The following is a 115,343-nucleotide window of genomic DNA, read 5'->3' as shown; positions in this document are numbered from 1 at the left end:
AATCTCTTGAATGGTCTTATCTTTCGTCAGCAGTTCATACGTAAGAGAAGCCGATTTAGTTAAGGCTGGAACTTCGGTATAACTCCCGATCAATGAGTGTAATACAGGAAATTGTTTAGAATGATCTCTTGATAATCTTAAACAATGATGAAGAATCGACCGAAAACGCAAAGTGACCTCAGTCTTATCTAGGCTCCACTCTTTTGCTAACTGCTCAAAAGTATTTCCTATTCGATCATATCCTGATAATTTTCTTACAAAAATACTTGCTGAACGTGTATCAGTTTCTTTCAGAATAAAGGAAATTTCAAAGAAAAGCTGTTGGGCTATCTCTTTTCTCTTTTGTTCTGATCTTGGAAAAAGTGATTTTACTTTATCCACTGTGTTACGATCTCTTACGATAGGTGAATAATCATTATGTCCATAAAGCGCGTTTGAAAGCGCCTGGGTATATAACGTAATGATCCTCCAGCACGATTGTTCTATTGACGCATATTTCAACCCATCTAACTTTTCCATAAATCCCATTCGTTTTTTTTCATCCAATAATAACGATTGTCCGTTTTCAGTAACGACAAATACATTCTCTTCTTGTTCTTCAATCAAATCCATGGAGTTTATCCTCAAAAGGAGTACATTAAATTCTTCAGTTGTTATCCCTTTTAAAGCTGCATAATATGGTTGAATACCAAACCATTGGCTGTCTGATAAAGATTGAGAAGTCTTTTTTCCTGATAAGATGTAATAAATTCCTGAACTTTTTCTGCTTCCATTTATTTTGTCCAATACATCAACAACAAGGGGAATACAAATTTCCATCGTTTATCACCACGCTAAAAGTCTATCTCTATTTTATCAGATTATCGGATTTTAAGAATAAAAGTGTTATATTTTCAGGGGGGATGGGAATAAAAGAAAAGATGAGGAATCTAATTTTCTATTGAAATGTGTTGGGATACTTATTACAATATGATTAGTAAACCTTAATTAAAAAATGGTTAAATTTGTATTACAGAGTGGTTTTCCAATTTATTAGGAGGTATTCATTATGCCAAAGTATACGATTGTAGACAAAGAAACTTGTATCGCATGTGGAGCATGTGGGGCAGCCGCACCAGACATTTACGATTATGACGATGAAGGAATTGCATTTGTAACGCTAGACGATAACCAAGGGATCGTAGAGATTCCAGATGTGCTGTTAGAAGACATGCAAGATGCTTTTGAAGGTTGTCCTACTGACTCTATCAAAGTTTCAGAAGATCCTTTTGATGGCGATGCACTAAAATTCGAATAGATTACATGTATTGCCGCCCTCTTTTTAAGAGGGTTTTTTATTTATTTTATTAAGGATGATTCTCATTGTCAATTAGTTTTTTATTTTTTGAAACCGCTCTCGTAAAAAACACGGTTGTGCCCTTCATAAGAATGTGTTAAGTTATCAAAATATTAATACTATTATAAAGAGACCAAGGGGTGGAAACGTGACAACAACCATATTGATATGTGATGGGATTACAAGTGATGGCATTGAACCGTTAACAGATCTAGAAGGTGTAGAACTCGTCTTTGGAACGATTGATGAGATTCACCCTGATAGCATTCAAGGTATTATGGTCAGAAGCGCTACGAAACTTACAAGATCTGTGCTCGAAAAGTTTTCTCAGTTGAAAATTATTGCACGTGCTGGTGTTGGTGTTGATAACATTGACATTACAGCTGCCACCGAAAAAGGGATCCTTGTGGTTAATGCCCCAGAAGGGAATACGATTTCTACTGCTGAACACACTTGGGCTATGATGATGTCATTGCTGAGAAATATCCCTCAAGCCAATCAATCTGTTAAGCTTGGGGAATGGAACCGAAAAAAATATACCGGACAAGAACTTTACCAAAAAACATTAGGAATAGTAGGAATGGGACGGATTGGAACAGAACTTGCTAAACGTGCTAAAAGCTTTTCAATGAACGTCAATGTGTACGATCCGTATTTCTCATTAGAAAAGCAAAAAGAACTATCTGTTACGTCTGTCGATCTAGATACTCTCATACAACAAAGTGACATCATTACGGTTCATACCCCATTAACAAAAGACACCCACAAGCTTTTAAACATGGATAACCTTAAATTTGCAAAAAATGGAGCTTTCATCCTCAACTGTGCTCGAGGTGGTATCATTGATGAAGATGCTCTTCTGCATTATTTAGATAATGGACACTTATCAGGTTGTGCACTTGATGTTTTTGAACAAGAGCCTCCCATGAATCGAAATTTAATCCAACATCCTAACGTAATTGTTACTCCACACATTGCAGCATCCACCATACAAGCTCAGAAGAATGTAGCATTTATGGCGAGTGATGAAATAAAATCATTTATCCTGAACAAACCTTTGAAACATGCTATTAACTTCCCTTCATTATCAAAGGACACTTACGAAAAATTAATTGCCTATTATGATTTTTCTCATGTGATTGGATCTTTTGCCACTCAATTTTTTAAAGAACCCGTTTCAGAAATTTCATTAGGTTATGGAGGTTCTTTATCAGATATAGATACCACTTCATTAACACGCAGTTTTCTTTGCGGATTTTTAAAAACAAGACTCGGAAGGCCTGTTAACGATGTTAACAGTATGGTAGCCGCAAACGAACGCGGCATTGTTGTCGGAGAAAAGCGCGGTATCGATGATTATGGCTATCCTAACATCATTCACGTAAAAGTAACAGGACAAAACCATACCTTCACGATGTCTGCAACTTTAGTTAAAGGATTCGGTGGGCGCATCATACAATTAAATGGGTATACTGTTGATTTTGTGCCTCAAGGATCGCTATTGTATATTGAACATCTTGATACTCCCGGTATTATTGGGAAAGTAGGTGCTTTTTTAGGCGAACGAAAAATTAACATAGCAACGATGCATGTTGGAAGAAAATCAGCTGGCGGGGAGGCAATGATGGTGTTAACCTTTGATAGCCAGCTCCCTGAACCTATTCAAAAAGAACTTGCAAAAATTGAAGATCTTCTCGTTTGTAAACCATTAGATTTATAGACGAGGGAAAAAGGCTCAAAAGCGAAACAACCGCCTTTGAGCCTTTTTTCTTTACAAAAAGCTTACAGAGCTAACCTAACACAACTTCTTTTCGAACTCCCTCTTTAAATGTCATAAGGGAGGTATAACCAGCCTCTTTTGCAAGTTGAATAGAAGCTTCATAGTTTTCACCAACTTGATGAGGTTCGTGTGCATCGGAGGAAAGTACGATGGGAATCCCTTTTTTATAACACATGGCCAATAGTTCTGGCTCGGGATACAATCTTCCGACAGGTTTACGAAGTCCTGCTGATGATATTTCTACACACGTTTTTGAATTCTTTAACGCTTCGGTTATACGCTCATATTGTTCTAATAAAAATTCTTCATCTTTAGGAACATAATTAAAAATTTTAACAAGGTCTAAATGTCCAACTACATCAAACAGGTTAGATTCAGCAAGTGTAATGATTTGGTCGTAATAGGCTCGATATGTATCGAACAAATCTCTTCGGTCCCATTCCTTTCTGAATTCCGCAAGATCGATGCCAAAATCGCCAACCCAATGAACAGACCCTATCACATAGTCAAAGTGATAGGAGGATATAAAAGCTTCCATTTCTTTATGTCGGCCTGGTGTATAATCCATTTCAATAGACATTTTAACGTCCATTCCCCGCCTGTCTGCTTCCTTAAACAAGTCTACATAATCATTCATTGCATAATATCGTCTTTCTTCCATCCATGGTTTTGAAACAATATTTTTTGTTTCATGAAAATGATACGCATGTTCAGATATTCCAAGTTCGCCGATCCCTTTTTTCTTGGCCGTTTCTACAAATTTTGCTAAGTAATCGATGGACAAGGTGCCTTTTTCTAAATGAGTATGGTAATCCGTTAGCATATTCGTCTCCTTTTAAAAAAACGTTTTACCATATGTAACATGAATCACCCTATCAATCAAGTATTTTATGCGCCGAGCTTGACACCGAAAAAAAGAACACTAATACATAACGTAAGAAAAAGTACAGCAAAAAAACGATTTAAATAATCTCTCATTTTGTCCTCCTAAATGTTTAAGAATCAACTTTACTATCTTATTCAATCAATCAATGTTTTGAACACTTTTTTTGACAGCAAAAAAGCCGCCTGTCAGCAGGCAGCTTTTTTGGTTACATCTTTATTTAATTGCTGTTCCATCACAGTCAGTAACGGTTTATACAAAATAATGAAAAATGCGATATTGCCTATCGCATGATTAAGATCAAAAGGCAAACCTGACAAATAATAGGGCCAAAATTTTTGAATCATAATTCCACCCATAATGATTGACATGATCAAGCCGAACAAAAAGCCACAAAAAGCCGAATATAAAATTAACAGAATCCAAGGTATGTGGTGTCTATATCTTCCAAGGAAACCGCTTATAATAGCAATCGTTCCCCAAGCAATCATCTGACCGAACGACCATAAGCCATGACCCAAAAATAAATTTGTTGTCATTGTACTTATTATCGCAAGGAACAACCCATGTAGAGGACCAAGAGCAAAAGAAGCGATGATAAGAATGGTAGTGTTCGGCTGCACATTTGGTATAACCGCAAATCCAATTCGCCCAACAGTTAATATAGCAGCGAGGAGTGCGATGGTTGTCATCCTTCTAACGGTAAAGCTATTCATATTTATGGAAGTCAAACTCAACCGAATCACCAGGTTTTAAGGTGATATCTTTTGCCCCTTTCATCGCTTCCTCACCATTGACAGAGAAAAACCAAGATGTTTTATCTTGTTCGTTTCCTGCAACACCATCAATAGAACTGATGAAAGAATCATCATATTGAGTTTTGATCTCAAAATTATTTTTCATAACATCCATAACAGTTGTCTCTTCAGTAATATCTACTTTTTTTTCTGTTACTTTTTCATTGCCATTGTCTTTTGTAATATGCACAGTTACCTGCTGTTTTTTGCTTTCTTCTGACTTAGGCTGATCAGAAGTATTTTTAGTCGTTTCTGCAGTCCCACATCCAACCAACATCATCATTGTAGTAAATACTAAAAACAGTTTTTTCATACGAAACCTTCTTCCTATTTTTTTTCTAAAATGAACCAAAAAAATCCCCTTCGTCTACGAAGGAGATTGTCAATTTGGTATACAGGCAGAAAACAGCCGCCTATTAGTGGCACTGTCTTAACACCTCCCCTATCCTCGTAGGTCATGTTACGTAAAAACAGGCAGGTCTCCTGGCTCATGATCATCGTCCCCTAACACCTTCCCGTTATGAACAGTGGTTTAGTCGTTAGGTTTCTCACAATTACAGTGGCGGGACCGCAACGGAATTTAACCGTTTTCCCTATTATGCTCGTCCTTAAGTGGACAGCACCTGTTTTAAAACATCCTATGAAATTATTAACTACACTTCCAATTATAACGTAATGCAATATTTTGTGAACGTATTTTTAAAAATTTTTTTTGTTCCTTATGAAACAAGATTAATCGGGAAAGATTGATAATTTATTTCATCATTCGTGGAATTACAAAAGAAAATGTCGTTCCTTCATTATTTTTGCTATGAACATTGATCTGTCCCCCATGCGCTTCAACAATGTTTCTTGCGATTGCAAGTCCAAGGCCCGTTCCCCCTGATTTACCTCTCGTTCTCGCTTTATCACCTTTATAAAAACGCTCAAATACAAATGGAAGATCTTCTTCTTTGATCCCTGACCCATTATCTTTAATAAAAAACTTTACGGCTCTTTCACTTGATTCTAGAGAGAGATTTACAAAACCACCATGCGAGGTGTGGCGAATCGCATTATCGATTAAGTTTGTCAGCACTTGTTCAATCCGATCAGGATCGATCTCCATTTCTTTTTGAACACCGGCTAGATCAAGATTTAATTGAATATCCCTTTCTTTTGCAGGACCCTGAAACTTTCGCACAATCCGTTCCACAAATGGAACGATGGGGGTAGTTGAATAATGAAGCTTCATATGACCTGCTTCTAATCTGGCTAAATCCAAAAGCTCGTTTACGAGTCTTCCCATTCTTTTTGATTCATCTAAAATAATACCTGCTAGTTCTTTCTTTTCTTCTTCTGACTCAGCGATACCATCTACGATAGCCTCACTGTATCCTTGAAGCATAGAGATCGGGGTCTTTAATTCATGTGAAACATTTGCCACAAAGTCTTCTCTTAATTTATCCATGCGTCTTTCTTCTGTCATATCCCGCAGGACTGCTACCGCTCCGCGAATGACGGAATGATCGTATAGAGGGGTCATGACAACAACCCAAGACCTTCCTTGAATATCAACTTCTGTCATTTGTTCACTCTCTAATGAAACGACTTGCTGATAAAGCCGGGTGACTTCTTTAGGAACGCTTCCTTCTGCTTCCGTCTTCATCCCTGATTCATAATAGTAAGCTTGTAAAAATCGGTCTGCTGGGGGATTTGTAACCAATATATTCATTTTTCGATCAAATGTAATAACGCCATCAGCCATTGAGCTTAAAACACTAGTTAGCTGCTCTTTTTCCTGATTAAGCGCTGTAATATTACTTTTAAGCTGCCGTCCCATCCGATTAAATGTCATTCCAAGTTCACCAATCTCATCATGAGTTAGGATTGGCACCTTCATATCAAATTCACCTTTTGCTACAGATGTTGCCGCTTCTCTCATCTTTCTAAGTGGAGCTGTAATTCGTGTTGATAGGAAAAAAGCAAAGATTGTAGTTAGTATAATTGCTATACCAGCGGCTAAGAAAATAAGGTATTTTGTTTGATCTGTCGTTTTCTTAATGTTTTCGATGGATTGATAAACATACACGCCACCGGCATTTTGTCCATTCCCATACGGTTCACCGTAAATGATCATCGTATGTTCTAATTCTTTCCCGTTTGCACGAATGGGAAAGTCACCATTGATGTAGATGTTTTTTTTCTTTTGGATAACATTTGACAATTTTTCATCCTCATTAAAAACAGAAACAGGGATGGTGGGAGTTTCACCTTGTGTTTCAGTTGAAATGAATGACTCTTGATTCTTATCAATAATCATGATGGACATCGAATAAGCCTCAGCCATTTCCCTTGTAATGCGAATGGCTTCTTCCTTATTTGAATCATTCTCCATAATCAAAACTAGCCGATCAGCCATTTTTGTTAATTGTTCCTTTGCTTGTTCATCATAAAAATTTTCAAAGAATTGGGTAAGCAATATCGTTAATAACGTTAGTACAACTGATACTAATAACAATATTGTTACCCAGAGTTTACCTACAACACTTCGCCAAATCATTCATTTCCCGCCTCGAATTTATATCCAACTCCCCAAACGGTTGCAATCATGGAAGCTGCATCAGGAGAAACTTTGTTCAATTTTTCCCGAAGTCTTTTTACATGAGTATCTACAGTTCTAAGATCACCAAAAAACTCATAATTCCAAACATCCTTTAACAGCTGCTCACGGGCATAAACTTTGTCTGGTGTTTTAGCCAGATAATAAAGAAGTTCATATTCCTTTGGTGTTAAGTTTACTTCTTTTCCTCCAGCTGTTACCCGGTGAGCATCATGATCAATCGTCAGATGCTTAAAAACGACTACGTTTTTGGCAACGGTTTCTGTTTGAAGAAATTTAGTTGGTGATGATCTTCTTAAAAGTGCTTTTACACGCAAGATCACTTCTCTCGGGCTAAAAGGTTTAGCGATATAATCATCTGTACCCGCTTCAAAGCCTTGAATCCTGTTTAATTCTTCACCTTTAGCGGTTAGCATAATAACGGGAGTTGCTTTCTTTTCCCGGAGTTTCTCGCAAACTTCTATCCCGTCCATCCCAGGTAACATAAGGTCAAGCAGAATAAGATCAAAATTAATGGAAACAGCCATTTGAAGTGCGTCTTCTCCGTTTTCTGCTTCATGTACTTCATAATTTTCTCTTTCCAAATACATCGTTAATAGCTTGCGAATTCGTTCTTCGTCATCAACAACAAGAATTTTAGCTTCCGTATTCATTTTCAGTCCTCCACAAGAAATCATTATTAAAACCAATTATTCCTTAAATATCCTGTTTCTATCATACATGAAGTAATCATGTTCAAACAAACGAGAAACATCTTACCCCCATTTACAAAAAAGCCTCTCTTAAAGAAGAGAGACTTTCTTTTCATGAATAACCCTTAAGCATAAGAATGCAATCCGACTAAAACGAGGTTAACTGCAATTAAGTTAAACGTGATGATCCAAAATCCAAGCACACATAACCATGCTGATTTTTCACCATGCCAGCCCCTTGAAAGTCTCAAGTGAAGATAGGCCGCGTAAAACAAGAATGTAATCAGTGCCCAAACCTCTTTTGGATCCCAGCCCCAAAATCTAGACCACGCTTGCTGAGCCCAGATCATTGCAAAAATGAGCGCACCTAGCGTGAAGATAGGAAACCCGATGGCAACAGCTCGATAACTAATTTCATCAAGAAGTTCAGGATTCATATTGTTAACTTTAGACTGAAGCGCTGCGGAAATCCTTTTTCTTAAGATTAAGCGAAGCAATCCATAAATAATTAACCCTGCAACGAGAGACCATATGAACGTATTTAACTTGATTGATGCATCAACACCGTTCATCCAAGATGGTGTCGAAAAGAGCGGTCCAAAGCCTTCATCTAGCTGCTTTCCGTTCGCTGGTCCTGCTAAAGCAGGCATTTCGTAAACAATTTTTGTCGGCTGATTGTTTTCGTTCATCATTTCAAAGCTCGTTTCGTACCCTGTCCCTTTAAACGCTAAAGATACAACGATAAAACCAACAACGCTTAATAAACTGTAAAGTATGATTTCCAGCCACTTCGTCTTTTTCGTTGAAACGGATTGATCAACCGTTCGGATTAAATAAATAAGTCCGGAAACGAATGAAATAGCAAGTATCCCTTCGCCAAGAGCCGCCGTAGTTACGTGAATTTTTAACCAATCACTCTGCAAGGCAGGAATTAACGGTGATATTTCTCTTGGAAACATGCTTGCATATGAAATAACAAGGACAGCCACTGGCATCGCGAAAACACCAAGGCCATTCGTGCGGTAGATGATATATAAAATGATAAATGCTAGAACCATCATCATGCCAAAGAACGTTGTAAACTCAAACAAATTGCTTACAGGTGCATGCCCGCTAGCGATCCATCTTGTAATGAAATAACCGAGTTGAAATAGAAAACCCGCGCAAGCACTAATAAAGCCTATTCTTCCCCATCTTTTTGTATAAGCGGCCTTTGATTGCTTTTTATCAGAAATTGACATCGCAAAGAAAAGGGTTGAAAACAAATAGATAATAAATGCGCTATATAAAAGCGTACTGCTTAATTCCGACATCTTATACCCTCCTGCCTAACGGTACTACTTAATAGAATCTATTTCTTTATCTTCCAATGGTGTTAAATTCGTTTTGTCCGACAAGAACTCCAAATCCTTTTTTAAGCCATACCAGTTTTTATTCGTATGTGCCGCAGCCCAGATTCCGTCTTCATTTTGTTTAATCCAAATTCTTCTGTAATTCCAATATAATCCTTGTGTTACCCCAATCATAAAAATGATGCCGCCAAGGGCAATGATCCATAATGTATGGTCTTTTCTGACGGTTAACGCCGTTAAATCCTTCGTTTCAATTCCAGCAAAAGACATCTTAAATTGATTGTCACCTGATTCGATGTTTTTTTGAATCCCAACGAATGCTTTCTCTCCTTTTGGTGTTGAGGGAGAATACATAGCAAACACAAAAGCAGGATTATCTGGCAAGTTGTTTACCGTAGCTGGTTGATTATGTTCATTTAAAACAAAGTTTGGATAATAATCTAAAATTTCAACCCGATACCCGTTTCCTAAGTCATACTCTGTTTCTGGTTCATGCAGATCTACTGTTAAATCACCAAAGAATTTACCTGTTGATTTTTCTTCGAGTTTAAAACTCATTTTATAAAATTCATTTAGCTTAAAATCAGTTTGATAGAGTGCGAATGAATCAAACTTGAACGGTTCGTTTACCCGAATCACGCCATCTTTAACTTTTAGAAGTTTCGGTTCTTCCCCGATCGTATGGGCAGGTTCTGTTTTATACAAAGTGACATTACTTTGATAATTTTTAGCTACCTCGCCATCAACGGAACTTAATGCTGAATTAAACTTTTTATCGTTCTTATCATACATCTCCAAAATAAAATCATTGTTTTCTAAGTAAAACTGTCCTTCATCACTTTTAGTCCCTGGAATGGATGCTTTTTCTCCTTCTCTTACCCAGAGTATCTCGTCCACATACATGCCTGGAAAGAAACGAAGCATCGCTCCTGTAAGAAAAATAATTAACCCAACATGGTTGACATATGCGCCCCATCTTGAAAAACGTCCTTTTTCAGCAAAAAGGTTTCCCTCTTCCTCACGAACCTTGTATCTTAATGTTTCCAGTGAATATTTGATCTCTTCCATTTCAACATCATGAGAGACGGACAATAAACGCTGATTTTTCATGAATTGATCATGTCTTGTAACCCTCTGTGTTTTAAGAGCTTTATATAAAGGAATTCCTCGATCCAGACTCGCAATAATGATGGATAACCCTAACATTCCGAGCAAGATAATAAACCACCATGATCCGTAAAGATTATGAAAGCCTAATAAATAATAGATGAATCCTAAAGTCCCATATTCACTCTCATAATGAGAGGCGGGATCAACATTTGGCGGTATAAACATTTCTTGTGGAAAGATCGTTCCAATCGCTGCTGCCACTAGAATAGTGACGATTAACCAAACCCCAACCTTTACAGATGAAAAGAAGTTCCATACTCGATCAACAATCGTCGATTTATACGTTTGCGACCTTCTGGCACTTCCTTCATAGCGCATGCTTGACAGTACTTCAACTTCGTTATCCAATGGTTTCCCACAAGCTTGACAAAGACTTGTTCCGTAAGGGTTAGAGTGGCCGCATTCACATAGTTTTGATTGCATCATATCCCCCTCTTACGGCTTGATTTTTTCCATGAATGAAATGATTTTTTCTTCCGATAGTGACTCGCTTGTCCGTTCCACAACTTTTCCGTCTTTATCTACAAGAATCGTTGTCGGTATCGGACCGATTCCGTACGCCTTTGTTACTTCACGTTGTTTATCCATTGGGATTGGGAAGGTCAAATGATATCGTTTAGCAAAATTTTTGACCGATACATTCGTTTCACTCACATTTACTGCAAGAATTTCTACACCTTGCTCCTTATACGCCTCATATTGCCTTTGCATATATGGCATCTCCCGTTCACAAGGCTTACACCATGTACCCCAAAAGTTTAAGAATACCCCTTTACCTCGATAATCTTCAAGTTCTACTCGATTGCCATCCAGATCTGTCAGTACAAAGTTAGGAGCTCTATCTCCTTTGCTTATGTATGTACCTGTCTCTTCAAAGATACTGTTATAAATGGTATAACCGACCGCTATAACCAATATGGCAAGCAGAGCAGAGCGAAACCATAATCTTTTTTTCTTCAACTTCATCCGCTCCCTTTTTGCCGCTTCCATTTTACTATAACTTGAAAAAAAAGCCTATCTACGGCTTTTTTTTGACGTTTGTGTGACAGCCATATTTCTTAGCTGTTTTATTTCATGTGGCGTTAATTCTCTAAACTCACCTGGATTCAGTCCTCTAAGATCTAGAAATCCGTATCTTTCTCGTTTTAACTTCATGACTGGACAGCCAATGGCTTCTAACATTCGCTTTACTTGTCGATTCTTTCCTTCATGAATCGTCAATTCAACGATTGCCGTTCCTTTCTTTTTATCGATGGACATGACTTTAACATGTGCAGGTGCTGTCATTCCATCCTCAAGGCGGATACCACGTTCAAGCTGCTTAATTTTTTCTCTTGGCGGTATGCCTTTTACTTTTGCAATATACACTTTATCAAGCTGATATCGCGGGTGCATTAAAACGTTCGCAAATTCTCCGTCATTTGTCATGATAATGGCACCTGTTGTGTCATAATCCAATCTCCCGACAGGAAAAACTCGCTGCTCAATAAGGTCTTTAAAATAATCAGCAACTACTTTTCTTCCCTTATCGTCTGAAACTGCCGTAATAACACCAGAAGGTTTATACATCAAAAAATAAACGGGTTGTTCCCGTTGAATTTGAATTTCATTTACTTCGATCTTATCTTTTGTTCCTACCTTAGTTCCCAATTCTGTTATAACGTTTCCGTTTACTTTTACTTTCCCTTCACGGATTAATTCCTCAGCTTTTCTTCTGGAAGTTATTCCGCTTTGGGCAATTACTTTTTGCAATCGTTCCATGACTTCACCTCATGTCTCATCATACCTTCATTATTCGTAATTCTCAACCTAGATAAACGTAAAAAAGAGCCGCCACGACTCTTTTTGTTCGTTTTATGATTAAAATAGGATAGTAATTGCAACAATTGAAGCTAAAAATCCGATCAAATCAGCAAGGAGGCCAACCTTCAGAGCATATTTCATTTTTTTAATCCCAACTGCCCCAAAATATACCGTCAATACATAAAAGGTCGTGTCGGTACTTCCTTGGATCGTGGAAGCTAAACGGCCAATAAAAGAGTCTGGACCATGGGTGGCAATCAGGTCTGATGTCATACCGAGAGCTCCAGTACCTGATATTGTTCTCATCAAACCGAGCGGAACTACTTCTGCTGGAATATGAAACAATGAAAATATAGGACGCATCGCTACCATAACAAAATCCAGTGCACCAGAAGCTCTGAAAACAGATATAGCAACGAGCATTCCCACTAAAAATGGGATGATACTGATTGCGATGGAAAACCCTTCTTTTCCACCTTCAACGAACGTTTCATATGTTGGTACTTTTTTATATGTTCCATACAACAGAATAAAACCAATAAGGAAAGGGATGAACCAGATCGAAAACGATTGTACGAAACCCATTCTATTTCCCTCCCTTTTGCAAGGAACGGTAATAATAGAATCGGTCAATAAGGATAGCGCCTATCGTAGCAATTCCGGTTGCTAATAGGGTCGGTGCAACGATATCTGTTGGGGACTGCGAGTTGTAACTCATACGTATCGCTATGATTGTAGTAGGAATAAGAGTAATGCTTGAAGTATTAATGGCAAGCAGTGTAATCATAGAACGGCTTGCTTCATTCTTGCCTCCGTTTAATATCTTGAGCTGCTCCATCGCTTTAATCCCCATTGGCGTTGCAGCGTTTCCTAACCCGAGCAAATTTGCAGCCATATTCGATAAAATATAGCCGAGTGCAGGATGGTCAGGTGGAATATCAGGAAACAGCCTTTTTACGATTGGGCGAAACAAAAAGGCCAGCACTTCTAATAAACCACCCTTTTCTGCTATTTTCATAATGCCAAGCCAAAACACAAGTATACTGATCATAGCAAAGCTTAACGTAACCGCTTCTTTTGCACTAGTGAAAATCGCTTCATTTACTTTATCCATGTTTCCGTTAATCGCCGCAACGACAAAACCAATAACCATCATTCCTACCCAGATGTAATTTACCATAGGCGGTCATGCTCCTTGGCAACAAAGAAAAGTCGGTTCAGCATGTTTTTAAAGGATGTCCATAATCCTTCTTCATCAGGTTTTATTAGTGCTTTACCATCATAATAGAGTGGTAGGTCTGCAATTCTTGAACCATCTAATTCTATAAAATACCTACCCACTGGTTTTGGGACTTTTCCATCTTCCCATTTTCCTGACTTCGGTAGTTTGTATAAATGGATGGAAGAAGAGATCTGGCTGATCTCTTCTTTCATTAGTGGGTAAGAAAACGTTCGATTTGATTCTACTTTCCCTTTATACCCTTTATCTTTAATGCTTGAGATCTCTCCCTTGTCTATGAGAGGAACCATATCAAACGAGTGAAAACCCCATTCAAACAAATTCCTGTGATCCTCCCAATCATCCGGATCATTTAGTGTAACAGCAATAAGTTCCATATCGTCCTTCTCTGCTGTTGAAACAAGCGTTCTTTTCGCGCGTTTGGTATACCCTGTCTTTCCTCCTGTTGAGTGGTCGTACAGTTTTAGCATTTTATTTTTGTTCCGCCACACTCTGTCCCATTTTTCACCGGTTTGCTCTGATCGATACACTTTAGTCGATGAAATATCTTTAAACATCTCATTGGTCATGGCGTATCTTGTGAGCAAGGCCATGTCATAAGCGGTAGAATAATGATCCTCATGGGTGTCAAGGCCATGTGGATTACGGAAGCGGGTATGTTTCATCCCGATTTCCTCCGCCTTTTGATTCATAAGATATGCAAACCCGTCCAGGCTTCCACCAACATATTCAGCAATCGCAACAGCCGAATCATTTCCTGATCGAAGCATCAAACCGTACACTAAGTCCTGTAAAGGAATTTTTTCACCTGGTTTTAAATAAAGTGAAGAGCCTTCCGTTTTTGCAGCATGATCTGTAATCGTTATGGTATGCTGCATTTTTCCGGATTCTATTGCAAGAATCGCAGTCATGATTTTCGTAATGCTTGCAATTCTCATCGGACGATGTTCATTACGTCCATATAGAACTCTCCCAGAAGATTGTTCCATTAAGACGGCTGCTTTTGCTGAAACGCCTGGTTCAGCTTTAGCCTCTTGCGGGAAGACAGCAAGGATAAGGGTGCAGATAAAACTATAAATTAAAGGTTTTATGGTACGTTTCATTCTTAATCCCGCCCTTTAGGTGTTTTGTAAAAGTTTATGCAAACAAGGACAGGTTATGAATGGGATTTACTTCCGCTCATTTATTGACTTGGAAAGAATCGATGTTTACTGCCATGACTATTTTCATAATTCGTAAGTTCCATCAATGCTTTTTCTTCTGCTCTGATTCTAACTCGAAGCATAAAGATATTTAATATCGTAAATAGTACCGCTGTGAAATAAGCACCGAATAGGAGAGGGATAACAAGAAGTTCTAACGACACGACTGCGTAGTTAGGGTGTCTCATGTATCGATATGGACCTCTGGCTATCACGTTAGCGCCAGGGAGCAGAATAATCTTCGTATTCCAATAAACACCAAGAGAGGTAATCGCCCATAAGCGAACGATTTGTGCTCCAACAAAAAGAGTTAACGGTAGCAGCCACCATTCGGGAGGCTTTGCAGGCAAGACCATCACTTCTGCAAAGAGAATAACAAAAAAAGAGGTGTGCATGAAAACCATCCATTTATAATGGTCACGTCCCGCTTCAACAGCACCCTTTGACCTCAGAATTTTTTCATTTTTTTTAGCTATTCTGACTTCAAGAAGCCTCTGAACAACAAGAAAACACCAAAAAATAAGAAACCACTTCAATTTATTTCCCCCATTCGACTAAGAGCAGTTCAGAAGAAAAACCTGGTCCAAGAGCTGCCATGATTCCTAAATCTCCTTCTTTCACATCACTTTCCATAAATTTTTTGAGAACATAAAATACGGTTGCAGATGACATATTTCCATTTGTCATTAAAACGTCTTTCGAAATATCTGTTTTAGAGAGTGGTAATCCGAGTGCATCCGTATAGGCTTGTAATACTTTTTTACCTCCTGGATGAGCAATAAAGTGATCAATTTGTTCACCTGTTAAACGATTTCGATTTAAAAACTCATCAACGTTTGGTTTGAGCCAAGTTCTAATGACGTTTGGAATATCTCTTGAAAATACGACATATAGACCAGTATTTTTCACTTCCCATCCCATAACATCTTCAGAATGGGGTTTTAATGTCGACATCGTATCCTTAATGTAGGGTTTTAATGATGCGGACTCCTTACCTGCTCTGGATTCATCTCCACATATTAAAGCACAAGCGACACCATCAGCGAACAAAGATGTTCCGACTAAGTTGCTCTTTGATAAATCTTCATGCTGAAAGGTCAAACTGCATAATTCCACACTCAACACAAGTACATTTGATTTTGGATATGCTTTGCAATAGTCAAAAGCTCTTGAAAATCCAGATGCTCCTCCTGCACAACCTAATCCCCAGATGGGGATTCGTTTCGTATGAGGAGAAAAAGGAAGCATGTTCATAATTCTCGCTTCAATACTCGGTGTTGATATTCCAGAACTGGATATAAAAAAAATAGCATCTATCTCTTCATATGGGATGAAGGAATCCTTTGGTGGGCCAATACACTTTTGAATGCAGTCAGCTCCTAAATTTGTTGCAAAGTCTATGTATAAATCATTCTTTTCTTCAAAACTTCTCTTTTCTTTAAACCATTCAATAGGCATGACAAAATAACGAGAGGAGATCTCTCCATTCTGAAATACCTTTAACAAGCGTTCTATGTCTGAAAAAGCATCCTGAAATAAATTTTTCGCAAATTGCATCGTTTCATCTTGTGATAATTTGTGGGGTGGGTTTACAGTTTCAACAGCTGCTATTAACGGCAAAAGCTCTCTCTCCTTTAACTGAAAGTTCTTTACCTAATTTACCCTAAAACGCGAATTAAAAAACGAGGCATAAAAAAAGCAGCCACAACTGGCTGCTCTTGAATAGATTATTCAAATTTTGTAAGGAATGATTGAAAGGATTCTTTATCTGTATCAATAAACAGACTCCTAAAGTCCTCAAATTGATTAATGTACACTCTTTTTCTATTTTGGTAACTTTTGTTTTTGCAAAGTGCTGCCAGTGATGCGATTTCACGTATCTTATATCTCTTAAGGTATGACTTCCAGAAGGTATGCTGTGTTAATTCTTCTTCTAATTTTTCTTCAAAGTATCGAACATACAAAAGGTGAAAAATATGATCTTCACCATTAACTTCGTATACGGTTTCAGACCGGTTAAAAAAATCCTCAGAAGTATTTGGTTTTTCTTTCTCTAATTCAACCCCAATGATATGACGAATTAACAAAATGCGATTCCCCCTTAAAAATCTTCAGTAGACATTGATTCCTGAAACTTTGAAAAGAACAGATCTGCTTCTTGTTCTACACTCTCTTCTTGTATGTTCTCTGGAAGTGGAGGCAGTTCCTTTATAGACTGTAGTCCAAAATGGTCTAAAAATATTTTTGTTGTTCCATAGAGGATTGCTCTTCCTGTACCTTCAGCTCTACCGACTTCTTTAACAAGCCCCTTAGCCGATAGAGTCTGGAGTGGTTTTTCTGTTTTAACCCCTCTTACGTCTTCAATTTCAGACCTTGTGATCGGCTGTTTATAAGCAATAATAGCTAATGTCTCGAGTGCTGCTTGAGATAGGGTGGAATGACCTGGTGTTTCTACAAGCCTTTCATAAAAAACGGCATGTTCTTGCTTCGTAACAAACTGAAGTGACCCTGCATATTCAACAATGGTCATTCCTCTGTCAGGTGAAAGATAGCTTTCTTTTAGCTCATCGATATATATATCTATTTCTTTACTGTCTTTATCCAGCACCTGTGCAATTTGCTTCCGGTCAATCCCTTCATCCCCACTCACAAAGAGTAACCCTTCAATTACAGCTTTTATTTCATTTCGTTCCAAGTTCCTTTACTCCTCTATCATGGTAATATATATCTCACTAAAATGATCATTCTGCTCACAATTGATCGATTTCACTTTCATCAATTCTAATAACGCTAGAAAGGTGACGACCATGTACTCCTTACTTGCATTATCAAAAAGGTCAGAAAAGCGCTTCTTTCCTCCTACAGATAGCAGTGATTGCTTTATCTGTTCCATCCTCGTCTCAATCGGTATTTCTTGACGTTCGATAGTAGTCTGTTTTGGTGTTCGGATAATTTTTTCTTGAAACACTTTTTGCATCGCCTGTAACATATCATATAAGGTCACATTTGTTACGCGTTTTGCCGTATCCTCTCGTTCAAACTGACTAAGGTCCAGCGGCTCTCTTGTATAAATTAAACTTCTTGCAGCTTCTCTTTCTTTCAGTTCATCCGCAGCAGATTTAAATTTTCTATACTCAATCAGCCTTCTAACGAGTTCTTCTCTTGGATCTTCTTCCATATCCAATTCCATCTGCTGATCTATAAAATCATCTTCATGTTTAGGTAAGAGCATTTTACTTTTAATAGCCAGCAAGGTTGCGGCCATCACAAGATATTCACTTGCTACATCTAATTTTAATTCTTTCATCGTATGTATATAATGCAGGTATTGCTCTGTAATAATGGCTACAGGAATATCATAAATATCCACTTCGTATGTTTGAATTAAATGAAGCAGTAAATCAAGCGGACCTTCAAATCCATCAAGCTTCACACTATATTGCATAACATTTCCCCAGTTTTTATTAACGATTTTTGTATTATAAAATTATATCATATATTCTTTATACCGGAGCTGCATTTTTAATAGGCTTTACCATATGGTAGACTTAAAATGGAATGATAAAGGGGTGTGGACACAAGTTGAAGTATCCGAAAGCTTGGATTGATTATTTGATTTTTTTCCATACAGATCGAGATTATTTTGAATGTCATGAAGTTCTAGAGGAACATTGGAAGAATACAGGAATGAAAGGTGACTGCTGGCCTGGACTCATCCAGATCGCAGTTGCGCTTTACCATCAAAGAAGAGGCAATATGAATGGTTCGAAAAGAATGATTACAAGTGCCATTCAAAAACTAGAAAAAGAAAGAAAAACGCTTCTAGACTTAGGAATAGAAGTGGATCCGTTCTTTGAACAGTTAGAAAAAAGAAAACGCGAGATACATGAAAATAGCAAATATGAGCCTTTCACATTGCCGTTGGCAGCTGCTATCAGAGATATTTGCAAAAGAGAAGCGCTAAAAACTGGTAAGGAGTGGGACACAAAGAAAGACCCAGATGATCAAATAATTCATAAACATCGTGTCAGAGACAGATCTTCTGTTATTGAAGAGAGGCAAAAACAAAAAAGTCAAAAAAACCGAATTTTGTAACTATGCTTATGTTTACCTCAATAAAAAAGAAGCTCCTAAATTTCCTGGAGCTTCTTTTATTATGCTATTATTCTTCCCAAACTTTAACTTCTTTCATTGCGTCACCTTGGCTGATACGCAATACTGAATCCATTCCCTCAGTAACTTGTCCAAAAACGGTATGAACACCATCTAAGTGCGGCTGTGGCTCGTGCACGATGAAGAACTGGCTTCCTCCCGTGTTTCGGCCAGCATGTGCCATTGATAATGAACCAGCAACATGCTTGTGTGGGTTCCCTTCTGTTTCACAAGGGATAGAATAACCAGGTCCACCTGCACCTGTTCCAGTCGGATCTCCGCCTTGAGCGACAAATCCAGGAATTACACGGTGGAATGTTACTCCATTGTAAAACCCTTCGTTTGCCAATTTTTCAAAGTTTTCAACTGTACCTGGTGCGTCTTCTTGATATAGATCAAAAAGGATTTTTTCGCCATTTTCAAATTCAATAGAACCTTTTTTCATTTTAATAGGCCTCCTTCTGTTTCATTACAAGTACCATTGTACGGTGAAATGCTTACTCCGTAAACTAATTTACACAAAAACCTTTGTTTTAAGCGGCAAATCCTGTCTGATTAGGTCTTCATACGTTTCACGTTTTACAACGAGCTGTTCGTCTCCGTTCTCTACAAATACAACTGCTGGACGTCCGATTCGGTTATAATTATTTGCCATGCTGTATCCATATGCACCGGTACATGTTACAGCTAAATAATCTGAATCAGTAACGTTTGGAAGCTCCAAATCCCATATAAGCATATCACCGCTTTCACAGCATTTTCCTGCAATGGATACGGTATTGGATGGCTTTTCGTTCATTTTATTAGCCACGTAAGCATCGTATTTCGCTTGATATAGAGCTGGTCGAATGTTGTCTGTCATTCCCCCGTCTACTGAAACATAATGTCTTACACCTTCTATCTCTTTTTGGGAACCAATTGAGTATATCGTTGTTCCAGCATCACCAACGAGTGATCTTCCAGGTTCAATCCATAATTCCGGCATTTGTTTGTCTTCAAATAAATTCATTTGCCTGCTTACTTCATCAATCATTGCTGTAACATATTGCTCAGGCAGAAGCGGGGTATCTTCGGATGTATATTGGATACCAAAACCTCCCCCTAGATTCACGACTTTCGGGAAAAAATCACATTCTTTATCCCATGTATGAAAATGATTGAACAGCTTTTCGATCGCTAAAGTAAAGCCGTCTGTTTCGAAAATCTGTGATCCGATATGGCAATGTACACCTAAAACTTCAAATAATTCAAAATCGAGGACTTCTTTTAGTGCAGCGTCTGCCTGTCCGTTACCAAGGTCAAAACCAAACTTAGAGTCCTCTTGCCCCGTAATAATATAATCGTGCGTATGGGCTTCAATTCCTGGTGTAAGACGCAACAAAATTTTTATTTTTTGATTTCGCTTTCTGCATAAAGTTTTTAAGAGACTGATTTCAAAGAAATTATCTACCACAATGCACCCGACTCCCGCGTTAAGTGCAAATTCCAATTCCTCAGGACTTTTGTTGTTCCCATGGAAATGTATTCTTTCAGCTGGAAAATCAGCCTGTAAAGCTGTAAAAAGCTCTCCGCCTGAAACTACATCAAGACTTAATCCTTCTTGATCCAAAAGCTGAATAATAGCGATAGATGAGAATGCTTTGCTAGCATAAGCGACTTGATATCCGATACCTTTTTCTTCAAATGCTTTTTTAAACCCTCTTGCTCTATTTTTTATAAGTGCAACATCATATAGATAAAGTGGTGTACCGTATTTTTTGGCAAGATCGATCGTATCCATGCCACCTATCCAAAGATGATGATTTTCTCCAATTTGTGCTGTTCCATGTAAGTTCACAAATAAATCCCCTCTCCATATTGATGGAGAATTAATCCCGACAAATGCAAAAGACAGCCGCAATTGAGGCAGGCTGTCTTGACCGTGCCCTCATGTCGGAATAGCTCTCCACTACGATTGTAGTGACAGTCCGCTGCTTGTTCAGCAGCGACCCAGCATAAAAAGAAATGGACTTCTTTTACACTTCGGCAAATTGACCTTTCGACATATTTCATCGTCTTCCATGAACTCCATATGCTACTGATTCGTTTTGCGCCTCTACCTCAAATGAGGCATATATTTAATTAATAATAAATTCTATCATGTTTTTTTTATATCGACAAGGGACAGATCCATCAATTTGTTGGCTGTTTGTTCGGATTTTGGGGATGAACAATACTTGGTCTTACTTTTGATAGCGGTACTGCAACACGGACGATAATTTGCATAAACGCCTTTGGATTAAAGGGAATGAACGGCCACAGATAAGGAGTGTTCAAATTTTTGATTGTACTCAAGTAAAGAATGAATACCGTTACCCCAATCATGTATCCAGGCACTTTAAAGAGAACAACTAGCCCAATAAGTATGAGTCTGATTACTTTATTCGCTACACTCAGTTCATAGCTTGGTGTCGAGAAAGAACCGATTGCGGCAATGGAAACATATAAAATAACTTCTGGTACAAATAGTCCCACATCAATCGCAATCTGTCCGATAAGAACCGCTGCGATCAAACCCATTGCCGTTGATAATGCACTAGGTGTATGAATGGCGGCTAGCCTTAAAATATCAATCCCTATTTCAGCAAATATAATCTGTAAAAAGAGCGGGATATTCGTACTTTTATTCGGCCCGATGAAATCAATAAAGCCAGGCAACAGTTCTTTTTCCATAGAAAACAAAAGCCACATAGGAACTAAAAAGACAGACATGATCATCCCGCTAAAACGGATCCATCTTAAAAATGCTCCGATAAACGGTGTCTGCCTATACTCTTCAGCATGCTGAACATGATGAAAAAGGGTCGTTGGCGTAATGATAACACTTGGCGATGTATCGGTAATAATAAGTACATGACCTTCCATAAGATGCTGGGCTGCTACATCCGGCCGCTCGGTATATCTTACGAGAGGAAACGGATTCCAGCCTTGTTTCACGATAAATTCTTCAATTGTTTTATCAGCCATTGGAATTCCGTCAATATCAATATTGTTTAATTCTTTCCGGATCGTATCAACGAGACCTGGATCAGCAACATCTTGTATATAAGAAATACATATATCCGTCTTTGATCGTTCTCCGACTTGCAATATTTCGTTGCGAAGTCTTTCATCTCGAATTCTTCTTCTCGTCAATGCTGTATTAATAATGATGTTCTCGGTATAACCATCTCTAGAACCTCTTACAACTTTTTCAATATCTGGTTCTTCTGGCTGTCTGCCTGGATAACTTCTCACATCAACGACAAATGCCTCTTCTTCACCGTCCACGAAAAGTACAATAAGACCTGAAAGCATTCGGTCAACCGCTTCATCCAAAGATTTTGTGAGTTCTACTTGCTGATGAGCTAAATGATTATGTACGATTTCTTTTACTTTCCCCGGTGATCGATGTGCTTCGTCTATATCTAGCAGCTCTTTATAGAGCATAATGATAAATTCACTATCACAAAGACCCGTACAATAATAAAGCTGCAGCTCTTTTTTCATGACAAAAATCTTTCGTACCCCAACGTCAAAACTGATTCCGATACCTAAGCGCTCTTTTAAAAACTTTTCATTCTCATGGATATCTTTACTGATGGGCGTCTTTTGTTTCGCTTGTGCCATATGCTAAGCTCCTTTCTAAAATTAAGTTGATCGCTTTTAATGTGATAGGGGCTCCCTTTTCAACAGCATCAAATCCCGCCATCTTGCCTATATCACCTATCCCGATAACGAAAGGAAGATTCAATTCATCTAAAATGTATACCGTATCACCGTTAATTCTCCCGGTTTCTAAATCTGGCAAACCGCTTTTGTCAATTCCATACTCGGTTAACTCGCCATATCTGTCCAACGAACAATGGACTTTTGTCCATTCTGCATAATGAGTCTTCGCAGCAACTGCAACTGCTCCAATAATCTGAATGTCTGGTTGCTTGTGAATAATCCTCATCGCTTGCTCTCCAGGACCTTCTCCTTTAAATCCGCAATCATCAAACATAACAAGTATAGGATCATGTGGTGTTTCTCGAATCATTTGAACAAGCTCTTCGCCCGTTCTTTTAGATGGATTACCCCATGACTGCGATATACATCGTCCGCCAACTTGCTTTGCAATATATTCAACAACTCGCAGGGCATAAAGATCTCCATCTGTAATAAAAATGACCCGTTTTTTCACCATTTTTCAAATCACCCCTTCGGTTCGAAGATGACTGCAACTAAAAAGCCAAACAATATAGCAGATGATATCCCTGCTGACGTTAACTCAAAAATCCCCATCGCGATTCCAATAAAACCGTGCTCGTCTGCAGCAGCCATAGCACCATGAAGGAGAGAGTGACCAAAACTTGTGATTGGAACTGTTGCACCTGCACCTGCAAATTCGATTAATTTATCATAGATCCCAAATGCATCAAGCAGAGCTCCGAAAACAACAAAGGATGTTGTTACATGTGCAGGAGTTAATTTAAAAATATCCATCATTAATTGTCCGATCACACAGATCGCACCACCCACTACAAAAGCCCAAAAAAATTCCATATTATATGCCTCCTTCCGCCCGTTCTAAAACTACTCCGTGGGCAACAGTAGGTATTGTTTCTTTTTGTTGAACCATAACTGGATTTAACAATGCTCCAGTGGCAACCATAAATACCTTTTTTAAATTCCCTTTACGTATTTCATCCAAGATGTAGCCATAAGTGACGACAGCCGAACACGCACATCCACTTCCCCCTGCAAATACTTGTTGGTCATCACGATAAACCATCAATCCGCAATCTCGATGATTCTTAGAGATATCAAATCCTTGCTCCTTTAACAACATCTTTACAATAGGTGCTCCAACTCCTGAGAGATCACCTGTGGCTATAAGATCATACTCATCAGGCGAAACGTTCATTTCGTTAAAATGCGCTGCAATTGTATCAGCGGCTGCTGGAGCCATTGCTGAACCCATGTCAAAAGGATCTTTTATCCCTAAATCTACAACTTTGCCAACTGTGGCAGAAGTAATTTTTATATCTGAAACTTGTTTGCTTACAAGCGCCGCTCCTGCCCCTGTTACTGTAAAGGTAGCAGTATCTGGCTTTTGACCGCCATACTCTGTGGGATATCTGAACTGTCTTTCCGCCGTCGCGTTGTGAGAGCTTACAGCTGCGATTATCCGATCCGCATAACCGCCGTCCACTAATGCTGCTCCTAACGCAAGAGATTCCATTGAAGTAGAACACGCTCCGAATATACCTAGAAAAGGAATACCATTTCCTCTAGCCGTATAGTTCGCTGAGACTATCTGGTTCAATAAATCTCCTGCGAGCAGAAAATTAATATCTTCAGCCTTTAATTTTGCTTTCTGTAAGCAAGCATCAATTGCATCTTCCATCAGTTGTCTTTCAGCAAGTTCCCAATTTTTTTGATCGCAATGAAGATTGTTATAAGATTTATCAAAGTAACTGCCTAATGGCCCCTCACTTTCCATTGGACCAACAGCCGTTCCTGATGAATTTAAGTAAATGTTATTTGAAAATTTCCACGTCTGTCTGCCTAATAAGCTCATGTCTTCACTCCTCACATTACCTGCTGGAAAATATAGCGGATCATTCCAAAAACGTAAGCAGCAACCGCTCCAAAAACGATTACGGCACCTGCCAATTTAAATAAGTTTGTCGCGACGCCTAAAACTAAGCCTTCACTTTTATGCTCTAACGCAGCACTAGTAACAGCATTTGCAAAGCCTGTGACAGGCACGATGGATCCTGCACCGGCAAATTGGCCAATCTTATCGTAAACACCAAGCCCCGTAAGCAGCGCTGCAAGTAAAATAAGGGTAGCTACTGTTGGATTACCTGCGGTTTCTTCGGAAAAATTAAAAAAGGTCATAAAGAACTTTTGTAACGCCTGACCGATCAAACAGATTAATCCACCAATAATAAAAGCTTTTAAACAATTTAGTACATAAGGTGGTTTAGGCTGAATGGGTTTAATTTTTTTTGCATATGCTTGTTGTTCTTCTTTAGTTGCCATTGTTTTCTTTTCACTTCCTTAATGGTTAATGTAGTACATCCAGTGAAACAACGATCCAGTGATCTTTCCTAACACGATCGCCATTAGAATGAAAATGATCTTTTCTCCAAACCCTACTCGTTTTGCTAATATAGGAAGAACGTTTAGAACCTCTGTTAATGCTGCTGCTAGCATCCCAACAAAGATGCCGGCCAATAAGCCGATAGGAACGAGTATTAATGCAGGAAATGCCAAAGATGCATTCCGTAAGTTCATCCAACCCCCTATCACTGCTCCAAAGATGATACTTAGCTCATAACTTCGAATGAAGCTATATGTTTTAGAAAGCTGCATGAGGCGAGGCACGATACCAAGAACTGTAATTAAAGCTACCAATCCAGAACCGACTGTTATTCCGCCACCAAACCCGATAAAAGCTATGAGTAATACCTTAATTCCCATTGATTTTTTTCTCTGTTTCTTTATTCTCGTGTACGATGACATATTGATCTAGGTCTTGCTGATAATTAAACATTTCTACTTCTAGCGGACTTGGTTCTTCATTAAGTCTTTTTCGAAAGATATGGTTAAAAAATAAGATCATCCCTAACCCAAGTCCGAACGAATAAGGGACTTGAAGCAATAAGGGCTGTTCTTTAAAATGACCAGTAATCATGTAATAGATCTTCTGGTGAACCAGCTGCATGCTAACATCTTCATGAAAATTCATGATGGCAAGAGCTGAACCTGTAAAGAGGAGCAGCCATACGAGAACAAAATAGACAGGAGCCATTGTTTTCTGCTTCATTTGTATTTCTAAAATCGTCTGAGCAGGTCCTACAGTCTGAATGTCTACACCCAGATTTTTTCTCTGAATGGTACCGAACACTCTCATTACATCAATGACAATCAAATGTTTATCCTCAGGAGTCACTTCATGGATAATATATCCCTTTACGAGCCTTTCATTTTCATCTGATGCTACGATTTGCGCAACATCCCCTATCGTAACTTTTTGATGCTGAAGGACTTGAACGCGTTGCCGCATACGAAGGTATATACTTTTATCCAATTTGCATCAGCTCTTTTCTTCAGCGCATTTGTGTTTAGTATGCGATTCGTTAAATCTAATCATGCTAATCAAACGAACACATCCAAAAACTACCATAGAAAAAACCAGTGAAGACTGATTAAGTCTCCAACTGGTTTTTCATAAACGATAATATTTTCTTTTCTAACCTTGACACTTGAACTTGAGAAATGGCTAGCCGCTCTGCTACTTCTGATTGTGTTTGATCCTTAAAATATCTTAAATATACGATAAGCCGTTCACGCTCATCCAGCCTGTCCATAATATCTTTTAACGCAATCTTATCAAACCATTTGCTCTCTGAATGATCTGATATCTGATCAAGAAGTGTTATAGGATCTCCATCATTCTCATAGACAGTTTCATGAATGGACTGGGGAGCTCTTACTGCATCTTGTGCCATGATGACATCTTCAACTGCAACATCGAGAAACTTAGCCACCTCATTGATTGTAGGTGTTCGTCCAAGTGATTTGGATAACTCATCCTTTGCTTTTCGGACTTTGTTTCCGGTCTCTTTTAACGAACGGCTAACTTTTACTGTACCATCGTCCCGGATGAACCTCTGTATTTCTCCAATAATCATCGGAACGGCATACGTCGAAAATCTGACATCATATGATAGATCAAATTTATCAACTGATTTTAATAGACCAATACTGCCGATCTGAAAAAGGTCATCTGCTTCATAACCTCTGTTCAAAAAGCGCTGAACCACAGACCAGACAAGTCTCATGTTCTTTTCCACAATTGTATCACGAGCTTGCTGATCCCCTTCTTGACTTTGTTTAATTAATAACTTTATCTCCTCATCCTTCAGAAACGGTTCGCTTTTGCTGCCTTTCACCTCGACATCCATAGGCATACTCCCTTAATTACACATTGCTTTATTTTTGGTTAAGTATTTTGTCAAGTGAATCGTAGTTCCGAATGACGGTTCTGAGATGACTTCTACTTTATCCATAAAATTCTCCATGATGGTAAAGCCCATCCCTGAACGCTCAAGTTCAGGTTTTGATGTGTAAAGCGGCTGCCTTGCCTGATCTAGATCCGGTATCCCCATTCCTTCATCACGAATTGTTAAGTGAATGGTATCTTCTTCAATCGCTGCTTCAATAAAAACCATACCGTTTGCTTTATTTTCATATCCATGAATAATGGCATTGGTTACCGCTTCAGATACAACTGTCTTGATTTCGGTTAATTCATCTACTGTTGGGTCAATCTGCGCGATAAAAGCCGCAACGGTTACTCGGGCAAAGGACTCATTTTGACTTAAAGCTGAAAATTGTATTCTCATCTCATTTCTCATCTTATGCCACCCCCAACGCCTGAAGGGCCAGCTCTTCATCTTCTTCTAGACGGATAATTTTAAACAACCCAGACATTTCAAAAAGTCTTTTTACTGCAGGTGAGATCGCACAAACCACCATTTCTCCATTCTGGTTCTTGATTTGTTTGTAACGGCCCAAAATAACACCAAGACCTGAGCTATCCATAAAACTTAATCCTTCTAGATTCAGAACAATATGGTTTACGTTGTTTTTCTTTAAAAAATCCTCCACCTGTGACCTAAGCAAGTCAGCTGTATGGTGATCAAGTTCTCCGTCTAAACGGATACATAATACGGTGTGTTTAAGTTCCAAATTGACAGCTAATCCCACGCTATCCTCTCCTTCTTTTATGGATAACGTGAAGTTCTATAAAAATAGACGAATTCCTTCACTCCTGACAAAACTAGTGGGAATTCGCCTATATATGTCAAGAACAACGACCATTAAGAGGATTTTGACATTTGTCCTGCAGTACGTTTAAACAATTTCCACCAGGATGCTTTTTTCACGGTTTCAGATGCCAATACTGGACTTTCAGTTATAAGGTTCTTTCCGTTCCATATCTTTAGCGTACCAATTTGCTGACCTTTTTTTACTGGCATCTTTAATTGTTTATCTACGAAAACTTCAGTTTTTACTTTTTTTGCTGTTTCTCCTTTTTTCAATAAAAGAGAAATGTTTTCAGACGTAACAACTGGTAGTTTTGATTTGTTGGCTTTTTGAACTTTTACTTCTTTAATGATTTCATGACGGTCATATAGTTTTTTTGTAGTGAACTGAGTAAAAGCGTAATCAAGCATATTCGAAATCTGAGCATTTCTCTCTTTCGGTGAAGGTGCCCCCATTACTACGGCAATCACTCTCATTCCGTTTTTATTAGCAGTTGCCGTCAAACAATATTTCGCTTCGTTTGTAAAGCCTGTTTTTAACCCATCTACTCCTGGATAAAATTTGACGAGCCGATTTGTATTAACAAGCCAAAACTTCTTTTCTGTATCTTCACGCAAATAATCTTCATAAAGTCCAGTGAACTTCGTAATCTCTTCATGTTTGAGAAGTTCTTTCCCCATTAGTGCCATATCATGTGCGGACGTGTAATGACCTGCTGCAGGAAGTCCTGTTGCATTTTTGAAAAAAGAATCCTTTAACCCCAATTCTTTTGCTTTATCGTTCATCATGCCAACAAAAGATTCTGCAGAACCTGCAATATGCTCAGCCATTGCAACAGATGCATCATTTGCACTTCCGATTGCGATTCCTTTCACCATATCTTCAACTCTCATTTCTTCACCGGGCTCCAGAAATATTTGCGATCCCCCCATACTTGCGGCATAATCACTTACACGAATCTTATCATTCCAACCGATTTTCCCTTTATCAATAGCTTCCATCACTAAAATTAACGTCATGATTTTCGTCATGCTGGCTGGCGGCAATTTTTCATGACTGTTCTTTTCATACAGAACACTTCCACTATCTTGTTCCATCAATATTGCTGAATGACTTTGTTCAGCCAGCTTCATTTTGTTTTTTTCTGCAGCTTCCACTTTTGGAATGGAAAATGACGCTAACAGACAGATACTTAAAAACCCAGAAATAACGGCTTTCATACTTTTCCCTCCATTCATATAGCTTTATTTTTTCCATAATTTTTCACTTTATACCGTATTTTCCAAAGAGAAGACATGAAAAAAAGCCGAACGATAACGTCCGGCTTTTAAATATTTAATTCTTTATTTCTTTATAAATTAAAGGTGGTGCTTCTACAGAACTTTTTGAGATCGTATATGCATCACGGATTCTCGCTTTTACACCTTCTACGTTTTCTGAATTGCTGTAGATAGTTACGAGCGAGTCCCCTTTCTTAACGCTGTCCCCTACTTTTTTATTGAGCATTAACCCAACAGCAAGATCAATTTCTGATTCTTTCGTTGCTCTTCCTGCTCCTAGAATCATTGCAGCTGTACCTATCTCATCTGCAACAATTTCAGAAACAAACCCATCTTCATCTGCGGATAACTCAAAAGTATGTGCTGCCTGAGGCAAGTTTTCTGGATGGTCGACAACCGAATCATCTCCACCTTGTGCTTTTAAGAAAATCTTTAACGTTTCAAGCGCTTTTCCTGAGGAGATAGCATCTTTTAGCATCTCACGAGCATCTTCAAGCGAATCTGCTTTTTTAGCTAAATAAACCATGTGAGAACCTAGTGTTAAGCAAAGTTCTTCAAGATCTTTTGGACCATTCCCATTTAGCGTATCAATCGCTTCTTTGATCTCAAGCGCATTACCGATGGCTAGACCTAATGGCTGACTCATATCAGAGATAACAGCCATCGTATTTCGGCCTACAGCATTACCGATCTTAACCATCGCATTCGCTAACTCTTCAGCTTCTTCAGGTGTTTTCATAAATGCGCCAGCACCCGTTTTAACGTCAAGTACAATTGCATCTGCACCTGCTGCAATTTTTTTACTCATGATCGAGCTTGCTATAAGCGGTATTGAGTTTACAGTAGCGGTTACATCCCGAAGACCATACAACTTCTTGTCAGCTGGTGTAAGATTACCGCTTTGTCCGATTACAGCTAGTTTGTTTTTATTCACCAAATCAATGAATTCCTGGTTATCGATTTCAACGTGAAATCCTGGAACAGCTTCTAATTTATCAATCGTTCCACCAGTGTGGCCAAGTCCTCTTCCAGACATTTTTGCTACCGGAACACCCAATGCGGCAACTAATGGAGCAAGAACTAATGTTGTTGTATCACCAACACCGCCAGTGGAATGCTTATCCACCTTTATTCCTTCGATTGCTGAAAGATCGATTTGATCACCAGATTCTACCATGGCCATCGTAAAATTCGCACGCTCTTCAGTTGTCATGTCTTTAAAATAAACAGCCATTGCAAAAGCCGACATCTGATAATCTGGAATTTCACCTTTTGTATAGCTTTGAATGATATGATCAATTTCTGCTTTCGTTAATTCTTTTCCATCACGCTTTTTTTGTATTAAGTCAACCATTCTCATGAATTAAACACCACTTTCTTATAACGTTACGTCTGAAACAATCTGTTTAACGAGTTGAATAAACTTTGGCTTTGTTTGATTAGCTACAACAACGACTTGCTCATGTGTTAAAGGCTCTAGTTCATCTGCGATAGCCATATCAGTTACACAGGAAATACCAATCACTTTCATGCTCATATGACTTGCTACGATAACTTCTGGAACGGTAGACATACCAACAGCGTCTCCTCCAAGAGTACGCAGCATGCGAAGCTCTGCTCTCGTCATATATGTAGGACCTGAAATCCCTGCATACACACCTTGCTTCACTTCAATACTAAGCTTACCTGCTGAATCCTTAACTAAATCTATAAGTTCTGGAGTATATGCTCTGCTCATATCTGGAAAACGAGGGCCTAAATCCCCTTTATTCGCACCAATTAGAGGATTTACACCTGTCAAATTAAGATGATCTTCAATAATCATCAAATCTCCTGCAGCAAAGTCAGGATTCATGCCTCCACAAGCATTTGTTACTACGACAAGATTAATGCCAAGCCCCTTCATAACACGAACAGGGAATGTTACATCTTGAGCAGGATAACCTTCGTAGTAATGAAAACGTCCTTGCATCGCTACAACCGATTTTCCGTTCAAAATACCGATTACAAGTTTTCCAGCATGTCCTTCTACCGTTGAAACAGGAAAATGTGGGATATCACGATAATCGATTGTTACAGGGTTTTCAATCTCATCAGCAAGTTCACCTAAACCAGACCCTAAAATTAGTCCGATTTCAGGTTTAATGGAAACCTTTTCTTCAATAACCGATGCAGCTTCGTTCATTTTTTCTGTTAGTGATGTCATTAAAAGGCTCCCCCCTCCTTAAATTTCTTTAACGATTCCTTTTACTAAAGAAAGGAAATTAGCTTTAACTTTTTCTGTCGTTTCCATTACTTCATCATGAGTTAATGGCTGATCTAGTATTCCTGCTGCCATGTTTGAGATACAAGAGATGCCAATGACTTTTAACCCTGCGTGACGCGCGATGATGACCTCTGGTACAGTAGACATTCCTACAGCATCAGCACCCAATGTACGAAGCATTCGTACTTCTGCAGGTGTTTCATAGGATGGTCCCGTGTTCCCTACATATACACCTTCTTTTAGTGAGATGCCAAGTTCATTTGAAACCTTTCTAGCTATTTCTTGCAATGAACTTGTGTATGCTTCACTCATATCAGGAAAACGAACTCCAAATGAAGTATCGTTGGCACCTATAAGTGGATTGTCTCCCATATTATTGATATGGTCTGTGATCAACATGAGATCTCCAGCTTCAAATTCTTTGTTCACTCCGCCAGCAGCATTTGTTACAACAATGGTTTCAACACCAATCAGCTTCATGACGCGAACTGGAAACGTTACTTTTTCCATAGAATATCCTTCATAATAATGAAAGCGGCCTTGCATCGCTACAACTTGTTTACCTGCAAGTTCTCCGATTACGAGCTGTCCAGCATGTCCTTCTACTGTCGAAACAGGAAATTCAGGAATGTCCGCATAAGGAATTACAATTGGGTTTTCAATTTCTTCAGCCAATATTCCTAAACCAGATCCAAGGATTAAACCGATCTTAGGTGTTTTCTCTATTTTTGATTGAATAAATTCAGCAGAAGTTTGTAGTTGAGTTGACATGTTCATTTTCCCCCTAATATTAAAGCTGATTTAAAAAGCTTTTTCCAATCTCTGGTTTTTTCACATCGTAAATTTCAGCGATAGTCGCACCAATATCTGCAAAGGTGTTTCCAACACTTAATTCTTTCCCTGCTTGAATTCCTTTATGGAAGACTAATAATGGTACGTATTCTCTAGTATGGTCTGTTCCATGATGAACAGGATCGTTTCCGTGATCTGCCGTAATCATCAGAAGATCATCATCGTTTAATTTCTCCAAAACTTCCGGTAAACGAACATCGAACTCCTGAAGTGCTTCTCCATATCCTTTAGGATCTCTTCTATGTCCAAAAAGGGCATCAAAGTCTACAAGGTTCAGAAAGCTAAGACCTGTAAAATCCTCATCCATAGATTGAACGAGTTGGTCCATTCCATCGTTGTTCGACTTTGTTCGGATTGATTTTGTAACACCTTCACCATCAAAGATGTCCGAGATTTTGCCTAATGCAATACTGTCATAACCACTATCCTGGAGCTCGTTCATAACAGTTCTTCCAAACGGCTTCAACGCGTAGTCATGACGATTAGCAGTCCTTTCAAACGCACCTGGCTTTCCTGTAAAAGGGCGTGCGATTATACGACCGAGCATATATTTTCCTTCACGAGTCATTTCTCTAGCCGTTTCACAAATTTCGTATAGTTCTTCAATCGGTACGATATCTTCATGAGCTGCAATCTGTAAAACTGAATCAGCTGAGGTATAAACGATTAGCTTCCCTGTTTTCATATGTTCTTCTCCAAGCTCTGAAATAATCTCAGTACCTGAAGCTGCTTTATTTCCAATTATTCCACGCCCCCACTTTTCAGTGAGCATGTTAATCAGTTCATCCGGAAACCCATCAGGAAACGTTTGAAACGGTTCTTGAATATGAAGGCCCATAATTTCCCAATGTCCTGTCATCGTATCTTTCCCGTTAGATAGTTCAGGAAGCTTTGCATAATGGGCGAGGGGATTCTCAGCTTTTTGAATGCCTTTCATCGTTTCATCAATGTTTCCGAGTCCTAGTTTCTCTAAATGAGGAACATTCAGTCCACCCATGTGCTCGGCAATATGGCCGAGTGTATGAGCACCCTTATCTCCAAATTTTTCAGCGTCTGGCGCCTCACCAATACCCACTGAATCCATGACAATTAAAAAAGTTCGTTTAAAACGTAGTGATTGTTTCATTTCTTCCTCCTGATTTCGTTACTGCACTCTATTTACTATTTCCTTTAAATAGAAACAACAAACAAATTCTATTTGATGTCAGAAGTCTGACATCTTATAACAAAAAGAAAGCTCACGCCCTCGGATGGAAGGCGGAGTATACGTCTTTCAATCTTGTTTTTGTAACATGCGTATAAATCTGAGTGGTTGAGATATCAGCATGTCCTAACATTTCTTGAACGGCTCGCAAATCGGCCCCATTCTCTAGCAAATGGGTTGCGAAAGAATGACGGAGAGTATGCGGTGTAAGTTCTTTCTCTATTTTAGCCTTAACGGCCAGCTGCTTCAAGATTTTCCAAAACCCTTGTCTCGACAATCTGTTTCCATGGTGATTCAAAAAGAGCGCTTCCGTTTTTTTCCCTTTTATCATCATGGATCTCCCATTATTTAAATAACATTCAATTGCTGTCTGGGCCATCTTTCCAACCGGAATGATTCTTTCTTTATTCCCTTTTCCCATACAGCGAATAAAGCCCATATTAAGATGAATATCACCTAGGTTCAAATCAACGAGTTCTGATACACGAATCCCAGTCGCGTAAAGTAGTTCTAACATCGCTTTATCTCTTTGTGAGAAAGGATCATTGGCTGAAGGTGTCTCTAAAAGAGCCTCGACTTCACCTGTAGATAATACCTTTGGAAGCTTCCTTTCTGTTTTCGGTGATTCGATATGTACCGAAGGATCTTGGCTAGCAACCTTCTCACGAAACAGAAATTGATGGAATGATCGTATTGAAGCAATGTTCCTTGCTAAAGTTGTGGAAGCCTTACCATTTTCTTTTAAAAATAATAGATACCCCATTATATTACTGCGATCGATCTTATCAATCGTTTCAATGGATTCTACTTTTTCTAAAAAACGTACATATTGCGTTAAATCTCGTTTATAAGATTCTATCGTGTTTTTTGAAAGGGCTCGTTCAACAATAATATATTGAAGAAAGTCCTGAACATGATCGTTCATCTTACCCCTCCTTATTCACCCGTTTGATAGAAATAAAAAAGCCTTTTCACAAAGTTAGAGTCTTTATCTGAACTTAGATTAAAAACTTTAACCGCTTTCCCTTTAGGTTCGTCATATCTATGATAATTTTCATACTCTTGATTAATCCATAATAAACCAAAATAGAACACAAGCGTGCAAATAGAAAATGCCAAGAACACTTTTGCCGTATTCCAAACTAATTTTAACCAGGAAACCATCGTGTCCACCCCTGTCCCTCTTATAGTACAGGTTATGCCCACATGCTCCCAGATTATACGTAAAAGTTGAAACTACACAACATACGTTACCCCATTATTATTCTTTTGTAAATATTTCTTTCTATAAGTCTTTTTTCTATAGAAGTTGTTGCTTTCGGCTCATTTTGTTCAATCTACCTGTCAATTTGATTGAAGTATAAGGTGCTAGCCTCCTAAGAGAACACTGTGCCAACTACTTGAGTATTCTCCTTAAAAGCATGCGACAAGAAAGTTCGCTTCGCTGTTGTTTTTCTAGGAGACGCAGGAGCACTCGTGTTTCCTATAATATCCATCTCTCATCAAAGATCACTGAACGCCCTCCCGACAAGCGACCATCGTGAAACGAAATCAATACATTCAAGAGCAACATTGTTTGCAAAATCAGCCTGCTTTATCGAAAAAAAGGAAGCGTTATTCTTCGCTTCCTTCACCTTCATTATTTTCTTGTTTGTGACACCTGTGACAGATTCCATGAAATGTCAGCCTATGGTCTTTAATTTTAAAATTCCAGCCTTCTTCTACAACTTTTTCCACATCGCCTAGAAGGTCTTCTTGTATTTCATCAACCGCTCCACACTCAATACAAACGAGGTGGTGATGAAAGTGATCGGCACCCTCTGTTCTAAGATCATAACGGGATACCCCATCACCAAAGTTGATTTTATCTACTACTTTTAGTTCTGTTAACAGTTCCAGAGTACGGTAAACAGTAGCCAGACCAATCTCTGGCGCCTTTTCTTTGACGAGCAGATAAACATCTTCCGCACTTAAATGATCTTCTTCATTTTCGAGGAGGACTCTCACGGTCGCCTCACGCTGTGGAGTCAGCTTATAACTTTGTGAATGCAGCTGTTTTTTGATACGGTCGATTCTGCTTTCCATACCCGTTCCTCCTTATGTATACACAAGACAATTATAAGCATGGAAAAAAAAGTTGTCAATTTAAAGTCATTTTAAATAACGATTTAAACTTATTATAAAGAAATAGTCATTATCATCTATTGGATTGACCATTTTATCACTTGTTCCATTAGAGCTGGAGTGAAGAATGCTTCTAATGTTGACGCCAAAAATACCATAATTCCAACTCCGGCTACGAGCATCGTGTATCGGATCAGTTGGGGGAAAAAAGGCATATGGTGACGTTTGAATGCAAGCTGGCGAATCATTTTAATAGAAAAAGCGATTGCCGCTACAGAAACGATAATAAATGCAGGAATTAATAAGACGTTCTGAGGAAGCACTGAAACTAAAGATAATAAAAAGCCATACCATCCCATTTGATTGACTAAGAACCCAACCGTAAATCCGATAACAACTCCTTTTAGGAATAACATAACCAGAATAACAGGCAGTCCAATAACAGATAAACCAAGCAGCCACATTAGCCCCATGTATTTCAAGTAATGTCCGAAACTCTGAAAAAACATATCAGATTTGCTAGCGAATCCACCTTCAGCCGCTCCTATAAAAAACCGGGAAAGATACGTGTACAAGTCTTGTTTCTGATTTAAACTCAATGAATTAACGATGATTGCTCCAAAAATTACCCCCATTAAAAACAGAACACCAACAAATGCATACAATGTTTTATTTTCCTCAAGGTGACGATGGATATAATACCGGACACTCTCCATTTTCACTGCCTCCTCTGCCTAAAACTCTTAATTCTATTCTATGAATTCTCTGGAGGAGGTATGTCTCTTTTTATGAACTGATAGGTTTGCCGGTATCAATTTTCCCATAAGAGCCGCCGCCGCCAGTTTGTATAGACAGTTTTCCTGACCTTGCATGAGAAATAGCATCTACTAGTGTAGGTTTTATGATTTCCCTTAATTTTTCGAGAGGCGCCGTGTGAATAATATTCATATCTGTTCCAAAAGCTTGGCGTAATTTCATTAATGTTTTAGGACCAATTCCTTGTATGAATTCTAAAGGGATTTGATGAATATATGGAGGACGATTCTTTACATCCGCTTCACAATTTTTCAACTCTTTTATTCGTTCACTTACTCCCATAACGAATCTAGAGTTTCCACATTTTTCACAAACCTTCATACTTCTATCATTAAACGAGCTCAAGCAGTTTTCACAAGCGGTATTGTAATATTTTCCAAGACGGGGATTCAATCCATAGTTGGCAACGATTCTCCTTTTGTTCCTTCCTTTTAAAGCAAACTTGAATTCCTCAAAGGAAGGATTATTTAAAGCTAGCATTTGATATTCTCGTGCTATTTTTTCTAGAGAATGAGCATCTGAATTTGATATGAAAGGATAGGCAGAAAGCTCACTTAAACATGACGCCATATAAGTGTCCGAGCTCAATCCTAACTCAACGGCATCTATTAAATGAGGATCAAACACTTCAGACAGTGACGTTTGTACACCTTTACCATACAAACTTTTAAACGGAGTGAAAATATGTGCTGGGATAAATAGGCCGCCTAACTGCTTAACGATCATCTGCAGCTCTTTACCACTTCCGTACATGCGCTGTGAGCTTAAATGAATATTTTTCATGCGTGTTGAAAGCCATTTACTAAACGTTTTCATGTTTAATAAATCGGGCATATACACGAGTACATGGAGCGGTCCTTGGCAGTCCTGGTCATTGATCTCAATTTCAGCTCCCAGAATCAAGGTGAGCCCCTCAAAATTAAGGCCACCACCCTTTAGTTCTGTTAAAGAACCCTTCTCTACCATCTCTTTTATTTCTTCTAAAACCTCAGGAGAGTGACAATCTATAACTCCTATCATATCCATTCCTTTTATGTGCTTTGCTTCATATAAAATGTTTGATAGTGTCAACGACCGTGAACCTGTTATCTTGATAGGTTTACCCGATTTTGAGGCACCAATGTGAATATGCATATCTGCAAAGAAAGATCGGGTGTCATTTTCTTTTAGCATGTGAAAGCTCCATATACATGACACCGTAAGCTGTTTTTGCATCATGTATTTTTTGTTGATCCATCAAACGTCTTGCCTCATCTAAAGAAACTTCAAGCACATTTAAGAATTCATCCTCATCCGTCATCTGTGAACCTGATTTTACGAGCGAATCTGTAAAAAACAAATGAATTAATTCATCAGCAAACCCGGGTGAAGTGTAAAAAGAACCGATGGACTCCATTCTTTCACACCGATACCCTGTCTCTTCAAGAAGTTCCCGATTAGCGCACTCCAAGGGGTCTTCACCTTTTTCTAGTTTTCCAGCTGGAATTTCTATGATCGTTTTTTCAAGGGGCTTACGAAATTGTTCGACCATTAACATTTTCCCTTCGTCCGTAATGGCAAGAACCGCAACTGCTCCAGGATGCTTTACAATCTCCCGTTTTCCAATCTTTTTGTTCGGAAGTTCAACGTCTTCTATATATAAGTCTATTATCTTTCCGCTGTAGACCTGCTCCTTGCTAATCGTCTTTTCTGTTAAGTTTTCCATTATCCACACTCCTATGGTCTATTTTTTTCTTATGTCACATAAAGTCTATCATACTTTGGAATACTTCCATTAACAGCAAACAAGGGAGGCAAACGGATTGAAAATTTATTTGCAGCCAAAAGGAATTACGCTTGTCGGAAAAGCATGGCAGATCAAGTATATGCTAAAGAATTATATGCAAAAGCACGAACTTGTTCAGGATTGGATTGACGCTTCTGCACCCAAAAAGTAACCTCCTTACAAACAGGAGGTTTTTATTTTGTCCCTGTGTTGTGATAGGTTAAACAAGAGAAAGTAACGTTAAAGACTCAAAAATGAGGTGTAAGAAATATGAAAAAAAGAAGGATTGGTACATCAGACCTTTTCGCAAGCGAACTAGGATTCGGATCTATGTCACTCTCTCCTGATCTTAGGGACGAAAATGAACGAATCGTAAAAACAGCCCTTGAAAAAGGCATCAATTATTTTGATACGGCAGATTTATATGATTTCGGCTGGAACGAAGAATGTATCGGATCGTTAGTAAAAGATGTAAGACAAGATATTATTTTAGCTACTAAAGGCGGGAACGAATGGAACGAGTCAAAAGACGGATGGAGTTGGAATCCTTCTAAACAGTACATAAAATCAGCGCTGAAAGAAAGTCTTCGACGTTTACAGACTGACTACATCGACCTCTATCAACTTCACGGGGGAACAGTGGATGATCCGATGGACGATACGATTGAAGCTTTTGAAGAACTTGTTCGAGAAGGTCTCGTTCGTTATTACGGAATTTCCTCTATACGTCCTAACACAATTAAATATTATGCTGAACATTCCAACATTCAAAGTGTGATGATGCAATACAGTCTATTAGATAGAAGACCAGAAGAACTGTTCCCATATTTGGAATCAAAAAGGATTAGTGTAGTGGCAAGAGGACCTATCGCAAAAGGATGGCTCAGTGAAAAAGGTCACAAGAAAGATCCTGATTCTGCTTATCTCTCTTTTAAAGGGGCTGAAATTCAGGAGAAACTGATGAAGGCAAAACATGTGATTTCTTCGAATGATAAACTTTCACAAACGGCCTTAAAATTTGTTCTAAGCCACCCTGTTGTAGCAACAGCTGCTGCTGGAGCAAGTTCAGTGGAGCAACTGCTGGAAAATTTGACCGTTTTCCATACACCCCCTCTAACCCAAAACGAACAGGCACAGTTAGAAATGCTCTTTCCAAGAGAGTATTATGAATCACACCGCAGCTAACCAATCAATGAAAAAGGAGCTTGGGATGACCCAAGCTCCTTTGTTTATTCAGATGTTTGACTTGAATCTTTTCCGATAAAAAAATGTTACACCAATACAAACAGGTGTCCTGTGTTATGTTCACTAAAAAAGATCTAAAAGAATTTTTATTAAGGTTCTTATCTCTTTGCTAATTTCAAAACCATGGCGATCCCTTGGCCGCCGCCAATACATAAACTAGCGACACCATATGTTTCGTTTCGTTGTTCCATCTCATAGGCTAGTGTTAAAATCAGCCTGGCACCACTTGCTCCAACAGGATGGCCTAATGCGATTGCGCCTCCGTTCACATTGGTTTTCTTGCGATCCAGTTTTAACTGTTTTTCGACAGCCACATATTGTGCACTAAAAGCTTCGTTGATCTCGAACAAACCGATATCATTTATGGAGAGTTTTGCATGTGCCAATGCTTTTTGTATAGCTGGAACGGGACCGATCCCCATAATGGATGGGTCCACTCCCGTGACAGCCCAAGATACGATTTCAACTAACGGTTTTAATTTTTTTTGATGAACATTTTTTTCATGAGCCAAGATTAAAGAGACTGCTCCATCATTGATTGATGAGGAATTTCCTGCTGTAACGGTCCCGTCCTTTTGAAATGACGATCTGAGTTGCCCCAGCTTTGATACGGTTGTTTGTGGTTTAATTCCTTCATCTTCTGAAAAAGATTCCCCATTTTTTAAGGGTACTGAAATGATTTCACGAGCGAGCCTTCCGCTTTCCCGTGCTTTGGCAGCTTGTTGGTGGCTCCAGTTCGCATATTCGTCTTGTTCTTCTCTACTTATCGTGTGCTCCTGTGCCAGATTTTCAGCTGTAATCCCCATACCATAGCCTAGATACTCGTCGCTCAGTGTGTGAAGAAGCATATCTTCAAATGAGATCATACCGAACTTTTGGGATTGAAAGCGGTTCGAAAAAGAAACATGTGGAGATTGAGACATGTTTTCAATTCCCCCACAAAGTGCGATTCCTTCATTATAATCTCGAAGATTTTGCATAGCAGAAACGACCGCTTGCATGCCTGATCCACAAAGTCTGTTGACGAGCATCGCCGGAACATCAGAAGGAACACCTGCTTTCAATGCTGTATGACGGGCGACATAAGCTGCATTCTTACTGGAGTGAATAACATTTCCATACACAACATCTGTAATGTCTTCTGGAGAAACTCGCGCGCGTTTCATAGCCTCTATAGCCGTTAATTCTCCTAGCTGAGTCGGGTTCACATCTTTTAATGAATTTCCAAATGATCCAAATGGTGTTCTGGCACCATCAATTACATAAATACTCATCTCATTATGCACCTCTTTTAAAAGATTAAGAAACCAGCGCAAATGACAATGCCGCTAACAAAAAGAACGATTAAACAGAATCCCATAATGTCCTTTGCTTTTAATCCGGCAATGGCAAGAGCAGGAAGAGCCCAGAATGGCTGAATCAAATTCGTCCATGCATCACCCCAGGCTACGGCCATCGCTGTTTTAGCTTGTGATACACCCAGCGCATTAGCCGCATCAAGCACTACATGTGCCTGTACAGCCCACTGCCCCCCACCTGATGGCACGAACATGTTGACAATTCCTGCACTTAAAAAGGTGAACAATGGCAACGTATATTCGTTGGAAATCGCAACAAACCATTCGGACATTTCTGTGACTAGACCAGACCCTACCATCATGCCCATGATCCCTGCATAGAACGGGAATTGAATAATAATGCCGCTCGCACCCTTAACGGCTTCCGCTACACTGTTTATGTAGTTTCTAGGTGTTTTATGAAGAAGGATTCCTAAAAACAAGAAAATGAAATTTACTAGGTTGATGTTTAAATTGAATCCGTTTTTTGCAAAAAAGTAAAAAACATAAGACAGTCCTAAACTTCCAATAATTATTGACAACCATATGCTGTTTTCAAGTTTATCAGCAGGTGAGTCTGTCTCAGCTATAGCCGCTGCTTCAGCACTCTCATCAAGCAGCGAGGAATCGATCTGATACGTTTGTTCCTTATTCATCATTAGACGATTGGTCAATGGCAAGATAATGAACAACGCTCCGAGAATAAAAAGGTTAAAAGGAGCAAATAGCGTCTCACTCGTAGAAATAACGCCCATCGTCTTTTCCATAAAGTGCCCAGGTGTCGCAATCGTGAGTGGAATAGAACCGGATAACCCCCCGTGCCAAACAACAAAGCCACTGTATGCACTCGCAATTAATAAACGGTAATCGGTATTCTTAACCTGACGAGCAAGCTCCCTAGAGAAAATGGCTCCAATGACTAGACCAAAACCCCAGTTGATCCAGCTCGCTAACAGTGCAACAACGGTAACACTAATAATAGCCTGACCTGGCGTTTTAGCGAGAGATGCAAGCTTTCTTAACATCTTTTTAAAGAATGGAGAACTCGCCAAAACATAGCCCGTTACTAAAATAAGCACCATCTGCATGGAAAACTCAAGGAGCTTCCAAAACCCGTCCCCCCAAAAGGAAACCATGTTAACAGGAGACTGACCTGTGACCATCAACCCGAGCAAAAACACAACTGCTGTAAGTAAAATAACGAAAATAAAAGGATCAGGTAAATACCGCTGCATCAATTTATTTGAGGCGCGGGTCAATGTTTGAAACATAGGAATCTCCTCCTCTTCTTAATAAGCGTTTAGCTTTATATCTTCGGAGACTGTAAGCTTAGCTTCTGTTGATTGCAAAACATCGTCCACAGAATAACCTTCTGCTACTTCTTTCAATAAAAGTCCGTTCTTGGTAACGTCCATAACAGCACGGTCTGTAATAATCCGTTCAACCACACCTTTTCCTGTTAAAGGAAGCTGACATTTCTTTAAAATCTTACTTTCACCAGCTTTGTTAACATGTTCCATGATAACAATTATTTTTTTGGCTCCGTGAACAAGGTCCATGGCGCCGCCCATTCCTTTGATCATCTTGCCCGGGATCATCCAGTTTGCAAGGTCACCATTCTCTGAAACTTCCATTCCGCCTAGAATCGCTATATCAATATGTCCGCCTCGGATCATGGCGAATGATTCAGAGCTGTCAAAGTATGATGCGCCTTTAATTGCAGTCACCGTTTCTTTACCCGCATTAATCAGGTCAGGATCAACCTCACTCTCTAAAGGATAAGGGCCGATGCCAAGCAATCCGTTTTCCGACTGGAGTACGACTTCTTTATTGTCTGAAATAAAATTGGCAACCATTGTAGGCATACCTATCCCTAAGTTTACATAAAATCCGGATTCGATCTCTTTTTCTGCTCGTTTTGCAATTCTTTCTCTAATGTTCATATAGGCTTCCTCCTCTTACCCTTGTTTTACTGTCAGTCGTTCAATGCGTTTTTCTTGTGTTCCAACGATCATCTTTTGTACGTATACACCAGGTGTGTGAATGTGGTCAGGATGCAATTCACCGATCTCAACAAGTTCTTCTACTTCTGCGATCGTCACACTTCCCGCTGCAGCGATCATAGGATTAAAATTCCGAGCTGTTTTGTTATAGATTAAGTTTCCTGCTTTATCTCCTTTGGCAGCACGAATTAAGCTGAAATCTGCAACGATTCCTTCTTCTAACAAGTATTCTTTGCCGTTGAACGAACGTGTCTCTTTCCCTTCTGCAATAGGTGTACCAACGCCTGCTGGTGTATAGAACGCTGGAATACCAGCTCCGCCCGCACGAATTCGTTCCGCAAGAGTGCCTTGCGGGATAAGATCAACTTCGATTTCACCTGATAATACTTGTCTTTCGAACTCTTTATTCTCACCAACATATGAACCTACCATCTTCTTGATCTGTTTATTCTTAAGCAACAGCCCAAGTCCCCAATCATCAACGCCACAGTTGTTAGAGATAACGGTTAGATCTTTTGTCCCTTTTTCCACTAAGGCAAGAATTAAATTTTCAGGTATTCCAACTAGTCCGAATCCCCCAACTAATAGTGTGGATCCATCTTTAATATCTTCTACAGCTTTTACTGCTGAATCGAGTACAGGTTTCATCTTCCATCTCTCCTTTTTAAGCTTCTTCGTTTTCAAAGATAGAGGCTACTCCTTGGCCTCCTCCAATACAGAGTGTTGCTAGTCCATTTTTTGATTTTCTTCTTTTCATCTCATGTAGCAATGTAACTACGATTCTCGCACCGCTTGCCCCAATCGGGTGACCAAGCGCTATTGCACCGCCATTCACATTTAGTTTTTCTCTATTAAAACCGAGATCTTTTCCAACCGCTAACGATTGACTGGCAAAAGCTTCGTTGGCTTCTACGAGATCCATATCATCCATCGTCATGTTTGTTTTGTTCAATACTTTTTTCACCGCTTCAACAGGTCCGATTCCCATTACTTCAGGAGCAACACCTGCACTTGCGTTTGCCTTCACTACAGCAAGCGGCTTCAACCCAAGCTCTTCCGCTTTTTTTCTGCTCATCACAACGAGAGCCGCTGCTCCGTCATTGATACCTGATGCATTTCCTGCTGTCACCATTCCGTCTTTTTTAAACGCTGGCCTTAAGCTCCCTAATTTTTCCGCTGTAGAACCAGCTTTAGGATATTCGTCTTTATCTATGATCAATGAATCTCCTTTTCGCTTGGGAATCTCCACTGAAATGATCTCATCATCAAACTTTCCTTTTTCTTGCGCTTCTGCACACTTTCTTTGGCTCTCTGCTGCAAATTCATCAAGTTCCTCACGTGACAGTGAGTGTGTTTCACAAAGATTTTCAGCAGTGATCCCCATGTGATAATCTCCAAACGCACACCATAGGCCATCTTGAATCATGGAATCGACCATAGGAGCGTTACCCATACGAAGTCCGTCTCTTGCCCCGTTTAACAAGTAAGGTGCTTGGCTCATGTTTTCCATTCCGCCGCACACGATCGTGTCTGCTTCATCTAGCCATATGGACTGACAAGCAAGATGTAGAGCTTTTAAACCGGAACCACAAACTTTATTAATCGTCATACTGGATACGCCAATAGGCAGTCCTGCTTTAATCGCTGCTTGACGAGCTGGGTTCTGCCCTAGTCCAGCTTGGAGGACGTTACCCATGATGACCTCATCAACTGCATCATAGGGTATGCCTGCCTTTTTTAAAGAGTCTTTAATGGCAATTGCTCCTAATTCTGTCGCTGCTACCGTTTTAAGACTTCCCATAAAACTTCCGATCGGCGTTCTGACAGCGCTTACAATGACGGCGTCTCTCTCTCTTGAAACCATTTGCGATCTCCTCCTCTAAAAACCTATGTATTATTCAGAAAATTCCTTTATATCATACCATAATAATTGAAATGTATTGCAACCAACGAATTTATACAGGTAGAATAATAAATAGGAAACGCTTTCAAGGAGGGGTTTTTACAAATATGGAACTGCCCGAAAGAGTCACGTTGATTGAAGTTGGACCAAGGGACGGACTTCAGAATGAAAAGAATTTTATCCCAACAAAGAATAAGATTGAGTTCATCTCATTATTAAAGAATGCAGGTTTTCAAGAAATGGAGCTCACCTCATACGTGTCCCCTAAATGGGTTCCGCAAATGCAGGACGCAGAAACTGTGGTTGAAAACTGTCTGGATGATGCTCGGAATTTTGTACTTGCACCAAACAAAAAAGGAATTGAACTAGCAACAGAATCTGGTGTGAAGCATGTTGCTGTATTCGTTGGAGTAAGTAATACGTTCAACCAGAAAAATATTAATAAAACGACTGAAGAGAGCATGAATGAATTAAGGCCGCTGATCGAGAATCTGAAACGAAAAGGCTATTTTGTAAGAGCATGTATCTCCACTAGTTTTTATTGTCCTTTTGAAGGACGAATTGATGAAAACGACGTATTAAAAGTTTGTCAGGACTTTGAAGAGATGGGCGTGGATGAATTAAGTGTTGCCGATACGATTGGAATGGCAAACCCTAGAGATTCTTATGAATTGTTCACCCTTCTGAAGCATCATTTACGTGCTACTACACTTCTTACTGCTCACTTTCATGATACACGCGGAATGGCTATTGCAAATATATTTGCAAGTATGCAAGCTGGAATCGACCGGTTTGATACATCCGCTGGAGGCCTTGGAGGCTGCCCTTTTGCACCTGGGGCATCAGGAAACGTCGCTTCTGAAGATGTTGTCTACATGCTTTCTCAGATGGGAATATCAACTGGCATTCATATGGATAAATTACTAGCTGCAGTCGCCTACATCTCTCCACTTCTTTCTAAACCTGTTTCAAGTAAACAATTTAGTCTTTTAAAAAACGTTTCTCAGCATCAGTGAGCTCATAAAAAAACACAGGCTATTAGCTGCCTGTGTTTTGTTTCGTTTGATCATAAAATTTCATAGAAGAATTTAAGATTTCTGCTGGACTTTTCAATGAAAAGTGATTGCCTGGCTGTGCATCAATACTCATTTTTTGATCAAAGAAAACTTCAGTATTGTATTCCATATAAACATCTGGTCCATTTGTCGATATTTTCGTATCATTAGGCTCTATTTGATCAACAAGCCAAAGTGCGGATACTCCACTTACTACACAGCCGCATCCTTCTGTATCATGCTTAAGTTTTATGAATCCTTCTTTACCTTGCCTCTTACTTTTCAGCCGTTCTAGTGCTGCTCTTGTAAATGAAATTTCCATCCTTTTTTCACCCTTTCTTTTTCAGTTCCTCAATTGCCCAATCACACCAGGATAGCCAGCTTTCCATATAACGCACACCAAATTCACTCGTTAAATATTCACCTAGTTCGTTCTGTCCATAAGTGCCTTCTGGAAAATGCTCTTCCCGCCATTTCTTCGTCATCATGAGTCCCATCTGATGGTGTTCTTTGCTTTTTTCCAATAAAGAAATAGCTTGTTTTGCAGGAAGAAAGTGAAACATAGAAACGCGTAAAAGAAGGTCATCCTTCAGCTTAGGAATTGTTACAGGTTTATTTAACATCCATTCCAGCAGCATTTGGAACCCGTTATCGGTAATCTTATAAATTTTTTTATCTGGATAATCACTTTGTTGGATCGTTGTAGACGTAGCAAGCCCTTCTTCTTCCATCTTTAAAAGCTCTCTGTAGATCTGTGTGTGGTGTGCCATCCAAAAATGCACTACCGTTTCTTTGAACTGCTGATTCAGCTCATAACCAGTCGCTTCATTTTTCGCTAATAATCCTAATAGCGCATACCTTAACGCCATTTGTTACCCTTCTTTCTAAATGTACTGTTTTGCATTGTAACATACTTTTCACAAATCTTTGATCATATTACTTGATAAAAAACAGTTCCTTTTATTATATTGTAACTATACATATGTGAAAATACACATAGATTACTTTTGATTAGGAGAGGAAGCCATGAACTGGTTAACAAAATTTAGTTTAAAGAATCCAGTCGCAATTTTTATCTTTTCATTTTTGCTCGTTGTAGGCGGAGTTTTTTCGTTTACAAACTTAAAAGTGGATTTACTTCCAAATGTGGAGTTTCCCCAATTAACGATCCAGACGGTGTACCCTGGAGCATCACCTGAAGATGTTAACAAACAAATTACTGACAAACTGGAAAATCAATTAAAGCAAGTTGAGGATGTAAAATCAGTTAAAAGCACGTCACTTGAAAGTATTTCTATCATTAGTATGGACTTTCCGTTCTCTGCAAACATGGATGAAGTAGAAGATCAAGTAAACTCCATCCTTTCAGAAACTGATCTTCCTGAAGATGTAGAACCTGAAGTAAGCCGGTTTTCATTCGGATCCATTCCCATTTATAATATTTCATTGTTTCCTGAAAAGGAAGGAGAAGACATTCAAGCGTTTGTAGACAATGAACTGGTTCCCGAGCTGAAAAAAATTCAAGGCGTGAACAACGTTTCTGTTGGCGGCGTTAAAGAAGCTTTTGTTTCCATCACTCTTGATCGTGAAAAAGCAAAGACTGCCGGGGTTACCTTGAACACGGTTAAAGATGCAATTAACAGCAGAGATCTTTCCTTTCCTGCTGGAACAGTGACCGATGATTCTATTACAGTTCCTGTTCGAGTTGAGGAAGCGGTAGATACTGTTTCTGAACTAAAAGAGATTACGCTTGCCAGCAGCATGCAAGCTCCTTCAGCACCTCGCGGATCTGGATCTCCAGGAACAACTGGTGCTCCTCCCTCTGCAGCTTCTTCGGTAAAGCTTGGAGATATTGCCGAAGTTAAAGAATCTGAAGATGTAAGCGAAATTACTCGCTATAACCAAAAAGCCTCACTATCGATGGCCGTGACAAAAAAGCAAGATGCCAATACGGTAGAAGTAGCAGATAAAGTAATTGAAGTGCTAAACAAAGATAAGTATGACGATAAACTGAATTATGCAATCGGCTTTGGTCAAGCAGAAGGAATAAAAGATTCTGTAAACACCCTTGTTAAAGAAGGACTGTTCGGTGCCTTATTCGCTTCATTAGCGGTCCTGATATTCTTGCGCAATTTCCGTGCAACGATTATCGCGATTATATCCATACCTCTATCATTACTCGTTTCGGCTATATTCCTAGACCGCCTGGACATAACGCTAAACATTATGACACTCGGCGGAATGGCTGTAGCGGTTGGTCGTGTAGTAGATGATAGTATCGTAGTCATCGAGAATATTTTTAGACGGATTCGAAAAGCAGATGGGGTTTTCGACAGGGATGAATTAATCATTGATTCCACTCGTGAAATTTTAAAAGCGATCGTTTCTTCAACGATCACTACCGTTGTCGTATTTTTACCGCTAGGTCTTGTCGGCGGAGTAACCGGAGAGTTCTTCCTGCCATTTGCACTAACCGTTGTTTTTGCTTTGTTGGCATCACTCCTTGTAGCCGTAACGATCGTTCCGATTCTTGCTAAATACGCTTTTAAGAAGGTTAAGCCAGAAAAAACGGACGGACCTTTGCAAAGAGCGTACGTAAAAGTAATTAAAGCATCGCTGAATCATAAATTTCTTGTATTACTTACATCTTTCATTCTTCTTGGAGGATCCTTCTTCCTCGCTTCAACGCTTGGAATGGTGTTCCTTCCTAACGAGGAACAAAAAACATTGACTGTGAATGTCGAGTTACCAGCAAGTACAAACGTTACAAAAACGAATGAAATCTCTTTAGAAGTTGAAGAATTCCTAGCAGAAAGGAATACCATTGAAGATGTTACGGCTGGAATTGGATCACGAGACTTCCAAACGGGGTTAAAACGTCAAAATGTAGCGAATTATTTTGTGAACCTTAAAAAAGAAGCAAGTGTTGAAAAAGAGTTAAAAGAACTTGAAGCTGGAATTAAAAAGATTACAGATGAAAAAGCAAACGGAACTGTTGTTAGCTTACAAGAGGTTTCAAGCGGAGGTCCGCCTTCAAACAATGAAGTAAGCATTGAACTCTATTCCAATGATCTGGATGACTTACAAAAAGCGGCTGGTCAAGTTGAAGCGTACATGAAAAAGCTTGATACGATAAAATACGTGTCAAATAATTTTAAAGATACGCAAAAGCAATGGTCCGTTTCAATTGATACAGAAAAAGCGGCTGAAAAAGGAGTATCAGGTTTCGCTGTCCTCGGAGCAGTTTCTGATGTAACGAAAGCCGTTGATGTTGGTGAGTTATCACTCGATGGAAACGAAAAGAATGTTAAGGTTGAATACAACAAAGCCATAACCTCTCTTGAAGAGATTAAAGAGTTGACTGTTTTAGGTACATCAGGTCCAGTGAAAATTTCCGACGTGTCTGATGTTTCAGAAATAGAAACCGTAACAGCGATCCAAAAGCTTGATGGCAAAATCTATGCCCAAGTTTCTGCCCAAGTAAAAGGAGATAATGTACAACAGGTCACCCAAGACGTGATAAAGGGTGTTGAGGATAATGTTGATCTTCCTTCTTCTGTTTCTACAGAAGGCGGCGGAGGTAGCGAAGAGACGATGGATACATTTAAAGACCTTGGTTTAGCTATGCTTGTAGCCATTGGCCTCGTGTATTTAACGATGCTCATTACATTCGGGCGTGCCCGTATACCGTTTATTATTCTTTCTTCCCTTCTTTTCGTACCTGTTGGAGCAATTGGAGGCTTGTTCTTAATCAATGAGCCGCTCTCCGTTAGTGCGATGATTGGTATCCTAATGTTAATCGGTATCGTTACAACAAACGCCATCGTATTAGTAGACCGTATCGGACAAAACCGGGATGTGAAAGGTATGCCAGTTCGTGAAGCACTTCTTGAAGCCGGCAAAACCCGCTTGCGTCCTATCTTGATGACAGCATTCGCTACAATTGCAGCGCTCATACCGCTTGCTTTGACCACGTCATCAGGAACTTTAATCTCAAAAGGACTAGCAATCGTTGTTATCGGAGGACTGACTACTTCTACTTTGTTAACCCTTATTATCGTTCCTGTGCTTTATGAACTATTCTTTAGAAGACAAGCCAAACGCGAAAAAACAAACACTTCTTCATAAATAAAAGGCGTACTGTCCACCCTTAGAGATGTGGTGGCAGTGCGCCTTTTTGCATTTTATCTATTCATTCAGCTACAACCTTAAAGTTTAGTCCAATAGACCCTGTTTCACTTTATGTTGAAGTGGGAAATATATCAGCAATTCATTAAAATACAGGAGGCTATCAAACATGAAACAAATTTGTTCAAAAAAAGTAAAAGTCACTGCTAAATATACAGTAAATAAAGCTCTTGAAATCATGCAATCTGCTAAAAACATCAATAGTCAGCTTTTTTTGTGCAAAAACGGCATCACCGTTCAAGCATCGGGACTTTCTCAGCTCGTTTCCTTCTTCTTAACTTTAAAGGAGGGAGATTCATTCCTGTTTATTTTTGAAGGCGCAGATGCTGAATCTGCAATGAGTTTAATTGCAGACGAAACAGCAATTTAAATCTCCTTCACTGGTCGTTCAGACCGATCTTTGCCTTCATCTTCTTTTTAAAAACCATCGGCAATCCTACCAGAATAAAAAGCAAGGTAGTACCTATCCATACAACTTCCTTGCTTTCTGATGTCATGGAAGTACCCAAATAGGTATACGCAATCGTTCCTGGAATAATGCCGATTGCCGTAGCGATGGCATAGTCTTTAAATTGTATTTTAGTCATCGATGTCAAATAGCTTACAAGGTCATAATTTAAAACCGGCAGCAGCCTCAGCAGCAATACATATCGAAACCCTTCTCTCTCGATATTGCTGCGTATTTTCTCATATCTTTTATTCTTCCATTGCTTGCTTTTCTTAAAACGCCCTAAAGAATTAATCGTATAATAGGTAACAAGCCCTCCTCCAAGTGAACCGAGGTATGTATAAAGACACCCCCAGTAAAAACCAAAAGAAAGCCCGCTTGTTATTGCAAAAATTGACGATGGAAACAATACGAACGGCCGCACCGTATAAAGCAAAACAAACAGAAACGGCGCAAGCCATCCCCATTGCATGATCCAAGTTCTAAATTCTTCAGGACTGAATCCTTTATAATTCTTTTGCAGCCACATAACAAGTAAGATGAGTATAGCTGCACTAAGCATCCATATCGGCCATTTTTTATTGATTTTCATATTTCCTCCATGAAAAATCTATTTAATAAGCATTTTTCCTTCTTCTGCACATATCCATACATAGTGTGATTGGCAAAGGAGGTTATCTATTATGATTGTAAAAGCAACAGCGCCTATCTACGCAGACCGCGCTGCAAAACTCGTTGAACTTACTGGTAGTTTTACTGAATCTATCTACATTAAAAAGGGAGACCGGACAGCAGATGGGAAAAGCTTTTTAGGCATTATCGCCCTTTCAATTTACCCTGATGAGCCTATCGAGATTATTTGTGACCCTCCGAGTACAGATTTAAAAGCAAAACTCCTATCATCTGGTCTTTTCGCGAGCTTTAAAAATTAATACTAGTAAGCCTGTCCATTATATAATGTTTTTTGTTATTGGGCTAAATTTCCTTTTAGAAAGAGCCTAAGAAAAAAGCCGGAAACATTCTCCGGCTTTTACAACTCTTTTAATCGTTCGTCTAACTTTTTCACTTTTTCTTCAAGAGGCACTTTTGTTTCAGTGAGCATTTTTCTATAGATTTCAAGAATCATATTGCTATAGATGGTACCTGGAACTGCCCATTTTCCGTTCAATTGTTTCCATGTCACAGCAATTCCTCTTTGAACGAGTTGAAATCTCGGATCTACAAGCGGATATTGCGGCGGAAGTGGCTGTGTTGAGCTGTATGCAAATAAGTGCTGGATATGAGCTAGAACGCCTTCTTGAGGAGTATTAAACACTGCTGACTGCCCGCTTCCCGTTGCTCCGATACCAGCAAAGTTATTCTGAGATGCTTTTACACTGCCCTCAAAACGGAAATATCCTGTTTCATGAATGGCTTGAGCATATGCTACGTCTCCTCTGATTCCATAAACAGGTGCGATTTGCTTATAAAACAATGCCAATAATGGAGCATTTGGATTTACCTTCCGAACAAATCTTTCCATATCATCTGCCGATAGCAGTGTGTCTCCTTGAATGGTTAAACCAACAGGAGGTTCTGGCTTCGGCTCTGGCTTCGGTTCTGGCTTTGGCTCTGGCTTCGGCTCTGGCTTCGGTTCTGGCTTCGGTTCTGGCTTCGGTTCTGGCTGTACGTCCTCACCTTTAACCATTACATATGCATCATCTATTCCATAGGAACGAATCGTTTTTACATGGTCTTCCGCGTTTTCCCGCTTTTGAAAGGCTCCTGCTTGTATCCGATAATATTTTTTATTGGCTACAGTGACTTCATCCATAAAAGCAGAGATTTTTTTGTCTGCCAAAAATACAATTCTCTCATCAGCATTCTTTTTTTGTTCAAATGCACCTGCGATTACTATATAAAGTTCTTTTTGGGTTTGTTCTTTTTGTTTTAACGAAAGTCCTGTAGCCGTACCCACTGCAATGGCATTTGCCACTTCATTTTGAAACTCCTCTCTTTTTAATAGAGACAAGTTCTTCTCATTATCCATAAACAAAATTTCCAACAGCACAGCTGGCATTTTTGTTTCACGAAGCACATGGAAATTTGCTTGTTTCTGCCCTCTGTTTTGCGCTCCAAATTTTTTCATAACTTTTGCGGTTTCGGCATGTATGCTATTTTGTATTTTTTTTGTATCGGCACCAACATTTCGATACACATAACTTTCGAAGCCTTCTCCACCACCACTGTTTTGATGAATAGACAAATAAAAGTCTGCCTTTTCTTTGTTTGCAAAATCTGTCCGTGCATCTAATGAAACGGTTGTATCTGAGCTGCGGGTCATCAATACCTTTACTTCATAGTTGGTTTCTAAATATGTCTTTATTTTTTTGGCGATAGCCAGGTTAAATGTTTTCTCAAAATTACTTTTGTTAACCGCACCTGGATCATTTCCTCCATGGCCCGGATCGATTACAATGACTTTCAAGGTGACACCTTCTTTTATCCTTTTAAAACGCTAAAGTTGCGCTTACTTCTATTAAAAACGAAAAAAAGGCATACTAAAAGAGACATATGACTAATTTTCAATAAAATGGATATTTGACCAAGGTGGGGAATAAATGGAAGCAGCTTTTTTTGGAAGTGTTTTATCAGCATTAGCAACAGGGCTTGGTGCCTTGCCCGTTCTTTTCTTGGCACATGTCACACACCGGTTTCGTGACATTCTGCTTGCCCTTACAGCCGGTATCATGGTCGCCGCATCAACTTTCAGCTTACTACCACAAGCTCTTGAGCTATCCAATCTGTATGTACTTACGATTGGCATCACACTCGGTACGCTTACTTTGATGGTTTTAGAAAGATACGTTCCACATGTCGATCTTGATCATTCTAAAATACTCAAAGGCATTGATGCTAAAGCTGCTTTAGTCATCGCCGCTATCACACTGCATAATCTGCCTGAAGGGCTTTCAGTCGGTGTAAGCTATGCAAGTGATAACACTGGACTCGGGGGATTGATCGCCTTTGCGATCGGTTTGCAGAATGCACCTGAGGGCCTCCTTGTCGCACTCTTTTTAATACATCAAAAGATGAGTCGAGTGAAAGCTTTCTTTATTGCCACATTAACGGGTGCAGTCGAAATTATTACTGCTATGCTTGGGTATCTTTTGACCTCTTATGTAGAAAATCTTGTTCCTTATGGACTCTCTTTTGCTGCTGGAGCCATGCTTTTTATCGTCTATAAAGAACTTATTCCCGAAAGCCATGGAGACGGTCATGCTCGTTCAGCAACATTATCATTCATAGCTGGACTTTTGATCATGATTTATTTAACAGAGATATTCGGTTAAGAAAAGGAAGACAAGAGCAAAAGGGATTTACCTTGCTTTTGTCTTCTTTTTTAAAAGTTTCCTAAGTTATCATTACTGATTTTTCTAAGCTCACGTTTTTATGTGTGTTCTATATCAAGGATGTTTGCCAGCTTTAGAACATGCACCTCTGTCAGCTCATCCATAACACGCAGCTCTTTTTTTATTTCATCCACATAGTGCACATGGCCTTTAAGCTGTGTCATCTCTCCTTTTTGAAAGTACGTAAACTTTAATATCCGGTTATCCTCCATAGCCCCGCAGATCGTTTCATTCAATTCTTCATATTTTTGTTCATCGAGAACCGGTTTTCTTCCATAATCCAAATGGTTCTGATGATCTCTTAACATCTTCACGTGTTCCGGAAGCATCATCGCGGTCCACTTTATCGTTCCTCTGTCACGAATCACCGTCTTCCCTCCTTATGCCTTATGTCCACCTAAAAGCCGGCTTCTGTGTAGAGCAGTCCCTCCTTTTGTATAAGAAACTGCGCGCAATAGAGAGTTTGAACCGTATTTTTGCCGGATATCATCCATCACATAGCCGATTTTTCTTTTCTGTGGATGATCTAGAGAAAAGAGCGTCAACTGTGTTTCGGTATCCTTACAAACATTTGAGAGGGCAATCGAGATTTTACGTACGGTTTGCCCCTGATAAAAGGTTTGAAACAACTCGAGGCAAACTTCATAAAGCTCCATTGTAATGTTAGACGGCTGCTCTATCGTTTTGGAACGGTAAAATCCGCCGCCTCCTTCGTCCTTGCTGTATCCTACCCCAAAGCTTATTGTACGCCCTGCCTTTCCTGCTCTTCTCGCACGTCTCGCTACCTCTTCACACATTTCTAAAATGACATACTTGATCTCCACGATATCTGTGTAATCTCTAAGCAAGATCTGACTTTTTCCATAGCTGATCTGTCCCTGCATGATGGGAGCGCCGATTTCAGACAGATCCACTCCCCATGCGTGGTAGTAAAGCTGGTTTCCCATGATGCCGAATTTTTTCTCTAAAAGTTCAAGTGGATAATGCGCGAGATCACCGACGGTTACAATTCCCATTCTGTTTAAGGTCCGCTCAACCCGGGATCCGATGCCCCACATTTTACTCAAGGGAGATAGAGGCCATAGTTTTGTTTTTACATCTTCATATCCCCACTCGGCTACTCCCTTTTTCTTCGCCTCTAGATCAAGGCAAAGCTTTGCCATGAGCATGTTCGGACCGATTCCGATCGCACACGGCAATCCGAACTCTCTCCATATATCACGGCGGATTCTATCTCCTAATTCCTGAGCGCTGCCCCATAATCTTTCTGTCCCATCAGCTTGCAGAAAGCTTTCATCCACGCTGTATGTGTGGATGGCTTCAGGTGGGACATACCGGTGCAGCAGCTTCGTGATTTCCATTGACCTCTCCAGAAAAAAAGCCATCTGTGCATTGACAATAATGATATTTTTATCTTTAGGAATTTCAAATAAACGGTTTCCAGTTCGGATGCCAAAGTCAGCTTTCAGACGTGGAGAGGCTGCAAGAACGACACTTCCTTGACGTTCTGTGTCTCCCACCACCGCCAAATAACACGTGAGCGGATTCAAACCTAAGCGGACAGCCGCACAGCTGGCATAAAAACTTTTCATATCCATACACAGGATGGTTCGCTCCGGCATTTCTTCATAGTTCATTTGTCACAAGGCCCCCTCACTTTAATACGAACGTTTGTTCTTTATATGTATACCCATTTTAACCGAATATATGTTCTTATAACAATGGTAATTTTTTCAGCGATTTTCGCAGATTGACGTTTATGACCGAAGAGTCTAGGATTTATAAGGAAAGACAGGTGAAGAAAATGAATCGCTCTTTGTTAAGAAAAATGATTTTACGAGCATTGAAGGACTATTTATGGGAAGAAGAAGATTGTATGCTGACCGAACAAGAATGGATTTTATTAGAGACAAAAGTAGTAGATCAAATTAAAGAAGAGAACCAGGAAGAAGGGATGTACACCATCATTCAAGACGTTGTTTATGAATATTTTACAAATAAATAAAAAGGTTCTGTTTAAATTAAACAGAACCTTAGAATGATTTTAGGATTTTTAGTTTACATAATATTATTATGGTTATTTTATTTTTGACGAAAGGATTTACCGCCTAAGGTTTCAATTAATTTAGGCATAACTTGATATAAAGTGCTTCCTACATTCATCCACCATGGCAGGTTCAGCTCACGAACAGGTCGTTCCATGGCCTCAACAATTTTTTCTGAAACATGGGAAGGCTGAAGCATCAATTTTTGAACGTTTTTCACGTAATTTCCCGATTTGTCTGCAAGCGTGAAAAAGTCCGTAGCAATCGGACCAGGATTAACCGATGTTACATGAACTCCTCTATGTGCGATTTCTAGACGAAGACCGTTTGAAAACCCGAGAACAGCATGTTTTGTTGCTGCATATACACTTGATTTAGGGGTAGAAATCTTCCCCGCTTGAGAAGCAATATTGATGATGTGTCCGCTGCCTCTTTGAAGCATAGACGGCAAAACAGCACGAGTACATGCCATCAAACCTAGAACGTTCGTTGAAAACATCCCTTCAATGTTCTTCCATGAAGCATCCAGAAACTCCTCAAAAACCCCGAAACCCGCATTGTTCACAAGGATATGTACATCTTTTTGTTCACTTAAAACGTGCTGAAAAACTTGATTTACACTCTCTAAATCCGAGACATCTAACGTATAATACGGAGCTTCCACACCTGTTTCTTTCACGATCGATTCATGTACGATTCTCAACTGATCTTCTCTTCTCGCAAGCAGTACCGGAAGACCTCCTCTTTTGGCAACATCCATTGCCAAATGAGCCCCAAGACCGCCTGATGCCCCTGTAATTACAACCACTTTATTTTTAATCTGGGTCATTTCACTACTCCTGTCTGTCTAAAATAAAACCGTCCTTTGTCTTCTTCTTGTGTAATACGTGCTTCTTCTTTAAGAAGATCAAGGTGACCCGTCACTTCAGAAACGACTAAGCCAAGTTGCTTCTCATATAATTTCGGAAAAAGCCTGACACAGAGTTCAAAAACCGTTAACGGCTCGGCACTCAATAAATTTTCAATCGCTCTTGCCCGTTCATGCTGATCTTGAAGTCTTTTTGCGATCAACTTAGGTGCATCAGTAAACGGCTCTCCATGGCCAGGATAAACAGTTCCTAAATTTAACGTTAAGAGGTTGCGAAGCGTCTTTCGATACTGAAGCAATGTCTTAGGACGTTCTCTTTCATGAAGTTCAGGAGGTTCTAAGAGCGCATTGGACGAAATGTGCGGCAATAGCACATCTCCACCGATAAAGACACCATCTCTTTCGTGATAAAGTGAAAGATGATCAGGCGCATGACCAGGAGTTTTTAAAAAAACAAATCCTTCGTGGCCAGGAACACTCTCGCCAGGCAAAGGCGTTAAATCCGGAGTGAAAGGGTTCATAAACGTTCTGTACTTACGCAGTTTAATCAACTCCAGCCTTCCTAAAGAATCCGGCACGCCAAAATAACGATATAATTTTGTATAAAAGGACTCTGACCAAGCTAGAAAGTCACTATCCAGACTTACATACGGAACAGCTTCTTTAAGCATAAGTGTAGGAACGCCATATTGTTGAATTTCACTTGAAAGTCCAGAATGATCAGGATGATAATGTGTGCAAATATACTGATCCAAGTCACTAATCGTTAAGTTGTTCTCTTTTAGTGAGGATACGAGAACATCTTTCGCCTCTGTTGTTAATGGACCGCAATCAATAAGGGAAACCGCATCCCCTTTAAGGAGGTAGCAGTTGACAGGACCTACATCAAAAGGAGTAGGAAGGGTAATAGGAATAATTGTTGCAGCTTTTGTCATCTTTTCCTCCAAATAAATAACTAGTTGACATACATATAGAAATCATAGCATAATGTTTTTTAAAATATAAATGAAATGCCAAATATGGCCAATAAATATTTGCGTTGAAAGGGATCAGTAAGCATTTTTCCCGTAATAGAGAGTGAAATCCTTAGGCTGCAAGATTTCACCGGAAAGGAAATGCTGAACCTGCCCTCAGAGCATCTGGAGAAATCCGGCGCAGTTCTGCGATAAAGACGTAATTGAGCGGGCAAACACATATGCCAATAAAGGTGGTACCACGGATCACTCCCATCCGTCCTTTCATTAGGACCGGGAGTTTTTTTATACTCAATTGAGGAGGGATCTGTAGTGAAAAAGGAAAAAATAGCGTTTATTGGTGCGGGAGCTATGGCAGAAGCGATTTTGGAAGGGTTAACGAAAACAAACAGATGGCATCCGAGCGAGATCACGGTTAAAAACAGGAACAACAATGAACGATTGAAAGCCTTGCAAGACAAGTATGGTGTGACAGGAGTAAATGCAATTGATGACGCCATCAAGGATGCAGGGATTATCATCCTAGCCGTAAAGCCAAAAGATGCTTTATATGCAGTTAAAGGTCTTGCACCTTTTATTAACAAAGAACAGCTCCTCATTTCTGTCATGGCAGGGATTTCAACAGAAAAGATTACAGAGTGGATTGCAAAGAAAAACCCTGTGATTCGAGCCATGCCAAACACTTCAGCTTCAATTGGCCATTCAGCGACCGCTCTATCTAAAGGAGCATACGCCTCAGAAACTCATGTACAGACTAGCATCGAGTTGTTTAAGACGATTGGAACGGTCACACATGTTGCGGAAGAAAAGCTTCATATCGTAACTGGACTTTCAGGAAGCGGTCCTGCTTATGTGTATTATATTGCCGAAGCGATGCAGAAGGCAGCAGAAGAATTAAACCTCTCTCATGAAGAAGCCAAAACTCTGATTTCTCAAACCTTACTTGGGGCTTCACTTATGCTTAAACATACGACTGAATCACCAATATCTCTTCGAAAAAAAGTCACGAGCCCTGGTGGAACGACAGAAGCAGGAATTGATAAATTGGACCAATATCATGTTCAGGATGCTTTCTCAGCCTGTATTAAGAGAGCCGTTAAACGATCAGAGGAATTAGGGAATATACACTGAATTTTTCGTTTTGTATTTTATCGATCGGTTTCTTGAAAAGAAATATTTCTAAAAACACCGCTTGGAGTTCGTGTGATAGAGACGATTACACCTTTTTCAAAAGAATCTTTTTTGAGCCAGAGCTTAAATTTTTCGACAATATCTTCGTTTTGCGCTAAATTTCGACCCATGTATAAATAATCTACAATCTGATAATCTGGGTAACGCTTTCCTGTTTCAAAAACGGCTAGTCTTCCCCATTTTGCATATGCCGGCTCCTGAACGTCAGGGTACACCGCGTGAACAGTAGGTAAAGCAAGCGAAGAAAAAAGAAAAGCTGAAAGCAATACCGAGCATAATCGGATGGACATTTTCATTCTAAACAACTCCTTTTGGTTATTTTGTTCAAAATCTATTGATTTCTCTGCAGAAATTGACGATTAGAAAAAATTGACAAGCCCTGATCATAACTTTTATGATTTAATGAAGAGCTAGATTTAGGGAGGGATTTATGTGACAGAAACGGAAATTTCCCAAAGATACCTTGAATTGCGCGTTCAGTTTGAAAAGTTCACAAAACGATCTCTTACAGAAAAAGAATTGGTTTTTATACGTTGGTTAACTGAAAAAGGAGCCAATGTGGAAGAACATAATAGAGAAGAAAAAAAGAAACGATCAAGACGAAGAAAATAATCTGCCCCCTCCAGATAGACAGGAGGGGGTTCTTTCATTTCCCTTCCCTTTTCATTTCGCCTATACTATCTATAAATCTGATCACTATTAAGTAGAAAGGAGCTTTTTATCATGACATATATTTTTGCTCATAGAGGTTCTAGTAAAGATTGTCCTGAAAATACGATGGCTGCATTTAAAAAGGCGTATCAAGATGGTGCAGATGGAATTGAGCTGGATGTTCAGCTTTCTAAAGATGGCATTCCTGTAATCATCCATGATGAAAAATTGGACCGTACTACTAATAAAAAGGGAAATGTTAATACTTATACGGTTGACGAGCTAATGAAGGTTGATGCCGGCAGCTGGTTTTCAAAAAAATTCAGCTCTGAACATGTACCTACACTCGAAATGTTTTTAGATTGGATCGCTCCCCTTCCGATGCTTCTTAACATTGAATTAAAGAATAACGTGATCGAATACAACATGATTGAAGAAAAAATACTGCAGCTTCTTCACCAATATGGCATGAAAAAAAGAACTGTTATCTCATCCTTTAATCATTATAGTCTCGTAAAACTTAGAAAATTGGATCCTTACATTGAAACAGCACCACTCTATTCTTCCGGACTTTTTGAACCATGGGAATACGTGAGAGCTGTTTGTTCGAAGAGTGCGCATCCTAACTACAGATCCCTTCACCCTTACATTATGGAAGGTTTCAAACAGAACAATATCCCCATCCGGCCTTATACGGTAAACAGTAAAAAATGGATGAAGTATTTTTTCGAATGGGAAATTGAAGCTATTATTACAGACTACCCAGTAATCGCAAAAAAACTTTTACAAGAAGGGCCTCCAGACCAGAAGGGCAGATTTCTTCAAAAATGGTGGTAAATAGATTTACAATGAATGAGACTTGATTATTGTTTTTAAGATAAAAAAGGAGATGTTTATTATTCAACCGCAATTATTTCAAGCATTGACGATTCGGAACGTTACGTTAAAAAACCGTATCGTTATGTCACCAATGTGTATGTACTCATGCTTTGAACAGGACGGAAAAGTAACACCTTGGCACCTGACTCACTATACGTCAAGAGCCGTGGGCCAAACTGGATTAATCATGACTGAAGCAGCTGCTGTAAACCCTCAAGGAAGAATCAGTCCGGAAGACTTGGGAATCTGGGATGACAGCCATGTGGAAGGATTGAAAGAGCTCGTTAGTTCCGTCCATGATAATGGTTCTAAAATTGCGATACAGCTTGCACATGCCGGCCGCAAAGCGATGATCGACGGACCTATCATCGCACCATCAGCTATTGCTTTTTCCGATAAAATGAAAAAGCCAGAAGAAATGACGTTAAAACAAATTGAAGAAACTGTCGTAGATTTTAGAGCTGCTGCCAAGAGAGCAAAAGCTGCAGGCTTTGATATTATTGAAATTCATGGAGCTCACGGCTATTTGATCAATGAGTTCCTGTCTCCTTTATCAAATAGAAGAACAGATTCGTATGGTGGAAACCAACAAAAGAGATACCGGTTCTTACAAGAGATTATCGCATCGATCAGACTGGAATGGGATGGGCCGTTGTTTGTAAGAATTTCAGCAAATGATTATCATCCTGAAGGAAACACACCGGAAGAATATGTGACATACGCATCCTGGATGAGAGAAGATGGTGTAGATCTGATCGACTGCAGTTCAGGAGCAGTTGTTCCAGCTAAAATCAATGCTTATCCCGGTTACCAAGTCCCTTTTGCAGACTTGATTAAAAACAAAGCAGAAATGGCAACTGGAGCTGTAGGGTTAATCACAACAGGGCGTCAAGCTGAAGAAATTTTACAAAATAACAGAGCAGACTTAATCTTTATAGGCCGAGAATTTCTAAAAGACCCTTACTGGCCGAGAACTGCTGCAAATGATCTAGGAACGGATATCCAAAGTCCAAGGCAGTATGAGCGAGGCTGGTAAATATAGAATAAAGCTGGCTTCGTACCTAATGAGTACGGTTGCCAGCTTTTTCTTTAATACATGCATTTATTCCATGTTTTTCGAAACAATTCCACGTAAGTTACCAAGTGCCCATGATGGTGTCACAAGGTCTCACGATTGCCTTTTAAAAAATTGTACAGCATTACACATATAAAGAGCCAAGCTGCTCCGGCTGAAAAACCTGCAAGTACATCTGTTGGAAAGTGAACGCCTAAGTAGACGCGACTAAATCCCACTAATAAAACAAAAATCCCGGTGATACCATAGACTTGTTTTTTGTAAGCTTGTAAAACGGGATAATTTTGAACGAGCAAATATGCCAATATGCCAAAAAAAGCGAAAGAAATCATCGCATGGCCGCTTGGAAAACTATATCCTGTTATTTCAATAATACGATCAAATGATGGTCTTTCCCTTTGAAAAAGATCTTTAAGCCATTGGTTTCCAATTCTGATGCCAATCAAGCAAACTGCAGCTACTAAAGGTTCTCTCCACCTTCTTTCCACAAACAACCAAACGATGGAAAAGAAGGTTAAAAGGGCATATTGATAGGGACGGGAAGCCACATTTGTTATGAAAACAAAAAATGAATTTAGTCCTGCCCTATGCAGGATTGAAACATGTTTCATAACCCATTCATCCCATCCATTAATCAATGGCTCCTTATAAATTGAAGCAAGAAGGAAAAAGACAACGATAAAAACAAAAATCCAGATCAATGTTCTTAACTTACTATTTTTGAGAATCATTCTGTTCTCAGCCCCTGCTAATTTTTTCCCCTTTTAATGATTCCCTCACCATGTTTTCTTTCGATTGCAGATAATACATCGTGAAGCAATGCTTCTTTCTCATTTTTCTGTACAGAAAATAGGTCAAGCTGGTACGTAGCGTTCTCCTTTTCTACGACTTCCGTTGCTGTTATACCGAGTAAACGGACTTCATCGTTATTCCAATGTTGTTTAAATAAATGCATCGCTGTTTCATAGACTTCAGATTGTTCCTGAGTGGCATTGCCTAACATTTTACTTCGAGTGATTGTTTTTCTATCGCTGTATCTTATCGTAATCGCAATCGTTAAAGCTACATATCCTTTCGTCTTTAATCGATTAGTTACTTTTTCAGACAGTCTCTTAAAAACAGGTTCAGCTTCACTGATGTTTACGATGTCCTCACTTAAAGTAGTTGAGCTTCCAATCGATCGGTAGTCGCTCGCTGATTGAGGATCAACTGGACGAGGGTCGATTCCATTTGCTCTTTCCTTCATCTTTAATCCGTTTATTCCAAAACGCTGCTTTAGCTCGTAATCAACGGCATGTGCTAAATCCTTTACGGTAAAGATTCCATATTTGTTGAATTTCTCTTCTGTTTTCTGACCGATTCCGTGCAATTCTCCAACTTTAAGAGGCCATAATTTATGTGCAAGATCTCTTTTTCTTAAAACGGTGATGCCTAATGGTTTTTTCATATCAGATGCCATCTTAGCCAAAAATTTATTCGGTCCTATTCCAATCGAGCAAGGTAAGTTCATCTCATCCAAAAGTCTCTTCTGGATATCTTGTGCGGTGTTAAGCGGATTTTCACAAGCTGTCACATCCATATACCCTTCATCGATCGATACCGGCTCAACCCATTCCGTATATTCTTGAAGAAGCTGAAACATACGAGAAGAATACATTTTATATGTCTCAAAGTCCGGTGGAACTACAACGAGATCAGGACACAACTTCCTTGCCTGCCATAGTGGCATTGTCGTTTTGACCCCTTTTGCTCTTGCTTCATAACTGCAGGTAACGATGATTCCTTTTCGCTCTTCTACATTTCCCGCTACAGCTAGGGGCTTTCCTTTAAGATTAGGATTTTCAGCCATCTCAACAGATGCATAGAAGCTATTCATGTCAACGTGAAATATAATTCTCCTTTTTGGCAACGAAGATTGATACAACATGAAAACTCCTTTTTAAATAACTCTCTTTGTTAGTATATGTTAACGAATGGGCTTTAAAAACAAAAGAAAAAGACAAGGTATCTACCTTGCCTTATGAAGCCTCTTTCCAGTATCTTCTACCCACTCTACAAATTCTCCACCATGAAAATGCTCATTTAAATCTCTATGTAATTGAATAAGATCACGATAAAATTCGTGTTTGTTTCCGTCTTCCAGCCATTTTTTTAGGAACCCGTAAATCTGACAGTTAAAGCTTGAAGATTCCTTATGTTTTTCAATCCCTTGTTCTGTTAAGTACACATAGGATATTCTACGGTCTTCGTTCTTTTTTTCTAATTTAACGAGCCCCTTGTCTTTTAAACGTTTGATGACTTGCATAACAGTCGAAACGTCCCATAATCCATAATAAGCAATCTTGGAGATGGTGATATCCTCTTCGAAAGAAACGATCCAAAGTATATGCTGTTCAGCTTGTGTTAAACCAATCGATTTCGCTGACTTTTGCCAATCTTCTTCAAGCACCTTATATACTCCACGCATATAGTTCACCATCATATGCATGTCTGATTGTTGACTCATCCCATTTCCTCCCCCGGAATAAGATATAAAATGATTAAAATTTACCAATATTTACATGATAAAAATATCTTACATAAACCTTGAAGATACTGTCAACTTTAAAACCTAATTTCATTAATTTTTATGACAAAAACAGGCATCTTGACCTATAAAACAACAAAAACTTGACGAAGTGTTCGCCAAGCTTTTTTCGTATTACCTATTAATTACCAGAAGTTACGTCAATAACAGCAAGAACCATTTCTGCTGTTTTTGTCAGTTCTTCTAAAGGCATTCTTTCGTTTGTTGTATGAATTTCTTCATAACCAACGGCTAGATTCACAGTTGGAATGCCATGACCTGCAATTACATTCGCGTCACTTCCTCCACCACTATGGAGAAGTTTGTGCGGGCGACCGATTTTCTCAGCTGCTTTTTTAGCAACTTCAACAACATGATCTCCATCATTAAACTTAAAGCCTGGGTACATGACTTCGACTTCAACCTCAGCTCGTCCACCCATTTCGGCTGCAACCGATTCATAGGCTTCTTTCATCTTCTGAGTTTGTGCTTCCATCTTCTCATGAATTAAGGAACGGGCTTCAGCTAGTACGAAAACGCGGTCACACACAATATTCGTCTGTTCACCGTCACCACCACCATGGAAATGGCCGATGTTTGCTGTTGTTTCTTCATCAATTCTTCCTAATGGCATGCGGGAAATCGCTTTAGCTGCAATGGTAATAGCTGAAACGCCTTTTTCAGGTGCTACACCTGCATGTGCTGATTTTCCATAGATCGTTGCTCGTACTTTTGCTTGTGTAGGTGCCGCTACAATGATATCACCTACAGGACCATCACTGTCTAAAGCAAAACCATATTTTGCCGTAATCTTCTCAGCATCCAATACTTTTGCACCAACTAAACCGGATTCTTCTCCAACTGTAATAACAAATTGGATATCTCCATGGGACGTATTTTGCTCTTGAAGCACTTTAATCGCTTCAAACATGGCTGCGAGTCCCGCCTTATCATCTGCCCCAAGAATCGTAGTACCATCCGTAACCACATACCCGTCTTTAACAGAAGGCTTGATTCCTTTACCTGGAGTAACTGTATCCATATGAGAGGTGAAATAGATGGTGTCCACTCCCTCTTTGTTTCCTTTTAACGTACAAATCAAATTTCCCGCTGCATGTTCTGTTTTCGATTCAGCATCATCTTCGTAAACTTCTACCCCGAGTTGTTCAAACTTTTTCTTAAGTACGATAGAAATCTCTTTTTCGTTTCTCGTTTCTGAATCAATTTGTACGAGCTCTAAAAACTCGTTTAATAGACGTTCTGCGTTTACCATTATGTATTACCTCGCTTCTTATAGTGGTATATTCCCATGCTTTTTGTAGGGTCTGTCTTCACTCTTGTTGCGCAGCATGTCCAACGCCTGGATACACTTGATTCTAGTTTCTCTTGGATCTATTACATCATCAACCATTCCATTTGCAGCAGCGATGTAAGGATTGGCAAACTTCGTGCGATATTCTTCTATCTTGGCTGCTCTCGTAGCTTCAGGATCTTCGCTGTTTTCAATCTCTCTAGCAAAAATAATATTGGCTGCTCCTTGAGGTCCCATTACAGCAATTTCGGCATTAGGCCATGCAAAAACTAAATCAGCCCCGATTGATTTACTATTAAGGGCAACATAGGCACCACCGTATGCTTTTCGAAGGATGATTGTAATCTTAGGAACAGTAGCTTCAGAATAGGCATATAAAATTTTGGCTCCATGACGAATGATGCCACCGTGTTCTTGCTTAACACCAGGAAAGAATCCTGTTACATCTTCAAATGTAATGATCGGAATGTTAAATGAATCACATAGCCTGATGAAGCGGGATGCTTTATCAGATGAATCAATATCAAGTCCCCCAGCCATAACTTTTGGCTGATTACATACTAATCCTATCACTTCACCCTTTATTCTTGCAAAGCCTACAACAATATTTCTTGCAAACTGGGAATGAACTTCCATAAATGAATCTTTATCGACCACTTCATTGATAACGGTTCTAACATCATAAGGTCTTGTTGCATCAAACGGGATGATTTCGGTTAGATCAGGCCGGTCATCTACTTCGTCTCCCCATGGTAATACAGGTGTTTTCTCTTTATTATTCTGCGGAAGGTAAGATATTAATCTTCTAACATCTTCTAATACTTCAGGTTCTGATGGCGCTGTAAAATGCGCATTTCCGCTCTTTGACCCATGCATCTCAGCTCCACCTAGGTCTTCAGAAGATATCTTTTCACCCGTAACGGTTTCAATAACTTTAGGACCTGTTATAAACATCTGACTGGTTTTCTCAACCATAAATACAAAATCTGTAATGGCTGGAGAATAGACAGCACCTCCTGCACAAGGACCCATAATCACAGAGATTTGCGGAATTACGCCAGAATAAATACTGTTTCTATAAAAGATATGTCCATAGCCATCAAGGGACATGACACCTTCCTGAATTCGTGCTCCACCTGAATCATTAAGGCCAATAAAAGGAGTTCCATTCTTTGCAGCAAGATCCATAACAGCACTGATTTTTTTAGCATGCATCTCACCAAGGGCACCACCAAATACTGTGAAATCTTGTGCGAACAAGTAGACAGGGCGGCCATGAATTTTTCCATATCCGGTTACAACACCTTCACCGGGGGCTTTCATTCCAGAAAGGCCAAAGTCATGTGATCTGTGTTCCATAAAGGGATTCAATTCAACAAAGGTGCCTTCATCCAATAAAAGATCGATACGTTCTCTAGCTGTTAACTTTCCCCGTTCATGCTGTTTATCGATACGGTCGTCTCCGCCGCCTAACTCGATTTCCGTTCTTTTTTCGTAAAGCTCGTTAATCTTTTCATAGATATCCATTACACTTCCTCCTTTTTGCGTTTTTCACATAGTTCGAACAGGACCTTATGTGATGAAGAAGGATGCATGAATGCGACTTGAGCTCCACCAGCTCCAGTAACAGGAACATCGTGGATCATGTTTATGCCATTTGATTTAAGTTCATGGATGCGGTCTTGAATATCGGAAACTCCTAGAGCAACATGATGGACCCCTTGACCTCGTTTTTGAATAAAGGAAGCGATCGGACTTTCAGAAGTTAAAGCTTCTAGTAACTCTAGCCTTGTTTCCCCAATTTTAATAAAAGCCACTCGCACTTGCTGTGAAGGAACTTCTTCTATCTTTTCTAGCGTCAGCCCCAATTGATTCACATAAAAAGGCAATGCTTCGTCGAGTGATGCTACAGCAATCCCGATATGATCAATTCGTTCCGGTGGAACAGCTGCAGTTACAGAAGAAATACCGTCCCGCTCATTTACTGCTTTCTCAATAAATTTAGCGGTTTCTATCGTAGGTGTTCCGGGTGTAAACACCTTTTTAATGCCTTTAGATTCTAATAACGGGATGTCTTCCCATGGAATGACGCCTCCGCCTACTACAATAATATCATCTGCACCTCTTTCATGAAGCAAGCGCATCACTTCAGGAAAAAGTTCATTATGAGCACCTGATAAACAAGATAAGCCGATCGCGTCTACATCTTCTTGAATGGCTGCAGCAGCAATTTGTTCTGGTGTTTGCCTCAACCCTGTATAGATGACTTCCATTCCATAATCCCTTAACGCTTGTGATATGACCAATGCCCCACGATCGTGGCCGTCTAGCCCTGGCTTTGCAATTAAAACACGAATTGTTTTTTTCATCTCTTTCCACTCCTCCTATTCGTTAGACTCCGGTGTATTCTCCAAATTCCTCTCGCAGTACACCACAGACTTCTCCCACCGTACAATAGGATTTAACACACTCTAAAATGACAGGCATTAAGTTGTCCTTTCCCTTAGCAGCAGAACGCAACGATTCCAACTGAGCGCTCACTCGGTTTTGGTCTCTATTGGACTTTAACGTATGCAACTTTTCTCTCTGTTTTTCTCCTAGTTCTGGATCGACCCTTAAAAGGTCTGGCTGTGGTTCATTCTCGATAGTAAATTTATTCATCCCGACGATAATTTCTTGACCGTTTTCAATTTTCTTTTGGGTTTCGTATGAGGTATGATGAATCTCCCTCTGCATGTATCCTTGTTCTACAGCTGATACGGCACCGCCCATCTGTTTTATCTTATCCAGATACTCATTTGCTTTCCCCTCGAGCTCGTCAGTTAAATGCTCTACATAATAGGAACCAGCAAGAGGATCCACCGTGTCAGCCACACCCGTTTCATGAGCTAAAATCTGCTGAGTCCGAAGTGCGATTCTTGCAGAATCTTCTGTGGGCAGAGCGAGTGCTTCATCTCTTGAGTTAGTATGAAGGCTTTGGGTTCCACCTAGAATTGCCGAAAGTGCTTGGGTCGTGACTCTGACGATATTATTGTCTGGCTGCTGTGCTGTAAGAGTCGATCCACCTGTTTGGGTATGAAAACGGAGCTGCCATGATTTTGGATTTTTCGCTCCATATTGTTCTTTCATTAGCTTAGCCCACATTCTTCTAGCAGCTCTGAACTTTGCCGCTTCTTCAAAAAATTGATTATGAGCGTTAAAGAAGAACGCTAAACGCGGAGCAAAATCATCGATATCAAGACCCGCATCCAATGCAGCATCTACATAGGCTATGCCGTTAGCAATCGTAAAAGCCAGCTCTTGTGCCGCGTTAGCACCAGCTTCTCTTATGTGATAACCAGATATACTGATTGTATTCCATCTTGGTACGTGTGACTGACAAAAGCCAAAAATGTCAGTGATTAAACGCATGGACGGCTTTGGAGGGAATATATAGGTTCCCCGGGCAATGTATTCTTTTAAGATGTCATTTTGAATCGTACCCGAAAGCTTTTCAGCACTTATTCCCTGTTTTTCAGCAACAGCGATATACATGGCTAATAAAACAGCAGCTGGTGCATTTATCGTCATCGATGTACTTACTTTATCGAGAGGAAGGTCTTTTAAAAGCGCTTCCATATCTTCCAAGGAATCAATTGCAACGCCTACTTTTCCTACTTCTCCACGAGCCATCGAATGATCGGAATCATAACCAATCTGAGTGGGAAGATCAAAAGCAACTGATAGCCCCGTCTGGCCTTGCTTTAATAAATAATGAAACCTCTTGTTGGTTTCTTCTGCTGAACCGAAGCCAGCATATTGTCTCATCGTCCAGAAACGCGCTCGATACATCGTAGCTTGAGAGCCGCGTGTGTATGGGTACTCTCCAGGCAATCCTAATGAATCGAAAGGATAACTTTCTTCTTCTGCGCCATAAAGCCTTTTAATTTCAATATCTGAAGAAGTATGAAACCGATCTTTTCGTTCTGGAAATTTATTCATCATCTTTTCTGTATTTTCATGCCACTCTTTTAATCGCTGCTGTTTATCCATTAGAAGCCTCCTATTAAAAAAACGAAAAATATTCTCAACATAACTTCTTTCGTTTTGAAAGCGCTTTTTCCTGCATGATTTCGGAAATTTTCGACGAAAAATGCTATACATCCTAAGGAATTCTTGTTTCTATGATTTAAACACGTTACAATTATAGTGGATAAGTAATAGGAGGGAATTCGCTGTGTCTCAGAAACTTATGAAAACAATCGTTTATGTGATGATTATTTCTCTTGTCGTGAGCAGTCTGCTTGCTGGAGTAAGTCTATTCTTATAAAAGTGTAAATCCATAAAACCATAAAAAAGACCCCAGTCAATAGACTGGGGTTATTCGTTATTCAAGGTTATCTTGAAAGCTCTTTTGTGAGGAAATCACTTTTATTTTTGTTCCAATTTTAATTTTCTCATATAAGGCCTGTACATCTTTTTCATACATTCTAATGCAGCCCGCAGTTACAAATCTTCCAATCGCTTCTGGGTTGTTATTTCCATGGATGCCAAAAGTTCGGCCATCGGTGTCGTTAGCATCGAATCCAATCCATCGGGTGCCGAGTGGATTTGTCTTATCTCCACCTGGGATATCCTTTTTTCGATAATAAGGATCTACTGCTTTTACGGTAATGGTAAATTCTCCTTCCGGGGTTAATTCATTTGATTTACCTGTTGCTACTTTATAAACTTCCTGGATCTTACCGTCTTCTATATAAGCAAGTTTGTTATTTGTTTTGTTGACAATGACATACGGATCACCTAAAGCGTGTGCGTCTCCTAAAGGCCACAAAGGAGATAAAAACAAGAGAAAAACGATTTTGAAATTTATCATTACATTCACCCTGTTCTTTTTTCCATAGTATTTGATATTTCAGGTCACGTCATGAGGAACAGGTTCATCTTTTTTAAATTTCTTTTTGATTAGTAAGTATTCTTCTAAATCATGAAGCAGCTGATAAAGTTTAGAGCGTGTTTCAAACTCCAGTCTGTCTTTGGGTAGATGCATTTCTCTAAATTCCTGTCTCATCTTTTCTAGCTCATCCAGAAATAAAGCAGCAGTGTTGCCCGGATGAACTGCAGCACCTAACCGTTCAAAGAACTCTCCCAGTTTTTCTCCTTGAATATATGTCTTGTCGATAGAAGATATAATGGGCAGCATCCTCTGAATGATTTCAAATTGTTTTTCTCTCATTTTAAAATAGTGATAATACTGATTTTCGTATCGTAAAAAATGATTTTCAACATCCCGGAATGCCAAACTTTTTGCATTAGAAATCAAGTCGGCGCACTCTGTGATTTCCTTGCCATCCCATTCATGCTTGTTATGAGCAAGATAGAGATGAAATTCGTGAAAAATCCGTTTATACTTATTTTCCAGCTCTTTTTGCATCGTTAACAACGTCTTTTCCATCGAAGGCATATATAAATTCATAATTAGTCCTATACCAATCCCAATTACAATAATCCCTGCTTCATTAAATACAATTGGCCAGCTTATTTTCTGCAACGTATAGAGGTGCAGAATGATAACAGAACTTGTAATAATTCCTTCTTTTAAGTTCAAGGCTACAAGTGTAGGAATGAACAAAATCAAAAGAATCGTTAAGGCATAAAATTGATACCCGATTAATGTGAATAAGGCAGATGCAAACAAAATACCTAAAAGACAGGCAGCAAATCGCTCCCAAGAACTGATGATCGAACGTTTTTGTGTAACCTTAATACACAGAATCGTTAAAATACCTGCAGATGTATAAAAGTCCAGTTTTAACCACTCCGCAATCGCAATAGCTAATCCTGCACCAATCGCGGTCTTTAACGTACGGTATCCAATCGTAAATTTCATTGTATAAATCCTTCTTTCGCGGTTCTTTCTACATCATTTCCCAGAATTGACCAAATTAAAAAAAGGACCTCTCGTGAAGTCCTTTTCGTTTATTATATCACTTTTTCTAAAAAAGCTTGAGCCCGCTCCGTTTTCGGATCCTTAAAGAAAACATCGGGCGTTTCATCTTCTACTAGCTTACCATCGTCCATAAACAATACACGGTCAGCTACTTCCTTCGCAAATGCCATTTCATGTGTAACGATTACCATAGTCATCCCCGATTTCACAAGGTTTTTCATGACCTGAAGCACTTCTTTTACCATCTCAGGATCAAGTGCAGAAGTCGGTTCGTCAAAAAGCATCACTTCAGGTTTCATAGCTAATGCTCGTGCGATAGCTACCCGCTGTTTTTGTCCACCGGATAACTTTGCCGGATAATCGTTTGCTTTATCAGAAAGCCCTACTGATTTCAGTAATTCGAAGGCATCATTCAGAGACTCTGTTTTTTCTGTTTTCAAAACCTGTCCTGGAGCAAAAGTAATATTTTCTAAGACTGTGAAATGCGGAAAAAGGTTAAAGTGCTGAAACACCATTCCTACTTTTTTTCGGAGTTGGCCTTCCATTTGTTCGATTCCAGTGCCTTCTATCATTATGGAGCCTTCGATACGTGTTTCTAACCTGTTCAAACAACGCAGGAAGGTTGATTTTCCAGACCCTGAAGGACCAATCACCGCAATCACTTCACCTTTATTTATCGTTGTAGTGATACCTTTTAAGACTTCGTTTCTGCCAAAACTTTTTCTTAGACCTTTAACAGTAATCACTTTTTGCAAGCCTCCTTTCCACTACACGTCCTGCTAAAGTTAGGAGCATCACAAGTAAGTAATAAATGAGTCCTGCTAATAATAAGGGTTCAAAAAAACGATAATTGCTTGCTCCAACGATTTGTGCGCGTCTCATTACATCTAAAGCACCAATAACAGAAACGATCGCTGATTCTTTTGTTAACGTAATGAATTCATTCATAAGTGCAGGCAATATATTTTTTAACGCCTGCGGCAAGATGATTTTCAGCATCATGGATTGATAGGATACGCCTAATGCCATAGCCGCTTCTTTTTGGCCTTTATCAACGGCATTTATACCTGCACGGATAATCTCAGAAATGTAGGCGGCAGAATTTAACGCAAAGGTCAATACACCGGCTGTAAAAGCTCCCATATCCACTCCAGTCAGCTGTGGCACTGCATAATAGATAATTAACATCTGCAAAATTAAAGGAGTTCCTCTGAAGATTGATGTGTATGCATCTGCAAACCAGCGTAGTATTGTAATTTTACCAATCTTAAAAAGGGACAGTACCGTTCCCCCAAAAAAACCAAGTACTAAAGAAACCGCTACAAACTGCAACGTAACCCATATTCCATACAATATATATGGAATAGAAGGCACGAGCTGGGCAAAATCCAAGTTCATGCCTATCACTCTCTCTTCTCTATTTTTTCACACCGAACCATTTTTCAATAAGTTTATCCAGTGTGCCATCTTCTTTCATCTTCTTTAACTCTTTATTAAATTCTTCTGTCAGCTCACTATCTTTTGGGAAGGCAATCGCCGAACCAGCTGTTTCAGTGTTTGGCAATACAAATGATGAAAGTTCTTTATTTTTCATAAGAAACTCATAAGCCACAGCATCTTCAATAATTCCTGCATCTATTCGATTTGATTTCATTTCTTGAACCAGTTCGGTTACTTTGTTGCGCTGAACAACATCAAAGTTATGCTCCTTTAAAAGCTTGTCTGCTTCTTTTTCTTGAATAGAACCTAACTGCACACCGAGCGTCTTGCCTTCAAGGTCTTCAACAGATTTAATCGTCTTATCTTTTGTTACAATCAATTGCTGTGCTGCATAATATTCATCTGAAAAATCAACTGACTTTTTTCTTTCTTCATTCGGCGTCATTCCCGCGATAACAAAGTCCGCTTTTCCGCTGTCTATTGCAGGGATAAGACCATTAAAATCCATGTCCTTTATCTCCAACTCATATCCAAGATTGTTCGCGATATGGTTAGCTATATCAATATCAAAGCCAACGATCTCCCCACCTTTTTTGGTATCAACAAATTCATATGGAGGATAATCGGCTGACGTCGCCATGACTAATTTTTGATTATCAGAATCACCCGCTCCAAGAGAAGAAGCTTTTTCTTCAACTGCTCCACAACCCGCTAATATAGCGATAATTATGATAAAATAAATGCTTAAGAAATTACGTATCATTTTGCATATCCCCTTTGCAATGAGTTTATATTTATTCGTTGAAATGAATATTAACACATAAAAATTCATTTTTAAGTATTTTAATAATTCTGAATGTATTTTTATTCATTTGAAAGGTGGTTTTTACATTTGAAGTTTGGTGATGTAATACCTGATGTTCCTTATAGGAGAAGGAATGCTGTCTATGCCGTTGTATTCGATGATAAAAAAGAAAAAGTAGCCGTAATGACTGTAAATGGCAAAGGTTTTTTGCCCGGCGGCGGGATGAATGAATACGAAGAAAAAGAGAAATGCCTTAATAGAGAATGTATAGAGGAAACAGGCTTTTCTTTAGAGATTCAAGGTTATATCGGCCAAGCAAAGCAATATTTTCAATCTAGTAAAAATGAGTACATAATGAATAATGGGTATTTTTATACAGGTGTTTTTGGGGATTTTATTAAGGTGCCGATTGATGAGGATCATGAACTGGTGTATATGGATTTGAAACAGGCTGAAGAAATATTATTGCATCGTTCACACATATGGGCAGTGAAGAACGCATTCGGTTACAGATAGGCTGCATAGAACTTACAGCGCGAGCATAATCATTTCTTCGTTAATAAATATGTATATGGGCAATGAAAAAGCTGTCCAAATTGGCTTTAAGCACCAACTTGGCAGCTTCTATTTATCTTTATGCTTCTTTCTTGCAATACTCTTCAAATGCGCTTCTTAATTTGTTTACGACTTCCATTGGTTCGTGTCCTTCGATTTCATGTCGTTCCACCATCATTTGAATCTTGCCGTCTTTTAATAGTGCGAATGAAGGGGAGGACGGCGGATAACCTGTAAAATGAGCACGTGCGGTTTCCGTTGCTTCTTTATCCTGACCTGCAAAAACAGTTACAAGATGGTCAGGTCTAACATCCTGTTTTACTGAATATGAAGCCGCTGGACGCGCGATACCGCCTGCACATCCACATACGGAATTAATCATAACAAGTGTTGTTCCTTCTTTTGATAACGCATCTTCTACATCCTCTGAATTAAAAAGCTGCGTGTATCCTGCTTCGACCATTTCTTTCCGAGCCGTTTCTACCACATCATTAAATAAATTAAATTGAAAGTTCATTTTGTTCAGCTCCTTTCCTTCTTATTGTACTCAATAAAAGAAATATAAAAAAGAAAAATGCCGTAACATATACGGCATTTTTCTTAGGGGGTTATGGGGTTTGGAGGTGTTGATGTTTAACACTACCCGAAATTAAAACCTCATAAACCTCATTTTATCTTTTTTTAATTTAATAAATGGATGTACTTTCTTTTGTCATGTTTTCAAGACGTTCTTTTACTCGAGCAAGGAAACGTCCACAAACAAGACCATCAAGTACTCGGTGATCTAGTGACAAGCAAAGGTTGACCATGTCTCGAACAGCAATCATTCCATTATTCATAACAACCGGTCGTTTTACGATAGATTCAACAGAAAGAATAGCAGCTTGTGGATAATTAATAATCGGTGTTGACATGACTGACCCAAATGACCCGGTATTGTTTACTGTGAAGGTACCGTTTTTCATATCTTCACCAGAAAGCTTATTCGTTCTTACTTTATCAGCAAGTTCTTTTACATCACGGGCGATCCCTTTAATGGATTTCTCGTCTGCGTGTTTAATAACAGGAACATAAAGAGCATCATCTGTTGCAACAGCGATAGAGATATTGATATCTTTCTTTTGAATAATCTTATCTCCAGCCCACATAGAATTCAGCTGCGGGAATTCTTTTAATGACTCTACAACCGCTTTGATAAAGAACGGTAAGAAAGTTAGGTTATAGCCTTCTTTCGTTTTAAAATCACCTTTTACTGAGTTGCGGTAATCTACAAGATTGGTAACATCCACTTCGACCATTGTCCAAGCATGCGGTGCTTCATGTTTTGATCGAACCATATTTTGTGCAATCGCTTTACGGATACCTGTAACTGGAATCTCGATATCTCCTGGCATTGTGTCAACCGAGATTGGTTTTAAGCCTGAAGCCGACTCTTTCGGTTGAAGGTTTTCTTGTTTGCTTTCAACAACGCTTGAATCAGATGAAGACGATGATGCTTGTTTGTTTTCTGCCGTTGGAATCTCACCAGAATCAATAATCTTTTGCAGATCTTTTCGTGTAATTCTGCCGCTTTGCCCTGAACCTTCGATTTGGTTCAAGTCGATTCCATGTTCAGAAGCCATACGCACGACTGCTGGAGAGTACCGTCCTCTAGCATCTGTATCTTTTTTAGGGGCAGCTGCTGTAGTTGACGTTTCTTTTTTCGAATCCGGAGTCGTTTCTTCCTTTTTAGGAGAAGCAGGTACTTCAGAGCTGCTTCCTCCTTCTGTATCGATATAGCAGATCAGCTCCCCAACAGAAAGCGTGTCCCCTTCACCTGCAACAAGTTCTTTAATCGTTCCGCTAAAAGAGGATGGGACTTCTGCGTTTACTTTATCAGTCATTACTTCAGCTAGAGGATCATATTTTTTTACCGTATCACCAGGCTGTACGAGCCATTTACTGATCGTTCCTTCAGTTACACTTTCCCCAAGCTGGGGCATCGTAATTTTTTCTGTAGCCATTAAAGTTCCCTCCTTTTGTTAAAATGCCGCTAGATCTCTCATGGCTTTTTCTACTTTTTCAGGGTTAACCATAAAATGTTTTTCCATCGTAGGCGCATATGGCATAGCCGGAACATCTGGACCTGCCAAACGTTGAACAGGTGCATCTAATTCGAACAAGCAATTTTCAGCAATGATCGCTGAAACTTCACTCATGATGCTGCCCTCTTTATTGTCCTCTGTAACGAGAAGAACTTTACCTGTTTTAGATGCTGCTTCCATAATCGCTTCCTTATCCAATGGATAAACTGTACGAAGGTCGAGAATATGAGCAGAAATCCCGTCTTTTTCTAATTTTTCTGCTGCTTGCAGTGCAAAATGAACACAGAGACCATATGTAATCACTGTAATATCTTCACCTTCACGTTTCACATCTGCTTTTCCTATCGGCAATGTATACTCTTCCTCTGGAACTTCACCTTTAATCAAACGATAAGCACGTTTATGTTCAAAGAAAAGGACAGGGTCTTCATCACGAATGGCAGACTTTAATAAACCTTTTACATCATATGGCGTAGAAGGCATAACAATCTTCAATCCTGGAACATTCGCAAACAGCGCTTCAACGGATTGTGAATGATAGAGAGCACCATGAACACCGCCGCCATATGGCGCACGAATCGTAATCGGGCAAGACCAGTCATTGTTTGAGCGATATCTGATCTTAGCAGCCTCTGAAACGATTTGGTTTACAGCAGGCATAATAAAGTCAGCAAATTGCATCTCAGCGATCGGACGCATACCATACATAGCTGCTCCGATTCCTACACCAGCTATTGCAGATTCAGCAAGTGGAGCATCGATTACTCTCTGTTCACCAAACTCCTCGATCAAACCAGTCGTAGCACGGAAAACTCCTCCACGCACACCAACATCTTCTCCTACAACAAATACTCGTTTGTCACGCTGCATCTCTTCGCGGATGGCTTGTGTTACAGCATCAATATATGAAATTACCGGCATCTTGTTTTCCCCCTTTACTCTGCGTATACATGAAGAAGTGCGCTCTGTGCATCAGCATATTTTGCATTTTCTGCATATTCTGTAGCTTCATCCACTTCTTTTTGAATATCATCAATCATCTGCTTCTCTAACTCTTCTGTTAGAATTCCGTTTTCTTTTAAATAAGCTGCAAAGGTATGAATCGGATCCTTTGCTTTCGCTTCTTCAACTTCTTCACGTGTTCTGTATGCACGATCATCGTCATCAGAAGAGTGAGGCGTCAAACGATACGCAACTGTCTCAACAAGCGTCGGTCCTTCCCCGCGTCTTCCACGGTCTGCTGCTTCTTTAACCGCTTCATATACAGCTAATGGATCGTTCCCATCTACAGTCACCCCTGGCATACCATAACCAATTGCTCTATCAGACACGTTCACACATGCTAATTGTTTGGAGATTGGAACAGAAATTGCATACTTATTATTTTCACACATAAAAATTACAGGTAATTTATGAACAGATGCAAAGTTAGCACCTTCATGAAAATCTCCTTGGTTTGAAGAACCTTCACCAAACGTTGTAAAAGTGACAAGGTCTTTTCCTTCCATTCTTCCGCCAAGCGCGATACCTACCGCATGAGGTACTTGCGTAGTCACCGGTGAAGAACCAGTGACGATTCGAAGCTTCTTTGAACCGAAATGACCCGGCATCTGACGGCCGCCGCTGTTTGGATCTTCTGCTTTTGCAAAACCGGATAGCATTAAATCTTTTGCTGTCATACCAAATTGCAATACGACTCCCATATCACGGTAGTAAGGTAATACATAGTCTTTTTCATTATCAAGTGCCATTGCCGCACCAACTTGAGCCGCTTCTTGTCCTTGACAGGATATAACAAAAGGAATTTTCCCTGCGCGGTTTAAAAGCCACATGCGCTCATCAATCTTTCGTGCCAATAGCATTGTTTTAAACATATGGATAACATCTTCATTCGTTAAACCTAATTGTTCATGACGTGTTTCTGCCATTTGTTTTACCCTCCTTAAAAATGAATTGCTTTTCCTTCTACAGCTAATGCTGCTTCTCCATAAACTTCTGATAATGATGGATGCGGGTGAATCGTATGACCTATTTCCCAAGGTGTTGCATCTAAAACTTTTGCAAGTCCAGCCTCTGAGATCATATCTGTCACATGCGGACCAATCATATGAACGCCGAGAAGGTCGTCATTGTCTTTATTCGCAATAATTTTTACAAAACCGTCACTTTCACCGTAAACGAGTGCTTTGCCTATTGCTTTAAAAGGGAACTTCCCTACTTTAATGTTGAATCCTTGGTCTTTCGCTTGTTTTTCAGTTAGACCTACACTTGCCATCTCAGGGCTAGAGTAGATACATTTTGAAATATTATCGTAGTTGATTGGCTCAGGCTTTAGATTACATAAATGTTCGACAGCTGTAATCCCTTCGTGTGATGCAACGTGTGCAAGCTGAAGTCCTCCGATCACATCACCGATCGCATAAATATGACTTTCTTCTGTTTGGAAAAAATCATTTGTTGCAATGAATCCGTTTTCAACTTTTATCGTTGTGTTCTCTAATCCAATACCTTCTGTGTTCGCTTGTCGGCCAACAGAAACAAGTATTTTTTCAGCTGAGAACTGCTTTGTTTCTCCTTTATGTTCAGCTGAGATCATTATGCCATCACCTTTTTCTAAAGTATCAGGGAGAACTTTCGCAGAAGTAACAAGCTTTATGCCTTTTTTCTTTAAAACACGAGCCGCTTCTTTCGAGATTTCTTCGTCTTCTGTAGGCACAATTCTATCCGCATACTCTAAAACCGTAACCTCCACGCCGAAATCATTAAGCATTGATGCCCACTCGATCCCGATTACTCCTCCGCCAACGATGAGAATAGAGTTAGGCAATGTTTCCATCTCAAGCGCTTCATCACTTGACATAACATAATTACCGTCAATCTCTAAACCAGGTAATGAACGCGGTCTTGAACCCGTGGCAACGATTACATTTTGCGGAATTAAAATTTCGTTTTCAGTTCCATCGTTAAACTCTACCGAGACCGTACCTGGCATCGGAGAAAAAATGGAAGGACCAAGTATTCGGCCAGTTCCTTCGTAAATTTCGATCTTGCCTTTCTTCATCAGGCTTTGAACACCCATGTGCAGTTGGTTAACGATCGATTGTTTGCGTTCTTGCATCTTTGCAAAGTTAAGAGCTAGTCCTTCGATATCAACACCAAAGTCAGCCGCTTTCTTCGCTGTTTTATATACTTCTGCACTTCTTAACAAAGCTTTACTAGGTATACACCCTCTATGTAAGCAAGTGCCGCCAAGCTTACCTTTTTCAACAACCGCTACTGTTTTTCCTAATTGAGCAGCACGGATGGCGGCCACATAGCCGCCCGTTCCTCCGCCCATTATGACCACATCAAAATCTTTAGACATCGCTCATATCTCCTTTTGCTGTTAATCCAGTGGCTTTCCTACAGGAGTCTTAGCTCCAGGATATTCTTTCGCTTGTTCTTCATTCCTTAACACACGAATTCCACCTTCTGCTAACGCTTGAAGTTCATTCTCTCCTGGCTGAATGATACAATCAGAAATCCACTCGACACGATCTGTGATTTTTTTGACGAATTCTTTACCAAATGCTAATCCACCTGTAAGTACGATCGCATCTACCTCGCCATGCAGGACAGTACTTGCAGAACCAATTTCTTTTGCAACTTGATAAGCCATCGCTTCATAAACAAGAGCTGCCTTCTCATCGCCATTCTCTATCTTTTCTTCTACGGTTCTAGCATCATTCGTTCCTAAATAAGCTACGAGTCCGCCTTGTCCAACCAATTTTTTCATGACTTCATCGGCATAATATTCACCCGAAAAACAGAGGGAAACTAGATCTCCAATGGGAACAGTTCCTGCTCGTTCAGGAGAAAAAGGACCTTCTCCATGAAGACCGTTATTAACATCAATAACTCTTCCATCTTTATGAACCCCTACCGTTATCCCTCCGCCCATATGGACGACAATAAGACGAAGTGCTTCATATGGCTTTTCGAGCATTTTTGAGACTCTTCTTGCCACTGCTTTTTGATTCAAAGCATGAAATATACTTTTCCGTTCAATTTCTGGGACACCAGAGATACGGGCGATTTCATCCATTTCGTCAACGACAACTGGATCTACGATAAATGAAGGAATATTTAATCCTTCTGCAATTTCAAAAGCAAGGATACCTCCTAAATTGGAAGCATGCTCTCCTGCGAACCCTATTTTCAAGTCAGCTAACATCGGTTCGTTAACACTGTAAGTTCCGCCTTCGATCGGGCGCAATAAACCACCGCGTCCCACCACACAGCTTAGCTTAGAAATATTGATTCCTTCATAGTCCAAGGCTTCTAGAATGGTTTCTTTTCTGAAGGAATATTGATCAATTACAGAATCAAACTGATGAATCGTGTCGGTGTTATGACGAATCGTTTTTTCAAATACAGGCCTTTCGTTATCAAATATACCGATCTTAGTAGAGGTTGAGCCCGGATTGATCACTAGTATGCGAAATTCTTTTTGATGCACGTTTCAAACCTCCATTAGCCAGAACTCTTAACGAGTTCTGCTTGACAAGATGTGTCTTTCGTTTAATAAGAACTGACTTCTAGATTTTCTCATGCGTTCGATACGCTCTTCAGCTAGACGATTAGCCGCTAGATAGGTTGGAATGCTGTCTCGCTTAGAGATTTCAATAACACTTGCGATATTATCATAGATCGTTTCAACTTTTTTAAGCGCTCTCTCTCTGTTATACCCATTAAGTTCGTCTGCAACGTTGATTACCCCGCCAGCGTTGATTACATAGTCCGGAGCATAAACGATGCCCATTTCATGAAGAGCATCTCCATGTCTTGATTCTTTAAGCTGGTTGTTAGCAGCCCCTGCAACAACTTTTGCTTTAATTTGAGAAAGCGTATCATCATTAATAATCGCACCTAGCGCACACGGAGCAAAAATATCACAATCCACACTATAAATTTCGTCGATTTCCACTGCTTTTGCACCAAAATCTTCCACTGCTCGCTGTACAGCTTCTTTATTAATATCTGTAACAATTAGTGAAGCGCCTTCTTCGTGAAGATGTTTGCACAGTGTATACGCTACATGTCCTACACCTTGAACGGCGATTACTTTTCCTTCTAATGAATCTGTTCCAAATGCCTCCTTCGCTGCCGCTTTCATACCGCGGTATACGCCATATGCTGTTACAGGAGATGGATTTCCACTTGATCCAAAAGCAGGTGAAACGCCTGTTACAAATGGTGTCTCTTGATAGATAAGATCCATATCTTCAACAGTTGTTCCTACATCTTCTGCAGTGATATAACGTCCGTTTAAGCCTTGAATGTATCGTCCGAAAGCACGGAACATTTCTTCGTTTTTATCTTTTTTTGGATCTCCGATAATAACCGTTTTACCGCCGCCTAAGTTTAGACCAGCTGCAGCATTTTTGTATGTCATTCCTTTTGCAAGACGTAGTGCATCTTCAATTGCTGCATCTTCTGTCTCATATGTCCACATTCTCGTTCCGCCTAGAGCTGGTCCTAATGTCGTATCGTGAATACAGATAATCGCTTTTAGACCTGATTGTTTATCTTGGCAAATCACCATTTGTTCATAATCGTACTTCTCCATATATTTAAAAATTTCCATTTTATATTCCTCCTAAAGTTTCTTATCGTTGATGACGGATTTGACTGCTAATGCGATAGACAAATATTTACTTTCTGCCGAATCGGCTCTAGAAGTTAGAACAATAGGCGCTTTAGCACCACAGATTACTGCTCCTACTTTAGCCCGGGCAAAATAAATAAGAGATTTATACAGAACATTTCCTGTTTCAATCGTCGGAACAAGCAAAATATCTGCCTGTCCTGCGACGTTTCCTGATATCCCTTTATGTTCGGCAGCTTCTAGTGAAATGGCATTATCCAGTGCTAATGGGCCTTCTACTAGGCCGCCTGTGATCTGATTCCTAAGACTCATGACCGTTAAACTTGCTGCATCAAGTGTTGCTTTCATGGCAGGATTTACTTGTTCAACTGCTGCAAGAATAGCCGCTTTTGGTTGATCCAAACCAGTTTGACATGCAAAGTCTATTGCGTTTTGAAGGATCTGTGCTTTTTGGTTCAGATCAGGTTCAATATTCATTGCTGCATCGGTTACAAAGATCAGTCTGTCAAATCCTTCTACTTCAAAAGCGGCTACATGTGAGAGCACTTTGCCTGTTCGGAGACCAAATTCTTTGTGGAGCACAGCTTTTAAAAGGACTGAAGTTGACACATGACCTTTCATTAAGATATCAGCGTCCCCATTATGAACCGCTTTAACAGCACCAATAGCTGCTGATGAAGTGTCTGTAGATATAACTTTTAGTCCGGGTGTAGATTCGTTTGTATGCCTTTTAAGCAAGTCAGAAATTTTTTCACCATTTCCAAACAATATAAAATGGGCAACGCCCTCTTTATAAGCCTTAAAAACACTTTCAATAACTTCTTGATCGCCAGCTTCCGCAACTGCGATGACTGGTTTTACTTTTTGACTTTTGGCTTGGCTAACCAAGTGTTCCAAACGCATGTTATCCCCCCTTGCTCACCACTATAGTTAATATGCAAGTTTTGTGCCAAACTGCAATTTACTATGTGAGGTACTTTTTTCATCTATTATCCGCAATTCCTTGCATAGTGTTTGCAATTTTTTGCATGAAATTATTTGCGTACTTTGTCATCTAGTCCGTATTTTTCTAGCTTGTAATAAAAATTACGTAATGAGATTCCTAAGGATTTTGCAGTTTTTGTTTTGTTTCCATTAAATCTGCTAATAGCTTCTGTTAAAATAACTTTTTCTATCTCATCCATTTGTTCAGATAATGATCTTTCCTCATCATAAGGCAGAGATAAGGGTAAGCTGTCGCTATGTCCCTTATTTTCATTGACTGATAACAATGAGATATGACTTCTATTGATTTGTGTATCGATATGGCTCATATGGATTATGGCCCGTCCTAAAACATTTTCAAGTTCCCGTACATTTCCAGGCCAGTCATAAGTAAGCAAAAAATCTTCGGCATCTTTACTGATTACCTCAATATTTCTTCCATAGTCCTGGTTTAATTTTTGCAAAAGGTGAGTCGCCAGCAATAATATGTCACTATTTCTGGACCGCAACGGGGGGATGTAGATCGGCATACGGTTCAGACGATAATATAAATCTTGCCTGAATGTTCCATCTGCGATCATTTTTTCAAGATTTACGTTTGTGGCAGCAATGACCCTTACATTTATTGGGATAGCCTTCGTACCGCCTACACGCCTGATCTCATTTTCTTGAAGAACTCTAAGAAGCTTAGCTTGGGTATTTTGAGAGAGCTCTCCAACTTCATCCAAGAATATGCTTCCACCGTTTGCCTCTTCAAACAAACCTCTCTTCCCGCCTCTTAACGCACCCGAAAACGCGCCTTCCTCATAACCAAAAAGCTCACTTTCAAGCAACGATTCAGAAAGAGCTGCACAATTTACCCGGATAAACTTATTAAATTTTCTATCGCTTGCGTTATGGATGGCATGCGCGAAAAGTTCTTTCCCAGTTCCTGACTCTCCGCGCAGAAGGACAGTTGCTGGTGTTGAAGCTGCAAGCTTGCCTTGATCGACTGCGAACTTCATTTCCTCTGATTCACCAATTATATCTTCAAAGGAATATTTAGCTTCAAGTGTGCGAATGATCTGCCGTGCTCGGTTCAGTTCTTCCGTTAATCCTTTTATCTCAGAAACATCATGAATCACTCCGACGCTTCCTTTTATAAGTCCATCAACAATAATAGGAGCGACGTTAACGATAACATCTTTTCTGTTAGGACCTACTCGCAGACGGGCACCTCTAACAGGTTTTCTTGTTTTTAGCACTTGCATGTGGATACTTTCACCTTCAGAAATATCTGTTGTTGCGGGCTTTCCGATAACCTGCTCTGCTGTATAGCCAGTAAGCCTTGTATAAGCAGGGTTGATCATTATACCTTTTCCTTGTTCATCAACAACAGAAATCGCTTCTTCTGAAGATTGGATTATGGAACTAAGCATACTTTGGATGCTTTTTAGATTGGTTACTTCTTCAGCTAAGTCAACAATTTCCGTAATATCTTTAAACACAGCGAATGCACCAAGCTTACGTCCATATTGATCGAGTATCGGAGTTCTTGTTGTATAAATTTTTGTACCATTACCGAGCATCTGCTCCTGGTTTACTTCCTCAATACCAGAATCTAGAACTCTTGGCAGCTGACTATTTGGCATAACTTCCAAAATGGACTTTCCAACCGTATCTTCCCTAGATAAGCCGGTCATTTTTTCAGCACTTTTGTTAAAGATCGTGATTTCTAATCGTTGATTGATAACTATCATACCATCATGTGTATTGTCTAAAATGGTCTTTAATTGCTGTAAACTTTCGCTGTCATTGACGTGAATGAACGTATTTTTTAAATGTTCTAATAACGCATGAAACTGAACGGATGATATTTTTCCAGACCCCGGAAAAAAAAGACCATGCAATTGATTAGCCGATTGTATTAAAGCAGGCGAATAGATGAAATAATCGGTTTCCATTTTATTAACAGATGAGTAGGAAAAAACAGGTACATTTTCATTGGATATGTATTTTTCTTTATCAGCTACAAGTAGGCCTACAAGCTGAAAGACTTGTGAATTCTTTATCAATTGAAGCAGCTGAGCTCTTTCATCAGGAGTGACCATTAGCATTACCCTTTGCAACGCTACCCCTCCGCATCTTATGTATTCTTTAATCTGTGCAATTTTTTTCACATATTTATCATACCTCAGTATGAAAGGGTTTGCAAACGGAATTCACATCGACAACAAAATGAACTTTAGGTACAATATAGAAAGTTAAAGGAGTGGAAAACAATCATGAGCAGGTATGCAGCATTAGTCATTGTTTTAATTCCTGGGGTCATGGCTGTTATGGGAATAAAGTGGATGAGAGACACGTTATTTGGTGTGCTGCAATTTCCATTTCCCGTTTTATGGCTGCAGTTTATCGCTGGTTTGATTAGCTTTTTTGCAGGATTGGCCTTTGTTGGAGGATTTATATTTTACAGGGATAAAAAACGAAATAAAGTACAATTGAAATACAAAAAGAAGTGACCTGGTTAAAACATTAGATCTTATGAGTTAACAAAAACCCCCTAATTCACCGATTAGGGGGTTTTTGGCGTTGCCATTTATTATTTAGCTGATCAACCAGCTTTATGTTCGATTCGGAGCTTATCCGCTACCATCGCGATGAACTCACTATTTGTTGGTTTTGCTTTCGTCATCGAAACGGTATAACCGAATAAGGATGAAATGCTGTCAATATTTCCGCGGCTCCACGCTACTTCAATCGCATGGCGGATCGCACGTTCTACACGACTCGATGTTGTGTTAAATTTCTTAGCGATATCAGGATATAATACTTTCGTAATTGATCCTAGAAGTTCAATATCATTATAAACCATAGAAATCGCTTCTCTTAAATACATGTATCCCTTAATATGAGCAGGAACTCCAATTTCATGAATAATGCTTGTAATACTGGCATCAAGATTTCGCGGCTTATTAATCGTTTGGTAGCTGTTTCTGCTATTTCCAGAAGCCCGCTGAACAGTAGATTTTTCAGAACCGCAAATTTGTCGGATTTGACTTGCCAAGTTGTCCATGTCAAAAGGCTTTAAGATAAAATAAGATGCCCCAAGATCTACAGCTTTTTTCGTAACATCTTCTTGTCCAAAAGCAGTAAGCATAATTACATTCGGCTGAGGCAGATCATCACTAGCTCTGATTTTTTCTAAAACAGCTAATCCGTCTAAATGCGGCATAATAATATCGAGGACGAGTACATCTGGGTTTTTATTCTCTAGGACCGATAGACATTCTTGACCATTATAAGCTACACCAATCACTTCCATGTCATCTTGACTCGAAAGGTATTCCCTCAAAAGACTAATTAACTCACGATTATCATCAGCTAGACAAACTTTAACTTTTTGCACCATTATTTCCTCCCCATTCAACAATTTCTTGTTTTTCCCAATGTAACATTTCAACAATTAATGGTGAATCCCTTTATTTTGTTTTAAATTTTTCAAAATTAATTTATTTTTATAATAAAATACACTATTTTCTCCATATTACTTTGAATTTCGACAGTTTTCAGTATGTAGGAATGAGTTTGTCGAATTTTCTTTACAATTCTTATTATACAAAATAGTCTTATGAATGTCTAAACAATAAAGAAAACCTTTTCAAAAAAAACAGGGAACTGTAATCAGCTCGCCTGTTTTCGTTCTTCGTATATATTTATTCCTGCCTCGTCCAACATCCATTCAATGTGAACGCCATAACCAGATGTAGGATCATTTACAAAAACATGTGTTACAGCCCCAATAATTCTGCCATTTTGAATGATCGGGCTTCCGCTCATCCCTTGTACGATTCCACCCGTTATTTTTAACAGTTCAGGATCTGTAATTTTTATGACCATCCCTTTAGTTGCCGGAAATTTTTGCGGGACGGAACTAATGACGTCTACTTCAAACTCTCTTACTTTTGATCCGTCTACTACTGTCAAAATTTTCGCTGGCCCTTCTTTTACCTGATCAGAAAGAGCGATTGGAAGAGGCTTATTCCAGCCACCATTTGATAACTTATCGTTTAATTTTCCAAATATACCAAAAGGACTATTTTTTGAAATGTCTCCTAGAACTTTTTTATCGTTAGAAAAACGGGCTAATTTTTCTCCCGGATGTCCGTTTGAACCTTTTTCAATGGATGTTACCGTTGATCCAAGGATTTCACCGTTGTTGACCTTAATCGGTTTTTTCGTGTCCATATCGGAAATCACGTGGCCAAGAGCACCATATTTGAAAGACATTGGGTCATAAAATGTCAATGTCCCAACTCCCGCTGCAGAGTCTCTTATATATAATCCGATTCGGTACGATTGATCATTTTTATCTTGAAGAGGCACCAAAGTTTTGTGCAATGTTTTGCCGTCTCTAATAATGGTTACGTCTAATGGATGTCGAGATTCCCCAGACTCTCTGACAAATGGGCTGACATCTCCCATTTTCTTTATATTTTTTCCGTTAATTTTGGTTATAATATCTCCAACTTGTATATCAGCAATTTCTCCTGGCGACTGTTTACCATTAGATGTATTGACTAAATGATGGCCGACAATCAAAACGCCGAGAGTATTTAACTTTACACCAATGGATTGGCCACCTGGTACAACTTTAAGATCAGACAATACTTTAACGTCCATCTTTTTGATGGGAAAACTTGCTGCTTCGAGAGTGGCCATACTATCACCGTTTGTTGTGGCTTGTATCGAAACGATTTTTTCACTTTTCATCACTGTTGTATAAATATTTTGTTCTTCCTGCTGCAATGTTGTCCCTGCAGGAAGAGATTGGATAATTTGTTGTCCCTCAAAAACAGTAATCGATTTTGGCATCTTCACATACTCACGTACCGGAGACAAAAATCCGATTCCCACTAAACATCCAAGGAGAATAACGCCGATCATTCGCCGAAGTAAATCCTTATACATCTTTCACTCTCCTCGCTCCTAGCTCACACCCTCACCATGGCTGTACCTTTAATTTAGCCTACGGGCGATAAGATTATAACCGAGAAAAAAGAAAAAGCTATTCCTTAAATGGATAGCTTTTCATGAATAATTATTTAAGATGATTTTTTAATCGATTCAGCAAGTTCCAATAGTTCTTGAGCGTGCTGCTTAGTAAGATCCGTGATTTCAACCCCAGAGATCATCCGGCCAATCTCATTGACTTTTTCATCTACTTTTAATGAAAGGACTTTTGTAACTGTTCTGCCTTGAAGTGTTTGCTTCGAAATATGAAGATGAGTATCAGCCATTGCTGCTACTTGAGGAAGATGACTGATACATAAAACTTGAGAGCCGATCGAAACTCGGTAGATTTTTTCAGCAATCGCTTGAGCAACACGTCCTGAAACTCCCGTATCCACTTCATCAAAAATAATGGCAGTAATACCTTGGTTCTCAGAGAAAATGGTTTTTAAGGCTAAAATCACGCGTGACAATTCACCGCCAGAAGCCACTTTAGATAACGGTTTCAATGGCTCACCTTGGTTAGGCGAGATAAAAAATTCAACAGTATCCATACCTGTTTTTAAAAATTGTTTATCTTCCGTGCGTTCCATCACAACTTCAAATTCTGTTTTTTCCATATAAAGTTCTTTAAGTTGCTGCTGAATCGCTTTTTTTAATGTTTTAGCAGTATCTGATCGCTTTTTGGTTAGTTTCTTACCTGACATCTCTAGTTTCGAGATCATTTTCGTTTGCTTTTCTTTCAGATCTTCAATATGATTATCTTTATTTTGGATGAGTTCAAGTTCTTTTTTAACCTTATCCCCATAATCGAGCATTTCTTTTACAGTTGATCCGTACTTCCGTTTTAGCTTGCTAATTTCATCTAATCGAAGTTCGATGCTGTTTAAACGTTCAGGGTTGTATTCTAACGAATCAAACATATCTCTAATTTTATACGTAAGTTCCTCTAAGACATAAAAGCTGCTGCCAAATTGTTCTTCATCAGCTTTTAATGATTCATCAAGTGCAGCAACTTGCGAAAAATCTGCAAGAGCTCTCGAAACGAGTTCCAGACCTTTATCTTCACCATATAAACTGTAATATGCATCCTGAAGATGGCCATGGATTCGTTCAAAATTACCGAGCATCCTTTTTTCTTCTTCAAGTTTTAGGTCTTCATCCGCAATGAGGTTGGCACCTGTTATCTCTTCATATTGGTATTTCAGAAGATCGATACGCTGAGCTATTTCTTGTTCGTTTCTTGAGAGTTCCGAGAGCTGCTTATTTATTTCTTTATATTCTTTAAATGCTTTCTCATAAGTGATAAGCTCTTGTTTAAACGCTTTATCTCCGAAACTGTCTAACAGAAAAAGATGTTTATCAGGCTGCATTAAGTATTGCGTTTCATGCTGCCCGTGAATATCAACTAAAGCTTGTCCGATTTCTTTTAAAACAGAAAGTGTAACAAGCTTACCGTTAACTCTGCATATGCTCTTTCCGCTATCCGTAATATCTCTCTTCAAAATAACCATTTCGTCAGAGATGGTTATGCCAACTTCTTCACATTTATCATATACACGATGGTCTTGATGAATATGGAATAATCCTTCAATTTCTGCTTTCTGCGTTCCGTAACGAACAAATTCGGTCGAACCTCGGCCTCCGATTAAAAGTCCGATTGCATCGATTATGATTGATTTCCCTGCCCCAGTTTCTCCTGTTAAGACAGTAAGTCCTTTTTTAAAAGAGACACTAAGCGAGTCGATTATAGCAAAATTACGAATACTTAATTCTGCTAGCAATTACATCACACCCTATTTTAAAAATTACAGCATATCTAAAAAGCGCTGTGAAATATCAGAACTAACATCTTTAGAACGGCAAATAATCAAGATCGTATCATCACCACATATGGTTCCCATCAGTTCTTCCCAATCCAGTTTATCAATAAGAGCACCAATCGCATTTGCATTACCAGGGAGGGTTTTCATAATAATTAAATGATCTGCATGGTCGATGCTAATAAAACTGTCTGTTAGCGTCCTTCTGAGCTTTTGAAGAGGATTGAAGCGCTGGTCAGCCGGCAGACTGTATTTGTAGCGGCCATCGTTCATCGGCACCTTAACTAGATGAAGTTCTTTAATATCTCGGGAAACGGTTGCTTGCGTTACATTAAAGTTAGCATTTTTGAGCAGTTCTACTAGATCATCTTGTGTTTCTATATCATGGTTGGCAATCATTTCACGGATTTTAATATGTCGTTGTCCTTTATTCACTTGTAATTCCACCTCAATTTTTTCACGCTGTCACATTCTGACTTTATCTTATACTATTGTGAATAGGTTGTAAATTTTTCATTGGTTAAATAAAAGAAAAGAGCTGGGTGTCTGTCACCCCCGCTCTTTTTTAAACGTATCATGTGCTTCTTTTACTACTTCTGTAATTGTTTGATCATCAATCGCTTGTTTGTTTTTCTTGTTCACTTCACCATGCATTAAAAATTCGATATTGCCTTCTCCCCCCGTAATAGGTGAAAAGGACAATCCTACAGGGTTGATTCCTGTTTTTTTAGCAAATTCAATAATCTCAACTAACACGCTCTCATGAACTTTCGGATCTCTAACTATACCTTTTTTTCCAACTTCTTCTCTTCCTGCTTCAAATTGAGGTTTAATAAGAGCGATAACCTCACCCTCTCCCATCAGCTGAACGAGAACAGGGAGGATAATTCGTAAAGAAATAAAAGAAACATCAATTGTTGCAAAATCTGGTACGCCATGACTGAGTTGGTCAACTGTCACATAACGGAAATTCGTTCTTTCCATGACAGACACACGAGAATCGTTACGAAGTTTCCAAGCTAACTGGTTATATCCAACATCGATCGCATAAATAAAACGGGCACCATTTTGCAGAGCACAATCCGTAAAACCGCCTGTAGAGGCACCGATATCCATTCCAATCTTATCTGCCACATCAAACGAGAAGATGTTCAATGCTTTTTCAAGTTTTAAACCGCCTCTTCCAACGTATGGGATCACATCCCCTTTTACTTGGAGGGGGGCATCCGAATCAATCTTTTCACCTGGCTTGTCCAATCGGGTTGTACCGGAAAAAACGAGACCTGCCATGACAGACCTTTTTGCTTTTTCGCGTGTTTCACATAATCCTCGATTAACAAGCAGGACATCTATCCGTTCTTTTTTCATGTAAGAAGACCCTTTTCTGTCTTTCTTTTTAGAAGTGCTCTTACCCGCTCAACAACGTCTGGAGTCGTTAGCCCGATCTCTTCTAGAAGCTTCGTAACACTTCCATGTTCAATAAAGCAATCTGGAATACCCATTCGTTCAATCATAACATTTGCATGGTTATCTGCTGCATGCTCTAAAACAGCACTGCCAAAACCGCCTTGAAGAACGGCTTCCTCGAGTGTTAAAATCGGCATATTTTCAGCATAAAGCTCATTTAGCATCTTATGGTCCAGTGGTTTTATGAAACGAGCGTTAATAAGACGAGCAGAAACACCAGATTTCGCAAGGATCTCCCATGCTTCAAGCGCCATCGGTATAGTCGTTCCAAACGTTAATATAGCAACGTCATCGCCTTCTTTAAGCACTTCCCATGATCCGATCGGAATATTTTCAAATTCCTCATCCATTTGAACGCCTGTTCCGTTTCCTCTAGGGAATCGGATTGCGATGGGTCCTTCCGAATACTGAAGTGCGGAGTAAACCATATGCTGAAGTTCGTTCTCATCTTTTCCCATCATTAATACCATATTCGGAATGTGACGCAAAAACGCGATGTCAAAAACACCTTGATGGGTTTCACCGTCTGCACCTACTAAACCTGAACGGTCAATCGTAAATAAGACATTTAAGTTCTGTCTAGCTACATCATGTACAACTTGATCATATCCGCGCTGCAGGAAAGTAGAATAAATGGAAAGAACAGGTTTCATATTTTGGGTTGCAAGTCCTGCAGCCATCGTGGTAGCATGCTGTTCTGCAATTCCTACATCAAACAACCTGTCTGGAAATGCTTTTCCGTAATCAACAAGTTTTGATCCTATCGTCATAGCGGGTGTTATTACGACCACTCGCTCGTCTTTCTCTGAAAGCTTTTCAAGTGTCTTGCTTACTACACCACTATAGGAAGGTCCTATCTGTTTAGGTTTGATCTGCTGCCCTGATTCTATCTTGTATGGCCCTACTCCATGCCAACTATCGTTTTTATCTAATTCAGCAGGCTCATAACCCTTGCCTTTTTTCGTGATTACATGAATGATAACGGGACCCTTCGTCTTTTTGGCATAACTTAAATTCTCGATTAAGTCTTCCACATCATGTCCATCAACAGGTCCTAAGTACGTATAACCTAGTTCTTCAAAGAACATACCTGACACTAACAAGTACTTCAGACTGTCTTTAACACGTTCAGCCGTAGCGGCCAGCTTGCCGCCAAAAGCAGGAATTTTGCGGATTAAAGATTCTAATTCGTCTTTTGCCTTGTTATATTTTCTAGCCGTTCTCATGCGTCCTAAGACATTGTGAAGAGCACCGACGTTGGGTGCAATGGACATCTCGTTATCATTTAAAACAACAATAAGATCCTTTTTTTCATGCCCGATATGGTTTAATGCTTCTAACGCCATACCGCCTGTTAGTGCTCCATCTCCGATTACTGCAATGACTTTGTCGTCTGTTTTCTTTAAGTCTCGAGCAACTGCCATTCCCATCGCAGCCGAAAGAGATGTCGAGCTATGTCCCGTTTCCCAAACATCATGTTCGCTTTCAATCCGTTTTGGAAACCCGCATAGTCCTTTGTACTGTCGGAGTGTATCAAATTGAGACGCTCTGCCTGTCAAAATTTTATGCACATAAGCCTGATGGCCTACATCCCAAATAAACTTGTCCTTAGGGCTGTCAAAAACCTTATGCAGCGCCAGTGTTAGTTCAACCACACCTAAGTTAGGGCCTAAATGTCCGCCACTTATTGAAAGTTTTTCGATTAAAAAGGATCGGATATCTGAAGCTAAACTATTTAATTGTTCTGTCTCATAAGTTTTTAAAAAATGAGGATTCTGGATATCTTCCAAGTTCATGGAATATGCCTCTCTTTCCATTAGCGCCTTTTTTTCTCTTTCTTAGCAGGCGTTAGCAGTTTAATTCTTAATTTTTCCTCTAGAACATATAATAAACGCCCAACCTGAAAAATAATAAAGGTTGAGTGATTAATCGCATACGTTTTCCCTAGTGCTTTTCCACCTACAGTAACGGCAGCCACAACGCTTGTAAAGATAATCGTGATCAAATATTCTAAATTTGATCTTGAACCATCTCCTATAGAAAGTGTGAGCTCCACTACTACTGCTGCGGAAGCTGTACCACTTACAATTCCAGATATATCACCGATTACATCGTTGCAGAAGTTTGATACTCTATCAGCGTTTCGTGTAATAATAATAGCATGTCTGGCACCCGGAACCCTTTCAGATGCCATCGCATGGAAAGGAACTTCTTTTGCTGCAGTGGATGCAACACCTATAATATCAAAGATAACACCGGTTAACACAATTAAAAAAACAATGCCCATCCCGATGGCCCATGAAACGCCATTTAATAAAAAGGATGAAACAACTGTAAAAATAGCCGCTAACACAAGAGTGATAACGGCAATGCTTGTACTCCATTTAAGTGTTTTAGAAAAGGAATGCTTCATGCATAACTCCTTCTTTTTTAGGTCACGTTATGTAATAAGGAGTGGTCACCTTATTAAGTAAAGACTGCGGCTTAGGTCCAGTAGGTTTTCCCAGAAGAGTACGAAATGTCGCCATATTCGCGGTTTCCCTTTACTCTCTTCTTAACGCTGTCACCAAACGTTAGACTAGATTACCACTTAGTCCGCACTATAATCCCTAACAGGTGTCAAGATATTAGAACAGTCTAGGAGTTTTCCTCAACAGCCTCACGCACATTCCCTAGCCTCTTTTGCAGAGAAGATTTCATATGGTATAAAGCTCATAAATCAGCGGCCAACCGATACAGGCTTTTCACACCATAATCCCCTCAAACTCCACTCAAGGCAGGCTACGCTGCTCGCCTTTTCTTTTCCTGAATATCAAGAAAAGCGGCAAAGCAGGTTCAAACCCCATTTCGCCGTAAGGTCTTTTGGACACGAACCGCAAATATGGGGGCCTCCGCGGAAGAAGGGTCAACGCCCACATGCCATTGTGGATCGCCCTTCAACCTTAACTCCCAGCATTAACCCAAGGCTGGGCGCCTCAAGCCAACACAAGGAACTTCATCGATGTGCCCTTTGGCGGATTTTTAGGCCCGCCTTCAGGAATGGGGGGCTGACTAGAATACTGCACCACTCCAAAGCAAATAATATCATATCATACTTCCAATTATGCAACAATCTATTAATGATTTCTTTTTATAATGTAGTCAGCAATAGACGCTAATATGCCTGTATCTCTGTTGATTTTTCCTAAATGTTCCAATGCAAGATTGATGTGGTTCTCCATTTCTTGCTTTGCACCTTCAAGACCCAGAATTTTTGGGTAAGTTGTTTTCATATTCGCTACATCACTGCCAATAGGCTTTCCTAATTCATCCTGGTTCCCTGTAATATCTAAGATGTCATCTTGAATCTGAAAGGCAATTCCAACATGTCGAGCATAAAGCTGTAAGGCTTCCAATTCGACAAGAGAGGCATTTGCTGCAACCCCACCTAGTAAACAGGCACATTCTAACATCTTTCCTGTTTTCTTTTCATGGATGCTTTCTAATTCGTTTAACGTAAGCTCCCTGTTTTCTCCCTCTAGATCCTCTACTTGGCCACCTACCATGCCTGACGCTCCTGCAGCACGCGATAGTATAGATACTATTCTGACTTTTTGATCCGAGGATAGATGTTCATTTTCTGTGATAAACGAAAAACTCTCAGTTAATAATGCATCTCCAGCTAAAATAGCTTGAGCTTCACCAAATACTTTATGACTCGTCAGCTTCCCTCTTCGATAGTCATCGTCATCCATAGATGGCAAATCATCATGGATAAGGGAATAGGTATGTACAAATTCTATAGCACAAGCTGCATCCAAAACAGGAAGAGATTCTTTTTGGAAGGACTCCATAACAGCTAGAGCAAGAATAGGTCTTAAACGTTTTCCACCTGCAGATATAGAGTACAGCATAGCGTCTTTGAGAGTTGCTGGAGCATCTATCTGATGCAGGTATGTAATCATTCTCTCTTCTACCATTTTCTTTTTATCTCGAAGAAATTGTTCAAAACCTATCAATGCTCTTCCTCCTGGATAATGAACTGCTCTTCACTTCCATCTTCATGCATAATAGTATCCATTTTCTTCTCAACATTTTTAAGTTTGGTATGGCAAAGCTTTGACAATTTCATTCCTTGATGATACAGATCAATACTTTCTTCTAACGGCACATCACCTTGTTCCAGCTTCTCAACGATCTCTTCAAGCTGTTCCATCGCTTCTTCAAATGTTAGTTTCTTATTCGTTTTTTCAGCCATTTTCTAAAGACCCCTCCGTTCCGACTATGTAACAATCTATTTGTCCATCTTTTAATTTAATCGTTAATGCTTCACCCGTTTTCACTTGGCTCACAGACTTGACGAGTTCATTTTTTCCTTTTTTATAGGTTAAACTGTACCCTCTTTCCATAACCCCTAATGGATTTAAAGAAGATAACCTAGAAAGTTTATTAGAAAAATTCGATTGGTGCTGTCTAATGTGCCGATTTGCCTCTTTCATAAGGACTTTGTGCAGTGTTACCACTCTTTCACTTGCTTTTTGCAGCTGGCCTGCAGGTGAAAAAAGTGACAATTGCCTTTCTGTTTGAATGAATTTCTTTTCATGCTGACCGACGAAATTTTCGAATGTCTTTTTTAACTTTTCTAAATTCCTGTCTAGTTCTTGTTCTTTTTGTTTAACAAGCTGTGTAGGGTACTTAAAAGCATATGATTTTTGGAAACGCAGCAAATCTTGCTGATGTCCTATAATATAGTCATTCATTACCCTTTTCAGTCTTACACTTCTCTGATGAAGTCTGTCACCAAGCTCGTCGAGATGAGGGACGGCTAATTCAGCAGCTGCTGTTGGTGTAGGAGCTCTTAAATCCGCAACAAAGTCAGCTATCGTAAAGTCCGTTTCATGACCGACAGCCGCGATCACAGGTAAATGAGAATTAAAAATAGCACGGGCAACTATTTCTTCATTGAATGCCCATAACTCTTCTATCGAGCCGCCTCCTCTTCCAACGATTAGTACATCCACTTTATTAACTTTGTTTGCCTGTTCGATGGCTCGAACGATAGATGGTGCAGCACCAGGTCCTTGTACAAGCACAGGAAAAAGTGTAACAGACGCTAAAGGGAAACGGCGTTTGATCGTTGTGAAAACATCCCTAACAGCAGCTCCAGTAGGCGAGGTGATGACACCGATATTAACTGGAAACTTTGGAAGGAGTTTTTTATGAGATGGATGAAAAAGTCCTTCATGTTCCAGTTTATTTTTTAGGGCTTCATAGGCTAAAAATAGGTTACCTACTCCATCTTGCTGCATCGTTCTTGCATACAGCTGGTATTGGCCTTGAGGTTCATAAACCGAGAAGGAGCCTTGAATTAAAACATTCATGCCTTCTTCTGGTGTAAAGTTCAAATATTTATTATTACCGGCAAACATAACAGCACTAACCCTGCTGTTGGCGTCTTTTAAGGTGAAATACAAATGACCTCTGCTATGAAGTTTTACATTTGATAGTTCACCCTTAACCCAGACATCCTGAAGATTGCTGTCATTTTCAAATAACCTTTTAATATAACGAGTAACCGAAGATATTGGAACATAACGATTGTTTTGCATTAATGTACTTCCTTTGTCTTCTTTCTCCATTTAGCTGCAAGAACTGTATTATTCATAAGCATCGTGATCGTCATTGGTCCTACTCCGCCAGGAACAGGCGTAATGTGCTTGGCCTTTGTTTTAATGGATTCAAAATCAACATCGCCACATAGCTTACCATTCTCCATTCGGTTTACACCGACATCAATTACTACAGCTCCTTCACGTACCATTTCTTCTGTTATGACATTCTGTTTCCCTACAGCAGCAATTAAAATATCAGCCTGTAAAGTCTGTTCTGCCAGGTTCCTCGTTTTGGAATGACAAAATGTTACCGTTGCGTTTTCCTGTAAAAACAATTGTCCCGCAGGTTTTCCTACCAAATTGCTTCTGCCCACGACGACAACGTGCTTCCCTGAAATTTCCACACCTGTTCTTTTTACCATCTCCAAGATGCCAAGCGGTGTACATGGAATAAATGCATGCTCGTCGCCCGCATGCATTCTGCCAATATTTATAGGATGGAAACCATCAACATCTTTCTCTGGTAAGATCGTTTCAATAACTTTTGATTCACTGATATGTGAGGGAAGGGGAAGCTGAACAAGAATTCCATCGATTTGTTCGTCATTGTTAAAGGATTGTATGCAGTCTAGCAAATCTTTTTCAGAAATTGATTCAGGCAATTCAGTTAGTACGGAGTGCATGCCAAGTTCTTTACATGTTCTTTCTTTTGCAAGAACATAGGAACGCGATGCTGGATGGTCACCAACTAGAATAACAGCTAAACCAGGAACATTGCCTTCTCGCTTTAGTACTTGTATCTCTCTAGCAAGCTGCTCTCTAATCTCTTTAGCAATTTGCTTTCCATCTAATACAGTCATTCTTTATCCCCCTCAAAAATTAATTTTTGTGGATATCTGCAATCATCTTTCCGAGTACTCCATTAACGAAACGTCCTGCTTGTTCTCCGCCAAAAATTTTGGCTGTCTCGATCGCTTCATTAAGGGTAACGTTTTTAGGAACCTCTTCCATAAATAACCATTCATAAGCTGCCATCTGCAGAACTACACGCTCAACATTAGCTAAACGTGAATAGCTCCATTTCTCCAAATGAGGAGTTAAAAAAGCCTCGATTTCTTCTTTCTTTTCAACAGTTCCATTTACGATATCGTTTAGAAAATCATCTGATGGTTCTCCTTCTAAAACATGCTCAATAGCGTCCTCGACACTAATGTCACTAATTTCTATTTGAAAAAGCGATTGAAAAGCTTTTTCTCTGGCAAGTCTACGTTTCATAGTTTGACTTCCTTTCTATATACGAACAATTTCTAACTAGCATAATACCATAACAGGACTAGTGGTTACAATCCGAACAATACGATTAAAGACGCTTCAAAACATTCAGTTTTTTTATGTATATGAATTCTTGGTTACCACTGAATCAAAGTGACGAAGGGATTTGTTAATTTTTCCGTTAACAAATGAAAAAAATCAAAGGAGAGACCCCCCTTTGATTTCATCATTAATCTACTTCTGGCGCTTCATGTTGTTTTTCTTTAGATTCAAATTGAACTCCTACTACAAAAACATTAATGTCAGTAGCTTCTAGAGCCGTCATATCTAAAAGTGCCTGTCTAATATGATCCTGGATTTTTTGAGCTACATCTGGAATGGCAACTCCGTATTTCATAGATACATAAACATCTATAGAAATACCACCTTCTGACAGTTCAACTTTTACACCTTTGCCATGCGTTTTCTTTCCAAGGCGCTCTACCACTCCGCTTGCAAAGCTTCCTCTCATAGAAGCTACACCTTCTACATCTGAAGCTGCAATACTTGCAATTACTTCAATTACTTCTGGTGAAATTTCAACTTTCCCCAATTCAGAAGAATAGCTTTCCATTTCAAAAGATAGTTCATTCATCTTATGCACCTCCGCACTTATTCACTTTTTGATGTCAAATCATGATTTTCTAAAAACTTCGTATTAAAATCACCATTTACAAACGTTTCATGGTTTAACAGACGCAGATGGAAAGGAATCGTCGTATGCACTCCTTCAATAACAAACTCACTTAGCGCCCGTTTCATTCGGTCGATCGCTTCTTGCCTCGTATTACCATACGTAATCACTTTAGCAATCATAGAATCATAAAATGGCGGAATCATGTAGCCAGGGTACACGGCTGAATCAATTCGAACTCCTAATCCGCCTGGTGGAAGATACATTTCGATTCTTCCTGGGGACGGCATAAAATTCTTTTCCGGATTCTCCGCATTAATTCTGCATTCGATAGACCATCCGTTAAATTCAATATCTTCTTGTTTATATCTTAATTTTTGACCTGAAGCGACTTTAATTTGCTCTTTAATAAGGTCGATTCCTGTAACCATCTCTGTTACGGGATGCTCAACTTGAATACGAGTATTCATTTCCATGAAATAAAACTCACCTGTATGATGATCAAATATAAATTCAACCGTCCCAGCTCCAGAATATTGGACAGCTTCTGCTGCCTTAACTGCAGCATCTCCCATCTCTTGTCGCTTTGATGGAGAAATGGCTGGAGATGGTGTTTCCTCAAGTAGTTTTTGCAGACGTCTTTGGATACTGCAATCTCTTTCACCAAGATGGATGACACTTCCATAATTATCTGCAAGCACCTGAATTTCGACATGACGGAAATCTTCAATGTATTTTTCGATATAGACACCCGGATTACCAAAAGCGGTTGCTGCTTCTTGTTGAGTGATGGCGATTCCTTTTAATAATTCTGCTTCGTTTTTGGCTACACGGATCCCTTTTCCTCCACCGCCTGCTGTTGCTTTAATAATTACAGGATACCCAATTTTATTGCTAAGTTCAATGGCTTCCTCTTTATTGTTAATGATTCCATCTGAACCAGGAACAATCGGTACACCCGCTTCTGCCATCGTTGCTCTAGCAACATCTTTAATTCCCATCTTATTAATCGCTTCTGCACTAGGACCGACAAATGTAACGTTGCATTCTCTGCATAGTTCTGCAAAATCAGCATTTTCTGCTAAAAAGCCGTATCCTGGATGAATGGCCTCAGAACCTGTTAACGTTGCTACACTCATAATGTTCGTGAAATTTAAGTAACTGTCTTTCGAAGCAGTAGGTCCAATACAATACGCCTCATCTGCTAAACGAACATGCAGGGCGTCCTTATCAGCTTCAGAATAAACGGCTACCGTTTCAATACCTAGTTCTTTGCATGCTCGAATAATCCGTACTGCAATCTCACCACGGTTTGCTACTAATAGCTTATTTATCATTTGACATACCCTCCTATTCTGCTTTCACAAGGAACAGAGGTTGTCCGTATTCTACTAATTGTCCATTTTCAACAAGTACTTTAACCACTTCACCATTTACTTCAGATTCGATCTCATTAAATAATTTCATTGCCTCAATAATACAAACAATGCTGTCTTTTGACACTTTGTCACCAGGTTTAACAAACGGTTCAGCATCTGGTGAAGAAGCAGAATAAAAAGTACCTACCATTGGCGAAACAACCTTATGTAAAGAAGAATCTTCTTCTGCATTATTACTATCTTGTTTCACTTCAGGGCTAGCTTTCACAGGCTCAGCAGCTTGCGTTTGCTCTCTTACAGGTTCGGTTGGCTGCACAACCGATTGAACCGGAGCTTCTTCTAGTTGATAGGAAGCAACTGTACCGCCTTGCTTTTTTAGAACAATTTTTGAACCATCATTTTCGTATTTAAATTCATTGATGCTTGATTTGTCGATAAGCTTTATTAGTTCGCGTATTTCCTGAATTTTTAGCATAGATTCCGACTCCTTTATACAATCCTGTTCAGTATAGTTTTTATTTAGCACCTTCTATTGTGACTAGGTCTTAACAGATGTAATATATCATATTTCTCTTCCCATGAATAGAAAAGTTTCATGTACTCATTCATAGTACACGATTCTTTTCTATTTTGTAAGCGTTTACGGACATGTACCCTTTATTATTCTATTTTCTCCTAGAAAATTGAAATACAAACGACATCTATGGAATCATATATCTCATAGACTATTCCCTAATTTTCATTATAAACACAAATAAATAAAAAAAAGACCGGAATATCTCCGGCCCTCTTATTTCGCTGCGTGATATTCCACGGCAACCGTTTTACTGCTGCCAAGATGTTCGTTTGCCAGATTCATAATCTCTACTACATCTTTTTTCGAAAGTTTATCCGCCTTTACAATCACTTTAATTTGATTATCCATCGTGCTTACGAGTGCGTCTTTAAAGCCCATTGATTTAATCAACGTCTCCAGTATTCCTTCTTTCATCGTGAGTGACTGCAATTCTGTCATCTTAGCCCAAGCTTCAGCTTGGACTTCTGCTGATGCATCTTCAGAACCAGCTACTGTTACATAATCAGCGCTCATCTCATCGCGAACCTCGTCACGCTCTAAACGAAGTGCCGTAAACAAATCATCGTTTGCGACTCCTGATACAGTAGCATCCTTACCAGACTTACCGTCTTTTCCTGCTTCAAGATAGGCAAGGTCGTCTGTTCCTCCTGGTGCTGTAATGTAATAAACAGATAAAACGATTATCAGACTTAGCATTGTTAATAGCCATACTGTTTGTTTTTTTAATAACATTCTTCTAATCCCCCTCATATTTTTTAGGAACCACAGATACATTGTGGCTGCCAATATCAAATATTTTTGTGATAACATCGATGATCAAAGCTTTTGTCTTTAAGTTCTCTGCACCTTGAGCCACTACCGCTATACCACGGATCTTTGGCTTTTCAGTTGTAATGACAAGAGGTTCTTCTTTTCCGTTGTTTTGAATAATTACAACCTTCTCTTCCATTTTTTGATCTTCAATCGTTCGTTTCCCACCACTTTTATCTGTTTCTGAGGTTGTTTGTCTCTGAGTGTTTTCATCGCTCGCATATTCATAGCTCTCTGTTGTTTCAAGTTCCACATAAACAGAAGCACTCTCCACTCCTCGAATCTGTTCAAGCAGGTCTTTCAACTGATTTGCATAGCGATCTTCATATGTTCTGATGTTCTTACTCGTAACCGACTTCGTTTCTTTAAATACAGCTTCTGCGTCTGTCTGTGAGTCGTCTGTAAATATTTGCATGGAAACTTTTTCAGCAGGGGAGTCAATCATTTTACTAATAAACATAAGAGCGATTCCCATTAAAAGTAACAGAAGTAAGTATTTTTGTTTGTTCCCTGCTTTGTCGCTTAGCTGCAGCCCTTTTTTTATCCGTTCCCAAAATGAATGTTTCATTGGGATGACTCCTCTCCCCCTTCCATCACTGCTTCCACTTGCTGTGAATCTAGTTGCCACTGGCTGGCCAAAAAGTGCAGAATTTCATCAGGAACCTCTTCTTTCCTGGAGTGTTCTTCTCTTTCAGAGAGGTTTACATCTACTTCTGAAATCTCTGAAACTCCGGTCTGTTCATGATGTTTGGCTAGTACCACTTTCGCACCCGTAATATCCTCAGGTTTTAACGGCTCTGTACTGCTATCCGTTTGGATTTGAAGATCGACAATTTCTAATTCATACGTCTTGTTCAACTCCTCCTGAACTTGTTTTTTCATTGGGACAGCCATTTGCTCTAATATATATGCACGTTGAGCAGATTGTATTTCATTTTTATTTGTTTCTATTGAATTTTTTATTTCTTTGTCATTTGCAGCAGCAGGAAAATTCATTGCCTGAAACACTTCATCCATATCGGAATCTAATAGTTTAAACAGTGGGGAGAGCATGGCTAATAGAATAAGCAGACCAACAACCATCTTGATGTAACTCTGAAATTGGTTTCCAGGTAATAATAGTTCGATCACACCTGCTAAAAGAACAAGAACAATGATGTTCGTAATCCATTCTGTTAAAAATCCCACGTCAACCGCCCCCTATCGAACCATCATCGTCACATTTCCAGCTGCTATAATTATCGTGATGGCGAGAAAAAACATGATTGATACTGTCATAAGAGCAGCAAAGATAAACATGACACTTTTTCCGATAATTTCTAAACATTCTACGATAGGACCCCCACCTAATGGCTGCAAAAGGGCTGCTGCCATACTATAAATAAAGGCTAAGACAAGTACTTTAATGGCAGGAAAGATGGCTAGAAGCAATAATAGAGCAGCACCGATAATTCCGACTGAATTTTTAAGAAGAATCGAAGCACTCATCACTGTATCCGTCGCATCTGTAAACATTCGTCCAACTACTGGAATAAAATTACCCGTTATAAATTTGGCTGTCTTGATCGTGATGCCATCAGCTACTGCCGCCGTTGCTCCTTGAACACTCATCACTCCAAGAAAAACGGTGAAAAACATGGCTAGAGAACCGATGCTAATGTTACGTAATAATTTTGCAAGCTGAGTCACTTTATGATGTTCTGACATGGTTGAGACGATGCTTAATAACGCAGATAAAAAAAGGAGCGGGAGAACAAAGTGTTTGATGAGCAGACCGCTTGTATTGACTAAAAACAAAATGACAGGATGAAAGAATGCAACAGATGCGATACTTCCAACCGTCGCCATTAATGCCAGAAGCAGAGGGATGAGAGCAATCATAAAACTAAGCATATTATCAATCGCTTCAACCGCATAAGAGATCGCCACGTGGAAACTATTAAGAGCTAAAATGATCAAAACCATATAGATGATTGCATAAGCAACTTTAGAGATGGCAGACCGGTCAAACGCATTTTGTATCGATTGAAGAAGCATGCTAAACACAGTCAGCAGGATTAAGGTTCCAAGAAGTTTGCCGTGGACGGCAAGCTCATGAAATAGAAATTTTAACAAACCCATCATATAGGCTTTAAAGGAGAACTCTTTATCTCCCTTCACAAAATCTATAAACGTTCCTTTTTGACTTTCTGGCAAAAAACCTCCGTATTCATTAGAGATGCTGTTCCAATATTCCTTGATTTCATCAAGCTGCATAGAAGAGATCTGGTGTTCTACCATTTTGGAAGTAATGGAATTTGCTGAAGCAGACACGGGTTTGCCATTTGTTAAAAACAAAAGGGATAGAAGGATTAAAAGGCTTGTCTGCATCAATCGTCTATTCATCCAAACTACCTGCTTTCTTATTTAGGAATAAGCGTCAGCACCGTTTCAATAATGACCGTTAAAATGGGGATTGCCATTACAAGGATTAAAATCTTCCCGCCAAGCTCTATTTTAGAAGCGATTGCACCTTGACCGGCATCCCTTGTGATCTGAGCTCCGAACTCAGCAATATAAGCAATTCCGATTATTTTTAACAACGTTTCTACGTATACCATATTAACGTTGGCGTTCACAGCAAGCCTCTGCAGCATCGATAATACCTGTCCAATTTTATCGATCAGAAATAAAAATATCCCAGCACCTACCATGAGTGTCACTAAAAATGCAAAATTAGCTTTTTGGTCTTTAAGGACCAAAGCTAAGAAAGCAGCGACCAGACCAAAACCAACAATTTGGATAATTTCCAATCGATGTCCCTCCTTAGCTCTGGAACAAAAAGACGTCCTTCACTTTTTGAAACAAGTCATCTAATAGGGTTATGACCATAAAGAGTGCCACTACAAATCCGAGCAGCGTTACCCAGTGAGCGTAGTCTTCCTTTCCTATCATCTTAAGCACCGTATGAAGCATAGCAACGATTATTCCTAACCCTGCAATTTGAAAAACGGCGTTTACATCTAATCCCATCCTCATTTCCTCCTGTTACATTAAAAGGATAACGATTAAAAGCCCCATTAAAACTCCAAGACTTTTGCACATTTTTTCGTAGCGTTCCTGAATATCTCTAGCTTCCTTTTCTTCTCGGGTAAGATGTGCGAGAGTTAATTGGATTTGCTTTTGTTGATGTTCTTTATCATGTCTACCGAGTGTAGAACCAAATTGGCGCAGCACTTCAATTTCGCCGCTTTTAAACAAAGATTCTTTTGCTAGTAATAAGAGCTGACTTTCCCAAGCCTCTTTAACAGAAACCTCACCTTGATTTAATAGATCTGAAATATTTAAGAAGAAGCAGGATAGCGGCTCTTTTAATGGTTTTCCTATATGTTCAAATGCCTCGCTTAAAGGTGTAGATCCGTACATGATTTCAGCTTCTAAAGCCTGCAGGGTCACTTTAAGCTCTCTTAGCCGCTTCGGCCTTTCTCTCACCCTATTCGCCCATTCAAACCCTGTAATCGAAGTAGCACACAAAATCGCAATCGCACCGATCCAACTCATCATGCTGCACCGCCAGAAGAACGATAAATTTCTTTAAATTCACTGTCATAAATCGCATGAAGCGTCCCAGGTCCCTTGTCCCTGCTTAAAATGATATAACGCTCAAATAAGGAAAGTCCGGACAAAGGCTGCATAGCAGGTCTTCTCAACGCATCTTCTAAACGATTTCCATGTGCAGTGAATATCATCTGTACACCGGCATGCATGGCTTCTAAAATAGCCTCTCCATCTTCTTTTCTGCCAATCTCGTCTACTATCATTACTTGTGGACTCATTGAACGAATCAGCATCATCATGCCTTCAGCCTTAGGACATGCATCCAAAATGTCAACCCGCTTACCTAGAGAATGCTGTGGTACACCTTTCATACATCCTGCAATCTCGGAACGCTCATCAACAATGCCTACTTTATATGAAGGGATATTCCTTTCACGTGTTCCTGTGCTTACGAGTCTTGCTATATCACGAAGCATTGTCGTTTTCCCCGTTTGAGGCGGTCCGATCAATAGAGTGTTCAACCACTGTTTTTTATAAAGGTAAGGAAGAAGGGGTTCTGCGATTCCGATCTTTTGACGGGCGATTCGTATGTTAAACGAACTAATGTCTTTGATTGCCTTGACGAATCCTCGTTCTGTGATTACCTTGCCAGCAATACCGACTCGATGTCCTCCTGATATCGTAATGTAACCACGCTTCAACTCTTCCTCTAATGCATACAAGGAATGTTGGCTTAACCGATTCAGCAATACTCCTGCTTCCTCTGGCCTAACGTTCTGATCTGCAGGATAGATCGGTCTATTATCAGCAAGAATCTCTAACGGTTGTCCTACTCTGACACGGATTTCCTCTATAGATTGAAGAATATGATCAGGCTGTTCTCTCAATAACCGCTGCATCTCATCTGGAAAAAGTTTAAAAATACTCTCCATCATACGCTCTCCTTTTAACAGATCGTATTATAAAGGTATGGCTTATCCTCATGCATTATGCCAATAAAGCTAGATAGAGAAGCTATTCAATAAACTTTAGTAGAATGATTGATAAAAATGGAAATAAAAAAAGCTGACATCAACACCTTTTTCAAGATGTGAAGCCAACTCTATTAATTGCCTTATTAATTGCCGATAAGCAAAAAAACTGGCTTTCCAAAGGTTCATCTTCCCTCTGTTAAGCCAGTTTCTTATTTTTATCCTCTATGCGCGAGATACATACGATCCTGATCTTGTATCGATGACGAGCTTATCTCCTTGGTTAACAAAGAATGGAACTTGGACAATTAATCCGGTTTCAAGTGTGGCTGGTTTTGTTCCTCCAGAAGCTGTATCGCCTTTAATGCCAGGCTCAGTCTCCTCTACAACTAGTTCAACTGAGTTGGGAAGTTCAACACCGATCGTCTCACCTTGATAAGTCATAATATGAACCGTCATGTTTTCCAACAAGAATTTTAGCTCATACTCGATTTGAGAAGCAGATAGCTCAATTTGTTCATATGACTCGTTATCCATAAACGTGTAAGAGTCTCCTGAAGCATAAAGATATTGCATTTTTCTGTTTTCAATATGTGCCTTCGAAACTTTTTCACCGCCACGGAATGTTTTTTCCTGAATCCCTCCAGTACGCAAGTTACGAAGCTTCGAACGGACAAACGCTGCTCCCTTTCCTGGTTTAACATGTTGGAATTCTAACACTTGCCAAATTCCTCCATCTACCTCAATGGTTAATCCTGTTTTAAAATCGTTTACTGAAATCATGTAATTATCCTCCTGATTTGGTTAACTAATCGTTAATAGAGATTTTGTAGAGTGAGTAAGAGATTCGTTACCTTCTTCTGTAATAAGAGCATCATCTTCAATGCGCACTCCACCTAGGCCGGAAACATATATTCCAGGTTCAACCGTAACGAGCATCCCTGGTTCAAGAACGGTATCTGATTTGAACGATAAAGCTGGCCCCTCATGAACATCTAAACCGATCCCGTGTCCTGTTGAATGTCCAAAATGATCTCCATACCCTTGTGAAGCAATATAATCTCGTGTTAAAGCGTCTGCTTCTTTCCCTGTCATTCCTGGTTTAATACCATTCATCCCTAACATTTGAGCATCATAAACAATCTGATATATTTTCTTAAGTTCATCAGAAACTTTACCGATCGCTACAGTACGCGTAATATCAGAACAATATCCTTTGTAGTGTGCACCAAAATCTAAGGTTACAAGTTCACCCGACTCAATAATCTTATCTGATGCCACTCCATGCGGCAGGGCTGAACGATAACCAGAGGCGACTATGATATCAAATGATGAGGAAGTTGCACCATTTTTTCTCATGAAAAATTCAAGTTCATTCGAAACTTCACGTTCTGTTAAGCCTGGACGAATGTACTCAATAATATGTGAAAAAGCGGCATCAGCAATGGACGCTGCATCCTTTACTATCTTAATCTCTGATGCATCCTTTATCAAGCGCAACTTTTCCACAAGCCCTGTAACAGGAACTAACTCCGCATCTGCAGATTTTAGCTGATTGTCATATGTACGATAAGTTGAGAAGGTGACGTTATCTTGTTCAAATCCAAGTTTTTTAATGGATAGTTCTTTCGTTAATTTTGCGACCTCTGCAGGAATTGGCGAAGTGTGCATCACAACTCGATACCCAACAGCCTGTTCTGCAGCTTGACCCTTATACCTGAAGTCTGTAACTAATATGGCTTCCTGTTTTGTAAGTAATAAAACTCCTGAACTCCCAGTAAAACCACTTAAATAAAATCGATTTGAAGAGGAAGTGACTAACATTGCATCAATATCAAAGGTATCAAATAACTCCCTTGCTCTCTCTATTCGATTCATTTTCCATTCCCCCTATCTGTATTCGTTCTAAAAGCATGAAGAGCTAATTTGTAGCTATCAAATCCAAAGCCCGAAATCTGCCCGATCGTAACTGGAGCGATTACTGACTCTTTTCGAAAGTCATCCCTGGCGTGTACATTGGATAAATGGACTTCAATAACCGGGACATCCACACTGGCAATTGCGTCTCTAATCGCATAACTATAATGAGTATAGGCCCCTGCATTTAAGATAATTCCCTCATGTCTGTTTGGAGATTCATGAATAAAATCAATGATCTCTCCCTCACTATTACTCTGTTTAAACGAGACATCCAAAGAAAGAGCGGAAGCAGCTGTTTCCAATTCATTCTGAAGGTCGTCTAAAGTTTTTGCACCATATACTCCTGGCTCGCGACTTCCTAACCGATTCAAGTTAGGACCATTGATTATAAGAATATGCTTTTTAATCTCCATAAACGACACCCGGCCTTTACAAAAAAAAATAGAATGTTCTTACAACATTCTATCATAGCGGCTATTCTTTTGAATAGTTACGAACTTTGTGCCGAATGCTTCCTCTCTCGTATCTCACCGAACCGTTCTCTATATTCAAATGAAATCGAATATCCAATAAAAACACCATATAATATATAGATACACAATGAGGTGGTAATTGTATTCCGGCCAATCTGATTCATCGGCTCTAATCCTGGGAATATAGGATGCAGCACATAAAATACAATTGCCCACAGTGCAGCTCCAAATACAATACCTCCCCACATCGACTTAATCTTGGCAAAAGCAAAACGATAACCAATTGCAACTAATATGGACAGCAAAGCGATGATGAGAATACTAAGTAATTGTCCGATCCACTCTGTTTTCCACTTTCCAAGTGCCCATGGTAACAAAACTAAAGCTGGACCTACCTTAGAAAAATTTAAATAATAGGCGATAAACCCGAATCCAGACCAGATCAAGCCGCCAAAGAAGCCGACACCCGCTACTCGGCTCATAAACGAAGATTGGGATTCTTGTTTGTTTTGTTCCAGTTTTTTATCGTTCATAAACGACCACCTCCGACCTTTCTAGTATGTCCACAAAATACCAGACCAAACTTCCTTTAGGAGAATCATTCATAATCCGTGTAAAACATGTATAAAATGGGAAAAATACAAATAAGTCATACGTTCTGGAGGAATATCCGCCTTTACTGTAGAATAGAAAGTACCTACAAAATATTAGGCTGGGGGTCCAACATGACAAAAGAGAAAAAACCCGTATACGGCGGTCAAGCTGTACTTGAAGGGGTTATGTTTGCCGGGAAACATACGTATGTTACGGCAATTAGAAGAAACGATGACTCGATTGAATATTTTGAGCTTAAAAAAAAGCCTGCTCCGCTATTAACCAAGTTAAAAAAAATTCCTTTTTTAAGAGGCTTTATTGCGATTATTGAAGCAAGTATGAATGGTACACAACATTTAAACTTTTCTGCCGAAAGGTTCGGTATTGCCCCTGGAGAAGAACAAATCGAAGAGGAACAAAAACCTTCAAAATTTACTTTTTTCTTCAGTTTAGCAATCATCGGAATTTTATCGTTTTTGTTTGGGAAATTTGTATTTACACTCGTTCCTGTGTTTTTAGCAGAAATGTTTCGTTTCATAGTGCCGGGTCATCTTGGTCAAAATCTTTTAGAAGGGCTTTTTAAATTTATCTTTTTATTAAGCTATATTTACTTTGTATCTTTCACCCCTGCGATTAAAAGGGTCTTCATGTACCATGGTGCTGAACATAAAGTAATCAATACATTCGAAGCTGGGGATGAGCTGACAGTCGAGAACGTAAAACAACATTCGCGCCTGCATTATCGCTGTGGCAGCAGTTTTATCTTGTTTACCGTATTAGTCGGAATGGTGATCTATTACTTCTTTCCATCCGATCCTCTCTGGCTAAGAATTTTATACAGGCTTGCGCTTATTCCGGTCGTTTTAGGGGTATCTTTTGAAGTATTACAAGTAACGAATAAATTAAGAGATGTTCCTGTTCTTCGATTTCTAGGTTATCCAGGATTATGGCTTCAGCTGCTTACGACAAAAGAACCTGATGAAAAACAAATAGAAGTTTCAATCCTTTCTTTTAATGAAATGTTAAAACGTGACGCATCCTATGAAAGTGAGAAATCTGCTAGTCAAATCGTCTAAATAACAAGGAGGTGAACCTGTTGCAACAGAATAGCAGAAGATTGCATCCTATCATTTGGTTTGTTATTTTACTGGCTGTTGTAGGAATCCTAAACCAACTGATCACTTCACCTAGCCAATTATTTAAAACCCTTCTGATTGGGGCAGCAGTGATCGCCGTTTTTTACTTTATCTTTGGCAGAACTTCATCTGGCATAAACGGCAAATATAAAAAAGCTGTGAAGCAGTCCAAAAAGCGGTATGGATCTAACCAAAAACCAGCAAAAACATCACCGCTGTTTTCAAGTAAAAAAACGAAGAACGCTGTTCAGAAAAAACGAGCACGCGAGCATCACTTAACTGTGATTGAAGGTAAAAAGAACAAGAAAAAAAATCGAGCCTCCTTTTAAGGATTAGGCTCGATTTTTATATTCCGGATATCTTTTTCCAGATACCCAACTCTGTAAAAATTGTTCAGCACGATCGTATCCAAACTGATAAAGCTCATTCTTTGCTTCTCTAGACAACTGAAAATCAATGACAGACACATGCTTTACAGGCATAAAAATGATATCCCTGGCATCATGAGAGTCAATATAACGATTGTCGTGAGCTTGCATCATCGTTTCAAACAACGCTTTAAAAAGTTGAACCGCATTTTTTACATCATTTGTATAAATATGATCATTGATATAAGAACTAAGCTGAAAACCTAAAACCGGTCGAATCGGGACACGGTCTTTTCTTTGAAATAACCACATTGGAAAATTACTAAGAACTCCTCCATCAACAATATAACTTTTTTGTCCGACACGATTAAAAAGCTTGATTGGATAAAAGAAATAAGGAAGACTGCAGCTCATTCTAACTGCACGAGCAATAGGGAATCGTTCAGGGAGTAGCCCGTATTCTTCCAAATCATCGGGCAGTACCACTAAACGGCCGCGGGATATATCAGATGCTACAATTTTTAAGCTTCCAGCTGGAATATCTGCAAAGGTTACAATACCACGGTTTGCCAACAGAGTGGCCATCCAGTTTTCTAAATAATCTCCTTTGTACAACCCTAGCTTCCAGTAAAGTTTTAACCAGTTCATAAATGGAATGGGTATGATTGTTTTAGTCGTATCTAAAAATTTTTTGAAATCCAGTCCATCAATGATCTCTTTCATTTCTCCTGCCGTATAGCCTGCCTTTATGAGGGCAGCCATAATAGATCCAGCACTGGTCCCTGCAACTCTCTCAAAACGCAGTCCCCTGTCTTCAGCTGCTTCCAATGCTCCAATCAACGAAAGAGCCTTAATTCCACCACCTGAAAAAACGCCGTCTATTCGCATTCACCATCTCCTCCACTATTATCCTAATCGTAAGAAGATGTCCTTTATTCCGAATTTTTTCAAATAAAAAACAATCATAAAAACTTATGATTGTTCTTGGTCCTCATTTTTCGCTTGTACTTCTCTCAAGTCTTTTAACCGATTTTTATCTTCCTCAAAAAATTGTACAAGATCACCTATGCGGTCAATTGCGTTCCAGCTTAAGTGATGCTCGATCCCTTCAACATCTTGAAAGATGTTTTCTTCATCTACCCCGATTACTTTCAAAAATTCTTCCAACAGTTCATGTCTGTATACTAAACGCTTGCCTAATTTTTTTCCGTTTGACGTTAACACAAAGCCTCTGTATTTTTCATAAACGACATACTTGCCTTTGTCGAGTTTTTGTATCATTTTGGTTACAGAAGAGGGGTGTACTTCCAGGTTTTCAGCTAAGTCAGATACCCTTGCATAGCCTTTCTCTTCAATTAGGGCGTAGATGCGTTCGATATAGTCTTCCATACTTGGGGTTGGCGGCAAAAATGTTCCCTCCCTATACTAAACCAAATTGGTCTCTATAAAAGGATACTATAGAAATGTATGAGTGACAAGGAAATGTCCTTTACCGAAATCATGTAAAATATTCGATCTTTGCTTTTGGAAACATCGAATGGATATATTGTTCAACCGTCTCACGCAGTTTTGTTGCTTGCTCATCCTGATAAACATATTTACCGATTCCATATCTACCCCATTTATATTTTCGTTCTTCCTCATTCATTTCAAGCTTGCTTTTCGGATAATTTTTTTCGATTACACGTTTAGCAGGTTTTGTAAAACGATGCTGAATCAGTTCAAACGTAATGTCGTTGGTTAGATGTTTCGGAATTTTCGCTTCTAACGTATCAAAAAGTTCTTTATAGCCCTCTTCCCAGTCTTTATGAAGATAAAGAGGAGCCACGATAAAACCTAAAGGGTATCCCGCTTCTGCAACTTTAATCGCAGCATTGATTCGTTCTTCTAACGGACTTGTGCCTAGTTCAAAGTTTTTAATCACATAGTGTGAATTTACACTAAATCGAAACCTTGTCCGCCCTTGATGATTTGCGTCAAGCAGGTGATCTACATGATGATATTTGGTTGTAAATCGTAGTCTTCCTAAATCCGTTGCTCCAAAAAACTCGATAGCTTTTTTCAATGAATGTGTTAAGTGGTCAATTCCTACGATGTCCGATGTACAGGAAGCTTCAAAACGCGTAATTTCTGGTGCTCTCTCTTGCATATATTTTTCTGCTTGTGCAAAGATCTCATCAGTGTTCACATACGTTCGCAAATACGGCTTACTGCCAAGTGTCGTCTGCAGATAACAATAATGACAATGCCCCATACAGCCTGTTGCAAGTGGAATTGCATACTCTGCTGAAGGCTTAGAAGAATCGAACTTCAACGTTTTACGAATTCCTACAACAAGAGTTGATTTTGCTGTTCTGTATTTTTGGAAATCGTTTTCTCCAGGCAAATCTCTAATTTGGTTATGAGAAGTCGTTTCTCTGATCTCTACTTCAAGTTTGCTAAACTTTTCAAAAAGCTCTTTACCTAATGGATATTCTAGCGCACGTGGTTCAAAATAAATCAACTGCGGCATAAATGGTTTGTTAGGCTTCGCCATAAAGTCACCCCTCAATTTTTACAAAATGATGAGTTTAGTATGTACAATTTTTAGCAAAAGAAAAGAAGGAACCATTTCCAGTTCCTTCTTCCAATCCATTATAGACCGCATTTTAATTGCGCGTTACAATTTGTACATGTATTGCAGCCGCCAATTTCTTTAACATTGCCTTTTCGGCACACTGGACATGTATTCCCTACTTCGTTTCCGATTGTTACATCTGTAGCTCGAAGATCCGTAATCGTTTCAAGAATGACTACTCTACTTTTCTCTTCCTTCATTCCAAGGTCGATCTCCGTTTGTTCGAACGTTTCTTCCGCTTTTAAGGTAAGGACTTGTGAGTCACGACTTCCGTCAACATAAACCGTTCCACCTTTTGCTCCACCCTTATAAAGACGTTCGTAAACTTTTTGAACTTGATCAACGGTGTAGCCTTTCGGTGCATTTACGGTTTTGGAAATAGAGCTGTCCACCCAGCGCTGAATAACACATTGTGTATCCGCATGTGCTTCCGGTGAAAGTTCCATTGCCGCAATAAACCACTCAGGGAGTTCGTTCTCGTTTGCTTCAGGATTTAAATCCAAATATTCTTTTACGATATCTGCTTTAACTTCAATAAATTTCCCAAGACGACCGCTGCGGAAGTATGAGAATGAGAAGTAAGGCTCAAGGCCAGTTGAGACTCCAACCATGGTTCCTGTGGATCCAGTGGGAGCAACGGTCAATAAATGAGAGTTGCGAATACCGTATTGTAAAATGTCTTGTCGAACATCATCAGGGAGCTTTTTCATATATCCTGTTTCAATGAAACGGCTACGTAACTCTTCTGTAGATTCTTCTGTTGTACCTTCTAAGAACGGGAAGCTTCCCTTTTCTTTCGCTAGTTCAATCGAGGTGCGATAAGCCGTAACAGCAATCGTCTCAAAGATTTGGTCAACAAGCTTGTTGCCTTCATCAGAACCATAAACGGTTTCACAGTAAATCAGAAGGTCATGAAGTCCCATTACTCCAAGGCCGACTCGGCGCTCACCTAATGCTTGAACGCGGTTAGGCTCTAAGAAATAAGGTGTAGCATCAATTACGTTATCTTGCATGCGGACACCGACTTCAACTGTTTGTTTCAGTTTGTCAAAATCAACTGTTTTGTTTTCCTTATCTGCCATGTTTCCAAGGTTCACAGCTGCAAGGTTGCACACACTGTATGGGGCAAGTGGTTGTTCCCCACACGGATTCGTTGCTACAACCTTTTGTCCATATGCTGTAGCGTTCGTCATGTCATTTGCGTTATCAATAAAGAAAATTCCTGGCTCAGCCGAGTAAGTTGCGCAGATATTGATCAGGTTCCAAAGTTCACGAGCTTGGATTCGTTTGTATACGCGAATACCATAACCTTTTTCTTCCCAAACACGAACATCTCCGACCTCATGCCATTCGTTGTTGTAGGCTTCCATCTCTTCAGGCGTGTAAGCTTCAACACTTGGAAAACGTAGTAAATACTCCGTGTCATTTTCTACTGCTTCCATAAATTCTTTTGTGATGGTAACTGAGATATTCGCTCCAGTTAAGAACTCGGAATTATGAACACTGTATGTTCCACCATCGCGAAGCATTGTTTCAGCATCGCGTAAAACGTCAGAATCGAAACCGCCTGTACCCGGAATATCCTTATAGCGAAGAATGCCTTGGTACATCGCTTTTTGAGCTGGTGTCAGCGGTGTGTATTTTAATTTGTCTTGCGCGACTTGTTTAATCTTCTCGTCGTTTGTATTTTCAATTAAGTAACGCAATATTCGAGGATTTTGCATTTTAGAAATAATGAAATCAATAATGTCAGGATGCCAATCTGCCAACATGATCATTTGTGCGCCACGCTTTTTTGTTACTCTCATAATGAGGGGATGGACATTTCTGCCACCCTCTTACACTTTCATGTAAGATCAGACTATATCATCAAAGAAAGTTCTTCTTTGTCTCGTGCCCCGTAACCTCGTTGCCGATGATTATGGTTTACTCGTTCCATCGTTAACCTCCACTTTTACAGATATTAACCTTAGGAACTTTCAATAGTCGTTGAACGTTCATCTTTGTTTCCAAAGATGCTTCGCTGCTGATTGCCCATTGTACTATCTTTAGAATTTTTATTGCGTTCACGCTCGCCGTTGCCAGCCACGTTGTAGCTTCTAAAGCTTTAGGGTGTTCCAGCAGTTCACGAGATTAAGTCGCCATGGTGTTAACGACTTCCGCCCTGCTCAACCAAATGAGTCAACTTTGCAATATCATCCAGCCATGATACAGAGCCTGATGATTTTCCGTTTACGCCTCTCGCTAATGCGTTTTTCGGTCGAAGTGTTGATCCGTTCGTTCCAACACCGCCTCCACGGCTCATGATCTCCATTACTTGCTTACGGTGATCAGAGATGCCTTCACGCGAGTCTTTTACATATGGCATCACGTAACAGTTAAAATACGTTACATCTGTTTCCGCTCC

Annotated in this window: 126 protein-coding genes, 2 pseudogenes, 2 riboswitches and 1 other annotated feature (2 of these 131 running past the window's edge); of the genes and pseudogenes, 20 read left to right on the top strand and 108 right to left on the bottom strand. The window is 39.5% G+C overall.

Annotation, left to right across the window (positions count from 1 at the left end; all coding sequences use genetic code 11):
- Window positions 1-819 carry the 5' portion of a helix-turn-helix domain-containing protein gene (locus tag KUV80_RS03295; RefSeq protein ID WP_222461245.1) on the bottom strand. It extends 252 nt beyond the left edge of the window, so 819 of the gene's 1,071 nt are visible here — the first part of the coding sequence; its start codon is at window positions 817-819; its stop codon lies beyond the left edge, outside the window.
- Window positions 820-1,048: 229 nt separating this feature from the next.
- Here KUV80_RS03295 and KUV80_RS03290 point away from each other — a divergent pair, with 229 nt between their 5' ends.
- The gene (locus KUV80_RS03290) at window positions 1,049-1,297 is read left to right on the top strand and encodes a ferredoxin (protein WP_222461244.1); all 249 of its coding nucleotides are present in this window, start codon (window positions 1,049-1,051) and stop codon (window positions 1,295-1,297) included.
- A 187-nt stretch (window positions 1,298-1,484) separates the two neighbouring features.
- Window positions 1,485-3,056 carry a phosphoglycerate dehydrogenase gene (serA, locus tag KUV80_RS03285; RefSeq protein ID WP_222461243.1) on the top strand — a complete coding sequence of 524 codons (1,572 nt, stop codon included), beginning with the start codon at window positions 1,485-1,487 and terminating at the stop codon, window positions 3,054-3,056.
- Window positions 3,057-3,126: 70 nt separating this feature from the next.
- Here serA and KUV80_RS03280 read toward each other — a convergent pair whose 3' ends face one another.
- The 17 genes from KUV80_RS03280 to KUV80_RS03200 all read right to left on the bottom strand — a co-directional run bounded on the left by KUV80_RS03280 (window position 3,127) and on the right by KUV80_RS03200 (window position 18,302).
- A complete protein-coding gene (locus tag KUV80_RS03280; protein WP_222461242.1) occupies window positions 3,127-3,939 on the bottom strand; it encodes a histidinol-phosphatase in 813 nt (270 codons plus the stop codon).
- Window positions 3,940-4,187: 248 nt separating this feature from the next.
- Window positions 4,188-4,730: an ECF transporter S component gene (locus KUV80_RS03275; protein ID WP_246625012.1), complete on the bottom strand. Its 543-nt coding sequence runs from the start codon at window positions 4,728-4,730 to the stop codon at window positions 4,188-4,190.
- On the bottom strand, window positions 4,708-5,109 hold the full coding sequence (locus KUV80_RS03270; protein WP_222461241.1) for a DUF4430 domain-containing protein: 402 nt from the start codon (window positions 5,107-5,109) through the stop codon (window positions 4,708-4,710). The genes KUV80_RS03275 and KUV80_RS03270 overlap by 23 nt, the downstream gene beginning before the upstream one ends.
- A gap of 143 nt (window positions 5,110-5,252) precedes the next feature.
- A riboswitch (cobalamin riboswitch) is annotated at window positions 5,253-5,438 on the bottom strand.
- Between the two features lie 112 nt (window positions 5,439-5,550).
- Window positions 5,551-7,338 (bottom strand): ATP-binding protein, encoded by a 1,788-nt coding sequence (locus tag KUV80_RS03265; RefSeq protein WP_222461240.1) that lies wholly within the window; start codon window positions 7,336-7,338, stop codon window positions 5,551-5,553.
- A complete protein-coding gene (locus tag KUV80_RS03260; protein WP_222461239.1) occupies window positions 7,335-8,051 on the bottom strand; it encodes a response regulator transcription factor in 717 nt (238 codons plus the stop codon). The genes KUV80_RS03265 and KUV80_RS03260 overlap by 4 nt, the downstream gene beginning before the upstream one ends.
- Window positions 8,052-8,215: 164 nt before the next feature.
- Window positions 8,216-9,403, bottom strand: a complete 1,188-nt coding sequence (gene ccsB / locus KUV80_RS03255; RefSeq protein WP_222461238.1) for a c-type cytochrome biogenesis protein CcsB — start codon at window positions 9,401-9,403, stop codon at window positions 8,216-8,218.
- Window positions 9,404-9,427: 24 nt separating this feature from the next.
- Entirely contained in the window at window positions 9,428-11,035 is a 1,608-nt protein-coding gene (gene resB / locus KUV80_RS03250; protein WP_276516581.1) for a cytochrome c biogenesis protein ResB, read from the bottom strand.
- A 12-nt stretch (window positions 11,036-11,047) separates the two neighbouring features.
- The gene (resA, locus tag KUV80_RS03245) at window positions 11,048-11,572 is read right to left on the bottom strand and encodes a thiol-disulfide oxidoreductase ResA (RefSeq protein ID WP_276516580.1); all 525 of its coding nucleotides are present in this window, start codon (window positions 11,570-11,572) and stop codon (window positions 11,048-11,050) included.
- A gap of 54 nt (window positions 11,573-11,626) precedes the next feature.
- Entirely contained in the window at window positions 11,627-12,373 is a 747-nt protein-coding gene (locus KUV80_RS03240) for a pseudouridine synthase (protein ID WP_222461235.1), read from the bottom strand.
- A 99-nt stretch (window positions 12,374-12,472) separates the two neighbouring features.
- Entirely contained in the window at window positions 12,473-13,000 is a 528-nt protein-coding gene (locus KUV80_RS03235) for a spore maturation protein (RefSeq protein ID WP_222461234.1), read from the bottom strand.
- A 1-nt stretch (window position 13,001) separates the two neighbouring features.
- Window positions 13,002-13,595, bottom strand: a complete 594-nt coding sequence (locus tag KUV80_RS03230) for a nucleoside recognition domain-containing protein (RefSeq protein ID WP_222461233.1) — start codon at window positions 13,593-13,595, stop codon at window positions 13,002-13,004.
- Entirely contained in the window at window positions 13,589-14,758 is a 1,170-nt protein-coding gene (locus tag KUV80_RS03225; protein ID WP_222461232.1) for a D-alanyl-D-alanine carboxypeptidase family protein, read from the bottom strand. The genes KUV80_RS03230 and KUV80_RS03225 overlap by 7 nt, the downstream gene beginning before the upstream one ends.
- An 80-nt stretch (window positions 14,759-14,838) precedes the next feature.
- Window positions 14,839-15,393, bottom strand: a complete 555-nt coding sequence (locus KUV80_RS03220) for an isoprenylcysteine carboxyl methyltransferase family protein (protein ID WP_222461231.1) — start codon at window positions 15,391-15,393, stop codon at window positions 14,839-14,841.
- A 1-nt stretch (window position 15,394) separates the two neighbouring features.
- Complete coding sequence (locus tag KUV80_RS03215) at window positions 15,395-16,477, bottom strand: type III polyketide synthase (protein WP_222461230.1); 1,083 nt, start codon at window positions 16,475-16,477, stop codon at window positions 15,395-15,397.
- Between the two features lie 107 nt (window positions 16,478-16,584).
- Entirely contained in the window at window positions 16,585-16,944 is a 360-nt protein-coding gene (locus KUV80_RS03210) for a hypothetical protein (RefSeq protein WP_222461229.1), read from the bottom strand.
- Between the two features lie 14 nt (window positions 16,945-16,958).
- Entirely contained in the window at window positions 16,959-17,552 is a 594-nt protein-coding gene (gene scpB, locus KUV80_RS03205) for an SMC-Scp complex subunit ScpB (protein WP_222461228.1), read from the bottom strand.
- Window positions 17,553-17,558: 6 nt separating this feature from the next.
- Window positions 17,559-18,302, bottom strand: coding sequence for a segregation/condensation protein A (locus KUV80_RS03200; RefSeq protein WP_222461227.1), 744 nt, complete (start codon window positions 18,300-18,302; stop codon window positions 17,559-17,561).
- 137 nt (window positions 18,303-18,439) lie between these two features.
- Here KUV80_RS03200 and KUV80_RS03195 point away from each other — a divergent pair, with 137 nt between their 5' ends.
- The gene (locus KUV80_RS03195; RefSeq protein WP_222461226.1) at window positions 18,440-18,952 is read left to right on the top strand and encodes a DUF309 domain-containing protein; all 513 of its coding nucleotides are present in this window, start codon (window positions 18,440-18,442) and stop codon (window positions 18,950-18,952) included.
- Between the two features lie 67 nt (window positions 18,953-19,019).
- Here KUV80_RS03195 and KUV80_RS03190 read toward each other — a convergent pair whose 3' ends face one another.
- The 23 genes from KUV80_RS03190 to KUV80_RS03080 form a co-directional block, all read right to left on the bottom strand.
- The gene (locus tag KUV80_RS03190) at window positions 19,020-19,454 is read right to left on the bottom strand and encodes a peptidylprolyl isomerase (RefSeq protein ID WP_222461225.1); all 435 of its coding nucleotides are present in this window, start codon (window positions 19,452-19,454) and stop codon (window positions 19,020-19,022) included.
- 69 nt (window positions 19,455-19,523) lie between these two features.
- Entirely contained in the window at window positions 19,524-20,846 is a 1,323-nt protein-coding gene (gene lysA, locus KUV80_RS03185) for a diaminopimelate decarboxylase (protein WP_222461224.1), read from the bottom strand.
- A 93-nt stretch (window positions 20,847-20,939) separates the two neighbouring features.
- A riboswitch (Lysine riboswitch) is annotated at window positions 20,940-21,115 on the bottom strand.
- Between the two features lie 66 nt (window positions 21,116-21,181).
- Window positions 21,182-22,657, bottom strand: a complete 1,476-nt coding sequence (locus tag KUV80_RS03180) for a spore germination protein (protein WP_222461223.1) — start codon at window positions 22,655-22,657, stop codon at window positions 21,182-21,184.
- A complete protein-coding gene (locus tag KUV80_RS03175; protein WP_222461222.1) occupies window positions 22,623-23,216 on the bottom strand; it encodes a stage V sporulation protein AE in 594 nt (197 codons plus the stop codon). The genes KUV80_RS03180 and KUV80_RS03175 overlap by 35 nt, the downstream gene beginning before the upstream one ends.
- Before the next feature lie 8 nt (window positions 23,217-23,224).
- Window positions 23,225-23,575, bottom strand: a complete 351-nt coding sequence (spoVAE, locus tag KUV80_RS03170) for a stage V sporulation protein AE (protein ID WP_222461221.1) — start codon at window positions 23,573-23,575, stop codon at window positions 23,225-23,227.
- Between the two features lies 1 nt (window position 23,576).
- On the bottom strand, window positions 23,577-24,593 hold the full coding sequence (gene spoVAD / locus KUV80_RS03165) for a stage V sporulation protein AD (RefSeq protein ID WP_222461220.1): 1,017 nt from the start codon (window positions 24,591-24,593) through the stop codon (window positions 23,577-23,579).
- An 11-nt stretch (window positions 24,594-24,604) separates the two neighbouring features.
- Window positions 24,605-25,060 carry a stage V sporulation protein AC gene (gene spoVAC, locus KUV80_RS03160; protein WP_222461219.1) on the bottom strand — a complete coding sequence of 152 codons (456 nt, stop codon included), beginning with the start codon at window positions 25,058-25,060 and terminating at the stop codon, window positions 24,605-24,607.
- Window positions 25,061-25,078: 18 nt separating this feature from the next.
- Window positions 25,079-25,501 (bottom strand): stage V sporulation protein AB, encoded by a 423-nt coding sequence (locus KUV80_RS03155; RefSeq protein ID WP_222461218.1) that lies wholly within the window; start codon window positions 25,499-25,501, stop codon window positions 25,079-25,081.
- On the bottom strand, window positions 25,491-26,111 hold the full coding sequence (locus KUV80_RS03150; protein WP_222461217.1) for a stage V sporulation protein AA: 621 nt from the start codon (window positions 26,109-26,111) through the stop codon (window positions 25,491-25,493). Before KUV80_RS03150 ends, KUV80_RS03155 begins: the two co-directional genes overlap by 11 nt.
- A 118-nt stretch (window positions 26,112-26,229) precedes the next feature.
- The gene (gene sigF / locus KUV80_RS03145; RefSeq protein ID WP_222461216.1) at window positions 26,230-26,988 is read right to left on the bottom strand and encodes an RNA polymerase sporulation sigma factor SigF; all 759 of its coding nucleotides are present in this window, start codon (window positions 26,986-26,988) and stop codon (window positions 26,230-26,232) included.
- Window positions 26,989-27,000: 12 nt separating this feature from the next.
- The gene (gene spoIIAB, locus KUV80_RS03140; protein WP_222461215.1) at window positions 27,001-27,441 is read right to left on the bottom strand and encodes an anti-sigma F factor; all 441 of its coding nucleotides are present in this window, start codon (window positions 27,439-27,441) and stop codon (window positions 27,001-27,003) included.
- 1 nt (window position 27,442) lies between these two features.
- Window positions 27,443-27,793, bottom strand: a complete 351-nt coding sequence (gene spoIIAA, locus KUV80_RS03135) for an anti-sigma F factor antagonist (RefSeq protein WP_222461214.1) — start codon at window positions 27,791-27,793, stop codon at window positions 27,443-27,445.
- 113 nt (window positions 27,794-27,906) lie between these two features.
- Window positions 27,907-29,073, bottom strand: coding sequence for a D-alanyl-D-alanine carboxypeptidase family protein (locus tag KUV80_RS03130; protein WP_222461213.1), 1,167 nt, complete (start codon window positions 29,071-29,073; stop codon window positions 27,907-27,909).
- Window positions 29,074-29,188: 115 nt separating this feature from the next.
- Entirely contained in the window at window positions 29,189-30,493 is a 1,305-nt protein-coding gene (locus KUV80_RS03125) for a pyrimidine-nucleoside phosphorylase (protein ID WP_222461212.1), read from the bottom strand.
- A gap of 18 nt (window positions 30,494-30,511) precedes the next feature.
- Window positions 30,512-31,339: a purine-nucleoside phosphorylase gene (locus KUV80_RS03120; protein WP_222461211.1), complete on the bottom strand. Its 828-nt coding sequence runs from the start codon at window positions 31,337-31,339 to the stop codon at window positions 30,512-30,514.
- 18 nt (window positions 31,340-31,357) lie between these two features.
- The gene (locus KUV80_RS03115) at window positions 31,358-32,170 is read right to left on the bottom strand and encodes a purine-nucleoside phosphorylase (RefSeq protein WP_222461210.1); all 813 of its coding nucleotides are present in this window, start codon (window positions 32,168-32,170) and stop codon (window positions 31,358-31,360) included.
- Between the two features lie 19 nt (window positions 32,171-32,189).
- Window positions 32,190-33,377, bottom strand: a complete 1,188-nt coding sequence (gene deoB / locus KUV80_RS03110; RefSeq protein WP_222461209.1) for a phosphopentomutase — start codon at window positions 33,375-33,377, stop codon at window positions 32,190-32,192.
- A gap of 112 nt (window positions 33,378-33,489) precedes the next feature.
- A complete protein-coding gene (gene xerD, locus KUV80_RS03105) occupies window positions 33,490-34,380 on the bottom strand; it encodes a site-specific tyrosine recombinase XerD (RefSeq protein ID WP_222461208.1) in 891 nt (296 codons plus the stop codon).
- A gap of 11 nt (window positions 34,381-34,391) precedes the next feature.
- Window positions 34,392-34,619, bottom strand: coding sequence for a YqzK family protein (locus KUV80_RS03100; RefSeq protein ID WP_222462242.1), 228 nt, complete (start codon window positions 34,617-34,619; stop codon window positions 34,392-34,394).
- Between the two features lie 450 nt (window positions 34,620-35,069).
- Window positions 35,070-35,540 carry a Fur family transcriptional regulator gene (locus KUV80_RS03095; protein ID WP_222461207.1) on the bottom strand — a complete coding sequence of 157 codons (471 nt, stop codon included), beginning with the start codon at window positions 35,538-35,540 and terminating at the stop codon, window positions 35,070-35,072.
- Between the two features lie 116 nt (window positions 35,541-35,656).
- Complete coding sequence (gene spoIIM / locus KUV80_RS03090; RefSeq protein WP_222461206.1) at window positions 35,657-36,295, bottom strand: stage II sporulation protein M; 639 nt, start codon at window positions 36,293-36,295, stop codon at window positions 35,657-35,659.
- A gap of 70 nt (window positions 36,296-36,365) precedes the next feature.
- On the bottom strand, window positions 36,366-37,568 hold the full coding sequence (locus KUV80_RS03085; RefSeq protein WP_222461205.1) for an endonuclease Q family protein: 1,203 nt from the start codon (window positions 37,566-37,568) through the stop codon (window positions 36,366-36,368).
- On the bottom strand, window positions 37,552-38,100 hold the full coding sequence (locus KUV80_RS03080) for an NUDIX hydrolase (RefSeq protein ID WP_222461204.1): 549 nt from the start codon (window positions 38,098-38,100) through the stop codon (window positions 37,552-37,554). Before KUV80_RS03080 ends, KUV80_RS03085 begins: the two co-directional genes overlap by 17 nt.
- 97 nt (window positions 38,101-38,197) lie before the next feature.
- On the opposite strand from KUV80_RS03080, the gene mciZ reads away from it, so the two are divergent.
- A complete protein-coding gene (mciZ, locus tag KUV80_RS03075) occupies window positions 38,198-38,332 on the top strand; it encodes a Z-ring formation inhibitor MciZ (RefSeq protein ID WP_222461203.1) in 135 nt (44 codons plus the stop codon).
- 98 nt (window positions 38,333-38,430) lie between these two features.
- On the top strand, window positions 38,431-39,345 hold the full coding sequence (locus KUV80_RS03070) for an aldo/keto reductase (RefSeq protein WP_222461202.1): 915 nt from the start codon (window positions 38,431-38,433) through the stop codon (window positions 39,343-39,345).
- Window positions 39,346-39,503: 158 nt separating this feature from the next.
- Here the strand turns inward: KUV80_RS03070 and KUV80_RS03065 are convergent, their stop codons facing one another.
- The 5 genes from KUV80_RS03065 to KUV80_RS03045 are packed head-to-tail and all read right to left on the bottom strand — an operon-like array spanning window position 39,504 to window position 44,609.
- Window positions 39,504-40,679: a thiolase family protein gene (locus KUV80_RS03065; RefSeq protein ID WP_222461201.1), complete on the bottom strand. Its 1,176-nt coding sequence runs from the start codon at window positions 40,677-40,679 to the stop codon at window positions 39,504-39,506.
- A 17-nt stretch (window positions 40,680-40,696) separates the two neighbouring features.
- The gene (locus tag KUV80_RS03060) at window positions 40,697-42,013 is read right to left on the bottom strand and encodes a short-chain fatty acid transporter (RefSeq protein ID WP_222461200.1); all 1,317 of its coding nucleotides are present in this window, start codon (window positions 42,011-42,013) and stop codon (window positions 40,697-40,699) included.
- Between the two features lie 18 nt (window positions 42,014-42,031).
- Window positions 42,032-42,685, bottom strand: coding sequence for a CoA transferase subunit B (locus KUV80_RS03055; RefSeq protein WP_222461199.1), 654 nt, complete (start codon window positions 42,683-42,685; stop codon window positions 42,032-42,034).
- Between the two features lie 15 nt (window positions 42,686-42,700).
- Entirely contained in the window at window positions 42,701-43,393 is a 693-nt protein-coding gene (locus KUV80_RS03050; protein WP_222461198.1) for a CoA transferase subunit A, read from the bottom strand.
- Window positions 43,394-43,409: 16 nt separating this feature from the next.
- Window positions 43,410-44,609 carry an acetyl-CoA C-acetyltransferase gene (locus tag KUV80_RS03045; protein WP_222461197.1) on the bottom strand — a complete coding sequence of 400 codons (1,200 nt, stop codon included), beginning with the start codon at window positions 44,607-44,609 and terminating at the stop codon, window positions 43,410-43,412.
- Between the two features lie 146 nt (window positions 44,610-44,755).
- Between KUV80_RS03045 and KUV80_RS03040 the strand changes: the two genes are divergently transcribed.
- On the top strand, window positions 44,756-45,664 hold the full coding sequence (locus KUV80_RS03040; protein ID WP_222461196.1) for a hydroxymethylglutaryl-CoA lyase: 909 nt from the start codon (window positions 44,756-44,758) through the stop codon (window positions 45,662-45,664).
- Between the two features lie 22 nt (window positions 45,665-45,686).
- Here KUV80_RS03040 and KUV80_RS03035 read toward each other — a convergent pair whose 3' ends face one another.
- Window positions 45,687-46,025: an iron-sulfur cluster biosynthesis family protein gene (locus KUV80_RS03035; protein WP_222461195.1), complete on the bottom strand. Its 339-nt coding sequence runs from the start codon at window positions 46,023-46,025 to the stop codon at window positions 45,687-45,689.
- A gap of 7 nt (window positions 46,026-46,032) precedes the next feature.
- Window positions 46,033-46,572 (bottom strand): PadR family transcriptional regulator, encoded by a 540-nt coding sequence (locus tag KUV80_RS03030; protein WP_222461194.1) that lies wholly within the window; start codon window positions 46,570-46,572, stop codon window positions 46,033-46,035.
- A 157-nt stretch (window positions 46,573-46,729) separates the two neighbouring features.
- Here KUV80_RS03030 and KUV80_RS03025 point away from each other — a divergent pair, with 157 nt between their 5' ends.
- On the top strand, window positions 46,730-49,831 hold the full coding sequence (locus tag KUV80_RS03025; protein ID WP_222461193.1) for an efflux RND transporter permease subunit: 3,102 nt from the start codon (window positions 46,730-46,732) through the stop codon (window positions 49,829-49,831).
- A gap of 169 nt (window positions 49,832-50,000) precedes the next feature.
- Window positions 50,001-50,261, top strand: a complete 261-nt coding sequence (locus KUV80_RS03020) for an HPr family phosphocarrier protein (RefSeq protein WP_222461192.1) — start codon at window positions 50,001-50,003, stop codon at window positions 50,259-50,261.
- 7 nt (window positions 50,262-50,268) lie between these two features.
- On the opposite strand, the gene KUV80_RS03015 is transcribed toward KUV80_RS03020, so the two are convergent.
- On the bottom strand, window positions 50,269-50,931 hold the full coding sequence (locus tag KUV80_RS03015; protein WP_222461191.1) for a TVP38/TMEM64 family protein: 663 nt from the start codon (window positions 50,929-50,931) through the stop codon (window positions 50,269-50,271).
- Between the two features lie 91 nt (window positions 50,932-51,022).
- Between KUV80_RS03015 and KUV80_RS03010 the strand changes: the two genes are divergently transcribed.
- Window positions 51,023-51,271, top strand: coding sequence for an HPr family phosphocarrier protein (locus KUV80_RS03010; RefSeq protein ID WP_222461190.1), 249 nt, complete (start codon window positions 51,023-51,025; stop codon window positions 51,269-51,271).
- Between the two features lie 98 nt (window positions 51,272-51,369).
- Here the strand turns inward: KUV80_RS03010 and KUV80_RS03005 are convergent, their stop codons facing one another.
- Entirely contained in the window at window positions 51,370-52,806 is a 1,437-nt protein-coding gene (locus KUV80_RS03005; protein WP_222461189.1) for an N-acetylmuramoyl-L-alanine amidase, read from the bottom strand.
- 133 nt (window positions 52,807-52,939) lie between these two features.
- Between KUV80_RS03005 and KUV80_RS03000 the strand changes: the two genes are divergently transcribed.
- Complete coding sequence (locus tag KUV80_RS03000; protein ID WP_222461188.1) at window positions 52,940-53,671, top strand: ZIP family metal transporter; 732 nt, start codon at window positions 52,940-52,942, stop codon at window positions 53,669-53,671.
- 98 nt (window positions 53,672-53,769) lie between these two features.
- On the opposite strand, the gene KUV80_RS02995 is transcribed toward KUV80_RS03000, so the two are convergent.
- Entirely contained in the window at window positions 53,770-54,099 is a 330-nt protein-coding gene (locus KUV80_RS02995; protein ID WP_222461187.1) for a YolD-like family protein, read from the bottom strand.
- Window positions 54,100-54,111: 12 nt separating this feature from the next.
- Complete coding sequence (locus KUV80_RS02990; RefSeq protein ID WP_222461186.1) at window positions 54,112-55,368, bottom strand: DNA polymerase thumb domain-containing protein; 1,257 nt, start codon at window positions 55,366-55,368, stop codon at window positions 54,112-54,114.
- Between the two features lie 167 nt (window positions 55,369-55,535).
- Between KUV80_RS02990 and KUV80_RS02985 the strand changes: the two genes are divergently transcribed.
- Window positions 55,536-55,736 carry a YqzH family protein gene (locus KUV80_RS02985; RefSeq protein WP_222461185.1) on the top strand — a complete coding sequence of 67 codons (201 nt, stop codon included), beginning with the start codon at window positions 55,536-55,538 and terminating at the stop codon, window positions 55,734-55,736.
- 77 nt (window positions 55,737-55,813) lie between these two features.
- Here KUV80_RS02985 and KUV80_RS02980 read toward each other — a convergent pair whose 3' ends face one another.
- Window positions 55,814-56,605 carry an SDR family NAD(P)-dependent oxidoreductase gene (locus KUV80_RS02980; protein ID WP_222461184.1) on the bottom strand — a complete coding sequence of 264 codons (792 nt, stop codon included), beginning with the start codon at window positions 56,603-56,605 and terminating at the stop codon, window positions 55,814-55,816.
- Window positions 56,602-57,579, bottom strand: a complete 978-nt coding sequence (locus KUV80_RS02975; protein WP_222461183.1) for an MBL fold metallo-hydrolase — start codon at window positions 57,577-57,579, stop codon at window positions 56,602-56,604. Before KUV80_RS02975 ends, KUV80_RS02980 begins: the two co-directional genes overlap by 4 nt.
- Before the next feature lie 95 nt (window positions 57,580-57,674).
- Window positions 57,675-57,885, top strand: a binding site (T-box leader).
- Window positions 57,886-57,930: 45 nt separating this feature from the next.
- Here KUV80_RS02975 and proC point away from each other — a divergent pair.
- The gene (gene proC, locus KUV80_RS02970) at window positions 57,931-58,749 is read left to right on the top strand and encodes a pyrroline-5-carboxylate reductase (RefSeq protein ID WP_222461182.1); all 819 of its coding nucleotides are present in this window, start codon (window positions 57,931-57,933) and stop codon (window positions 58,747-58,749) included.
- Between the two features lie 17 nt (window positions 58,750-58,766).
- Here proC and KUV80_RS02965 read toward each other — a convergent pair whose 3' ends face one another.
- On the bottom strand, window positions 58,767-59,105 hold the full coding sequence (locus KUV80_RS02965; RefSeq protein ID WP_222461181.1) for a DUF3889 domain-containing protein: 339 nt from the start codon (window positions 59,103-59,105) through the stop codon (window positions 58,767-58,769).
- Window positions 59,106-59,241: 136 nt separating this feature from the next.
- Here KUV80_RS02965 and KUV80_RS02960 point away from each other — a divergent pair, with 136 nt between their 5' ends.
- The 3 genes from KUV80_RS02960 (at window position 59,242) to namA (ending at window position 61,375) form a co-directional block, all read left to right on the top strand.
- Window positions 59,242-59,421, top strand: a complete 180-nt coding sequence (locus tag KUV80_RS02960; protein WP_222461180.1) for a hypothetical protein — start codon at window positions 59,242-59,244, stop codon at window positions 59,419-59,421.
- A 111-nt stretch (window positions 59,422-59,532) separates the two neighbouring features.
- Window positions 59,533-60,297, top strand: a complete 765-nt coding sequence (locus KUV80_RS02955) for a glycerophosphodiester phosphodiesterase (RefSeq protein ID WP_222461179.1) — start codon at window positions 59,533-59,535, stop codon at window positions 60,295-60,297.
- Between the two features lie 52 nt (window positions 60,298-60,349).
- Window positions 60,350-61,375 carry an NADPH dehydrogenase NamA gene (namA, locus tag KUV80_RS02950; protein ID WP_246625011.1) on the top strand — a complete coding sequence of 342 codons (1,026 nt, stop codon included), beginning with the start codon at window positions 60,350-60,352 and terminating at the stop codon, window positions 61,373-61,375.
- Window positions 61,376-61,497: 122 nt separating this feature from the next.
- On the opposite strand, the gene KUV80_RS02945 is transcribed toward namA, so the two are convergent.
- From KUV80_RS02945 to KUV80_RS02915, 7 genes are all read right to left on the bottom strand, one after another.
- Window positions 61,498-62,145, bottom strand: coding sequence for a phosphatase PAP2 family protein (locus KUV80_RS02945; RefSeq protein ID WP_222461178.1), 648 nt, complete (start codon window positions 62,143-62,145; stop codon window positions 61,498-61,500).
- Between the two features lie 17 nt (window positions 62,146-62,162).
- The gene (locus KUV80_RS02940; RefSeq protein ID WP_222461177.1) at window positions 62,163-63,341 is read right to left on the bottom strand and encodes a DNA polymerase IV; all 1,179 of its coding nucleotides are present in this window, start codon (window positions 63,339-63,341) and stop codon (window positions 62,163-62,165) included.
- An 81-nt stretch (window positions 63,342-63,422) separates the two neighbouring features.
- Window positions 63,423-63,920 (bottom strand): MarR family transcriptional regulator, encoded by a 498-nt coding sequence (locus tag KUV80_RS02935; RefSeq protein WP_222461176.1) that lies wholly within the window; start codon window positions 63,918-63,920, stop codon window positions 63,423-63,425.
- Between the two features lie 202 nt (window positions 63,921-64,122).
- Window positions 64,123-65,253, bottom strand: a complete 1,131-nt coding sequence (locus KUV80_RS02930; protein ID WP_222461175.1) for a M20/M25/M40 family metallo-hydrolase — start codon at window positions 65,251-65,253, stop codon at window positions 64,123-64,125.
- 18 nt (window positions 65,254-65,271) lie between these two features.
- Window positions 65,272-66,819 carry an acyl-CoA carboxylase subunit beta gene (locus KUV80_RS02925; RefSeq protein WP_222461174.1) on the bottom strand — a complete coding sequence of 516 codons (1,548 nt, stop codon included), beginning with the start codon at window positions 66,817-66,819 and terminating at the stop codon, window positions 65,272-65,274.
- The gene (mce, locus tag KUV80_RS02920) at window positions 66,819-67,661 is read right to left on the bottom strand and encodes a methylmalonyl-CoA epimerase (RefSeq protein WP_222461173.1); all 843 of its coding nucleotides are present in this window, start codon (window positions 67,659-67,661) and stop codon (window positions 66,819-66,821) included. Before mce ends, KUV80_RS02925 begins: the two co-directional genes overlap by 1 nt.
- A gap of 22 nt (window positions 67,662-67,683) precedes the next feature.
- Window positions 67,684-69,324 (bottom strand): acyl-CoA mutase large subunit family protein, encoded by a 1,641-nt coding sequence (locus KUV80_RS02915; protein WP_222461172.1) that lies wholly within the window; start codon window positions 69,322-69,324, stop codon window positions 67,684-67,686.
- A gap of 184 nt (window positions 69,325-69,508) precedes the next feature.
- Here KUV80_RS02915 and prli42 point away from each other — a divergent pair, with 184 nt between their 5' ends.
- On the top strand, window positions 69,509-69,601 hold the full coding sequence (gene prli42 / locus KUV80_RS02910) for a stressosome-associated protein Prli42 (protein WP_338083462.1): 93 nt from the start codon (window positions 69,509-69,511) through the stop codon (window positions 69,599-69,601).
- A 57-nt stretch (window positions 69,602-69,658) separates the two neighbouring features.
- Here prli42 and KUV80_RS02905 read toward each other — a convergent pair whose 3' ends face one another.
- The 5 genes from KUV80_RS02905 to KUV80_RS02885 form a co-directional block, all read right to left on the bottom strand.
- Window positions 69,659-70,147: a L,D-transpeptidase gene (locus tag KUV80_RS02905; protein WP_222461171.1), complete on the bottom strand. Its 489-nt coding sequence runs from the start codon at window positions 70,145-70,147 to the stop codon at window positions 69,659-69,661.
- A gap of 39 nt (window positions 70,148-70,186) precedes the next feature.
- Window positions 70,187-71,161 (bottom strand): aromatic acid exporter family protein, encoded by a 975-nt coding sequence (locus KUV80_RS02900; protein WP_222461170.1) that lies wholly within the window; start codon window positions 71,159-71,161, stop codon window positions 70,187-70,189.
- Window positions 71,162-71,253: 92 nt separating this feature from the next.
- Window positions 71,254-71,967, bottom strand: a complete 714-nt coding sequence (locus KUV80_RS02895; RefSeq protein WP_222461169.1) for an amino acid ABC transporter ATP-binding protein — start codon at window positions 71,965-71,967, stop codon at window positions 71,254-71,256.
- Complete coding sequence (locus KUV80_RS02890; RefSeq protein WP_222461168.1) at window positions 71,954-72,619, bottom strand: amino acid ABC transporter permease; 666 nt, start codon at window positions 72,617-72,619, stop codon at window positions 71,954-71,956. The genes KUV80_RS02895 and KUV80_RS02890 overlap by 14 nt, the downstream gene beginning before the upstream one ends.
- Window positions 72,620-72,638: 19 nt before the next feature.
- Window positions 72,639-73,424 (bottom strand): transporter substrate-binding domain-containing protein, encoded by a 786-nt coding sequence (locus tag KUV80_RS02885; protein WP_222461167.1) that lies wholly within the window; start codon window positions 73,422-73,424, stop codon window positions 72,639-72,641.
- Window positions 73,425-73,553: 129 nt separating this feature from the next.
- On the opposite strand from KUV80_RS02885, the gene KUV80_RS02880 reads away from it, so the two are divergent.
- The gene (locus KUV80_RS02880; protein WP_222461166.1) at window positions 73,554-73,982 is read left to right on the top strand and encodes an NUDIX domain-containing protein; all 429 of its coding nucleotides are present in this window, start codon (window positions 73,554-73,556) and stop codon (window positions 73,980-73,982) included.
- Window positions 73,983-74,100: 118 nt separating this feature from the next.
- Here the strand turns inward: KUV80_RS02880 and KUV80_RS02875 are convergent, their stop codons facing one another.
- The 9 genes from KUV80_RS02875 to KUV80_RS02835 all read right to left on the bottom strand — a co-directional run bounded on the left by KUV80_RS02875 (window position 74,101) and on the right by KUV80_RS02835 (window position 84,844).
- Window positions 74,101-74,538, bottom strand: a complete 438-nt coding sequence (locus tag KUV80_RS02875) for a BrxA/BrxB family bacilliredoxin (RefSeq protein ID WP_222461165.1) — start codon at window positions 74,536-74,538, stop codon at window positions 74,101-74,103.
- Window positions 74,539-74,707: 169 nt separating this feature from the next.
- Window positions 74,708-76,024 carry a dihydrolipoamide acetyltransferase family protein gene (locus KUV80_RS02870; RefSeq protein ID WP_222461164.1) on the bottom strand — a complete coding sequence of 439 codons (1,317 nt, stop codon included), beginning with the start codon at window positions 76,022-76,024 and terminating at the stop codon, window positions 74,708-74,710.
- A gap of 18 nt (window positions 76,025-76,042) precedes the next feature.
- The gene (locus KUV80_RS02865; protein WP_222461163.1) at window positions 76,043-77,026 is read right to left on the bottom strand and encodes an alpha-ketoacid dehydrogenase subunit beta; all 984 of its coding nucleotides are present in this window, start codon (window positions 77,024-77,026) and stop codon (window positions 76,043-76,045) included.
- 14 nt (window positions 77,027-77,040) lie between these two features.
- Entirely contained in the window at window positions 77,041-78,033 is a 993-nt protein-coding gene (locus KUV80_RS02860) for a thiamine pyrophosphate-dependent dehydrogenase E1 component subunit alpha (RefSeq protein WP_222461162.1), read from the bottom strand.
- 14 nt (window positions 78,034-78,047) lie between these two features.
- A complete protein-coding gene (gene lpdA / locus KUV80_RS02855; protein WP_222461161.1) occupies window positions 78,048-79,469 on the bottom strand; it encodes a dihydrolipoyl dehydrogenase in 1,422 nt (473 codons plus the stop codon).
- A gap of 21 nt (window positions 79,470-79,490) precedes the next feature.
- Window positions 79,491-80,603, bottom strand: a complete 1,113-nt coding sequence (gene buk, locus KUV80_RS02850; protein WP_222461160.1) for a butyrate kinase — start codon at window positions 80,601-80,603, stop codon at window positions 79,491-79,493.
- Window positions 80,604-80,630: 27 nt separating this feature from the next.
- Window positions 80,631-81,731, bottom strand: coding sequence for a Leu/Phe/Val dehydrogenase (bcd, locus tag KUV80_RS02845; RefSeq protein ID WP_222461159.1), 1,101 nt, complete (start codon window positions 81,729-81,731; stop codon window positions 80,631-80,633).
- 12 nt (window positions 81,732-81,743) lie between these two features.
- Window positions 81,744-82,655, bottom strand: a complete 912-nt coding sequence (gene yqiS / locus KUV80_RS02840; protein WP_222461158.1) for a phosphate butyryltransferase — start codon at window positions 82,653-82,655, stop codon at window positions 81,744-81,746.
- A gap of 131 nt (window positions 82,656-82,786) precedes the next feature.
- On the bottom strand, window positions 82,787-84,844 hold the full coding sequence (locus tag KUV80_RS02835) for a sigma 54-interacting transcriptional regulator (RefSeq protein WP_425308078.1): 2,058 nt from the start codon (window positions 84,842-84,844) through the stop codon (window positions 82,787-82,789).
- A 156-nt stretch (window positions 84,845-85,000) separates the two neighbouring features.
- On the opposite strand from KUV80_RS02835, the gene KUV80_RS02830 reads away from it, so the two are divergent.
- The gene (locus tag KUV80_RS02830) at window positions 85,001-85,237 is read left to right on the top strand and encodes a DUF2627 domain-containing protein (protein WP_222461157.1); all 237 of its coding nucleotides are present in this window, start codon (window positions 85,001-85,003) and stop codon (window positions 85,235-85,237) included.
- A gap of 92 nt (window positions 85,238-85,329) precedes the next feature.
- On the opposite strand, the gene spo0A is transcribed toward KUV80_RS02830, so the two are convergent.
- The 27 genes from spo0A to KUV80_RS02695 all read right to left on the bottom strand — a co-directional run bounded on the left by spo0A (window position 85,330) and on the right by KUV80_RS02695 (window position 108,754).
- Window positions 85,330-86,124 carry a sporulation transcription factor Spo0A gene (gene spo0A / locus KUV80_RS02825; RefSeq protein WP_222461156.1) on the bottom strand — a complete coding sequence of 265 codons (795 nt, stop codon included), beginning with the start codon at window positions 86,122-86,124 and terminating at the stop codon, window positions 85,330-85,332.
- Window positions 86,125-86,399: 275 nt separating this feature from the next.
- On the bottom strand, window positions 86,400-87,686 hold the full coding sequence (gene spoIVB / locus KUV80_RS02820) for a SpoIVB peptidase (protein ID WP_222461155.1): 1,287 nt from the start codon (window positions 87,684-87,686) through the stop codon (window positions 86,400-86,402).
- Window positions 87,687-87,820: 134 nt separating this feature from the next.
- On the bottom strand, window positions 87,821-89,512 hold the full coding sequence (recN, locus tag KUV80_RS02815) for a DNA repair protein RecN (RefSeq protein WP_222461154.1): 1,692 nt from the start codon (window positions 89,510-89,512) through the stop codon (window positions 87,821-87,823).
- 24 nt (window positions 89,513-89,536) lie between these two features.
- The gene (gene ahrC / locus KUV80_RS02810; protein WP_222461153.1) at window positions 89,537-89,986 is read right to left on the bottom strand and encodes a transcriptional regulator AhrC/ArgR; all 450 of its coding nucleotides are present in this window, start codon (window positions 89,984-89,986) and stop codon (window positions 89,537-89,539) included.
- 114 nt (window positions 89,987-90,100) lie between these two features.
- On the bottom strand, window positions 90,101-90,919 hold the full coding sequence (locus KUV80_RS02805) for a TlyA family RNA methyltransferase (RefSeq protein WP_222461152.1): 819 nt from the start codon (window positions 90,917-90,919) through the stop codon (window positions 90,101-90,103).
- Window positions 90,916-92,814, bottom strand: coding sequence for a 1-deoxy-D-xylulose-5-phosphate synthase (gene dxs / locus KUV80_RS02800; protein WP_222461151.1), 1,899 nt, complete (start codon window positions 92,812-92,814; stop codon window positions 90,916-90,918). The genes KUV80_RS02805 and dxs overlap by 4 nt, the downstream gene beginning before the upstream one ends.
- 20 nt (window positions 92,815-92,834) lie before the next feature.
- Window positions 92,835-93,431 carry a hypothetical protein gene (locus KUV80_RS02795; RefSeq protein ID WP_222461150.1) on the bottom strand — a complete coding sequence of 199 codons (597 nt, stop codon included), beginning with the start codon at window positions 93,429-93,431 and terminating at the stop codon, window positions 92,835-92,837.
- 703 nt (window positions 93,432-94,134) lie between these two features.
- Window positions 94,135-95,016, bottom strand: coding sequence for a polyprenyl synthetase family protein (locus KUV80_RS02790; protein WP_338083461.1), 882 nt, complete (start codon window positions 95,014-95,016; stop codon window positions 94,135-94,137).
- On the bottom strand, window positions 95,013-95,255 hold the full coding sequence (gene xseB, locus KUV80_RS02785; protein ID WP_222461149.1) for an exodeoxyribonuclease VII small subunit: 243 nt from the start codon (window positions 95,253-95,255) through the stop codon (window positions 95,013-95,015). Before xseB ends, KUV80_RS02790 begins: the two co-directional genes overlap by 4 nt.
- Window positions 95,248-96,606, bottom strand: coding sequence for an exodeoxyribonuclease VII large subunit (gene xseA / locus KUV80_RS02780; RefSeq protein WP_222461148.1), 1,359 nt, complete (start codon window positions 96,604-96,606; stop codon window positions 95,248-95,250). The genes xseB and xseA overlap by 8 nt, the downstream gene beginning before the upstream one ends.
- On the bottom strand, window positions 96,606-97,469 hold the full coding sequence (gene folD, locus KUV80_RS02775; protein WP_222461147.1) for a bifunctional methylenetetrahydrofolate dehydrogenase/methenyltetrahydrofolate cyclohydrolase FolD: 864 nt from the start codon (window positions 97,467-97,469) through the stop codon (window positions 96,606-96,608). The genes xseA and folD overlap by 1 nt, the downstream gene beginning before the upstream one ends.
- 19 nt (window positions 97,470-97,488) lie before the next feature.
- Window positions 97,489-97,884 (bottom strand): transcription antitermination factor NusB, encoded by a 396-nt coding sequence (gene nusB, locus KUV80_RS02770; protein WP_222461146.1) that lies wholly within the window; start codon window positions 97,882-97,884, stop codon window positions 97,489-97,491.
- Window positions 97,885-98,110: 226 nt separating this feature from the next.
- Window positions 98,111-98,515, bottom strand: coding sequence for an Asp23/Gls24 family envelope stress response protein (locus tag KUV80_RS02765; protein ID WP_222461145.1), 405 nt, complete (start codon window positions 98,513-98,515; stop codon window positions 98,111-98,113).
- 17 nt (window positions 98,516-98,532) lie between these two features.
- Window positions 98,533-99,891 carry an acetyl-CoA carboxylase biotin carboxylase subunit gene (gene accC, locus KUV80_RS02760; RefSeq protein ID WP_222461144.1) on the bottom strand — a complete coding sequence of 453 codons (1,359 nt, stop codon included), beginning with the start codon at window positions 99,889-99,891 and terminating at the stop codon, window positions 98,533-98,535.
- Window positions 99,892-99,904: 13 nt separating this feature from the next.
- The gene (gene accB, locus KUV80_RS02755) at window positions 99,905-100,408 is read right to left on the bottom strand and encodes an acetyl-CoA carboxylase biotin carboxyl carrier protein (RefSeq protein ID WP_222461143.1); all 504 of its coding nucleotides are present in this window, start codon (window positions 100,406-100,408) and stop codon (window positions 99,905-99,907) included.
- Between the two features lie 315 nt (window positions 100,409-100,723).
- Entirely contained in the window at window positions 100,724-101,242 is a 519-nt protein-coding gene (locus KUV80_RS02750) for a SpoIIIAH-like family protein (RefSeq protein ID WP_222461142.1), read from the bottom strand.
- A gap of 4 nt (window positions 101,243-101,246) precedes the next feature.
- Complete coding sequence (spoIIIAG, locus tag KUV80_RS02745; RefSeq protein WP_222461141.1) at window positions 101,247-101,888, bottom strand: stage III sporulation protein AG; 642 nt, start codon at window positions 101,886-101,888, stop codon at window positions 101,247-101,249.
- Window positions 101,885-102,508, bottom strand: coding sequence for a stage III sporulation protein AF (gene spoIIIAF, locus KUV80_RS02740; protein WP_222461140.1), 624 nt, complete (start codon window positions 102,506-102,508; stop codon window positions 101,885-101,887). Before spoIIIAF ends, spoIIIAG begins: the two co-directional genes overlap by 4 nt.
- A gap of 12 nt (window positions 102,509-102,520) precedes the next feature.
- The gene (gene spoIIIAE / locus KUV80_RS02735) at window positions 102,521-103,705 is read right to left on the bottom strand and encodes a stage III sporulation protein AE (RefSeq protein ID WP_222461139.1); all 1,185 of its coding nucleotides are present in this window, start codon (window positions 103,703-103,705) and stop codon (window positions 102,521-102,523) included.
- A 17-nt stretch (window positions 103,706-103,722) separates the two neighbouring features.
- On the bottom strand, window positions 103,723-104,112 hold the full coding sequence (spoIIIAD, locus tag KUV80_RS02730; RefSeq protein ID WP_246625009.1) for a stage III sporulation protein AD: 390 nt from the start codon (window positions 104,110-104,112) through the stop codon (window positions 103,723-103,725).
- Window positions 104,113-104,125: 13 nt separating this feature from the next.
- The gene (gene spoIIIAC, locus KUV80_RS02725; RefSeq protein WP_222461138.1) at window positions 104,126-104,332 is read right to left on the bottom strand and encodes a stage III sporulation protein AC; all 207 of its coding nucleotides are present in this window, start codon (window positions 104,330-104,332) and stop codon (window positions 104,126-104,128) included.
- Between the two features lie 15 nt (window positions 104,333-104,347).
- The gene (spoIIIAB, locus tag KUV80_RS02720; protein WP_338083460.1) at window positions 104,348-104,860 is read right to left on the bottom strand and encodes a stage III sporulation protein SpoIIIAB; all 513 of its coding nucleotides are present in this window, start codon (window positions 104,858-104,860) and stop codon (window positions 104,348-104,350) included.
- Window positions 104,860-105,789 (bottom strand): stage III sporulation protein AA, encoded by a 930-nt coding sequence (gene spoIIIAA / locus KUV80_RS02715; RefSeq protein WP_222461136.1) that lies wholly within the window; start codon window positions 105,787-105,789, stop codon window positions 104,860-104,862. The genes spoIIIAB and spoIIIAA overlap by 1 nt, the downstream gene beginning before the upstream one ends.
- 264 nt (window positions 105,790-106,053) lie before the next feature.
- Window positions 106,054-106,611, bottom strand: a complete 558-nt coding sequence (gene efp / locus KUV80_RS02710) for an elongation factor P (protein WP_222461135.1) — start codon at window positions 106,609-106,611, stop codon at window positions 106,054-106,056.
- Between the two features lie 21 nt (window positions 106,612-106,632).
- Window positions 106,633-107,706, bottom strand: coding sequence for a M24 family metallopeptidase (locus KUV80_RS02705; protein WP_222461134.1), 1,074 nt, complete (start codon window positions 107,704-107,706; stop codon window positions 106,633-106,635).
- Window positions 107,703-108,161 carry a type II 3-dehydroquinate dehydratase gene (gene aroQ / locus KUV80_RS02700; protein ID WP_222461133.1) on the bottom strand — a complete coding sequence of 153 codons (459 nt, stop codon included), beginning with the start codon at window positions 108,159-108,161 and terminating at the stop codon, window positions 107,703-107,705. Before aroQ ends, KUV80_RS02705 begins: the two co-directional genes overlap by 4 nt.
- Window positions 108,162-108,238: 77 nt before the next feature.
- A complete protein-coding gene (locus tag KUV80_RS02695) occupies window positions 108,239-108,754 on the bottom strand; it encodes a YqhR family membrane protein (RefSeq protein WP_222461132.1) in 516 nt (171 codons plus the stop codon).
- A 192-nt stretch (window positions 108,755-108,946) separates the two neighbouring features.
- On the opposite strand from KUV80_RS02695, the gene KUV80_RS02690 reads away from it, so the two are divergent.
- Both KUV80_RS02690 and KUV80_RS02685 read left to right on the top strand, forming a co-directional pair.
- Window positions 108,947-109,891, top strand: a complete 945-nt coding sequence (locus KUV80_RS02690) for a DUF1385 domain-containing protein (RefSeq protein ID WP_222461131.1) — start codon at window positions 108,947-108,949, stop codon at window positions 109,889-109,891.
- 20 nt (window positions 109,892-109,911) lie between these two features.
- Entirely contained in the window at window positions 109,912-110,280 is a 369-nt protein-coding gene (locus KUV80_RS02685) for an SA1362 family protein (protein ID WP_222461130.1), read from the top strand.
- A 3-nt stretch (window positions 110,281-110,283) separates the two neighbouring features.
- Here the strand turns inward: KUV80_RS02685 and KUV80_RS02680 are convergent, their stop codons facing one another.
- The 5 genes and pseudogenes from KUV80_RS02680 to KUV80_RS02660 form a co-directional block, all read right to left on the bottom strand.
- Window positions 110,284-111,207 (bottom strand): patatin-like phospholipase family protein, encoded by a 924-nt coding sequence (locus KUV80_RS02680; protein WP_222461129.1) that lies wholly within the window; start codon window positions 111,205-111,207, stop codon window positions 110,284-110,286.
- An 84-nt stretch (window positions 111,208-111,291) separates the two neighbouring features.
- Window positions 111,292-111,708 (bottom strand): transcriptional regulator MntR, encoded by a 417-nt coding sequence (gene mntR / locus KUV80_RS02675; protein WP_222462236.1) that lies wholly within the window; start codon window positions 111,706-111,708, stop codon window positions 111,292-111,294.
- A 109-nt stretch (window positions 111,709-111,817) separates the two neighbouring features.
- On the bottom strand, window positions 111,818-112,855 hold the full coding sequence (gene splB, locus KUV80_RS02670) for a spore photoproduct lyase (protein ID WP_222461128.1): 1,038 nt from the start codon (window positions 112,853-112,855) through the stop codon (window positions 111,818-111,820).
- A gap of 98 nt (window positions 112,856-112,953) precedes the next feature.
- A pseudogene (locus KUV80_RS02665) lies at window positions 112,954-114,750 on the bottom strand (vitamin B12-dependent ribonucleotide reductase); the annotation flags it as partial.
- Between the two features lie 338 nt (window positions 114,751-115,088).
- Window positions 115,089-115,343: pseudogene (locus KUV80_RS02660) on the bottom strand (ribonucleotide reductase N-terminal alpha domain-containing protein); its annotated part runs 534 nt beyond the window's last position; the annotation flags it as partial.

This window comes from Fictibacillus nanhaiensis (assembly GCF_019801215.1).
GTDB classification, from domain to species: Bacteria; Bacillota; Bacilli; order Bacillales; family Fictibacillaceae; genus Fictibacillus; species Fictibacillus nanhaiensis_C.
Note: the sequence above shows the minus strand (reverse complement) of the source record. Positions and strands in the feature narration are given on the sequence as shown.

Bases quoted from the DNA above. Each gene is read 5' to 3' on its own strand.
- yqiS (WP_222461158.1), bottom strand. From the start codon at position 82,655: ATGCGTTTGGAACACTTGGTTAGCCAAGCCAAAAGTCAAAAAGTAAAA.
- KUV80_RS02865 (WP_222461163.1), bottom strand. From the start codon at position 77,026: ATGCCGGTAATTTCATATATTGATGCTGTAACACAAGCCATCCGCGAA.
- KUV80_RS02690 (WP_222461131.1), top strand. From the start codon at position 108,947: ATGACAAAAGAGAAAAAACCCGTATACGGCGGTCAAGCTGTACTTGAA.
- KUV80_RS03055 (WP_222461199.1), bottom strand. From the start codon at position 42,685: ATGAACATTAGAGAAAGAATTGCAAAACGAGCAGAAAAAGAGATCGAA.
- folD (WP_222461147.1), bottom strand. From the start codon at position 97,469: ATGACTGTATTAGATGGAAAGCAAATTGCTAAAGAGATTAGAGAGCAG.
- mce (WP_222461173.1), bottom strand. From the start codon at position 67,661: ATGAAAAAAACAATTCGTGTTTTAATTGCAAAGCCAGGGCTAGACGGC.
- KUV80_RS02830 (WP_222461157.1), top strand. From the start codon at position 85,001: ATGAGCAGGTATGCAGCATTAGTCATTGTTTTAATTCCTGGGGTCATG.
- KUV80_RS03080 (WP_222461204.1), bottom strand. From the start codon at position 38,100: ATGGAAAACTTAACAGAAAAGACGATTAGCAAGGAGCAGGTCTACAGC.
- spoIIIAG (WP_222461141.1), bottom strand. From the start codon at position 101,888: ATGAAACATTCATTTTGGGAACGGATAAAAAAAGGGCTGCAGCTAAGC.
- namA (WP_246625011.1), top strand. From the start codon at position 60,350: ATGTTTATTATTCAACCGCAATTATTTCAAGCATTGACGATTCGGAAC.
- spoIVB (WP_222461155.1), bottom strand. From the start codon at position 87,686: ATGTATAAGGATTTACTTCGGCGAATGATCGGCGTTATTCTCCTTGGA.
- splB (WP_222461128.1), bottom strand. From the start codon at position 112,855: ATGGCGAAGCCTAACAAACCATTTATGCCGCAGTTGATTTATTTTGAA.
- KUV80_RS02935 (WP_222461176.1), bottom strand. From the start codon at position 63,920: ATGAGTCAACAATCAGACATGCATATGATGGTGAACTATATGCGTGGA.
- KUV80_RS03010 (WP_222461190.1), top strand. From the start codon at position 51,023: ATGATTGTAAAAGCAACAGCGCCTATCTACGCAGACCGCGCTGCAAAA.
- spoVAE (WP_222461221.1), bottom strand. From the start codon at position 23,575: ATGGAATTTTTTTGGGCTTTTGTAGTGGGTGGTGCGATCTGTGTGATC.
- xseA (WP_222461148.1), bottom strand. From the start codon at position 96,606: ATGCAAAACAATCGTTATGTTCCAATATCTTCGGTTACTCGTTATATT.
- KUV80_RS02975 (WP_222461183.1), bottom strand. From the start codon at position 57,579: ATGACAAAAGCTGCAACAATTATTCCTATTACCCTTCCTACTCCTTTT.
- KUV80_RS03270 (WP_222461241.1), bottom strand. From the start codon at position 5,109: ATGAAAAAACTGTTTTTAGTATTTACTACAATGATGATGTTGGTTGGA.
- KUV80_RS02945 (WP_222461178.1), bottom strand. From the start codon at position 62,145: ATGATTCTCAAAAATAGTAAGTTAAGAACATTGATCTGGATTTTTGTT.
- KUV80_RS02805 (WP_222461152.1), bottom strand. From the start codon at position 90,919: ATGAAAAAAGAACGGATAGATGTCCTGCTTGTTAATCGAGGATTATGT.
- KUV80_RS03030 (WP_222461194.1), bottom strand. From the start codon at position 46,572: ATGGCGTTAAGGTATGCGCTATTAGGATTATTAGCGAAAAATGAAGCG.
- KUV80_RS03045 (WP_222461197.1), bottom strand. From the start codon at position 44,609: ATGGTTTCAAGAGAGAGAGACGCCGTCATTGTAAGCGCTGTCAGAACG.
- KUV80_RS03260 (WP_222461239.1), bottom strand. From the start codon at position 8,051: ATGAATACGGAAGCTAAAATTCTTGTTGTTGATGACGAAGAACGAATT.
- KUV80_RS02765 (WP_222461145.1), bottom strand. From the start codon at position 98,515: ATGAATGAACTATCTTTTGAAATGGAAAGCTATTCTTCTGAATTGGGG.
- KUV80_RS03035 (WP_222461195.1), bottom strand. From the start codon at position 46,025: ATGGAAATTTCATTTACAAGAGCAGCACTAGAACGGCTGAAAAGTAAG.
- KUV80_RS03280 (WP_222461242.1), bottom strand. From the start codon at position 3,939: ATGCTAACGGATTACCATACTCATTTAGAAAAAGGCACCTTGTCCATC.
- dxs (WP_222461151.1), bottom strand. From the start codon at position 92,814: ATGAACTTGGAAGATATCCAGAATCCTCATTTTTTAAAAACTTATGAG.
- KUV80_RS02680 (WP_222461129.1), bottom strand. From the start codon at position 111,207: ATGCGAATAGACGGCGTTTTTTCAGGTGGTGGAATTAAGGCTCTTTCG.
- spoIIIAE (WP_222461139.1), bottom strand. From the start codon at position 103,705: ATGAATAGACGATTGATGCAGACAAGCCTTTTAATCCTTCTATCCCTT.
- KUV80_RS03000 (WP_222461188.1), top strand. From the start codon at position 52,940: ATGGAAGCAGCTTTTTTTGGAAGTGTTTTATCAGCATTAGCAACAGGG.
- KUV80_RS03290 (WP_222461244.1), top strand. From the start codon at position 1,049: ATGCCAAAGTATACGATTGTAGACAAAGAAACTTGTATCGCATGTGGA.
- KUV80_RS03265 (WP_222461240.1), bottom strand. From the start codon at position 7,338: ATGATTTGGCGAAGTGTTGTAGGTAAACTCTGGGTAACAATATTGTTA.
- spoIIM (WP_222461206.1), bottom strand. From the start codon at position 36,295: ATGGAGAGTGTCCGGTATTATATCCATCGTCACCTTGAGGAAAATAAA.
- aroQ (WP_222461133.1), bottom strand. From the start codon at position 108,161: ATGGAGATTAAAAAGCATATTCTTATAATCAATGGTCCTAACTTGAAT.
- KUV80_RS03050 (WP_222461198.1), bottom strand. From the start codon at position 43,393: ATGAAACCTGTACTCGATTCAGCAGTAAAAGCTGTAGAAGATATTAAA.
- ccsB (WP_222461238.1), bottom strand. From the start codon at position 9,403: ATGTCGGAATTAAGCAGTACGCTTTTATATAGCGCATTTATTATCTAT.
- spoIIIAB (WP_338083460.1), bottom strand. From the start codon at position 104,860: ATGAGTTGGATCGGTGCGATTGCGATTTTGTGTGCTACTTCGATTACA.
- KUV80_RS02870 (WP_222461164.1), bottom strand. From the start codon at position 76,024: ATGGCTACAGAAAAAATTACGATGCCCCAGCTTGGGGAAAGTGTAACT.
- spoVAC (WP_222461219.1), bottom strand. From the start codon at position 25,060: ATGGCAACTAAAGAAGAACAACAAGCATATGCAAAAAAAATTAAACCC.
- KUV80_RS03125 (WP_222461212.1), bottom strand. From the start codon at position 30,493: ATGAGAATGGTTGACTTAATACAAAAAAAGCGTGATGGAAAAGAATTA.
- bcd (WP_222461159.1), bottom strand. From the start codon at position 81,731: ATGGAAATTTTTAAATATATGGAGAAGTACGATTATGAACAAATGGTG.
- KUV80_RS02990 (WP_222461186.1), bottom strand. From the start codon at position 55,368: ATGAACTATGAAGAAATGCCGGAGCGAACCATCCTGTGTATGGATATG.
- nusB (WP_222461146.1), bottom strand. From the start codon at position 97,884: ATGAAACGTAGACTTGCCAGAGAAAAAGCTTTTCAATCGCTTTTTCAA.
- xseB (WP_222461149.1), bottom strand. From the start codon at position 95,255: ATGGCTGAAAAAACGAATAAGAAACTAACATTTGAAGAAGCGATGGAA.
- KUV80_RS03230 (WP_222461233.1), bottom strand. From the start codon at position 13,595: ATGGTAAATTACATCTGGGTAGGAATGATGGTTATTGGTTTTGTCGTT.
- KUV80_RS02795 (WP_222461150.1), bottom strand. From the start codon at position 93,431: ATGAAGCATTCCTTTTCTAAAACACTTAAATGGAGTACAAGCATTGCC.
- KUV80_RS02885 (WP_222461167.1), bottom strand. From the start codon at position 73,424: ATGATACGTAATTTCTTAAGCATTTATTTTATCATAATTATCGCTATA.
- KUV80_RS03100 (WP_222462242.1), bottom strand. From the start codon at position 34,619: ATGGTTTCCTGGTTAAAATTAGTTTGGAATACGGCAAAAGTGTTCTTG.
- KUV80_RS02985 (WP_222461185.1), top strand. From the start codon at position 55,536: ATGAATCGCTCTTTGTTAAGAAAAATGATTTTACGAGCATTGAAGGAC.
- KUV80_RS03070 (WP_222461202.1), top strand. From the start codon at position 38,431: ATGAAAAAAAGAAGGATTGGTACATCAGACCTTTTCGCAAGCGAACTA.
- KUV80_RS03095 (WP_222461207.1), bottom strand. From the start codon at position 35,540: ATGGAAAGCAGAATCGACCGTATCAAAAAACAGCTGCATTCACAAAGT.
- KUV80_RS02905 (WP_222461171.1), bottom strand. From the start codon at position 70,147: ATGATAAATTTCAAAATCGTTTTTCTCTTGTTTTTATCTCCTTTGTGG.
- sigF (WP_222461216.1), bottom strand. From the start codon at position 26,988: ATGGATGTCGAGGTGAAAGGCAGCAAAAGCGAACCGTTTCTGAAGGAT.
- KUV80_RS03130 (WP_222461213.1), bottom strand. From the start codon at position 29,073: ATGAAAGCCGTTATTTCTGGGTTTTTAAGTATCTGTCTGTTAGCGTCA.
- spoIIIAA (WP_222461136.1), bottom strand. From the start codon at position 105,789: ATGGAGAGTATTTTTAAACTTTTTCCAGATGAGATGCAGCGGTTATTG.
- xerD (WP_222461208.1), bottom strand. From the start codon at position 34,380: ATGAACGATCATGTTCAGGACTTTCTTCAATATATTATTGTTGAACGA.
- KUV80_RS02925 (WP_222461174.1), bottom strand. From the start codon at position 66,819: ATGGATATCTATGAAAAGATTAACGAGCTTTACGAAAAAAGAACGGAA.
- spoVAD (WP_222461220.1), bottom strand. From the start codon at position 24,593: ATGAGCTTATTAGGCAGACAGACGTGGAAATTTTCAAATAACATTTAC.
- KUV80_RS03155 (WP_222461218.1), bottom strand. From the start codon at position 25,501: ATGGGAATTAAGGTATTACTCATAGCTTTTATCGGGTTTGGTGGCGGA.
- KUV80_RS03040 (WP_222461196.1), top strand. From the start codon at position 44,756: ATGGAACTGCCCGAAAGAGTCACGTTGATTGAAGTTGGACCAAGGGAC.
- KUV80_RS03065 (WP_222461201.1), bottom strand. From the start codon at position 40,679: ATGAGTATTTATGTAATTGATGGTGCCAGAACACCATTTGGATCATTT.
- spoIIAB (WP_222461215.1), bottom strand. From the start codon at position 27,441: ATGAGAAATGAGATGAGAATACAATTTTCAGCTTTAAGTCAAAATGAG.
- KUV80_RS03120 (WP_222461211.1), bottom strand. From the start codon at position 31,339: ATGACATCACTAACAGAAAAAATGAACGAAGCTGCATCGGTTATTGAA.
- accB (WP_222461143.1), bottom strand. From the start codon at position 100,408: ATGCTAAAAATTCAGGAAATACGCGAACTAATAAAGCTTATCGACAAA.
- accC (WP_222461144.1), bottom strand. From the start codon at position 99,891: ATGATAAATAAGCTATTAGTAGCAAACCGTGGTGAGATTGCAGTACGG.
- KUV80_RS03190 (WP_222461225.1), bottom strand. From the start codon at position 19,454: ATGAAAAAAGGTTCTATTGAATTTGAAAATGGCGAAAAAATCCTTTTT.
- KUV80_RS03235 (WP_222461234.1), bottom strand. From the start codon at position 13,000: ATGGGTTTCGTACAATCGTTTTCGATCTGGTTCATCCCTTTCCTTATT.
- KUV80_RS03180 (WP_222461223.1), bottom strand. From the start codon at position 22,657: ATGGCACAAGCGAAACAAAAGACGCCCATCAGTAAAGATATCCATGAG.
- KUV80_RS03060 (WP_222461200.1), bottom strand. From the start codon at position 42,013: ATGTTTCAAACATTGACCCGCGCCTCAAATAAATTGATGCAGCGGTAT.
- resB (WP_276516581.1), bottom strand. From the start codon at position 11,035: ATGCAATCAAAACTATGTGAATGCGGCCACTCTAACCCTTACGGAACA.
- deoB (WP_222461209.1), bottom strand. From the start codon at position 33,377: ATGAAACAATCACTACGTTTTAAACGAACTTTTTTAATTGTCATGGAT.
- KUV80_RS02875 (WP_222461165.1), bottom strand. From the start codon at position 74,538: ATGAACTTTCAATTTAATTTATTTAATGATGTGGTAGAAACGGCTCGG.
- lpdA (WP_222461161.1), bottom strand. From the start codon at position 79,469: ATGTCTAAAGATTTTGATGTGGTCATAATGGGCGGAGGAACGGGCGGC.
- KUV80_RS02695 (WP_222461132.1), bottom strand. From the start codon at position 108,754: ATGAACGATAAAAAACTGGAACAAAACAAACAAGAATCCCAATCTTCG.
- KUV80_RS02705 (WP_222461134.1), bottom strand. From the start codon at position 107,706: ATGAATCGAATAGAGAGAGCAAGGGAGTTATTTGATACCTTTGATATT.
- KUV80_RS02900 (WP_222461170.1), bottom strand. From the start codon at position 71,161: ATGAAATTTACGATTGGATACCGTACGTTAAAGACCGCGATTGGTGCA.
- KUV80_RS03115 (WP_222461210.1), bottom strand. From the start codon at position 32,170: ATGTCAACTCAACTACAAACTTCTGCTGAATTTATTCAATCAAAAATA.
- KUV80_RS03020 (WP_222461192.1), top strand. From the start codon at position 50,001: ATGAAACAAATTTGTTCAAAAAAAGTAAAAGTCACTGCTAAATATACA.
- KUV80_RS03240 (WP_222461235.1), bottom strand. From the start codon at position 12,373: ATGGAACGATTGCAAAAAGTAATTGCCCAAAGCGGAATAACTTCCAGA.
- KUV80_RS03015 (WP_222461191.1), bottom strand. From the start codon at position 50,931: ATGAAAATCAATAAAAAATGGCCGATATGGATGCTTAGTGCAGCTATA.
- KUV80_RS02860 (WP_222461162.1), bottom strand. From the start codon at position 78,033: ATGGCAGAAACACGTCATGAACAATTAGGTTTAACGAATGAAGATGTT.
- KUV80_RS02980 (WP_222461184.1), bottom strand. From the start codon at position 56,605: ATGACCCAGATTAAAAATAAAGTGGTTGTAATTACAGGGGCATCAGGC.
- KUV80_RS02940 (WP_222461177.1), bottom strand. From the start codon at position 63,341: ATGTTGTATCAATCTTCGTTGCCAAAAAGGAGAATTATATTTCACGTT.
- KUV80_RS02930 (WP_222461175.1), bottom strand. From the start codon at position 65,253: ATGGTAAACGCAGAACGTCTATTAAACGAGTTTTTAGAGCTCGTACAA.
- KUV80_RS02750 (WP_222461142.1), bottom strand. From the start codon at position 101,242: ATGTTATTAAAAAAACAAACAGTATGGCTATTAACAATGCTAAGTCTG.
- KUV80_RS02890 (WP_222461168.1), bottom strand. From the start codon at position 72,619: ATGAACTTGGATTTTGCCCAGCTCGTGCCTTCTATTCCATATATATTG.
- KUV80_RS03225 (WP_222461232.1), bottom strand. From the start codon at position 14,758: ATGAAACGTACCATAAAACCTTTAATTTATAGTTTTATCTGCACCCTT.
- KUV80_RS02955 (WP_222461179.1), top strand. From the start codon at position 59,533: ATGACATATATTTTTGCTCATAGAGGTTCTAGTAAAGATTGTCCTGAA.
- KUV80_RS02915 (WP_222461172.1), bottom strand. From the start codon at position 69,324: ATGGATAAACAGCAGCGATTAAAAGAGTGGCATGAAAATACAGAAAAG.
- spoIIIAC (WP_222461138.1), bottom strand. From the start codon at position 104,332: ATGGGATTAGATGTAAACGCCGTTTTTCAAATTGCAGGGTTAGGAATA.
- KUV80_RS03200 (WP_222461227.1), bottom strand. From the start codon at position 18,302: ATGCAATATAGTGTGAAGCTTGATGGATTTGAAGGTCCGCTTGATTTA.
- mntR (WP_222462236.1), bottom strand. From the start codon at position 111,708: ATGGAAGACTATATCGAACGCATCTACGCCCTAATTGAAGAGAAAGGC.
- efp (WP_222461135.1), bottom strand. From the start codon at position 106,611: ATGATTTCAGTAAACGATTTTAAAACAGGATTAACCATTGAGGTAGAT.
- KUV80_RS03025 (WP_222461193.1), top strand. From the start codon at position 46,730: ATGAACTGGTTAACAAAATTTAGTTTAAAGAATCCAGTCGCAATTTTT.
- KUV80_RS03175 (WP_222461222.1), bottom strand. From the start codon at position 23,216: ATGGTGAAAAAACGGGTCATTTTTATTACAGATGGAGATCTTTATGCC.
- KUV80_RS02965 (WP_222461181.1), bottom strand. From the start codon at position 59,105: ATGAAAATGTCCATCCGATTATGCTCGGTATTGCTTTCAGCTTTTCTT.
- KUV80_RS03085 (WP_222461205.1), bottom strand. From the start codon at position 37,568: ATGCTAAAAGAAAATGACACCCGATCTTTCTTTGCAGATATGCATATT.